This is a genomic window from Bradyrhizobium sp. Bra64 (genome assembly GCF_024519875.1).
In the GTDB taxonomy this organism is placed as follows: Bacteria; Pseudomonadota; Alphaproteobacteria; order Rhizobiales; family Xanthobacteraceae; genus Bradyrhizobium; species Bradyrhizobium japonicum_G.
In genome coordinates, this window is the sequence record NZ_JALJRD010000001.1 from 1 (window position 1) to 115,343 (window position 115,343).

Here is a 115,343-nt window from a genome sequence, read left to right on the forward strand (position 1 = left end):
GACAGCGGGAGGTTTCCGAAAGAGCTCGGCCTGCATGGTTCGAGACGCCCGCTTTGGCGGGCTCCTCACCCTGAGGGTCTGATATCTCACCGCAAAACGCCACCTCATCCTGAGAGCCCGCCGTAGGCGGGCGTCCGCAGGCAAGCTGCCCGCCACGCTTTTCTTCATATGCGATTCCCCTGCCCTTCAGGGGAGGGTGCAGAGTCTCGTCTCGCTGAATTCTACTTCGCCGCTTCCGCGGCCATCACCGGGCGCACCGGATCGCCTTCGCGCAACAGCGCGCCGGCGCGGGCGACGATGACGTCGCCGTCGTTGAGGCCGTCGCGAACCTCGATATTGCCGCCCGACATCAGCCCGACCTCGACCCGCTTGGTCTCGACGCGGTTGCGGCGGATTACCTGCACGACGGTGCCGGCGGAGGAATATTGCACGGCCGTCAGCGGCACGGCGACGTTGCAGCTCTGCCCGCTCTTGATCAGAGCGCGCCCGCTCGCATTCAGCAACAGCCGCTTCTGCGAGGAGATGCCGATATAGACCATGCCTTGCTGGATGTTCGGCTCGACGGTCGGGCCGATGCGGCGCACCTTGCCGTCGATGTCGCCGGCGCCGGCGATGCGCACCGTCGCCGTCTGGTTGATCGCGAGCTTGCGCACGTCGCTGGTCGCGACGAGGGCGACGAGATCGTATTCGCTGCGCGCCACGATCGTGAACAGTGCCTCGCCCTTGGCCGAAGCGAGATTGCCGATCTGCGCGGTCGAGGTCGCGATCACGCCCGCCACGGGTGCGGTGACCTGAAGCGTGCCGCCTTCCGGCAGCGCCAGCCGCGCCAGCACCTGTCCGGCCGTGGTCGTCTCGCCGGCTTCCGCCAGCACCTCCGTCACCTTCAGGCCCGGGCGCTCGGGCCGCACCGAGGTCACCTCGCGCGCGATGGTCGTGCCGGTGGCCTCGACGATGTCGGAGAAGCAGGATTTCGCGACCTTCAGCACCGTGACTGCCGGCCCCTTGGGCGCGTCGTCATCGGCGGCGGCAGCCGGATATTGGCCGAAGACGAGCACTCCGGCGATGGCTGCGGGAAACAGGCTTCTAACAACGGAACGGGGCAAATCGCGCATCGGGAATTCCACGGGAGCTATGCCTCCAATCGATAGCAGATGGCAGCGGCCCGGACTACGGCAGCGTTGTCCCAAAGCGGGATGCCTCGCCGCCGCCGGCTGCCGCGGCAAGTCCTTGATTAGTCGCGCGATCGGAGATCAGGTTCGCTCGCCGCCGGGCAGGGCGTCGTGGTCGCACAGCCTGTGGTTCGAGATGGGATGGAACGGTTCGTCTTCGAGCCGCCGGTCAGCCTCGGCGATCTCCGAGCAGCTTGCCGGTGGCACGGTCGATCAGATGCAGCCGCGTACAGGCCGGGCAGGACACCGAAACGTGCGTGAGATCGGCCGGCTCGTCGCCAAGCCGATGCTGCACGTTCATGCCGGTCTGAGGGCACTTGAAGACAATATGGCGGTCCATCGCCGCCATATGACGACAAGACGGTGACTTTGAAATTACGGATGTTTACTTAGGCCGGCCCGCGATCCCTCACGGCAGGCTCAAGAACTCCACCCAGTTCGGCTTCTTGCCGGTGGCGTAGGATTTCAGCTTGCTGAGCGCGCCGCTGCTTTGGTCGATGGCATAGACCGTCATGCTGTCCGAGAGCTCGCCGACCGCGGCGAGGTAGCGCCCGGTGGGATCGATGTGGAAGCCGCGCGGCTGCTTCTCGGTCGGCACGCTGCCGATCGTGGTCAGCTTGCCGCTGGTTGCATCGACCTTGTAGGCGGCGAGTGTGTTGGTGGTGCGCTCGGAGGCGTAGAGGAAACGGCCGTCCGGGGTGATGTGGATGTCGGCGGCCCAGGGCTTTCCGGTAAATCCTTCGGGCAAGGCGGTGGTGCGCTGGATCTCGTCCCATGCGCCGCCCTTTGCCTCATAGGCGAACGCCGCGACGTCGCCGTTCAGCTCGTGGACGAGATAGATGAACTTGCCGTTGGGGTGGAACACGAAATGCCGCGGCCCCGATTTCTCCGGCACCTTGTGCGCCGGCGGATCGTTCGGCGTGAGCGTGCCGGCCGTGGCATCGAACGCGAAGGCCAGCACCTGGTCGGAGCCGAGATTGGTCGCGAACACGTAGCGATTGTCGGGCGAGGGCAGGAAGGCGTGGGCGTTCAGCCCGGTCGGGATCACCTGCTTCGGCTCGCCCGCGACGCCGCTGGCGAGCAATGGATTGAGCGCGACCTTGTTGCCGCCATAGGACGCGCTGAACAGGAATTTGCCGGTGCGGTCGATGGCGATATTGGCCATGCTGTCGGCGAGCGGGCCGTTGCCGATATGGCTGAGCTGGCCGGTCTTGGGATCGATCGCAAAGCTCACCGCGAGGTACGGCTGCGAGCGGACACCGGCGATCAGCACGCGATGGTCGGGCGTGATCGCGAGCGGCGTCGAGGGGCCGGGCTTTTCGACGCCGGTGAAGGCGGCCGTCTGCACCGGCATCATCTCGCCGTTCTCGGCCATCTTGAACACGCTGATGTCGTTGCTGTCGGCGTTGCCGACATAGGCGAAGGTCTCGGCCATGCCGGCGCGGACTCCAGAAATGAGAGTGAGGAAAGCGAGGGTGGTGGCGATCGCGGCGCGTGGCGCGGCGGATGCGATGCGTCTGGTCGGTCTCGACATGGGGTCCTCCTGAAAGCCGGTGCGGCATTGTTGTTTTGAAGGCGAGGATAGCGGGTGCTGCCTCGCCGCACCAAATTCCAATTGGGATCGATCGATGCCGAAATCGTATCGGTGGGCGGGTTATCGCACCGCTGCTGTGCGGGAGGGCAGATGCGGAACGGACGGGCGGTCGGGCGGCCCGAGCACGGTCCACACGGTGAGCGCGAGCAGCGCGCAGGTCAGGACAGTCCAGGCGACGAGTCGCTTCCGCATCAGCCGAATCCGTCCCTCAAATGGATCCCCCCGGGGGGCGCGGCGTCATCCTGCACTGCAAACCGCGGCGATCCTATGAACTCGTTCACAGGCCAAAACAGCCGGGCGTCCATGCGAACCAATGCCGCGCGAACGCATTGACCCGGCATGCCCCGTGAAAACGATCTGGAAGGTAAGCCCGACATGGGCGGCAAGCATGGCGGTCAGGCCGGCCAGCCCAAGCCGCCGCCGCGCCCGCGCGCGGGTCCGCGTGATGAGGACGTCGTGGCAAAGCGCCACACCGGTCAAACCGATCGCACGCCGCCGCCGACCAACAAAAAATAGCGCCCTCGCCCGCGCCGCGCGCGCATCGGGAACGGCAGGGTCGACTTGCCGTTACCCTGATCCCGCGGGCGAAGGCGATCGAAACGGAGGCTGGCACGTGTTTTGGATTTATTGGGACACCGCCTGGTCGCTCATCATCAGCGGCATCATGTTCGCCACCATCGTCACCCATCCCGACGCCGAGTTCGCCGAGATCCGGGCGGCCAGGCAGGCCAAGTAAGCGCGAAGCAAACGCGCGCCGCCCGGTTCAACGGCGCATCGTTGCATGCTGCGCCGCGCCCCGGGACACGAGGGTTCATATCTCAAATCATGCTGCCGGCCGGGGTCCAGCCGTCTCAGCCGGGCGATAACCGCAAGGTCCGAGGTTTGATCCTGTTTTTCCGAGAGGGCGCGCACTCATGTTTCAACGAGTCCGCGCCCTGCTTGGGCGCTAGCCTGAGAGGCGGTCAGTAGTCCCAGAACACCGGCACCCAGCGGAAGGCATCGCCGTCGGCGGCGACCCGGCCCACCGACGGGAACGGCAGGTGGGTGGCCACCAGCATCTCGCCGCTCTCGGCAAGCTCGCGCAAGAGACGGACACGAACCCGTGCCGCCTGCTCGGGGTCGTGCTCGAAACCATTGTGCCAGTCGGGTTGCTCGAACCCGACGGCAAACACGGCGTCGCCGGCGAATGTCAGCGCGTCACCGCCGGACGCCATGCGAACCACGCTGTGTCCGGGGGTATGGCCGCCAGTGCGACGGGCGATGACGCCAGGCGCAATTTCGTGCTCGTCATCGAACAGCCGCAGCTGACTGCCGTACTCCTTCACGAACCGCTTGGCGGTCGATCGCAGCGCGTCCGGGAATCCTTCCGGCATGGCAGTGCGGGAGAAATCGGGCGCCTCCCAGAACTTGACCTCGGCGGCCGCGACGTGGATCCGCAGGTCCTTGCGCAGCTGTTCCTTCACTCCGTCGACGAGCAGCCCGCCGATGTGGTCCATGTGCAAATGGGTCAGCACCAGATCGGTCACGGACGCAAGATCGATCCCGGCCGCCGCCAGTCGCTTGATCAACTGTCCGGCTCGCGGCAAATGCAGGTTCGGGTCGGAGCCCAGCCCAGCGTCGATGAGGATGGTCTTGCCGCCGCTGCGGACCATGACCGCGTTCAGCGCCCAGTCGAAAGCGTCCTGCGGCAGGAACATGTCGTGCAGCCAGGCCGCGCGGACCGCCGGATCGGCGTTGTGCGCCAGCATCGTAGTCGGGAGCGGCAGCACGCCATCGCTGACCACCAGCACGTCGATCTCGCCGATCCGCAATGCGTAGCGTGACGGCACCAGCTCTTCGGGGCCCGATGAGCGGGGATATGAGGTGTTGTGCAGATTCATGTTCGTCTCCGGTTTCAAGGATAGAGGCTTCCGGCTGGTCCTGGTCGAGCAGGCCGCGCCGCCGGGGAGAGCGCGGCCCTTATTGCTTCGCGCGTCAGAGGCTGGTCACGCGCTCCGGATCGGCCGAGGCGAGGGCGGCGGCGCGCTCGGCCTTCGGCGGGTAGATCCAGACGGTGTTGATCTCCCGCTTGGTCTTCTTGGCGACGTCGCCGACCATCTCGACCGTGCGCTCCCAGCCGCGCGTGAACAGCGCACCGGCCTCGCCGAGGTCGAGGCACGTGACGTAAGCCTTCTGGTGGTAGGGCCTGGTCGGAACGCCGAGCAGCTCGGCAGCGGCGTTGTTGCCGGCAAAGGCGCCCATCCTCGTGGCGTGCTGGCACGACATCAGCGCGTGATTGCCGTCGTCGTCGCACGCGGCACGCGCGGCATCGCCGGTGGCGAAGACGCCGGCGACACCGGGCACGCGCAGATCGCGGTCCACCAGCAGCCGGCCGAAACTATCGCGCTCGGCGGGGATCTGCGCGGTCAGCGGCGCGGCGCGAATACCCGCCGCCCAGATCATTGTTTCGGTTTCGATGTGCTCGCCGTTCGACAGCGTGACGCCGGATTGATCGAGCGAGACGATGCCGGCGCCGAGCCGTGTCTCGACGCCGAGCTTGCGCAGCGCTTCCGCGATGAGAGGGCGGGGGCCTTCGCCCATGTCGGGCGCGATCGCATTGTTGCGCTCGACGATGACGATGCGGAGCCTGGCATCCTTGCCGAAGATTCCGCGCAGCCGCGACGGCATCTCCGTTGCCGCCTCGATGCCGGTGAAGCCGCCGCCGGCGACGACCACCGTATCGCGTCCGTTCGCGGCGGGCCGCGTCGGAAGATTGTGCAGATGCTTGTCGAGCGCAACCGCATCATCGAGCGTATCGACGCTGAAGCCGTGCTCGGCGAGACCCGGGATGTTCGGACGGAACAGCCGGCTGCCGGTGGCCACGACGAGGCGGTCGTAGGACAGGGTCTTTCGCGGGCCGTTCGGAACCGTGATCTGCACCGTTCGAGCCTCGGTGTTGATCGTCTCGGCGCTGCCCTGGATGTAATCGACGTCGATCGCCGTGAGGACATCGAGCAGCGGCGCCGTCAGGGTTTCCGGCTTCGGCTCGTAGAGCCGCGGACGGACCACCAGAAAAGGCTCCGGTGCGACCAGCGCGATCTGGAGATCCTGCGGCGAGGCGCCCTGGATGTCGCGCAGGCGGGCTGCGGAGAGGGCGGCGTACATGCCGGCGAAGCCGGCGCCGATGATGATGATTCGCATCGATTTTCTCCTTGTTTGCTTTTCGAAAGGCCGCGTGCGACCGCGCTACTGCGTTGAGGGCAGCGTCCGACGACGGCATGTGGGTGCGAGGTGGATCGCGCCTCTTAAGGCGCGCTGCAGCGTGCCAGCGGCGAGCCCGGCGGCCGGCCGTAGCCGAAGACGACAGGCTGAGGCTCATTTCGGCCCCAGTCCTGATAGGGAAGGCCGGGATCATTTCGGGTCATGATGGACGGCGGCGGATGTGTCGGGTGCATGGCGTACGCGGGCACTTCAACCTCCTCGCCGGTCGCCGACGTGAAGCGAACGGCCAGCGAGAGTCCGTACAGGGTTGCGGTCGCAAGGCGTCGGTGGCGAGCCGCGATCACCTGTCGGCTGACGAAGTCTTTCCAAATCATCTTGGGTCTCCATCGATTGCTCTGGACATGGTGATGATGTAGCCGACCGGATTTGCCGCTGCGCCAGAGCGATTGCCGCGGTTGCAGCGCGATTGCTGCCAACGCCTGCGCCTGCGCCAGTCGCTCGGGGTCTCGCCGGTCAGCTTCCGGAACGCCGCCGCGAACGCCGTCTGCGAGGAATAGCCGAGCGCGGCCGCGATCGAGGCGACCGTTTCGCGGTCGTCGCGCAGCATGTTCATGGCCATCCCGAGCACGCGCGCCATCTCCGCATCGGCGGTGCGCCGCTCGCATGTCGGGCGGTTGTCGGGCTGCGCGTAAGGCGCAGGCGGCGAGCCCTTGTGCGAGGAATCGCGCATGAGTGAGGTGGTCTCGGTCATGGTGTGGCTCTCCTGATCATCCCGAGGTTTCGATCAGTCGTCCGAATTTGTACGGAACGGCGCTTGTTCTAGGCGCCGCGAACGCCAAGCGTATTTCCTGAATCGGCCATGCCTTGTCCGATCCTGCGCCAAGCCGAGGCGCGCTTGCGCGAACGCACGGCGGGCGGCCGATGCGGGACGGATGCTTTAAGAAAACAGGTGAGGCAGGCTGTCACATGGATGGAGCTTGCCCGATTCCGCGATAGATCCCGCAGATGGACGGTGCGGCGATGGTTGCGCGCCGCTAGGCCGCCGCCGCCTGCGCCGAGAGCAATTGCTTCAGCTTCGCCGCGGGCACGGCCGGGCTGAACAGCCAGCCTTGCATCTGGCTGCATCCGAGCTGGCGCAGCACTTCGCGCTGCGCCTCGGTCTCGACGCCTTCCGCGGTCGTCACCATGTGGCGCGCGGCGGCCATATGCACCACGGCCTGAACGATCGGCGAGGAATCCTCCGACTGGCCGATGTCGCTGATGAAGCTGCGGTCGATCTTGATCTTGTCGAAGGGGAAGCGGTGCAGATAGCTCAGCGACGAATAGCCAGTGCCGAAATCGTCGAGCGCGATGCGCACGCCGAGCTCGCGCAGCTGCTGCAGGACCGTCAGTGCCTCTGCGTCGTCGCGAATGAGGACGGTCTCGGTGATTTCGAGCTCGAGCCGTCCGGGCGCCAGCCCCGACTCCGCGAGCGCGGCGGCGACCTTGAGCGCCAGCGTCCGCGAGCGGAACTGCACGGGCGAGACGTTGACCGCGATGTGGATCTGGCCGGGCCAGCTTGCGGCCTCGAGGCAGGCCTGCTTCAGCACCCATTCGCCGATCTCGCCGATCAGGCCGGTGTCTTCCGCGACGGGAATGAAGTCCGCGGGCGAAACCATGCCGCGTTCGGGATGGCGCCAGCGCAGCAGCGCCTCGCAGCCGTTGACGACATTGGCCGCGAGATCGACCAGCGGCTGGTAGTGCACCTCGAACTCGCCGCGGGCGAGCGCCTGCCGCAGATCGAGCTCGAGCTGCCGGCGCTCCCGCGCCTTGGCGTCGTATTCGGGGGCGAACACGCGGTAGGTGCGGCGTCCCTCGGACTTGGCCGCGTACATCGCAAGATCGGCGCGCTTGAGCAGATCGTCGAGATTGTCGCCGTGTTCGGGCGCGATCGCGATGCCGATGCTGGCATCGGTCGGGATCTCCTGGCCGTTGCAGTTCACCGGCGCCCGCAGCGCCTTCAGGATCTGCTCGGCGAGCGCCGTCAGCTCGTCCTGGTCGCTGGTGCCGGCCTTGACGATGGCGAATTCGTCGCCGCCGAGCCGGGCGACGAGATCGTTGCCGCTGACGCAGGCGCGCAGCCGGTTCGCGACCTGGCGCAGCAGCTCGTCGCCGGCCTCATGGCCGAGCGAATCGTTGACGCCCTTGAACTCGTCGACGTCGATGTAGAGGATCGCGAACGGCTTGCCTTGGGCAAGCTCGGCGATGCGCCGCTCCAGATGGCCGCGCATCAGCACGCGGTTGGGCAGGTCGGTCAGCGCGTCGTAATGCGCCAGGTGAGCGATGCGCTCGTCGGCGCGGAGACGCTCGGTGGCGTCGTCATGGGTCGCCAGCCAGCCGCCGCCCGCGGCGGGCTGGTTCTTGATCTCGATCAGGCGGCCGTCGCCGGTCTCGACGATGGCGCTATGGGTCTGCTCGACACTGTTCAAGATGCCGTCGCAATAGGCGTCGACATCGCCGTCGAAGGACCCGGTGTCGTAGCGGTGCTGGATCACGTCGCGGAAATGGGCGCCGGGCTTCACGACGTCGGCCGACAGTCCGTACATCTCGATGTAGCGGCGGTTGCAGACGATCAGCCGCTCGTCCTGGTCGAACATCAGCAGGCCCTGCGTCATCGTGTTCATCGCGGTGTCGAGCCGCTGCTTCTCCACCGAGAGGCGGTGCGTCACCTGGCGGAAGATCAGGAACAGAGTGAGCACGAGCAGGCCGATCGACAGCACGGCAACGGCGACGAAGAACTTGGTTTGCGTGCGCCAGGTGGCGAGCGTCGCATCGAGCGACTTGGTCGCGACCACGACCAGCGGCTCGCCGGTCAGCATGCGCGAGGCGACGATGCGCTCCTTGCCGTCCACCGGGCTTGCTAGCTGGGTCGTGACGAAGGTGCGCTCGAAGATCGCCATCTGCTCGCGCGTGCCGTTGCGGAAATTCCGGCCGATCATCGTATCGACATGCGGAATGCGCGCGAGCAGCTGGCCGTTCTGGTGGTGCATCGCGATCGAGGATTCCTCGCCGAGCCCGCTCGAGGCGAAGAAGGATTCGAGCTGCTCCGGCGTGATCGCCCGCGAGACCAGCCCGAGAAATTCGCCGTGCGGGCCGGAGACGCGGCGCGCGAACACGATCGCCGGTCCGCTGCCGAACCGGCCGGGCACCACCTCGACCTCTTCCTGCGAAGCCGGATCGTTCTTGAGGCGATTGAAATAGCCGCGGTCGGCGACCGAAATATCGGCGACCGGCCAGCGCCGCGACGAGTTGATCAGCAGGCCCTCGGCATCGAACACATTGGCGCCGGCGACGTCGGACCAGCCGCTGGCTTTCGCGCGCAGCACCTCGTGCATGGCGAGCGTGCCCATCTCGCTGCGGAAGACGTCGGCGGATTCGATGCCATGGCTTTCGAGTTCCGCGATGACGCTCTTCTGCAGCACCGCAAAATCCTCAAACTCACGGTCGAAATGATGGGCGAGCAGGCGGACGGAATTCTCCAGGCTGTCGCGGCCGCTCTCGATCGCATTCTGCCGGAAGCGGTCGACGGTGAGCGCGGTGCCGATGGCCATCGCGACCATCAGCACGAAGCCACCCGCGATCAGCCATGTCAGCGGCGCTCCGCGCCAGCGGCGCAGCAACCCGCGCATGCGCGCGGTCCATCGGATCGATGTGCCCATCCAGCCCTCCCGTGGGATGCAAGATGCGGCAAAACCGACAAGACCTCGTTACCAGCGAGGGTTAGGAAAACATGAATCGGAATGGAATCAGGGGGTTGGTTCCCTCGCAGCGGAACTTGCCGTTGGGCGATGGCTGCCTCACCGGCGGATTTCCCATTTCAACGCGTCCGCATTGGTCTTGGCGAACATCGCCGGCACGTCGAAGGTCCCGGTCTTGAGATCGTAGCGGCATTTCCAGTCGGCCAATCCCTTCACGGCGACGTTCTTCGGATGCTTGTCCATCTCGCCCGACAGCGAGATCACGAGGTAGCGGTTGTTGGGCCAATCGACGCCGAGCCAGCGATAGGCTTCTTCGGTGCCTTTCACCAGATTGGCCGAGATGTGGTAGTCGAGCTTCATCTTCCGGGTGTCGGGCCGGCTATGGAAATAGGCCCAGGCCAGATCGCTGAGCGAGGTCTTCGTCGCGCTGACGAAGGACCCCTTCCCGGCACGGTAGAGATAGAGGTCCTGCTCGCCCGAGCCGGTCTTCTGCATCCGCACCAGCCATTGCGAGTCGCTGGTGAAACGGAAGCCGGCCGGATAGCCCTGCTCCGGCTTCAGCTCGGTCATGTCTTCGCCGTGCCGCGCCCAGACCTGCCATTTGACGTCGAAATCGCCGCCGTCCTTCATGTACTGCTCGAGCCGGGTGGCCTTGTCGGGCGAGGTGAAGGCGAGTTCGGCATCGTCGGTGAGGGCGAATCCCGGCGGCGGGCCGGATGCGGCGAGCGCGGGCGATGCGGCCAGTGTCAGGGCAAGCGCCAGCCATTGTGCGGGGCGGCAAAATGCGTTCACGGGGAAATTCCTCAAGAAAAAAACTGCCGCGACGCGGCCTCGGCCATATGACGCCGGCGGGGTGGCGCCGGTTCATCCCCTGGCGACCCGGCCATCATCCTATCGACCGTCTTGCTGCCGTAGCCAAATCGGCGCAACTTGGTATCTTCCGCTGATTTACATGGTTCTTTCTGATCAAGGTCCGTTTCCGATGGTGACCGCGTCCAAGGCCTTCATTGCATTTTGTCTGCTTGCCGTGGGCGGCGCCGTGCTGGTGATCGGTCCCACCGAGCTGCGCCGTCTGCTGCCGGGCGGGACGAAGACCGGCACCGTCGTCGCCGCCAAGCCGGAGGCCAAAGCCGAACCCAAGGCCGGACTAAAGGCAGAACTCAAGGCCGAACCCAAGGTTGACGCCAAAGTCGAACCCAAGCCGGAACTCAAGCCGGAACAGCCGAAGCTCGCCGCCGCTGCGCCGCCGGCACCCGCCGCGTCGCCGGCGCCGGCCTCCGAGCCGAAGGGCGCGCTGGCCGAGACGCAGAAGCAGGTCACGGCCGCGCTCGCCGATCTTGCACCGGTCAAGCCGCTGCCGGCGGTTGCGGACCCCGGTCCCCGTTTCGACGTCGCGCGCGTCGACGATCACGGCGAGGCGGCGGTGATCGCGGGCCAGGCCGCGCCGGGCGCAAAGGTCGAGCTGCTGCGCGACGGCCAGCCGCTTGATTCCGTGGTCGCCGATGCCTCGGGCCAGTTCGTGATGACGCCGCCGCAGCTTCCTGCCGGTTCCTATGAGCTGACCCTGCGGGCGAAATCGCCTGACGGCACCGTCACGCAATCCGCCCGCAGCATGCCGGTGACCGTTGCCGAAGCCGCGCCGCCGCCCGCGCGCCCCGCACCGGTCGCAAAGCAAGAGTCGAAGCAAGAGGCGAAACATGCCGAGAAGTCCGACGACAAATCCGATGTCGTTGCCTCCTTGCAGTCCACATCGCCGCGCGGTGCCTCGGCAGCGGACAGGCCAGCGGCCCGGCCGAGATTGATGGGCGCATCGAAGCCGAGGGGCGCCTCAGGGGTCATGGCGCGGGCGCCCGCGGCCGCGACGGCGGTTGCATCGGCCTCGCCGGCGGAAATCGTCGGCGGCACGCCGGCGGAAGCGGGTAGCCGGGTGATCTCCCGCGGCGACAGCCTGTGGGCGCTCAGCCGCCTCGCTTACGGCGACGGCGCCCGTTTTGCCGTGATCTACAACGCCAACCGCGACAAGATCCACAACCCCAATCTGATCTATCCCGGCCAGACCTTCGTGCTGCCGCAGAAGGCGGAGTAGTTTCTGCGACGGTTTGACCGTCACTGGCCCGGAACCTTCGGTTCCCCTGTGCGTCATCGTGATGCGCCGTGATGTGCGCTTGGCACCGGAGGAGGGCCAAGGTGGACAGCTCAGGGGTCGACAGGTCTGTGGTCATGTCGAGATCACGCTTCGGGCTTGCGCTGGCAGGCGCAACCCTCGTGCTTCTGGCAGTGCTGTTGCCGACTCGCGCCGAGGCGCAGTTCGGCTTGCGCGGCGGCCCGCTCGGCGTTGCCAGGTTTGCCGTCGGCCACATGATCGGTCTGTCGCGCCTGCGCCATGCCCGCATGGCGGTGCGGGGCGGCCGCTACCGTTCCGCCGCCTTGAGATCACAGAATCCGCGCGGTGCAGAGCGCGGCGAACCGTCCAATCCCTACGTCCTCCGTGCGGCGCTCACGGCGCAGGCTGCGCTGTCGGGCTGGCGCGGCGGCCGCCGTCCGCAGGGCTGGTGGCGGCACCCCGACGGCAGCTATGGCTGGGTCGGCCCGGTGTTCTGGCCGTTCGCCCATGACGACCTCACCACTGCAGTGGTCTTCGGCGATACGACCAGTCTCTCGCTCTACGGCTATGGCGACATCTATGCCGCGATCTTCGCGCCTTATGCGGCGACGGAGCTTGCCGCCTACACCGCGCCGCAAGGAAGGCGCGGACGAAGGGTCCCGACCGTGGACGCCGTCTGCGATGCCAGCGACACCGGCGGCCTTCCGGTCGACCGCATCGCCGCTGCCGTGCAGCCGAATGAATTGCAGCGCGTGGCGCTCGACGAGCTCGCCACCGCGTGGAGTGGAGCTCGTGACACGATCCGTGCGACCTGCCCCACGCAGGTGCCCGCGACGGCCACGGAACGCCTCGGCCTGATGCGCGAGCGCCTCGAGGCGATGATCAAGGCAACGGATGCCGTCGCACCTGCGCTGGCAAAATTCGTCGATCTCCTCGACGACGACCAGAAGACGAGGCTCGATGCGCTGGCCAGGGACCGCCGCGCCGCGCTCGCGTCGATCCAGCAAAAGAATCCCCAGGCGGCATCGGCCTGCCAGGCGGACAGCGATCCCCGCTACGACGAGAAGGTGCAGCGCCAATACGAGCAGCTCGTGCAGCAGCAATGGCCCGCGGCCGACATCGCGTCCACGCTCAAGCTCGACGACATCGCCCGCGCGCGCCTCGACGTGCTGCAGGACACCACGCTGCGCACGATGGAGACCTTGAGCCCCTGTCCATCGAGCGCCGCCGCGACACCGCAGGCCCGCCTCGCCGCGGTGAAGACCCGGCTCGAGACCATGCTGCAGGCGGTGAGCGGTGTCGGCGATGCGCTCGACGATTTCGAAGCGGATTTGAGCGACGAGCAGAAGGCCGGCTTCGAGGCGATCGGGCCGAAGCGCGGGGCGTGATCACCCGCACGCCCAGTCGAACTTCATGTCCCTGAAGTCGAGCTGGGCATTGCCGCCGCCGAAATTGCAGCCGCCGAAATATTCCTCGAACTCGATGTAGAACGGGCTTATCTCCGGCACCGCCTGGCACGGTCGCATGGTGCCGCCGACATGATTGTGGGCGTGGTCCTTGCCCCAATCGTGCAGGCGGAAATTGTCGCGGCCCGGCACGCCGCCGGCATAGTAGTAATAGGACTGATAGCCGGTCGGCGGGTTCCGGCGTGTGTGCTCGTCCTGCGGGCCCTTGCCGGCATTGGGATCGGTGGCGCGCGGGACCAGCGCGATGGCGCGGGTCTCGCCGAGATCGGCGCGCGGCGAAGTGGCGAACATCTTCCTGGCGTAGGGTGCGGCGGCCTCGAAGAAAGCGTTGGCGCCGCCGACATCCAGCCAGCGCGGCCGATCGGCGCTCGCCTGCGCAAGCGGCGCCGGCGGAGCCGCGAATGAGCCGTCATATTCGGCCCTGGTCAGCAGCAGCGCGGCATATTCGTAATCGAGAATGTCGGTCATGCGCGACAGGCGCGGATGCGAGGTGCGCGCCAGCACCGCCTCGCGGATTTCGGGATCGTCGGGCGCGCCGCCGTCATTGTGATCGGGCGCGGTGGCGAAGAACGACACCGCGACGATGTCCTCGCCATGCACGCGATAATCCTCCGGCAGCAGAAGCGTGAAGCCGTGCATCAACGGATAGCCGGTGACGGGATCGAGCGGCCATTGCTCGGATGCAATGCCCGGCGGCAGGCCATAGACCCAGCCCTGGTCGTGCGCGCGATCGGCGGGCCGGTCCAGCATCTGCAAATCATACGCACGCGAAGGCAAGGCAAGCGCCACAGGCCGACTCCCATCCGGATTGTCGCCTCGTAGTTGAGGCGAGGGTTAGTCGCGGGGAGGAGGGAAGTGGTTCGTGGCCGGGGTGGGGGAATGATGCCATCCTGCCGGTGTTTTGCCCGACGTGTCAAACGGCTTCATCGCGCGCGCGTCGTACGCGCAAGTCATTGATCCGGCACGCCCCGGCTACTGTGCATGGGGTTGTTTTCGACATTCTTTGTTTTGGCTACCCCCGCCGGCGCGCCGCCGCGGCATCCACCACGTTCTCCGCGCCGTCGGACCAGGACAAGATCTCCATCGCCAGCACCGGGTGGTTGAAGCCCTTGAGCTGGAGATCGTCGAGGGCGCGGGCTTCGACGAACGGCTCGACGATGCCGTAGACGCGGCGACTGACCACGATCTGGTTGGCCTTGGCCTCGCCGCAGAGGCGGGAGGCGAGGTTGGTGACGCTGCCGATCGCGGCATATTCCAGCCGCTGCTCGAAGCCGACCTGGCCGAGCGTGGCATAGCCGACCGCGATGCCGATGCCGAAGCCGAGGCTGTGCCCGCGGTTGCGCCAGCGCTCGGTCAGCGGGCCGATCGTGTCGCGCATCTCCAGCGCCATCTTCACGGCGCGCCTGGTGTGGTCCTCGAACTGGATCGGCGCGTTGAACAGGATCATCACGCCGTCGCCGGCATATTTGTCGAGCGTGCCCTCGTATTTGAAGATCAGCGTGCCGAGCGCTGCGTGGTATTCGCGCAGCACGTTCATCGCCTCTTCCGGCTCGGTCGCTTCGGTGAACGCGGTGAAGCCGCGCAGATCGCAGAACACCACGGTCACCTCGCGGCGCTGGCTGGTGAGCAGCCCCTCGGGGCTGTCGGACGAGGCGATCAGCTGCGCCACCTGCGGCGCCAGGAACCGCTCGAGCTTGCGGATGCGCTCGATCTCGCCGAGCTGGGTCTTGACGCGCTCCTCCAGCGACTTGTTCCAGTCCTTGAGCTGCTCGGTCTGTTCGCGCAGCTTGTCGGCCTGGGCGCGCACGGTCTCGTGCGCCGCGGCGAGCTCGCGGCCCTTGTGGTCGACCTCGGTGAACAGCCGCGCATTGCGCATCGCCAGCACGGCCTGGTTGGCGAAGGTGCGCATCAGGCCGATGACGCTGCCGGCGAACTCGCCGCGGGCGCGGCGCAGCACCACCAGCGAGCCGAGCGTGCCCTGCTGGTCGACCAGCGGCACCACCAGCACCGAATGGAAGCCGGAATCGATCGCGACGTCGCGCAGCGGCTGCTCGGCCGCATGGTCGAGATCGGCAATCGCGATCGGCTCGCCGCTCCCGGCGGCATCGCTCAGGATGTTCGCACCTTCCTCGATGGTGACATGCGCGCCGTCGGCGGATTTGTCGATGCCGACCGCCTCGACCAGGTTGAAGCGGCGCCCCTCGGCGTCATAGCCGTAGATCAGCACGGCGTCGGCATGGGTGATCTCGATCGCGCGCGCGGCGATGGTCGGCAGCACGGCGTCGAGGTCGAGCGAGGCGGCGACCGCGCGGCCGACCTCTTCCAGCACCTTGAGCTCGTTGATCGACTGCGCGAGGTCGCGGGTACGCTCCTCGACCTTGGTCTCCAGGTTCGAATAGGTCTCCTGGATCTGGCCCGCCATGCGGTTGAACTGGCCGGCGAGGTCTTCCAGCTCGTCGGAGGTGTGCACGTCGATGCGGTGGCTGAAATCACCCTCGCCGAGCTTGTGCGCGCCGTCGCGCAGCGCGGTGATCGGGATGATCATGCGGCGGGCGAGCAGCGTGCCGGCGAGGATCGCGACCATCAGGCCCATGCCGATCAGCAGCGCGATGCGCACCAGCTGGTCGCGGATCGGCATCAGGGCCTGCGTGGTCGGCTGTTCGAACATCACGCTCCAGCCGAGCTTGGGCACGGTGCTCGCGGCACTCATCACCGAATGGCCGTTGAAGTCGGTGCCCGACATGTCGGTCTCGTGGCCAGGCGCGACCGCGGCCGCAACCTGCGGCAGCTTCGACAGGTCCTTGCCGACATCGGGCCCTTTCGAGGACGTCGCCAGCACGCGGCCGCGCGGATCGACGACATAGGCGAAGGCGGCCTTGCCGACCTGGGCGTCGGACAGCAACTCGGAGAGGAAGCTGAGATCGAGCTCGGCGACCGTGACGCCGGCATTGAAGCCGGAATGCGCCACCGAGATCGACATGAACGGCGTCCGGTCCACGAACCAGGCCGGCGCGTAGCTGACGCCCCGGGCGACGGTTTCGGTGAAGCGCATGTCGCGGGAGAGGTCGGCATTGCTGCCGGTCGTGGTCGACTGGCGCGAGACGCGCAGCACCTCGCGTCCGTCGCCGTTGAGCTGGAACAGCTGGTTGACGACCGCGACCTGGTGCAGCAGCTGGGCATAATCGGCGCGGCGCTTCTCGAGCGTGTCCTGGCTCGCCCGCGTCACCCAGCTGATCTGGCGCTCCAGCTCCGAGATCGACTGCTCGATCCGCCGGGCGGCTGCTTGCGCCTTGTCCTCGAGACCGTCGGTCAGCTGTGTCTTGGTGGCGCGGTAGGAGATCCAGGTCTCCATCGCGCCGTTGACGGCGAGCACGAACACGACGAGGCCGACGAGGGAGACGACGTATTTGGCGAACAGGCCCTCGCGCAGAAACCGTGTCTTGTCGTTCGCTCCTGCCATCCCGATCCTCTCGCGCCACCATCGACGCCGGCGCTACGGGCCGCACGGACCCTGCGAGCCTTCTACCACAATCCGGGCCAACGGACTGCTCAAGGGACCGGTGAACCGGCCGCCTTGGTTACCCGCTGTGGGCGCGGCAGGCGGCGGAAGGGTGATCAATTGTCGCAGTCTCATCCTTTTGGAGGAAGCCGTGAGCGGGGAAGCCGATGTAAGGGGAGGACTTGGTTAAGGGCAGGGCTTGGAGTCCGGCGCTTTGGTCCTGCAATCATCGATTAAAGAGCTGCCGCAGCACGTCGTTCATCGGCTGACTGTCCTGCTGTGCAGCCGGCGGGTCCTCCAGGGCGGGGGACGCGGGCGAGGCCTGCGGCGCCGGTGTGGATGGCGCTGCCGGCAGGCTGCGGCTGCGGCTGGCGCCCGTCGCGGTGCCGGTGCCGTTTCCCGCGCCACTGGAAAGCCCCTGCTGAATCAGATTGCCGATCGCCTCGCCCAAGGGGCCGCCGAGCAAATTGTTCTGTCCCGGCTGCTGGGTTTGCGTTTGCGGATTGGCATCGCCGGCCGCGTTGCTGCCGCCGGGCGCGGTGGCGCCGCCCAACCCAAGGTTACCACCAAGATTACCACCGAGGCTGCCCAGGATATTGCCGAGCCCGGCGCCGTCGGGACCGAACAGGCCCTTGCCCATCTCGCGCAGCTTGGCATAGGCAGCATCCGGATTGTCCAGCATGCCGGCCATGTCGGGGAAGATCCGCGGCTGCGACCAGGGGCCCTGGATCATCACGGGAATGCCGAAGCCGACCGGCTCGGACGCGCGGCCCTGACCTTCGGTCGTCATCACCAGCTTCGGCTCGACGCGAAAACCCATCATCTTGGTGTCGAGTGCGATCGTGCCGGCGCCGGTGACGCGGACCAGCGGTCCGATCAGATTGAGATCGGTCGTCACCGCCTGGCCCTTGTCGATACGGAAGGACGCCGACAGCTGCGACAGATCCGTGCTCTGCTCCTGGCTGTTGTTCTGGTTACTGTTCTGATTGGCCTGCCAGCCCGACAGCGTGCCCGATGTCAGCGAGCGGATCATCTGCGCGACGTTGATGCCGCGAATGGCGCCGTCCTGGAAGGTGACGAAGGCGGTGCCCTGCATGTTCGCCATCAGCGCGCGCTGGCTGGTGCCGGCGCTGCGCAGCGCGAGCTTGGCCTGCAGCTTGCCGTCGATCCGGTCGAATTCGGCAAGGCCCTGCAGCAGCGGCAGCGCGCGCACGCCGGTGAGGTCGGAGTGCATGGCAAAGCTCGGCGCGCCGCTGGTCGCGTCCAGGATCACCTCGCCCGAGACCTGGCCGCCATAGGCGCCGAGATTGGCGGTGCCGGCCTTCAGCACGCCGCCGGCGAGCTTTGCATCGAGTGCCAGCGGTGCGAGGCGCGCGTCGCCGATGACGGCTTCGTGCGCGGAAATCCTGATCTGCGCATCGACATAGTTGAGCCCGGAGACGTCGATCGGCGCATCGCTCCAGGGCTGCCCGGACGCGCCTTGCGGCGATTTCGCCAGCGGGATCGCGAGCCGCTGGAAGTCGAGATCGACCTTCACCAGAGGCTTGCTCGCGATGTCGACCGAGGCCCAGCCGTTGAAGGCGCCGTCGCCGAGCGTGCCATTCACGCCGTTGATCATCACGACATCGCCGCTCAGCCGCATCTCGGCATGACCCGCGAGCCGGGATTTCAGCACATCGGGCATATCGATGGCGAAATCCACCGGAATCGTCGGCCGGTCGGCCGGCGGTACCGGCGTGGTCGCCTTGATGTCGAACTTGGTCGGGTGCTCGCCGACCCGCGCGGTGCCGGTGATGTTGATCTTGCGGTCGCGGCCGACGGTCGCGTCGGCATTGATGGCGCTGATGCGGCTCTCGACGCGATCACGCGCGCGCGCGAATGCGACCTCGCCATCGGTGATCGTGATGCGGTCGATGGCGGCGCCGTCCGTATCGAGCGCGAGCGGTTTCGACGCGCCGCCGGCATTCGGCAGGCGCTCACGCAGCAGCGGCTGGTAGAGCACGGGATGGGTGACGACGAGCTCGCTGACCTTCGGACGGCCCGACCATACGCTCGAGAGCGACATGTCGGCCTGCACGCTGTCGATGGTCAGGCGCGTGATACCGCTGCGGTCCTTGGGGTCGGCAAGCGAAAGGTCGTTCAGTGTCACGTTCAGCGTCGGCCACAGGCTGATCCTGGTGGTGCCGTCGATCGACAGGCGATAGCCGGTCGCGCTCTCGACCCGCGAGGCAATCGTCGAGGTCAGGAAACCCGAGGGGATCCCGACCACCAGCAGGAGTGCGATCACGATGATGACGGCGGCCAAAGCCGCGCCGGCGAATTTCACTGCTCTCATGTCGACTTTCCAGCGACGGACGATCGGCGTCGAATCCGGCCTCCCATCCGTCCTTTGCGCCTGAGTTTATCCCCGGACGGGAAGCGGCTCCAAGCGCGTAAAAATAGTCCGGGGGTGCTGCAAAGTTATGTGACTTATGACACACTTCGCCGGCGCGGTTTTACGCGATCCTGATCTTGATGGTTCCAAGCGATTTGCCAGGGAAAACCGGCCAGGGAATCTGGCCAAGGAAATTCACAAGGACATTGAAATGAGCAAGCAGGCCGAATTTGCGGTCATCCTGAAGATGAACGCGATGTTCGCTGATCTCGGCGCAGACGAGCTCCAGCGGTTGTCGAATCTCTGCCACACCCAGCATCTGGGGAACGGCGAGGTGCTGTTCCAGAAGGGCGATGCGGGCGACGCGTTGTTCGGCGTGCGCCGCGGACAGGTCCGCATCGAGACCGGCGCCTCCGACGGCAGCCGGCTGACGCTGAATTTCATGGGGCCGGGCGATCTGTTCGGCGAGGTTGCGGTGCTGGACGGCCAGAGCCGCACGGCGGATGCGACCGCGGGCGAAGCCAGCGAATTGTTCGTGCTGCGGCGCGAAGATTTTCTCGCCTTCCTCGAACGCGAGCCGAAGGTCGCGATCAAGATCATCGCGCTGCTCTGCCAGCGCATCCGCTGGCAGAGCGAGCGCATGGAAGAGTCCATGCTGCAACCGCTGCCGGTGCGACTGGCGCGGCGGCTCTGCGCGCTCGCCGCCGATTTCGGCTCGGAGGTCCACATCTCCCAGGAGCAGCTCGGCGTCTTCGTCGGTGCCGCCCGCGAAAGCGTCAACCGCCAGCTTCAGGCCTGGCGCAAGGAGGCGATTCTGGATCTGCAGCGGGGCCGCATCCTGCTGCGGAACATGACCAAGCTGACGGCGATCGCGCGGAACGAGTAAGGGGCAGCTACGCTGGGTTGCTGCAATCGGGGCGAGGCAGTTCGTCGGAAGAGCCCCCAGCTCGCCACCCAGGCTTTCACCGTCTCGAGCGGCACGGCACGACCGGTACGCCTGAACGTTTCGTAGCGAACACGATCCTCGGCTATGTCGGGCTCGCGGATGGAGGCCGCTGAACTGCCTTGCGTACCTGACGTCGGTGCTACGGCTACTCCGCCGCAGGGTGCACGATGTTCTTCGGCGCTGATGCCGCTTCGGCGGGCGCGGCTTCGTGATGCCCGGCGGTCTCCGCATCCTCGCTGTGCACGACCAGCCGCTTGCCGAAGCGCCAGATCAGGGCGCCGAGATCGTCCATCACCATGAACATCGCGGGCACGAACACCAGCGACAGGATGGTCGAGAAGATCAGGCCGCCGATCACCGCGAGCGCCATTGGCGAGCGGAACTCGCCGCCGGCGCCGACCGCGAGCGCGCTCGGCATCATTCCGGCGGCCATCGCGATCGTGGTCATCACGATCGGGCGGGCCCGCTTCATGCCGGCATCGATCATGGCTTCCTCGCGCGGCTTGCCGGCGTGGATGGATTCGATGGCGAATTCCACCAGCATGATCGCGTTCTTGGTGACGATGCCCATCAGCATCAGGATGCCGATCCACACCGGTGTCGTGAGCTGCTTGCCGGTGACGAGCAGGGCCGCGATCGCGCCGCCGATCGAGAGCGGCAGCGAGAACAGGATGGTGATCGGCTGCAGGAAGGTGCCGAACAGCAGCACCAGCACGGCGTAGACCATCATCAGGCCCGCCGTGATCGCGGTGGCAAAGCCGTCGGACAATTCGTTCAGGCTCTCGGCGTCGCCGGAGGGCGAGACCTTCACGCCCTTCGGCCGGCTCTTCATGACCGGCAGGTCGTAGATCTTCTTGGTGGCGTCGCCGAGTGCTGCGGAACCGACGAGATCGGCCGCGACGGTCGCCTGCCGCTCGCGGTCGTAGCGGTTGATGCTGGTCGGACCCTGGTCGAGCTTGACGTCGGCGATGACCGAGAGCGGCACGCCGCCCTTTTCGCCGTGCTCGCCGAGCGGCACGCGCAACTGTTCAAGCGTCTTCAGATTGCCGCGCGCGGCATCCTCGAGCTGCACGCGGATCGGCACCAGACGGTCGCCGACGTCGAACTTGGCGAGCGCCGGCCCGACGTCGCCGATGGTGGCGACGCGGATGGTCTGCGACAGGCTTTCGGTCGAGACACCGAGGCGTGCGGCAAGATCGGCGCGCGGTTCGACACGCAGCTCGGGTCGCTCCAGCGTGGTTTCCGAGATCACGTTCGAGATGGTCGGAATCCGCTTCATCTGCGTCGCGAGCTCGCTGGCGACGTTGTTGACGATGTTGGCGTCGACCCCGGTCACGACCAGCGAGATGGCGCGCAGGCCGTTCTCGTCGAGGAACCAGAAGCGGATGTCGGGAACGTTCTCCAGCTCCTGGCTGATCGAGAATTCGAGCTCGCGCTGGGTGATGTCGCGGCTGTCCTTGGGCGTGTAGTTGATGATCAAGGCGGCGCGCCGGACTTCCTGGGTCCCCGGTGGGACGCGCCCGCCGTCGACGAAGATGCTCTTGACCTCGGGCCGCTTGCGCAGGCGCGCGACGATGTCCTCGGTGACCTTTTCGGTGTAGGCGAGCTGGGTGCCCGGCGGTAGCTCGAGGGCAAGCAGCGAGCGCGCGCTGTCCTGCGCCGGCAGGAAGCCCTGCGGCAGCAGCGTGATGCTCCAGATCGAGGCGGCGAAGACGCCGAAGCCGACCAGCACCGTGATGAAATAGTGCTTCACCGACCACGCCACGATCCTGTGATAGGACCGCAGCACGCGGCCGGGCGGCGGCTCTTCGTGATTGCCATGTTTGAGGAAGTAGGCGGCGAGCACCGGCGTGACGAAGCGCGCCGCGAGCAGCGAGAAGAACACCTGCACCGAGACGGTGATGCCGAACTGCTTGAAGAACTGTCCGGCGATGCCCGACATGAAGCTCGCAGGCGCGAAGATCGCGATGATCGTCAGCGAGATCGCGATCACGGCAAGGCCGATCTCGTCGGCGGCTTCGAGCGCGGCACGATAGGGCGACTTGCCCATGTTCATGTGCCTGACGATGTTCTCGATCTCGACGATGGCGTCGTCGACGAGGATACCTGTCGACAGCGTGATGGCGAGAAAGCTGACGAGGTTGAGCGAGAAGCCGAGCAGGTCCATCGCCCAGAACGCCGGGAAGATCGACAATGGCAGCGAGATCGCTGCAATGATGGTGGCACGCAGGTCGCGCAGGAACAACAGTACGATGACGACGGCGAGGATAGCGCCTTCGAACAGGGTCGAGATCGCCGCGTGGTAATTGCCGTTGGTATATTCGACCGAGGTATCGATCACCTTCAGGTCGACGTCGGGATAGGCGGCCTTGAGCGCGTCGATGCGCTTCTGCACGGCCTCGGCCACCTTCACGTCGCTCGCGCCTTTGGAACGCTTGATGCCGAGCGCGACGATCGGCTCGCCGTTGAAGCGGGCGAAGGTGCGGCGGTCTGCAATGGTGTCGGTGACGGTGCCGAGGTCGTCGAGCCGGACCTCGCCGCCGCCGAACAGCGGGATCATTGTGCCGGCAAGGTCGCCCAGCGTCTTGGCGCCCGCGAGCGTGCGGATCGCCTGGTCGTTCTTTCCGATCTCGGCGCGCCCGCCGGCGACGTCGACATTGGTGCCGCGCAGGCTCTGGCTGACATTGACGGCGGTCAGCCCCATCGCCTGCAAACGGTCCGGATCGAGCGAGACCAGGATCTCGCGCTCGACACCGCCGATGCGCTCGACCTGGGCGACGCCGCGCACGCCTTGCAGCGCGCGCTTGACCACGTCGTCGACGAAATAGGAGAGCTGCTCCGGCGTCTTGCCGGGCGAGATCGCGGCATAGGTGACGATAGGCAATCCGATGACGTCGACGCGCTGGATCAGCGGCTCGGTGACGTTCTGCGGCAGGTTGGAGCGCACGCGCGTCACCGCGTCCTTGACGTCGTTGAGCGCACGGTCGGTGTTGGTCTCGAGCGCGAACTGGATGGTGGTCACCGACAGGCCGTCGGTGATCTGTGAGGTGATGTGCCTGACGCCCTCGACGCCTGAGACCGCGTCTTCAACCGTCTTGGTGACCTGGGATTCCAGCTCGGCGGGTGCTGCGCCGAACTGCGACACCGCGACCGAGATCACGGGAATGTCGGCCGAGGGCAGCCGCGTCACCGCGAGCTTGGTGAAGGACACCCAGCCGAGGATCAGCAGGATGATCGAGAAAACGACCGACGGCAGCGGATTGCGGATCGACCATGCCGAGATATTGAGAGCCATCAGCGTACCCGCGTGCGATCGAGTTCATCGGCGAACATGGTCTTGATCTGGTCGCCGTCATGCAGCGAAGAGCCCGCGTCGGCCACGACGATTTCGCCGACCTCGAGGCCTTCCAGGATTTCCGTGGCGCTGTCGGAAGACAGTCCGACCCGCACCTTGCGCGTCTCGATAATGTTGCCCTTGACGACCTGCACGGTGAGATGGTCGATCGCGGTCTTGGGAACCGCGACGCCGCAGCTGCGCTTGGCGTCGATCGAGGCGCGGGCGAACACGCCGACTTTCAGCGAGGGATTGTTGGTGACGCTGATGCGGACGCGGCCGAGCTGGGTCGCGCGATCGATTTCGGGCGCGACCAGCCGAACCCTGCCGATCAAATCGGGCGCGTCGTCGCGGCTGATGCGAACGGTCGCGCCTGAGCTCAGCTTGGGCATGTGCACCGCCGGGACCTGCGCGTCCAGCTCGATCTCGTTGTTGACGGCGATGCGGAACATCGGGCCGGCCTGCGGCGAGGCCGGCGCGCCGACGATGGTGCGAACTTCGGTGACGAGGCCCGGCGCGGACGCCTTCAGCGAAACCGGGCCTTGCGGGCCGGGCCGCTGCTGCTGGCCCGGGATCTGGGGCGGCGCGGTCAGGCGCGCCAATTCCTGATTGTCGGTGACAAGGGTGCCCTCGGTGACGAAGAGGTCAGTGACCCTCGATCCCTCCTGGTCGGCGACGACCACGGCCTCACGGCGCGGCACGAAGAAGCCGGTCACCCGGACCAGGTCCGAGAAGCACGCATTGGTCGACTTGGTCACGATGACCTGCGCCTCGCTCGGCGTTTCCTTGGGCTCGGCGCGATGCCGGTGCTCGAACAGGTAATAGCCGACGCCGAGCGCGACGACGAAGACGACCGTTCCGGCCGGCTTTAGATATTCGGAGAGATTCATCGCCGGATCGTCCTGGCCTGGCTCACGGCCATCCGCACGCGGCCCATAGCGAGCGTTTCCGCGAAATGAAGCAGCGTCCCGCAAGGCTGCGGGACGCGCTCCGGGAGCGAGACTTTACACCACATCACGACTTGTCACTTCAAAGGATTACGTCGTGCTCACTTCGATGCGGTGGTCTTGTTTTCCATGTTGACGACCTGCACGCGGCGGTTGACCTCCGCCAACGGCTGGCTCGGGTCCTTCAGCTTGCTCTTGCCGTAGCCGACGGTGACGAGATCGGTCGCGGAGATGCTGTACTTGTCGACGAGGTAGCGCTTGATCGAATCCGCGCGGCGCTCCGACAGGTCCTGATTGTAGCCCTCGCCGCCGGCGGCGTCGGTGTGGCCGGCGACCACGAAGGTCGAACCTTTCAGGTCGGGACTGGTCAGCGCGCGACCGAGCGCCTGTACCGAGGCAAGCGATTTGGCGCTGATATTGGCCGAGTTGTAGTCGAACGTGATTTCCAGATCGATATTCGGCTTGTCCTTGGCCACCGACGCGATTTCCTCGCGCTCGGTCGAGGAGAGCGAGCGCGTCGAGCGGCCGCGCACGGACTGGATCAGCTTGGTCTCAGCCGCATTCGGTGCGGGATCGGCCTGCGGAGCGATCGAGAGGCCGCGGGTCAGCGGCTTTTTCGCCGGCGGCGCCAGCGCGCGGACGATCTCGTCCTCGGTGACGTTCTTGCTGTTGCCGTCGTCGCCCGCGAAGGCGAGCGGGGTCGTCAGCGACAGGGCGGCGCCGATGGTCATGATGGACAGGATCGCGGTAAGTCCCTTGGCAGCCAATCTCATAGCCAGTCCCTCCTGCGCAGCTAGCTGGCGCGGTTCCATAATCTCTGCACTCAGCCCCGAAGGGGCGGCTTGCGGCATCCGTTCGGTTAGTCTTCGCCGGGCCGCCGGGGGTTCGAGGCACACCGGCCTCGATTCAAAGAAATATCAACGCACTCCGTAGCTTGCGAATTCCTGAACAATGTTCGGGTCCATCGCCTTGGCATTGGCGATGTCGAGCGCGCCTTCCTGGGCCGAGCCATTGCGCTGCTTGGCGATCCCGCGTCCGAACAGCGAGGAGGTCAGGCGCGGGTTGATCCTCAGGGCCGCGTCGAAATCGGCGATGGCGTTCTTGACCGCTCCCGATTTCAGATTGACCAGCCCGCGGCTGTCCAGCGCGTCGACGAAGTTCGGCCGCAGCCGCAGGGCCTCGTTGCAATCCTTGAGCGCGCCCTGGAGGTCGCCAATCACGGTGCGGGTCCAGCAGCGGTTGTTCAGAGCCTCGACGTCTTTCGCGTTGATCCGGAGCGTCTCGTCGAAATCCTTGATGGCCAGGTTGTAGGCGCCCTTGCTGGCATAGACCTGGCCGCGCCGGTACAGCGCGTTCACGTCGTCCGGATTGGCGGCGATCTTGGCCGTCAGTCCCTTGATGGTCGGGTCCTCCGCCAGCACGGCCGCGCTCGGCCCGCTATCCATGCTTGGCGCGGGGGTGGTCTCGGCCGGCTTCACCGGCGGTGGCGCCGGCGGCAAGGCTGCCTCGACCTGAGGTTTTGGTGACGGAGCCGGCGCAGGCGCGACCGCCGTGTCGGCCGGCTTCGGTGCCGGAGGCGGTGACGGCGGCGCGGGTGGGGCCGGTGGCGGGTTGTTGGCGACGACGGGCGGCGGCGCGGGAGGCGGGGGTGGCGGCGTCGTTGTCGGACGCGATCCGCCGGCCCCCGGAATGAACGAGAAATCTTCGGCCAGCGACGAGGATATCCACGGCACCTGCTCGCCGCGGGAGGCGCGGGTGACGCCCATCTTGGTGCGGTTCAACGTCTCCTCGGCCATCAGGTCGGGGACGCGGATTTCCTTGAGCAGTTCCTGGACGAACAGGCTGTGCTCGCCGCCGACGTCCGAGACCACCGAGGCCAGCGCCGCCGAATACATCACCAGCGTGCCGTTCGGCGCGATGACGGGCGTGAGGCCGGCCGAGAAGCTGCGGAACCGGCGCTCGAACGGGTTGCGCCTGCTGGCGTCGACCAGCGCGATCTTGACGCCGGCGCCGCGGGTATTGAGCTCTCCGAGCACGGTTTCGAGGCCGACGCCGTCGCGGCGCACGTCGGATTCGGTCCAGATCTGCGCGTCGACCGGCAGCAAATAGCTTTGCCGCGCCGACTGGATGCCGAAGCCGCTGAAGAACACCAGCGCCACCGACCCCGGCTTGATCTTGCTGTAGAGCTTGTCGAAAGCGCGGCGCATGCCGTCGCCGGTCAGGTTCTCGCCGATCTCGACGGAAAAGCCGTCGCGCTTGAGCTCGTCGGCGACGTCGCGCGCATCGTTGAGCGGTTCCTTCAGCGGGGCGTCGGCGTCTGGATATTTGGCGTTGCCGATGACCAGCGCAAAGCGATCACCGGCCGCCCGCGACGGCGCGGTCGGGATGAGCGAGACGAGCAGGGGCAGAAGGAAAAGAAGGCGAATTTTCATAATCAGCGCGGTCCAGCCAAAAAGGCGCCGTTCCAGCTTGCGCCGCGGCGACCTTAACTTACGCAATGTGCATTATCAAACCGGGGAAGGGGGGCGTCAACCGCTTGCAGATTCGGCGTTATCGCGACAATTGACCGCGACAGCCGGGCACGTTGCGAGGGGAATAAACGGGCGGTCACAGTTGGACTCGGTACATTCTGGTTGGTATTGCCGTTGCACGTTAGGGCAGTCATGGCGACAAGAATGTGATTGGTCTCACATTGCGGGCCTGTGCTCTTCGCAATCTCCGGTGTTTGACCTTTGCGACGGACAATGGCTTGGTGCGATTAATCGCGCCTGAAGGTCCACTCAGAAAAAAAGCAAGATCAAAACCATGGGAAACGCCTACGAAATCTACGCATTGCGCTACGCGACGATGTCGCCGCGCACCCCCAGCATGAACTTCCTGGCGCCGGATCCGCATGACAGCGCAGCGCAGGATCTCGACTATTTCGTCTGGCTGATCCGCGGCGGCGGCCGCGATATCCTGGTCGATACCGGCTTCAATGCCGAGGAGGCGAGCGCACGGGCGCGCAAGCTGACGCTCAATCCGGTCGATGCACTGGAGCGCTTTGGTGTGGCGGCGTCAGCCATACGCGACATCATCGTGACACATCTGCATTACGACCACGCCGGCAATCTCGACCGCTTCCCGAGCGCGCGCTTCCATCTTCAGGAGCGCGAGATGGCCTACGCGACGGGGCGCTGCATGTGCAACGGACTGTTGCGACATCCGTTCTCGGTCGAGCACGTCACGCAGATGGTCCGGCATGTCTATGGCGAGCGCGTCAATTTTTATTCCGGCGACGGCGAGGTCGCGCCCGGCGTCACCGTGCACCGCGTCGGCGGTCACTCGGACGGCTTGCAGGTGGTCAAGGTCGAGACGGCGCGCGGGCCGGTGGTGCTGGCCTCTGATGCCGCGCATTACTACGCCAATCTCCAGCGCAGGAGCCCTTTCCCGATCGTCTACAACGTCGGCGACATGGCACAGGGCTGGGAGACGATCGAGCGTCTCGCCGGCCATCCTGACAGGTTCATTCCCGGACACGATCCGATCGTGACGGAGATCTATCCGCGCGCGAGCGACAAGGTCGACGCCTGGGCGCTGCACCTGCCGCCGTCGCGGTCGTTTGCGAAGTGACGGCCTAGCCGTCATTCCGGGGCGCGCGGAGCGCGTACCCGGAATCCAGAAGTTGTCGCTTGAGATTCAGGGTTCGCCGCTGTCGCTGCGTCCCGGAATGACAACGTCGGCTAATACGCCTGCTTGGCGGCGGCCATTTCGCTGGTCTGGATCAGTCGAGGCACGCTTCGATCTCGCCGAGCAGGTCCGAGAGCGCTCTTGCGGCTCAGATCAGCCGGGCCTGATATCCGCGGTGCTCCTGAAAGCAGCGCGCAAACGAGCATCGCCGAGGATCCGAGTCGGGCCAAACCCGGAAGTAACGCATCATTTATTCGATCTGCACGCCGCGACAATCGCGTACAGCAGTTTCGCGACGCTGTACCCAATATCTTCCCGCGTCAAACCCATGCGCAGGATTACCAGTTTACGCGAGGGGATGATCGCGATCACCTGGCGGAGGTGCCCTTGCAACATGAAAGTGTCGGCAGGGAGTCGGAATCCCTGGCCCGGCCCCAACCAAAGCTGTCCGCGACCGTAGACCGGGCCATGTCCCTCGTCGGACGCCGGCACAGGCGAGCGCATGTAATCGACAAAGGCCGGCGGCAAAAGCTGTGCACCGTTCCATTCTCCGTTCAAGCGCAGGAACTCGCCGAAGCGCACCCAATCATGTGCACTGGCGAAGAGAAAGGCTTCGCCAAGGAATGTGCCTGAAGGGTCGGCCTCAAGAACAGCGCTGGTCATGCCCAAAGGCTTGAACAATCGCTCCTGCGGATACGCTCGCGCGTTCGCTCCAACCGCGTTCTGCCAGAGCCGGGCCAACAGGACGGACGAGCCCCCGGAATAGTTGAACTTCGTTCCAGGCGAGGCGGCAAGCGGACGGTCCCTCGCGAAAGCCGCCGCATCATTTGCGAGATTCTCCAACCCGTCAGGGTCGGGAGAATCACCATCTTCACTCCATTGCAATCCGCTTGTCATGGCCATCAAATCGGCCACTGAGATGTCCGCGCGCGCGTCGCCGGCCCACTGCGGAAACAGATTCTTTCGATCGAGCGAAAGCTTTCCGTCCTTGATCGCCATGCCGGCCAAGACGGCGTTCACGGTCTTCGTCATCGACCAGCCCTGCAAGGGCGTCGAAGCGTTGAAGCCTTCGCCGTAGGTTTCACCGATGATGCGCCCGTCCTGGACCACGACAATCGCGCGCATGCCGGGTCCTTGGAGAGCCGGATCGTTCAGCGCCGCCAGCAGACGCTTGTCCTCTGACAATTGCACCCTCTCGCCGGCCGGCCAGAGCGCATCCGACATTGCCGACGGTGAGGGCGGCGCGGCGCGATCGGGGATTTCGCCCTTCGAGACCAGCGTGCAACCGCGTTCCTCCTCATATTGGGCATAGCGTTTGGCGAAGAGGCCGCGAAATGCCACTTCGACACGCTGGTTGGCGTTGTCGATATTGATGTTCAGACGTTTGACGACACGAGGAAGGGCGAACGCCACGTCGGTCATAATCACCGCATCCGCGTCGCGTTTGGCAATGAACACGTTCGAGCAAACCATTTTTGCCGCATAGGCCGTGGCGGACAGCAGCCCATTGGGTGGGATGAAGGTTAGCCAGACGCTGAATACTAAAACGCCGAGAAGCACAATCGCGACAATAAGTTTCAACATTATTAGAACAAGACGCATGCTTCCCGACTCGTCTCAAACAAGCGCTGGCCACACGCATCATGGACGGATTCCACGAAAACTCAACTCAAAGTAGGACTCCTGTCCGACCTTTCGCGATGTCCGAGTTGGGTGAAAAGCGCCGGTTTGAGTCTCAGCCGGCGACTTTCGGTCTTGCCCCTTCTCCGGACACGTTCAGCCTCCGAGGCGGGCGGCTGGCGTGGTGTCAACGAGCGCCGGCTGGATTCCTACAAGCAACTATATCGCGGGGAGATTTTCGAGCCGCTAGCTCCGGCGGAGAGAATATCGCCAAATATCCTCCGTCACCTGCGAGCTTGTAGGTGGCGACCTCGCGATAGCCGACGGCGGTCAATTCACAGCGCAACAGCTCAATTGGCGTGCCATGCTTCGACGTCGGAAGCTCGAGATCGACAATTCCAACCCGCGCACCCTGCTTCAAGGCGGGCGCGAGGTTGTAGAGGAAGGCATAGGGTTGGGCTATCTCGTGATACATATGCACGAGGATTGCGGCATCCAGCGAAGAAGCGGGTAGACGCGGGTCGTGTGGTTCGCCGAGCGCGAATTGCACGTTCGTCAACTTCAGAAGTTCTGTTCGCCTGGCGAGTTCTATGAGGTAATCCCGCGTGACGTCCTGGGCAATGACAGAGCCGGCGGGTCCGACGAGGCGGGAGAGCCTGACCGTGTGGTAGCCACTGCCTGCTCCAATGTCGCCGACTGTCATACCTGGTTTCAGTTCGAGAACACGTGCGATTTGACCGGCCTCATTGAGGGCGTCGCGGCGCTCTTCGGCGGCGCGGCGTGGGCTGACGATCCGTGCAACAGGGCGCTGCGGTGAGGGAAACTCGTTTGTAGCGACTCCGGGGGGAGCCAGATAACCTATGTCAGCCGCATATGCGCGAGTTGCAGCAAACGCCACAAGTAGCGCCGTTGTATAAGCCAGTGTCGTCACGGGCCTGCCTGGCTTTCTCAACCAGTTTAGGCGCAGTCGTCCAGGTCTTGTGAGCTCCAAATGTGAGCCCACCGTCATGGCAACGAGGTTCAAGGTAGCAGGCAACTCCATCCGTGCGCCTCGCGCTCACGCCCGCCAATCGCACCAGAGAGCAAATCCCAACGAGTCAAGCCATTAACATCCGTTGCGGCTCAAAAAGCACTGCCCTGATGAAGTATAAGATCTTTGCTCACCCCCAAAAAGCCGACGTCTGAGCCTTTACGATTACGCGCCCTAATACGCCTGCTTGGCGTCGGCCTCTTCGCTGGTCTGGATCAGATCGAGGCTCTGCTCGATCTTGCCGAGCAGGGCAGAGAGTTGCTTGCGCTCCTGCGCGGAGAGGCACGCGAGGATCTCGTCTTCCCGCCGCAACAATTGCGGAAACAGCTCCTCGTAGAGCACGCGGCCCTTCTTCGTCAGTCGCAGGCGGAATTCGCGGCGGTCGGCTTCGTTCTCGACGCGCTCGATCAGGTCCTCATGCAGCAGCATGGTCACCGCGCGGCTGATGGTGGATTTGTGCGTGCGGGTGCATTGCGCAATGAATTGCGCGCTGCAGGCATCGTTGCGGAAGCCGAGCGTTGCGATCACGCGCCAGGCCGGGATGTCGAGCCCGTGACGCTCCTGATATTCGACCGAAAGCGCGGCACTGACTTCCGCCGCGAGCCGGTTGAGGCGGAACGGCACGAACTTGAACAGGTCGAGCCGGGTTTTGGGCCGCGGTGAAGCCTCTTCGCGGTCCCGCGCCTTCAGCGCGATGTCGCTGGATGTCCTCGCCAAGGAGAGCGCTCCGAATTCCAGTTGACGGCCGGCCGGCTCCGGTCCAAAATAGTTGCACGTGAGACTATCTAGCAGATCAGTCCCCTCCTGACCAGAGCCGAGGTTAGTGTATGGCGCAGGCCAGTACGCAGCAGGTCAAGACCTATCAAGCCAAGACCTTCGAAGCCAAGACCCAGTTCGGCTATCGCCGCAACCCCGATCAGGATCGCTCCGGCCAGAACCCGGCTGAGCATCCGGTGGTGGTCGTCGGTGCGGGCCCGGTCGGGCTGTCGCTGGCGATCGATCTCGCCCAGCGCGGCCAGCGCGTCGTCCTTCTGGACGATGCCGATCGCATCGGCGAAGGCTCGCGTGCGATCTGCTTCTCGAAACGTTCGCTGGAATATTGGGACCGGCTCGGCGTCGGCGACCGCATGGTCGAGAAGGGCGTGGTGTGGAGCGTCGGTCGCATTTTTCATGGCGAGCAGCAGCTCTACCAGTTCAACCTGCTCCCCGAAGACGGTCACAAACGGCCGGCCTTCATCAATCTCCAGCAATATTACGCCGAAGCCTACCTGGTCGACCGCATCGGCGATCTGCCCGATATCAACCTGCGCTGGCGCAACAAGGTGACGGCGCTCGAGCAGCGCAACGATTCTATCGCGCTGACGATCGAAACCCCGGAGGGCGCCTATCGGCTGCAGGCGCAATATGTCGTCGCCTGCGACGGTGCGCGGTCGTCGCTGCGGCAGATGGTCGGCGCCGAGTTCGCCGGGCAGGTGTTCGAGGATCAGTTCCTGATCGCTGACGTCAAGATGACGGCGGAATTTCCGACCGAGCGCTGGTTCTGGTTCGATCCGCCGTTTCATGCGGGACGTTCGGCGCTGCTGCACCGGCAGCCTGACGATGTCTGGCGCATCGATCTCCAGCTCAACCGCTATGCCGATCCCCTCGTCGAGAAGCAGCCGGAGAACGTGCGACCGCGGATCGCGCGCATGCTCGGGCACGACAAGTTCGAGTTCGAGTGGATCTCGCTCTACAAATTCCAGTGCCGGCGGATGGATCGTTTCCTCCATGGCCGCGTGATCTTCGCGGGCGATTCCGCGCATCAGGTCTCGCCGTTCGGTGCGCGCGGCGCCAATTCCGGACTTGAAGACGCGGAAAACCTGTCCTGGAAGCTCGATCGCGTCCTGCGCGGGACCTCGCCCGCGAGCCTGCTCGAGAGCTATCATGTCGAGCGCAGCGCGGCCGCCGACGAAAACATCCGCGAATCGACCCGCTCGACCGATTTCATGGCGCCGAATTCGCATCAGGAAGCGCGGCTGCGCAAGGCGGTGCTGTCGCTTGCCAAGGAAACCGAGTTCGGCAAGCGCATGGTCAATGGCGGCCGGCTGTCGGTGCCTTGCAGCTATTACTCGCCGCTGTCATCGCATGATGCGGATGCGTGGGCCGGTGGACCGCCGCCGGGCTGTTCCATGCTCGATGCGCCCGTTGCGACGCGCGAGAGCGAGCAGGCTTATTTGACGGATGCACTCCGCAAGGGTGGAACGGACTTCACCTTGCTGTCGTTCAGCAACGGCGCGGCCGTCGCTGCGCCCGACGGCGTGAAGGATATCCGCATCGGCGGCACGGGCGGGCTTGCCGATCCCTCGGGCCTACTTGCCAAGCGCTATGACGCCGAGCCCGGTGCTGCCTATCTGCTGCGGCCGGACGGCTACGTCGCGGCGCGCTTCCGCCATCCGACGCGCGAGGCGATCGCGGCAGCGCTGTCGCGGGCCCAAGGCTTCAATTGAAAGGCGTGACTTGAGGATTCGCATGCCGCTTTCAACCAGCTCAAACTTCGCACGGCCCGACGATGCCTTTCGCGCCATCGTCGAGGCGCATCGCGGCCTTACCGACGAGCAGAGCGCCGATTTCGACGCGGCGCTGGTGCTGATCCTCGCCAACCATATCGGCGACATCGACGTGCTGCGGGAGGCAATCCTGCTGGCGAAACGCCGCATGATCGACGGCCAGCAGCAGCAACAGCAACAACAATAACCCCGTGACCTAAGGATGAACTGATGGCGAAGAATTTCGCGTCCACCGGCGATCTCTCCGAGAAGAAGATCACCTTCTCCGAGATCGGAACCGATCTCTACGCCTTCACCGCGGAGGGCGATCCGAATAGCGCGATCATCGTCGGCGACGACGGCTGCCTCGTGTTCGACGCGCAATCGACGCCCGCGATGGCGAGCAAGGTGATCGAGCGCGTCCGCGCCGTTACCGACAAGCCGATCAAATATGTCGTGCTATCGCATTATCACGCCGTGCGCGTGCTCGGCGCCTCCGCCTACAAGGCGCAAGGAATCGTGGCTTCGCAGGAGACCTATCGCCTGATCGAGGAGCGCGGCCAGCAGGATTGGGATTCTGAATACGGCCGCTTCCCGCGCCTGTTCCAGGATGCCTCGAGCATTCCCGGCCTGACCTGGCCGACGCTGACCTTCGAAGGCGAGATGTCGATCTATCTCGGCAAGCGCGAGGTGCGCCTGATGCAGCTTGGCGCCGGTCATACCTCCGGCGACATCGTCGCATGGGTGCCGGATGCGGAAGTGATGTTCTCCGGGGACCTCATCGAATATCACTCGGCCTGCTATTGCGGCGACGCGCATTTGCGCGAATGGCCGCTGACGCTGAACGAGATCCGCAACTTCAATCCAAAGGCGATCGCGCCGGGCCGCGGCGATGCGCTCAAGGGCACAGCCACGGTGCGCGAGGCCATCGCGATGACGCGCGACTTCGTCACCTCGCTCTATGGCGCTGCCGAAATCTCGGTCGCCAAGGGGCGCACGCTGAAGGAATCGATGGCGGCGACGCGCGAAATGATGGATCCGAAGTTTTCGAGCTTTGCCATCTACGAGCACTGCCTGCCGTTCAACGTGTCGCGCGCCTATGACGAGGCCTCGGGGATCGACGACCCCGTGATCTGGACCGACAAGCGCGACCAGGAGATGTGGGCGAACTTGCAAGGAGGAGGATAGTCATGAACATCAATACCTCGCCCGACCAGATCATTCGCAGTTCTGCGCAGGTCACGCCGGGCTACATGTCCGGCTTCGGCAACAGCTTTGAGACGGAAGCTCTGCCGGGCGCGCTGCCGATCGGGCGCAACTCGCCGCAGCGTTGTGCCTACGGGCTCTATGCCGAGCAGCTCTCGGGTTCGCCCTTCACCGCGCCGCGCGGCACCAACGAGCGCTCCTGGCTCTATCGCATCCGCCCCTCGGTGAAGCATTCCGGGCGCTTCGAGAAGGCCGATGCCGGTCTGTGGCGCTCGGCGCCCTGCCACGAGAACGACCTGCCGATCGCGCAATTGCGCTGGGATCCGGCGCCGATCCCGAAGGAGGACATGACCTTCCTCCAGGGCGTGCAGACCATGACGACGGCCGGGGACGTCAACACGCAAGCCGGCATGGCCGCGCATGTCTATCTCATCACCAAGTCGATGGTGGACCAGCATTTCTACAATGCCGACGGCGAGCTGATGTTCGTGCTCCAGCAGGGCAACCTGCGTCTGGTCACCGAGTTCGGCCGCATCGACGCCGAGCCCGGCGAGATCGTGGTGATCCCGCGCGGCGTCAAGTTCCGCGTCGAGATTCCGAACGGGCCGGCGCGCGGCTATCTCTGCGAGAACTATGGCGGCGCCTTGACGCTGCCGGAGCGCGGCCCGATCGGCGCCAACTGTCTCGCCAATGCGCGCGACTTCCTCACCCCCGTGGCGTATTACGAGGACAAGGACACGCCGACCGAGCTCTACGTCAAATGGGGCGGCGCGCTGTTCAAGACGACCTTGCCGCATTCGCCGATCGACGTGGTCGCCTGGCACGGCAATTACGCGCCGTACAAGTATGACCTGCGCACCTTCTCGCCGGTCGGTGCGATCGGCTTCGACCATCCCGATCCCTCGATCTTCACGGTGCTGACCTCGCCGTCGGAGACCGCGGGCACCGCGAACATCGATTTCGTGATCTTCCCGGAGCGCTGGATGGTCGCCGACAACACCTTCCGGCCGCCCTGGTATCACATGAACATCATGAGCGAGTTCATGGGCCTGATCTACGGCGTCTACGACGCCAAGCCGCAGGGCTTCGTTCCCGGCGGCATGAGCCTGCACAATTGCATGCTGCCGCACGGCCCCGACCGCGACGCCTTCGAGCACGCCAGCAACGGCGAACTGAAGCCGGTGAAGCTGACCGGCACCATGGCCTTCATGTTCGAGACCCGCTACCCGCAGCGCGTCACCGCCCATGCCGCTAACGCTGCGACATTGCAGGACGATTACGCGGATTGCTGGAAGGGACTCGAGAAGCGGTTCGATCCGAACCGGCCTTAGCGGTCTTCCCCTCTCCCCTTGTGGGAGAGGGTGGCTCGCCGCGGAGCGGCGAGACGGGTTAGGGGTCTCTGTCCGCGAGTGACCCTAACTCATTTGGACTCGCGGATAGAACCCCTCATCCGGCGCTTAGCGCCACCTTCTCCCACAAGGGGAGAAGGAAGAAAGGACCGGGCCAAAAGTGACGACCCACCCCAACAACCCCAGCCTCCGCTCCTTCGTCGATGTCGATCCGTCCTCCGACTTCCCGATCCAGAACCTGCCCTACGGCGTGTTCTCGACCGCGACCAATCCGACGCCGCGCGTCGGCGTTGCGATCGGCAATTATGTGCTCGATCTCTGGGAGCTCGAGCAGGATTCCCGGCTCGACGTCGGCCCGCTCGGCGTGTTCTCCGGCGCCTCGCTCAATCCGTTCATGGCGCTCGGGCCGAAGGTTTGGGCGAAGACGCGGGCGCGGATCAGCGAGCTCTTGCGCGCGGATCATCCGGAGCTGCGCGACAATGACGAACTGCGCAAGCAAGCCTTGGTGCCGAGGCGCGACGTCAGGCTGCATCTGCCGTTCGCGGTCTCCGGCTACACCGATTTCTATTCCTCCAGGGAGCATGCCACCAATGTTGGCGTGATGTTCCGCGGCAAGGACAATGCGCTGCAGCCGAACTGGCTGCATATGCCGATCGCCTATAACGGCCGCGCCTCGACCGTCGTGGTCTCCGGCACCAAGGTGAAGCGCCCGCGCGGGCAGCTGAAGCCGCCGAACGTCGAGATGCCGAGCTTCGGGCCGTGCAAGCGGCTCGACTTCGAGCTGGAGATGGGCGTGGTGGTCGGCCAGCCATCGCCGATGGGCGGCATGCTCACGGAGAGCCAAGCCGAGGAGATGATCTTCGGCTTCGTGCTGCTCAACGACTGGAGCGCGCGCGATATCCAGCAATGGGAATATGTGCCGCTCGGGCCGTTCCTCGCCAAAGCGTTTGCGACCTCGATCAGCCCGTGGGTGGTGACGCGCGAGGCGCTGGAGCCGTTCCGCCGAAAGGGGCCGGAGCAGGAGCCGGCGCCACTGGATTATCTCAAGCAGGGCAAGCCGCAGAATTACGATGTCGAGCTCGACGTCTCCTTGCGTGCCGTCGGAGCGAATGCGCCGGCCGGCATCAGCCGCACCAATTTCAGGTACATGTATTGGTCCTCGGTGCAGCAGTTGATGCACCACGCCTCCTCTGGCTGCGCCATGAATGTCGGCGATCTCCTCGGCAGCGGCACGATTTCCGGGCCCGAGAAGAACCAGCGCGGCAGCCTCTTGGAGATCAGCTGGAACGGCACCGAGCCGGTCGAGCTGCCCGGCGGCGCCAAGCGCTCGTTCCTGGAAGACGGCGACAGTCTCGTGATGCGCGGCTGGTGCCAGGGCGATGGCTACCGGGTCGGCTTCGGCGAGGTCGAGGGGACGATTTTGGCGGCGGAGTGATTGCTGGGGATGTGACGCGACGTTCTATACACATTCTCCGTCATTGCGAGCGTAGCGAAGCAATCCAGAATCTTCTGCGGAAGCAGTCTGGATTGCTTCGTCGCAAGGGCTCCTCGCAATGACGTTGAGAGGGCTCACCGTCTCTCCGGCGCCACGTCCTTGATCCTCGCGCAGTGCGCGGCCACGTCCTGCGCGCTGTATTTCAGATGCACCCGCTTGTCCGACGGGACGTGCTTGGTCACGCACACGCCCGGCCGCCATTCCTGCGTGGGGCGGATCGGGCGCGGGACGAAGCCGCCGCCGCAGTTCGGACAGACGTTGGAGAGTTTCGTCTCGACGCAGTCTGCACAGAAAGTGCATTCGTAGGAGCAGATCCGCGCGTTCGTTGCGTCCGGCGGCAGGTCGCGGTCGCAATATTCGCAGTTCGGTCGAAGCTGGAGGGCCATGGCTGAATCTCCGCAGATCAGCCCGGATCATCGCAGATCGCATCCAGGGCGCGAAGGGCGTAGTTCCCTCAAATTCAGCCAGCCTTCAATTCCTTCAGCGGCAGCCGCGAGCTTTCCTTCAGCCGGTCAAGCACGATCGAGGAGCGCACATGCGCCACGCTCTGGTGCGGCATCAGCACGTCGTTGACGAGGTTGGAGAGTCCTTTCAGATCGCGCAGCACGGCCTTGAGCACATAATCGGCGTCGCCCGTGAGCGAATAGGCTTCCTGGATCTCGTCGATACGGCCAACCAGTGAGCGGAAGCGCTTGGAATTGTCCGGCGAGTGGGTCGCGAGCCCCACCTGGATGAAGGCGATCACGCCGAAGCCGAGCGCCTCGCTGGAGAGATCGGCGTGGTAGCCCGCGATCACCCTCTCCTCCTCCAGCCGCATCCGCCTGCGCGAGCATTGCGAGGCCGAGAGCCCTGCGAGTTCAGCAAGCTCCTGGTTGGTGAGGCGGCCGTCATCCTGGAGCGCGCTCAGGATCTTGAGGTCGAAGGCATCTACGGAGGTCATGCGTCAAATGTCCAATCTATGCACAAATTGTGCATAAGATAGCGAAATGACGTCCCGTTTGCACGCTCCTTGCGCGCCCAATGAAGGATAGTTCAGGCAGCAAGCAATTGGGAGAGCAGCGAATGGGTCCGTTTCCGCACGATGCACCGCCGGCTACGATCAGTGCCGACAATCCGATGGGCACCGACGGGTTCGAGTTCGTCGAATATGCGCATCCCAATCCGGAAGAGCTGCACGCCTTGTTCAAGCTGATGGGCTATGCGCCCGTCGCGCGCCACAAGACCAAGAAGGTCACGGTCTATCGTCAGGGCGACATCAACTATCTCGTCAACGAGCAGCCCGGCACCCACGGCTGCGACTTCGTCGCCGCGCACGGTCCCTGCGCGCCCTCGATGGCGTTCCGCGTGGTCGATGCGAAGGCCGCTTATGACCGCGCGATTGCGCTCGGCGCCGAGCCTGCCGATGCGACGCCAGCGCAGAAGACGCTCGACGTGCCCGCGATCAAGGGTATCGGCGGCAGCCTGCTCTATTTCGTCGATCGCTACGGCGCCAAGGGTTCGGCCTACGATGCCGAATTCGAATGGTTGGGGGCGCGCGATCCGCGGCCCAATGGCGCCGGCCTGTTCTACCTCGATCATCTCACCCACAACGTCCATCGCGGCCGCATGGATGTCTGGACCGGCTTCTACGAGAAGCTCTTCAACTTCCGCCAGATCCGCTTCTTCGACATCGAGGGTCGCGCGTCGGGCCTGTTCTCGCGGGCGCTGACGAGCCCGGACGGCAAGATCCGGATTCCGATCAACGAGGACGCCGGCGATTCCGGCCAGATCGAGGAATATCTGAATATCTATCGCGGCGAGGGCATCCAGCACATCGCCTGCGGCTGCCGCGACATCTACCGCACCATCGAGGGCCTGCGCGAAGCCGGCCTTCCGTTCATGCCGGCTCCGCCCGAAACCTATTTCGAGCGGATCGACGCGCGGCTGCCCAAGCACGGCGAGGATGTCGCCCGGCTCCAGACCAACGGTATCCTGATCGACGGCGAGGGCGTGGTCGAGGGCGGCCAGACCAAGGTGCTGCTGCAGATATTCTCCGCCAATGCCATCGGCCCGATCTTCTTCGAGTTCATCCAGCGCAAGGGCGACGACGGTTTTGGCGAGGGCAATTTCAAGGCCCTGTTCGAATCCATCGAGGAAGATCAGATCCGGCGCGGGGTGTTGAAGGTGGGGAACGCGGCCTAGACTAGGCTGTTACTTTCAAGCACATTGTCACGTCAAAACAGGCGTCGTCCCGGCCTTCGCCGGGATGACAGCGGAGTTTGACGCTGAGGCGGAGTGCGAAGATTATCGCTTCCAAGCGCTCGTCACCGTACCAATCTCCGCGCCTTCCGGCTCGCGCACCGCCGACGGAGTGCGCGAGAAACGCGGCGCCGGCGCCGGCTGCTTCACGCCGTGACGCTCGACGAAGACGTTGCGGGCGACCATGTGAGGATGCTGCGTGGCTTCCGACATGGTCAGCACCGGCGCGAAGCAGATGTCGGTGCCTTCCATGATCCTGCACCAATCCTCGCGCGTCTTGCTCTTGAACACGGCCTGCAACTTCGCTTTCAGCGCGGGCCACGCCTTGCGGTCCATCTGCGCGTCGAAATCCGCATCCGTCAGACCCGCATGCTCGCGCAGCAGCGCGTAGAATTGCGGCTCGATCGAGCCGATCGAGACGAAATGGCCGCAGGCGCATTCGTAGACGCCGTAGAAATGCGCGCCGCCGTCGAGGAAGTTCTGGTTGCGCCCTTCAGTCCAGCGGCCGATCGTGGTCATGTCGAAGAAGAACGACATCAGCGATGCCGCGCCGTCGCACATCGCGGCATCGACCACCTGGCCCTTGCCTGACTTCTGCGCTTCCAGCAGGGCTGCGAGCACGCCGACGACCAGATAAAGTGCGCCGCCGCCGAAATCGCCGACGAGATTGAGCGGCGGCACCGGCGTTTCCTTCGTGCCGATCGCAGCGAGTGCGCCGGTGATGGAGATGTAGTTGATGTCATGGCCGGCGGCGTTCGCAAGCGGGCCCTCCTGGCCCCAGCCGGTCATGCGGCCGTAAACCAGCTTCGGATTGCGCGCGAGCACCACATCGGGTCCAAGGCCGAGCCGCTCCATCACGCCCGGACGAAAGCCCTCGACCAGTGCATCGGCATTCGCAAGCAGATCGAGCACCTCGGCGATCGCCGCCTTGTCCTTGAGGTCGAGCTCGATCACCTTGCGGCCGCGGCCTGCGACCGACTTCATGCTCTTCTTCGCGCCGACCCGGTCGAGCGTGACGACATCGGCGCCCATATCGGCCAGCATCATGCAGGCGAACGGGCCGGGCCCGATGCCGGCGAATTCGACGATGCGGAAGCCCGACAGCGGGCCCGAGGTGCGAACGGAGGATGTGGGGGCTGATTTGTCGAGCACGTTTTTGTTTCCTCGGGTCCAGGCGGAGTGCCGATGTCCGGCAATCGCGTGGACCATTCCTCTGTGGGCGAGTTAATTGACCGATTAACTTTTCCCGCCTTCACGCCAGCGAGGCAAGCGGTTTTCGTGACGCATCGCCAAAATAAAAGCGGCGCGCACCGAAGTGCGCGCCGCGGAAAATTTGTGTTGAGGCGCTAAAGCGCGATCATGATCGTGCTTTAGCATTTTGTTTGGGCATAACTTTCCGGAAAACCGCTGCACGCTTTTCCGGATCGTGCCTCATCAGCCGGCAGCGGTTACGGCGCGTTGTGCCATCACCTTGATCAGGTTCGCGCGGTACTCCGCCGTACCGTGGATGTCGGCCAGCAGATTGCTTGCTGAAATGCTGACGCTGTCGATCGCGGCCGGCGACCAGTTCGCCTTCAGTGCGGCTTCGATCGCGGGGACCCGCATCACGCCGCTCTGCGAGGCTCCGGTGGCGGCGACCCGAACCTCGCCCGACTTGGTCTGCGCCACGAACACGCCGGTCAGCGCGAAGCGCGAGGCCGGATGCCGCATCTTTTCGTAGCCTGCCTTCGCCGGGACCGGAAACGACACGGCGGTGATGATCTCGCCGTCCTCGAGCGCGGTGGTGAACAGGCCCTGAAAGAAGTTCTCCGCCGCGATCGACCGCTTGTTGGTCTTCACGGTGGCGCCGAGCGCAAGCAGCGCCGCCGGATAATCCGCGGCGGGATCGTTATTGGCGATCGAGCCGCCGATCGTGCCGCGATAGCGCACCGCGGGATCGCCGAGCACGGAGGTGAGATAAGCGATCGCGGGGATCGCCTTCTTCACGTCGGCACTCTGCATGATGTCGAAATAGGTCGTGCCGGCCTTGATGGTCAGCACGTCGCCGGAGAGCTCGACGCCCTGCAGCTCCTTGATCTTGCCGAGGTCGATCAGGTCGGACGGGCTGGCGAGCCGCTGCTTCATCACCGGCAGCAGCGTCTGGCCGCCAGCAAGGAATTTCGCCTCGCTGCTCTTGCCGAACAGGCTGATGGCTTCGTCGACAGTGGAGGCGCGATGATAAATGGTCTGGTACATCTTGGCTCTCCCTCTTAAGCTGCGTGGATCGTGCGCCACACCCTGTCGGGGGTTGCGGGCATTTCCAGATTGTTCTTGCCGATCGCATCCGTGATCGCGTTGATCACGGCCGCAGAGGCGCCGATCGCGCCGGCCTCACCGCAACCCTTGATGCCCAGGGGATTGCCCGGGCACAGCGTCGTGGTGTGGGAGAGGTTGAAAGAGGGCAAATCGTCGGCGCGCGGCATGGCGTAGTCCATGAACGACGCCGTGACCGGCTGGCCGTTGGCATCGTAGATCGCGTGCTCGAGCAGTGCCTGCCCGATGCCCTGGGCAAGGCCGCCATGGACCTGGCCCTCGACGATCATCGGGTTGATCAGCCGGCCGAAATCGTCGGCCGCGACGAAGTTGACGAAGGAGGTCTTGCCGGTGCCGGAATCGACCTCGAGTTCGCAGATGTACGTGCCGGCCGGGAAGGTGAAGTTGGTCGGGTCGTAGAAGGCGCTCTCCTTCAGGCCCGGCTCCATTCCGTCAGGCAGGTTGTGCGCGGTGTAGGCCGCGAGCGCGACCATCGGGAAGGCGATCGCCTTGTCGGTGCCGGCCACCTTGAACTCGCCGTTCTCGATGACGATGTCGCCTTCCGACGCTTCGAGGGCATGCGCTGCGATCTTCTTGGCCTTGGATTCCATCTTCTCCATCGCCTTCAGGATCGCGGTGAGACCGACGGCCGCCGAGCGCGAGCCGTAGGTGCCCATGCCGAACTGCACCTTGTCGGTGTCGCCGTGGACGATCGAAACCTGGCTGATGGGAACCCCCAGGCGCTCCGCGACGAGCTGGCAGAACGTCGTCTCGTGACCCTGGCCGTGGCTATGCGAGCCGGTGAGGATCTCGATCGTGCCGACCGGATTGACGCGCACTTCTGCGGACTCCCACAGGCCGACGCCGGCCCCCAGGCTGCCGACCGCCTTGGACGGCGCGATGCCGCAGGCCTCGATGTAGCAGGACACGCCGATGCCGCGCAGCTTGCCGTCGGCCTTCGCCTTGGCCTTGCGTCCGGCAAAGCCGGCATAGTCGATCGCCTTCATCGCGGCATCGAGCGAGGCATTAAAGTCGCCGGTGTCATAGGCCATGATCACGGGCGTCTGGTGCGGGAACTGGGTGATGAAGTTGGTCCGGCGCAATGCGGCCGGATCGACCTTCAACTGCCGCGCCGCCGTCTCCATCAGCCGTTCGATCAGGTAGCTCGCTTCGGGGCGGCCCGCGCCGCGATAGGCGTCGACCGGCGTGGTGTTGGTATAGACCCCGACCACCTCGGCGTGGATCGCCGGGATGTTGTACTGGCCCGACAGCAGCGTCGCGTAGAGATAGGTCGGCACCGAGGACGAGAACAGCGACATGTAGGCGCCGAAATTGGCGTAGGTCTTCACCTTGAGGCCGGTGATCTTGTTGTTGGCGTCGAACGCCATCTCGGCGTGGGTGACGTGGTCGCGGCCATGCGCGTCGGTGAGGAAGGCCTCGGTGCGGTCGCCGGTCCATTTCACGGGACGGCCGACCTTCTTCGAGGCCCACAGCGCCACCATCTCCTCGGGATAGATGAAGATCTTCGAGCCGAAGCCGCCGCCGACGTCGGGAGCGATCACGCGCAGCTTGTGCTCGGGGGCGATGTTGTAGAACGCCGACAGCACCAGACGGGCGACGTGCGGGTTCTGCGATGTCGTGTAGAGCGTGAAATGCTCTTCCGCCGCGTCGTAATCGGCGATCGCCGCGCGCGGCTCCATCGCGTTCGGCGCGAGCCGGTTGTTGGTGACGTCGAGCTTCACGACATTGGCGGCCTTGGCGAAGGCGGCGTCCGTCGCACTCTCGTCGCCGATCACCCAGTCGTAGACCTGGTTGCCGGGGGCTTCGGGATGCAGCTGCGGTGCGCCGGACTTGATCGCGGCTTGGACGTCGGCGACCGCGGGAAGCTCTTCATAGTTCACGACGACGGCCTCGGCCGCGTCGCGCGCCAGATTCTTGCTCTCGGCGATCACGACCGCGACGGCCTGTCCGACGAAGCGCACCGTCTCCGGCGCCATTGCCGGCCATGCGCCCATCTTCATCGGGCTGCCGTCCTTGGAGGTGATGGCCCAGCCGCAGATGAGGTTGCCGACCTTGTCGTCGACGATCTGCTGTCCCGTGAGCACCGCGACCACGCCCGGCATCTTCAGCGCGGCGGAGGAATCGATCCCCTTCACCTTGGCGTGCGCGTGCGGGCTGCGGATGAAATGGGCATGGGTCATGCCCTGCAATTTGATGTCGTCGACGTAGCGACCCTTGCCGGTAATGAAACGCTTGTCTTCCTTGCGCACGACGCGCGCGCCGATACCTTCAACACCCATGTCTGGTCCTCCCGACCGGAATTGTCTTGACCGCGCTTTCCCTCGAAAGCAGCAGCGGTGGTTCTTATTCGAGGCGGGCCGCTTTACTCGGCCGCCTGCGAGACCTTCATGCGTCCGGCTGCATCCAGCACGGCCTTGACGATGTTGTGGTAACCGGTGCAGCGGCAGATATTGCCTTCGAGCTCGTGGCGCACGGTGGCTTCGTCGAGCTGGCCGCCATGGCGGTGCACGATGTCGATCGCGGACATGATCATGCCCGGCGTGCAATAGCCGCACTGCAGGCCGTGATTGTCGCGGAAGGCGGCCTGCATCGGATGCAGCTCCTCGCCTTTGGCGATGCCTTCGATGGTGGTGATACTGGCGCCGTCGGCCTGGCCTGCCAGCATGGTGCAGGATTTCACCGCCTTGCCGTCCATGTGGACGACGCAGGCGCCGCACTGGCTGGTGTCGCAGCCGACATGGGTTCCGGTGAGATTGAGGTGATCGCGCAGCAGCTGGACCAGCAGCGTGCGGTCCTCGACGTCGACGGTAACGGCCTTGCCGTTCACCGTCAGTTTGACTGTAGACACGTGAATACCTCCCGATCGTTTGTAGTTATTCTAATTAGAGACAGCGCAACGGAACTTTGCAACTGGGATTTTGGTCGCGAGCGTCATGGAAAGGTCATGGCGACCACTGCCAAAGCGTCGTGCTTCGGCAAAACTGTTCCGTGGCGCCGCCAAAGGGTGGCGCGACCTGAGAAGAAATTCGTGTCTTGTCTGCGGCAGCGTTGTCTCGCGCCATCATGCGAGACCATTCGCCCTCGGCGCCAAGCCCGCCGCGTGTCGTTTCTCCCTGAAGAAAGCATTCGTTGTTGGCAGCAATAGGAGCACGGCCCGACGGCTTTGTAATCGCGATCTTCGTAGTAGGGGATCGCCAGGCTAAGTCGTTGATTTCGCTTGTTGAGACGTCTGCGTGCCGGGTGGCCGGCGGCCTTCGGCGCGTCACTCGACGCAGCACTTGGAGGCGCTTCGGCGGTCCACGCTGCGCCTAGTACTTCCTGGCGATTGTCTGTCGCGCTGAACCAACCTAACCGAGTACGCAAACAACGGTGGAGGGTGGAAACGATGCGGATGAACGATAGCCAGCGCATTCCGGCTTCGAAGGCGACGGTATGGGCCGCACTGAATGATCCCGACATTCTCAAGCGCTGCATTCCCGGCTGCCAATCGCTCGAGATGGTTTCTCCGACCGAGATGAGCGCGACCGTCGTGCTGAAGGTCGGTCCGGTCAAGGCAACCTTCAACGGCAAGGTGACATTGACGGATATCGATGCGCCGAGCAGCTATCGCATCATCGGGGAAGGCGCGGGCGGCGTCGCGGGTTTTGCCAAGGGCGCCGCCAAGGTCAGGCTCGAAGAGGAGTCGCCCGATATCACCGTTCTCCACTATGAGACGGAGGCGCAGATCGGCGGAAAGCTCGCGCAACTCGGCTCGCGACTGATCGACTCGACGTCCAGGAAGCTCGCCGCAAGCTTCTTCGAAAATTTTGCCGGTATCGTCGCTCCCTCCGCCTGATTCGACGAGCGGCCCGTCGCGTTATGCTCGACGGAAAAATGGGATTGCGGCGCAACTCCGCCGCGGTTCGATTGCGCGTTTCGAGCCGCGGTCATCCGGCAAGAGGCGAGCGACGACAACGACATGCGCCGGACAATATGGCGATGATTTGCACTACTACCTTCCGCCTATACTAAGCGCGCAAGCGCGATGCTGTAATTTTCCCCGATGGCTCGCAGGCGAACTGCGCATCACAAGCACAAAGCGCATCAGCGCCCAACGTGGCGCAACACAACATCGCGGAGGGAATATGTCCTTAGGCACCAAGGGATTCTTGGCTGGCATTTCGATGATCGCCATGCTGGCGGCCGGCACCATCGGCGTTCGCGCCAACGATTCACTGATCAAGGCACAAGCCGACGCCAATCAATGGGCGGTTGCGGGACACGACTACGCCAACACCCGCTTCAGTTCGCTCAACCAGATCAACACCGAGAACGCCGGCAAGCTGTCGCTCGCCTATTCGTTCTCGCTGGCGTCGCTGCGCTCGAACGAATCCTCGCCGCTCGTCATCGGCAACACGCTCTACGTCTCGACCTCGTGGGGGCCGAAATACGTCTATGCGCTCGATGCCGCGACCGGCGCGCGCAAATGGACGTACGAGCCGGAGATACCGGACGACGTGCTGCAACACGCCTGCTGTGACGTGAACAATCGCGGCGTCTCCTATGCCGACGGCAAGATTTTCGTCGGGCGGCTCGACGGCAAGCTGACGGCGCTCGATGCGGCCACCGGCAAGGCGCTGTGGACGACGAAGGTGGTCGACTACAAGCAGGGCTCGGTCATCACCTCGCCGCCGCTGGTGGTGCGCGATAAGGTCATCACCGGCTTCGGCGGCGGCGAGTACGGCGTGCGCGGCGCGCTGCTGGCCTTCGACATCAACACCGGAAAGCAGCTCTGGGAGACGCACACAGTGCCTGCGCCGGACGAACCCGGCGGCGACACCTGGAAGGGCGATTCCGCCCAGCATGGCGGCGGCGCCGCGTGGCTGGTCGGCTCCTACGACGGCAAGACCGACACGGTCTATTGGGGCACCAGCAATCCCGGCCCGTGGAACACGGCGGTGCGCTCGACCGGCGACGGCAATTTCGGCAAGCTCACCAACCTCTACACGGCCTCGACGCTGGCGCTCGATCCGAACACCGGCAAGATCAAGTGGCATTTCCAGACCACGCCGGCCGATGCCTGGGACTATGACGGCGTCAACGAGGCCATTCTCGCCGATCTCAAGATCGGCGGCAGCACCGTTCCGGCGTTGATGAAGGCGGATCGCAACGGCTTCTTCTTTGTTGCCAACCGCGAGACCGGCAAGGTGCTCTCGGCAGAGAAATACGTCTTCGCCAACTGGGCGGAGAAGTTCGACCTCGCTACCATGCGCGCGGTCGAGGATCCCGACAAGCGTCCGGGGCCAGGCCATCCCGCCAAGGACATCTGTCCCAACCTCATCGGCGGCAAGAACTGGCAGCCGATGTCGTTCAACCCGCAGACCGGCCTCGTCTACATCCCGTCCAACAACGTGTGCATGGACTGGTCGGTCGGCGAAGTCTCCTACAAGCGCGGCGTGTTCTATCTCGGTGCCGAATTCCCGACCAAGGAAGGTCCGGGCGGCTTCCTCGGCGAGCTCGTGGCATGGGATCCCGTAAACCAGAAGAAGGTCTGGTCAATCAAGGAAGACCTGCCGTTCAACGGCGGCACGCTGAGCACCGGCGGAGGCCTCGTCTTTGCGGGCAACATCCGTGGCGACTTCCGCGCCATCGATGCCAAGTCAGGCAAGGTGCTCTGGACCAAGAACCTCGGTTCCGGCATCGGCGCCGGTCCCGTGACCTACATGGTCGATGGCAAGCAATACGTCGCCATCGTTGTCGGCCGGACCGCTGCTCTCCCGGCGTTCCTGGGCGACGTTGGAAAGAAGATGACGGCCGCGGCTCCTGAGGGCGGGTCGCTCTTCGTGTTCTCCGTCCAGTGACCACTCGCGCGCGTATCCTCGGTGACGGGATACGCGCGCGCTCTTTTCGATCTTAATCGACCGGAGATTGAGCATGCGTTCAGACCCATTAGGCATTGGCAGGCGAATTGATCGCCGGCATCGCACGATCCTTGTGTGCGCCGCGATTGCGGCGTCGATCGCAGCGGTGCCAGGCCGCGCAGACCAACCGCAGCCGTTCCGCCTCTGCGCCGACCCGACCAATCTTCCATTTTCCAGCGACAGTCCGTCGCAACCGGGCTTCTATGTCGAGATCGGCCAGGCGCTGGCGCAGGCGCTGGGCCAGCCGATCGCCTATGATTGGTACAAGTCCTATTTCGGCAAGCGCACGGTACGTGTCACGCTGCTCGGCAAGCAGTGTGACGCCATGATCGGCCTGCCGCGCTCCGACGATTTCATGGGGCCGGCGGTGATCTTCTCCAGCGCCATTGCGAAGGAAGGGTATGCCCTGGTCACGGCCAGGGACCGCGCGGTCGGCGGTGTCGAGGATCTCCGCGGCAAACGCGTCGCCGTGCAGTTTGCCAGCACGCCGCAAAATCTCCTGGCGAGCCGTGACGATATCCAGAAGGTCACGGTGCTGTCGCCCGAGGAAGGCATGAAGGCCCTCGATGCGGGCAAGGCCGACGTTGCCTTCATCTGGGGCCCGGTCGCCGGCTGGCTGAACAAGACTGTCTATCAGGACCGATACCGGATCCAGGTCACTGAAGGCGAAGGCCTTTCCTGGGACGCCGCTATCGGCTTCGCCAGGACGTCAAGCGAACTGCGCGACCGCGTCGACGCCGTCCTGCCGCAGCTTGCGCGCGCCATCACCGAGCTCTCGGTCAAGTATGGCCTGCCGGCCGGCCAACCCGTTCACTTCAGCGCGGCGAGGGCTGAGCCGCCGGGTGTCACGACCGGGGCCGCAGCGAGCGTAGCGCAGGTTGCGAATGTGGTGGCGACCGAGACCAAGGGAGACGCCTTGCCTCAAAGCGCCGAGGCGGTCAGCACCGGCAAGGAAATCTTCAACGGCACCTGCGCCCACTGTCATGGTCCCGACGCGATCCAGAGCGAGCGCAAGATCGATTTGCGGCTCCTGCGCCATCGCTATGGCGACGACATGCGCGCGACGTATTTGAAGACCGTGCATGAGGGACGGCCGGCCAAGGGCATGCCGGCCTGGAAAGAGGTCTTCACGGATGAGCAGTTCGAGAGCATTTATTCATTCCTGGCGACCGTTCAGGTCGAGTCGAACGATTGACGAGCTCGACCGTACGGGAGCGGATAGATGTGCTAGCGTCCGTCCCGCGTCGCCTCGGTGCCGGTCAAGATCCTGAGGCGTGCGCCCATTTCGCGCTCAGAGTGGGCGCCGCGCTGGAGTTCCGGGAAGGCGCCATGACCAGCTTCCTGATCATCGACGATCATCCGCTGTTTCGCGAGGCGCTCGGCAATGCCGTTCGTCTGGCGCTTCCCGAGGCGCATATCTTCGAGGCCGTGTCGATCGAGGATGCCCTGCATGTCCTTGCTGGCGAGCAGGGCATCGATCTCGCGCTGCTCGACCTCTCGCTGCCTGATGCGACCGGGTTTTCGGGCTTCCTCCGGCTGCGCGAGACCCATCCGCGACTGCCCGTTGCAATCGTCTCGAGCGAGGAGGACCAACACGTGGTGCGAGAGGCGTTGGCCTTGGGGGCGGCCGGCTATCTTCCCAAGTCGACGTCGAAGCGCGAACTGGCGCAATCGATCGAGGGCGTGCTCAGCGGTTCCGTTTCCGTGCCGAAGGACTTCGTCGCGACGCCCGAGCGCAGCAAGGAAGCGAGCGCCAGGGCGCTGCAGGTCAAGCTTCGCGAACTCACGCCGCAGCAGCTTCGCGTGCTGGATCTGCTTCGCCGCGGCTATCCGAACCGGCAGATCGCCCATGAGCTCCAACTCGCCGAATCGACCGTGAAGGCACATATCACCGAGATCCTGCGCAAGCTTGGTCTCTTCAGCCGCAATAAGGCGGTTATCGAGATCGGCAAGCTCGAATTGCCTGATCCGAAGAGCAGGCTCAATGCGCGGGCCGATCGCGGCAGGCCGCAATGAAATCCGGTCCGGTCCGGCCCGAAAATGCGTTATGTTTGGCGACTGAACGTGACAACGGCTCGAACGCGATGCGATTTCTGATCGTTGAAGACCATCCGCTGTTTCGCGAGGCGCTGGAGAGCGCACTGCAAATGGCGACGCCCGGGGCGGAGATCCTGCAAGCCACCTCGATCGACGGTGCACTTGACCTGTTGTCGTCGACTGAAAGCGTCGATCTCATTCTGCTTGACCTCTCGATGCCGGGGACGACCGGTCTGTCGGGCATCATCCGGATCCGCAAGGCCTTCCCGCGGATTCCGGTCATCATCGTGTCGGGGTACAAGGATACGCAAATCATCGGCAACGCCCTGTCGCTCGGTGTTTCCGGCTACATCCTCAAGTCCGCATCCAAGCAGGAGCTTGCGCAATCGATCGGCGAGGTGTTGCGCGGCGCGGTCTGTGTTCCGGCGGCCTATCGCACGCAGACGCGTCCGCTACGGTCTACCAGCTCGACCCGTGACCTGCTGAAACGATTGCACGATCTCACGCCGCAGCAATTACGGGTCCTCGAGATGCTCAAGCGTGGCTTGCAGAACAAGCAGATCGCGTATGAGCTGAACATCTCCGAGACCACGGTCAAGGTTCATGTCTCCGAGATCCTGCGCAAATTGAACGTGCTCAGCCGAACCAAGGCGATCGTCGAGATGTCGAGGATCGATTTTACGTCGCTGATAAGCCCCGGCGCCGAAGCCAGGCACGCGCGCGCGAAGCCGGATTCCAAGGGCTGAACGGCCGGATCAGGTCAGCAGGAACGACAGCAGCGCGCGCATCTCGGCTGGCTTGACCGGCTTCTTCAAGACTTCGAGCCCGCAAAGGCTCGCCTCCTTGGCCGCTTTCTCGGAATAGTCGGCCGTGATGATCATCGCGGGCACGTCCAGCTTGAGCTGCCGACGAATATTTTCCACGACCGACAGCCCGCTCTCGCCATGATCGAGATGGAGATCCGCGATGATCGTGTCGGGCGCGCCGCCGAGCTCGCTCAGACGCTGCACGGCCTCTGCGCCGGAGCGCGTTGTCGCGACGTCGCAACCCCATCCTTCCAGCAGCGCTGCCATGGCCGCCGAGCCCGACGCATCGTTCTCGATCAGCAAGATCTTTGCCCCTCCCATCCCGCCGTACTGGAGATCCGCCGGCCTGACCTCGCGCGCGTCGTCACTGACGTCGGCGCGATCCGCCTGCTCCAGCTCCAGGACGAATGTCGATCCGTGTCCGATCTGCGACGAGAGTCGTACGTCGTGGCCGAGCACCGTGGCGAAGCGACGAACGATTGACAGGCCGAGCCCGAAGCCGGCCTGGTCGATGGCATTGGCCTCGCCGCGCTGGAACTCGCGGAAGATCGCTTCCTGTTGCGCATGGGCAATGCCAGGCCCGGAGTCGGTCACCTGTATGCAGACGCGACCGCCCCGCCGCCGGCATCCCATGATGACACCGCCGGTGCGCGTATAACGGATGGCGTTTGCCAGCAGGTTTTGCAGGATTCGCCTCAGCATCATTGCGTCGGACGATACTGCAAGCAAGGAAGGACGAATGCGCAGTGAGAGACCTTGCCGCGAGGCGATCGGCTCGAATTCGTTGCGCAGCTGCGTGAACAGCGGCGCGACGGCGATTGGCCGCACGTCGGGCTTCAGCGCGCCGGCATCGAGCTTCGCGATTTCAAGGAGCGAGCGCAACAGGTCTTCCAGCGTCATCAGCGAGCGGTCGACCTGGTCGACGAGCAGGGCGCCATCCTGCGACTCCATCATTTCGGCAAGCGCCGACAGCGTCAGCCGCGCTGCGTTCAGGGGCTGGAGCAGGTCGTGCGTCACCGAGATCAGAACCGACGATTTCAGCGAACTGGCGGCCTCGGCCTGTTGCTTGGCGCGGTAGAGCCCTTCATTGGCCCGTTCGACGGAGTGCAGCGCATCCCGCAATTGCTGGGTACGGTCGCGCACCTGGTGGTCGAGCGCGATCGCGGTCTCGAACAGCGAGAAGGCGTTGAGCTGCTGATCCATCGAGCGCTCAACGCGGGACATCAACGCGGCGTTGATCTTCTTCAGCTTCGCGGCCTCTCGCCGCAGCTGCTCGACCGTTTCCGGATCCTGCCAGACCTCGGTCACGTCCGCCGCCTGCCGATGGCGACGCCGGTGAAGGTCTGGTTCACGTGCATCGAGCCGAACTGTTCGCCGTAGGTGTGAAAACCGATGACGCGATTGTCCCGATAGAGCTCCGACATGTCGCGGGCGAGTTGATGCTGCTCTGCGTCGAGCCTGCGCAGCAGGCATTCGAACCCAATATAGAGAGAGACATCGCCGATCTGATCGCGGGTTTCCGCAAAGAGGTCGCGGGTCGCCCCGACCAGGCTCCGCGAGGTCGCGGCCGTCAAGACCATGCCTTCGTCGATCGCGCAGAAGAAATGCAGGGAGCCGTCGGGCTCGACGCGCTGGATCGACCGTGCGTAATAGGAGCCGCCGACGCGGACCAGCACCGGATGGGACGCGAAGGAGAACGGGTCGAGCTTGGCATCCATGATGCCGACCATGCGCGAATATTCCTCGGCCGCCGGCTCCGCGTTCAACTCCCTGACCGTACGATTTTCGACGTCGGCTTCTGTCACCACCATCTTCTGCGATCGCGGCTCGAAGTTGTCGCACTTGAAGACGCGGAACGGCAGCGTGGTGTTGAGAAGGATCAGGAGGGCGGCATTGGTGTGGGCCTTGCCGTCGAAGAACACCCAGGTCTTCTCGAAGCGCATTCCGTCGCCTGCCGACCCTCCGACGATCGGAATGTCGTCCAGCGAGGCATAGATGGCGGACATGACGGCTTCTTCCCGGCGGCAAAGGCCGTCGATCAGCACCAGCCCGAAGGAGCTGCCGCCATCGACCTCCGACGAGATACGCAATTCCTGCCGCAGCTCTGCGCCGGCCCTGCGGCCGTCCTCGACGCGGAAATTCTGAAGATTGAGAATCGGCCGGGCCGCCGCGCTGAAATCCTCGCGGCTGAAGGCGAGGGCCACGACGCTGTTCTCATCCCAACCGTCGGGCGCAAGCTCGCCCGCCGTGGTGCAGCCGCAGATCAGGATCTCTGCAAAATGTGCGGTGATCTCGGCGATGAAGTGGTGGGGGTCGTAATGCGGGGATAGGAAGACCAGGATGAGCGCGGTGTCGTCGGACGGAATCTGGCCCGCGAGCTCGGCCACCGCCTGTTCCACGGTCGACGCCTTCGACTTCGCAACGGCAACGCCGGAGGAATTGCCAAACCGAAAATCGGTTTGTCCCACTCGGTAGCTCCCTCTCTGGATAGGCTTGGTCTGGCGCCAAGTATCGGAAGAGTAGGGCCTTTCCAGCGCGGCCGCAACACATGCCGGGCCGGGCTGCGGCGAGCTGCAGGGCGCGGCGGCGATCCCGGCCAACCCCGTGATTGCGGGCCTGACGAATTTACCGCCCTTTATCCATTGTGCCCTAGTTTTGCGCATGCGGGTCTGGGGGCGGGGCGCCTCCGGAACGCGGCTGAATATAAATGGGGGTGGGAATGTCCGGGCGTACCGCGTCGCCGTCGAAGCGAACAATATTTCCGACCCTCAGGTTCCGCGCCAAGATCATCCTCGGCTTTGCTGCGGTGCTGGTGATCTCCGCCGGCAGCATGGCCTTCTCTTATTTCGGCTTCGAGCGGGTCTCGTTCGGGGTCGGGTCCTACCGCAGCAGCGTTACCGAGGCCGATCTCGCCCGCAACATCGACCGTGAGCTGCTCGCCTACCGCTCGGCCGTGAAGTATTTCGTCGTCACCGGCAAGGAGGACGACGCCAAGGCGGCGCTGGACGCCGAGACCGGCCTGAGGAACGCCATCGACAAGGCGGTCAAGAGCGCCAAGAAGCCGGCGCGGCAGGAGAGCCTGGGCAAGCTCGCCAAGGAGTTCTCCAACTTCTCGGCGACTTTCGCAAAAGTCCTCCAGGCCAAGCGTGACAGCGCGCTGCTGGTGCAGAACCAGCTCATGCGCAACGCCAACCTGCTGAAGTACAAGCTCGACGACATCGGCAACAACGCCTCCGATTCCGAGGCGCAGGCGATCGAGTTCGGCACCAAGCAGGTCAATGCCCAATTCCAGACTGCGACCGCGGCCGCGACCAATTTCGTGCTGACGTCCGACCAGGCGATTGCGACCAGCGCGCTGGCGCGGCTGAAATTCGTCGAGAACTCCCTCGGCGCGGTCTATTCCATGGACGACAAGATCGTCGCCGGCCTGAAGGACGCCAAGGACCTCTTGGGAGCCTATCGCGAATCGCTGGAGAAGCTGATCGCCAACGCCAAGTTGGTCGACGAACTCGTCACCGAAATGAGCGGCTCGGCCGGCGCGATCCTGCAGGGCGCCACCGCCATGAAGGCGGACCTCGTCGCCGAGCAGCAGCGGCTGGATACCGAATCGGAATCCACCATCGGGAAGACCGAGCAACTGGTGCTGATGCTGGCCATCGGCGGCACGCTGCTCGGCGCGGTCCTCGCTTTCCTGCTCGGCACCGGCATCTCGCGTCCGATGATCGCGATGTGCAAGGCGATGCGCGAGCTTGCGTCGGGTAATTTCGACGTCGTGCTGCCGGGTCTCGGCCGCAAGGACGAGATCGGCGAGATGGCCGGCGCGGTCGAGGAGTTCAAGCTGCAAGCCGTGGCCAAGGCCGAACGCGACGCCGCCGTCAACGAGGCCCAGAACAAGGAAGCGAGCGCTGCCCGCCGTTCCGAGCTGATCCGCTTCGCCGACGATTTCGAGAGCGCGGTCGGCGCCATCGTCTCCAACGTCTCGGCGTCCGCCGTGCAGCTGGAATCGGCGGCCTCCACGCTGACCCGCACCGCCGAGACCACGCAAAGCCTGTCGAGCCAGGTCGCCGGGGTCTCCGAGCAGGCCTCCAGCAACATGCAATCGGTCGCGACCGCGACGGAAGAGCTTTCGGCCTCCGTCGAGGAGATCGGCCGCCAGGTCCGCGATTCCAGCCGTATCGCAGAGGCTGCGGTGGTGCAGGCCAAGGAGACCGATAGTCGTATCGGCAAGCTCTCGCATGCGGCCCAGCAGATCGGCGAAGTCGTCAAGCTGATCACCGCGATTGCCGAGCAGACCAATCTTCTGGCGCTCAACGCGACCATCGAGGCCGCACGCGCCGGAGACGCCGGTCGTGGCTTCGCAGTTGTCGCCAGCGAAGTGAAGTCGCTGGCGAGCCAGACGGCAAAGGCGACCGACGAAATCTCCTCGCACATCGCCGGCATGCAAGGCGCAACCGCCGAATCGGTCGCCGCGATCAAGGAGATCGGCGCGACCATCGGGCAGATCTCGTCGATCTCGACGTCCATCGCCAGCGCGGTGGAAGAGCAAGGCGCAGCGACGCAGGAAATCGCCCGCAGCGTCCAGACCGTCGCGCAGGGCACCCAGACCGCCGCCACCGATATCAGCGAGGTCAATCGCGGTGCGGCCGAGACCGGCTCGGCCTCGGAAGAAGTACTGAACTCGGCCAAGACGCTGTCGTCCGAAAGCACCCGCCTGCGCGCCGAACTCGATCGCTTCATGGGCAATATCAGGGCGGCGTAAGGGCTCCGCCGCGCGTTAGGATTCGATGTTGTCCCGGCGAAGACCGGGTCGACGGAAAAATCCGCGTCGCCTAACCGCCGGTTGCGGCGCCGCAAATTTACCGCGGCTTATCCTTTGCACCGTAACGTGGCGAAGAGTCGGGAAGCGGGCTGCTTCCGGGCTGCGCCTGGTTTTCCGCGAATGGAATGGGGTGGGGGAATGCCCGTCAAGTCGAAGCCGAACACATCGAAGCTGCTCACCTTGCGTTTTCGTGCAAAAATCATCCTCGGCTTCGTGGCGGTGCTGGCCATCCTCGCCGTCAGCATGGCTTTCGCCTATTTCGGCTTCGAGCGGATTCAGGCCGCCGTGACCTCCTACCGCTCCAGCGTCGCCGAAGCGGACCTTGCGCGGACGGTCGATCGCGAGCTGATCGCTTACCAGGGGCTGGCGCGGGCCTACACGCTGACCGGTGCGGCGGACGATGAGACCGCGGCCAGGGGAGCCGAAGAGAATCTGAGGGCTGCGATCGTCAAGTCGGCGGCGGCCACCACGGGCGCCGCGCGCCGTGAGCAGGTCGGCAAGCTCGAGGCCGACTTCAAGAGCTTTACCAAGGTGTTCGGCGAAATCATCACGCTGACGCGCGATAACAGCAAGATCGCGGCTGATGAGCTCAACAGCGTCGGCAACAAGATCCGTTTCAAGTTCGACGATCTCGCCGATACCGCCGCACTGGCAGGGCTTGGATCCGTCCAAACCACGGCCAAGGACATCACATCGCAATACCTGGCGGTCTCCACATCGGTCAGCGCCTTCGTTGCCAAGCCGGAGCCGAAGACCGCCGACGGCGTGATCGCCCGCATCAAGTTCCTGGAGACCCTGCTGGTCTCGATCTATGCGAACGACCAGAAGATCACCGATCGCGTCACCGAAATCGGCAATCTGCTCAAGCAGTACCGCACCTCCTTTTCAAAGCTGACGGAGAACGTGAAGGTCATCGTCAAGCTGAACGGCGAGATGACCAAGACGGCCGCGTCCATTCTCAAGCTCTCGGGTGAACTGCGGTCGGAGCTCACGGCGGATCAGCAGCGCATCGAAGTCAGCGCCAATGCAACCATCGGCGAGACCGAGCGGCTGATGCTGATGATGGCACTGGGCGGCCTTGCCATCGGCGCCGTGCTGGCTCTGATGCTGGGCAACGGCATCTCGCGTCCGATGATCGCGATGTGCAAGGCGATGCGCGAGCTTGCGTCGGGCAATTTCGACGTCGTGCTGCCGGGCCTGGGGCGCAAGGACGAGATCGGCGAGATGGCCGGCGCAGTCGAGGAGTTCAAGGTGCAGGCCGTGGCCAAGGCGGAGCGCGACGCCGCCGCGAGCGAAGCCCAGAACAGGGAGCAGGCCGCAAGCCGCCGTTCCGAGCTGATCCGCTTTGCCGACGATTTCGAGAGCGCGGTCGGCGCCATCGTCTCCAACGTCTCGGCCTCAGCCGTGCAGCTCGAATCGGCGGCCTCGACGCTGACCCGCACCGCGGAGACCACGCAGAGCCTGTCGAGCCAGGTCGCCGGCGTCTCCGAGCAGGCCTCCAGCAACATGCAGTCGGTCGCGACCGCGACGGAAGAGCTCTCGGCCTCTGTCGAGGAGATCGGTCGCCAGGTCCGCGATTCCAGCCGCATCGCGGAAGCTGCCGTGGTGCAGGCCAAGGAGACCGATGGTCGCATCGGCAAGCTCTCGCATGCGGCCCAGCAGATCGGCGAAGTCGTCAAGCTCATCACGGCGATCGCAGAGCAGACCAATCTTCTCGCGCTCAATGCGACGATTGAGGCGGCGCGTGCGGGTGAGGCCGGCCGCGGCTTTGCCGTTGTCGCCAGCGAAGTGAAGTCGCTGGCGAGCCAGACTGCGAAGGCCACCGACGAAATCTCCTCTCACATCACCGGCATGCAAGGCGCAACTGCCGAATCGGTTGCGGCGATCAAGGAGATCGGCGCGACCATCGGCCAGATCTCGTCGATCTCGACATCGATTGCGAGCGCGGTCGAGCAGCAGGGCGCAGCGACGCAGGAAATCGCGCGCAGCGTCCAGACTGTCGCGCAGGGCACCCAGACCGCCGCCACCGACATCGGCCAGGTCAACCGCGGCGCGGCCGAGACCGGCTCGGCCTCGGAAGAAGTACTGAACTCGGCCAAGACGCTGTCGTCCGAAAGCACCCGCCTGCGCGCCGAGCTCGACCGGTTCATGGGAAATATCCGGGCGGCGTAACGCGCGCTCTCTCCAATGTCGTCCTGGATCAGCGCTCCGCTTGTCCAGGATGATTCGGGGCTCACTCCTTCCCGAACGCCCGCTCAGCTCCACCTTCGCGCGCTCCAGCCGCGTGCGTTGCGTCTTCGGCAGCGTCTTGCCGGCGCGATTGATGTAGAAGGTCAGCATCGACAGCGCCGAGCGGTAGGCGCCGGTCCTGCGGCGCGCGCTGTGCTCGGCCGAGCGCATCAGTGAGGCCGCGATCCTCTTCGCGCTGGTCAGCTCGAACACGCCTTGCTTGAGGTCGAGGGCGTCGCTCTCCTTCGTCACGCGCTGCGACCAGCGCTTTGGCGTGGCGTGTTTGCTGCTCTTGCGCGCGACGCTGTGCCTTGTACTGGTCTTCCTGCGCGCGCTCCTGCGTGCTGCCGGTTTGCGGGAATGTGTCGTCTTTCTGACGTGAGCCATGCGTCAATTCCTTGTGGCTCCACCGGAAACGAGCCGTGCCAACGGCCGTTCCCATGGGAACCTGCCCTCGCCGCAGACGTTGTCGCAGGTGGCAGGCGGAATGCCGCACCCCCAGGATCGGATCGCCCCGTCCACGTCGTGTGAACCGGGGCCGCGTCCATTGGTCAGATGCAACAACGCGATGGAATTGCAGCGAAGTCCAGCGCCGAACTATGGACCTGTGGTCTCCACGGCGGCCGCGGCCGATCGCGTCATTGAGACCAGCATCCCCGCACGGCTCGATGCGCTGCCCTGGAGCGGCTTCCACACCCGCGTCGTGCTCGCGCTCGGCATCACCTGGATCTTGGACGGCCTCGAGGTGACGCTGGCCGGCGCGCTCTCCGGCGCGCTGAAGCAGAGCCCCTCGCTGCATTTCTCCAATCTCGATCTCGGAATTGCCAATTCGGCCTATCTCGCCGGGGCGGTGATCGGCGCGCTCGGCTTCGGCTGGCTCACCGATCGCATCGGCCGCAAGAAGCTGTTCTTCATCACGCTCGCGCTCTATCTCTCGGCAACGGCGGCGACCGCTCTGTCATGGGATGTCGCAAGCTACGCGCTGTTTCGCTTCCTCACCGGCGCCGGCATCGGCGGCGAATATACCGCGATCAATTCGACCATCCAGGAACTGGTGCCGGCGCGCTATCGCGGCTGGACTGATCTCGTCATCAACGGCAGTTTCTGGATCGGCGCGGCAATGGGTGCGGTGGCGGCCATCGTTCTGCTAGATCCTGCCGTGATCGACCCCGATTTCGGCTGGCGCCTCGCTTATCTCATCGGCGCAGCCATCGGGCTCGTCGTGCTGCTGATGCGCATGTGGATTCCGGAAAGTCCGCGCTGGCTGATGATCCACGGCCGTCCCGACCAGGCCCACGCCATCGTCGGCGAGATCGAGCGCTCGGTGATCGGACACGATCAGGACACGAGCGACGGGCGTTTCCCCAGGATGCGGCTGAGGATGCGCGATCACACGCCGATCCGCGAGGTCGTGCACACGCTGTTCTCGGTCTATCGCCAGCGCGCGATGGTCGGCCTGGTGCTGATGATCGCGCAGGCCTTCTTCTACAACGCCATCTTCTTCACCTTCGCGCTGGTGCTGACCGACTTCTACGGTATCCGCGCCGATCACGTCGGCTGGTATCTGCTGCCTTTCGCCGCCGGCAATTTCCTTGGCCCGCTGCTGCTCGGCCGTCTGTTCGATACGCTCGGCCGCCGTGCCATGATCATGTTCACCTACGGCGCGTCGGGCCTGCTGCTGGCGCTGTCGGGCTATCTGTTCTCGATCGGCGTCTTGAGTGCGCAGGGGCAGACCATCGCATGGATGGTGATCTTCTTCTTTGCCTCGCCCGCCGCGAGCGCCGCCTATCTCACCGTCAGCGAGACCTTTCCTTTGGAAGTCCGCGCGCTGGCGATCGCGGTGTTCTACGCGGTCGGTACCGGCATCGGCGGCGTCATCGGGCCGGCGCTGTTCGGCGCGCTGATCGACACCGGCTCCCGGACCAGCGTGTTCGCCGGCTATCTGCTGGGGGCGGCACTGATGGTCGCGGCTGCAATCGTGGCGTGGCGCTATGCCGTCTCTGCGGAGCGCAAATCGCTGGAAGAAATCGCGCGGCCGCTGGCGTCAATGGAGTAGACTATGAAATCGGAACTGGCTGAATTGGATCAAAAGCGCGCCATGGTCGACGATGAAGCGCCCGATGCGGTGCCGGTGCCTCACGCACTCGTGCCGCATCTCGATGAGACAGCGATCCTGCTCGACATCGACGGCACGCTGCTCGACCTGATGCCGACGCCGCGTGAGGTGTGGGTGCCGCCGGGCCTGTCGGAAACGCTCAAGCGACTGACGGAGCGCACCTCAGGTGCGCTGGCGATGGTCAGCGGCCGCTCGCTCAACGACATCGATTTGATCTTCGCGCCGGATGTCTTCCGCGCGGTCGCCGGCCACGGCGCGGAGATGCGCCTGTCGGGGGGCAACGAGGCCGACGACGTGCACGCGCCGCCGATGGACAAGGAATTGAAGCGACGGCTGGCCGCGGTCGCAAAACTCAGCCCCGGCATTCTTCTCGAGGACAAGGGCTATTCGCTGGCGCTGCATTATCGCCTCGCGCCGCACGCGGAGAAGGCGATCTACGAAGCCGTCTCGCTGATCCGCGCCGACCTGCCCAATGCGCCGATCGAGGTACTGCCCGGCAAGTTCGTTTGCGAGATCAAGCATTCCGGTTTCACCAAGGCGACCGGCGTGCGTGAATTGATGAAGCACGAACCTTTCAAGGGACGTCGTCCGATTTTCATCGGTGACGACGTCACCGACGAGACCGTGTTTGCGATCATGCCCGACATGAACGGGCTCGCCTTCTCGGTCGGCCGCCGCGCTATGGGTGTCAACGGGCACTTCGACGCGCCGAACGATGTGCGCGCGTTCCTCGCGCGGCTGCTCGACGACTCAAGGTTGGAATAAGGCACCGACATCCCGGAGCCACATTATCGCTCGCGCAGTTCCCTTGCGCGCGCAATTCACGTTGCGCACCAAAGCCTCGGAAGACGACTTTGTTCAGTGAAATCCCCGGGTTCCGTCGAGGTAAACCGGTTCCAACGCGCGTGCCCGATTTTGGTTTCATTCCGAAGAAATGATGACAGGAACCATATTGATGAACGGCAGTTAAATGGGGTGGAATGAACAGGAGGGGACGACCTGTGAACTTAGTCGTCGTTTCAAATCGAGTTGCGCGCGGGAAGCCAAACGAGCCCATGACGGGCGGTCTCGCTGCGGCCTTGTTGCCGGTGGTGGAACATTCGGGTGCGATCTGGGTGGGTTCGTCCGGCCGCGTGCGCGACGGCCATCAGAAGGAACCATTCGCCGAGATCGAATCGCTGGGTTCGGGCGCGATCGCGACGCTGGATCTGCCGGCGGCGCATTACGGCGGTTATTACGAAGGCTTTGCCAATTCGGCGCTGTGGCCGGCGCTGCATTCGCGCAGCGACCTGATCCACGTCTCTCGCGACGACTATGTCAGTTATCGCGAGGTCAACGCCTTCATGGCGCGCGCCTTGATGCGATTCCGAAAAGCACAAACCGCGTTCTGGGTGCAGGACTATCATTTCCTCGCGCTCGGTGCGGAGCTGCGCGATCTCGGCGTCGACGATCCTATCGGCTTCTTTCTGCACACGCCGTGGCCGGTCGCCGCGGTGATGCAGGGCGTGCCCAACCATCGCGAGTTGATCACGGCGATGCTGGCCTATGATCTGCTTGGCTTCCAGACCAATGAGGATTGCGAGAATTTCCTCGGCTATGTCGGCAGCGAGCTCGGCCTCGCCATCGAGGATGGGGTCGTCAGCTCGCAGCATGGCCGCACGCGCTGCGAAGTGTTCCCGATCGGCATCGATGCGGAGAAGTTCGCCGCATACGCCGCGAAATCGGTTTCGCATCCCGACGTTTCGCGGCTGCGCCGCAGCCTCAACGGCGAGCGGCTTGCCATCGGTGTCGACCGGCTCGACTATTCCAAGGGCCTCGTCAATCGCATCAGCGCGTTCGACCGGCTCTGGACCGAGCAGCCGCAATTCTTGCGCAGCATCTCGCTGCTCCAGATCGCCAACCCCTCCCGCGGTGCGATCGAGGCCTATGGCAATCTCCAGAACGAGGTCGCGCGCCTCGTCACCGACGTCAACGGCCGCCATGGCGAGGTGGACTGGACGCCGATCCGTTATTTGAACAAGGGCTTCAGCCAGGCCGTGCTCGCCGGCCTTTACCGCACCGCGCAGATCGGTGTGGTGACGCCGCTCCATGACGGCATGAATCTCGTCGCCAAGGAATACGTTGCAGCTCAGAATCCGACCGATCCCGGCGTGCTGGTACTGTCGAAATTCGCCGGCGCAGCGAATGAGCTCGACACGGCACTGCTGGTCAATCCGCACGACATCGACGGCATGGCCCGCGCAATCGCCGTCGCAGCCGCAATGCCGCTGACCGAGCGCAAGATGCGCTGGGAAGCGATGATGAAGAAGCTGCGCGGCCACACCATCCAGCAATGGTCCGCCGATTTCGTCGCCGAGCTGGAGAAGTGCCGGACGGAAAAGGCGGCGGTGGCACCGCTCGCCGCCCAGCCGCCGCAAGCGCTGCGCTGGCTCAAGTCGGCGATCTCCGGCGTGCGGTTGATATAGGTCTTCTCCCTCGCCCCGTTCTTACGGGGAGAGGTGAAGGATGAGCGCGCCTCAATAGCAATACGACACCCCCTCCAGAATCGCGCACTGCCGCTTGTTCGGTGCGTTGGGATCGTCCAGCGGCACCACGCCCTTGCCCTGGCCGACGAACACGCCGGGCCCGACATGCACCGAGCTCTTGTTGCCGATGATCACGCTCTGGTGCGGCGTCGCGCTCGAACGCGTGCCGTCCGGCCAGAGGATGGCATCGCCTGAAAGCACCCCGCGCCGCCCGTCGTCGCAGCTGACGTCGAACCCTTGCCGGGTGCAGACCTGCCCGGCGGCCGGCACCGCGAAGGCTGTGGCAAGGGCCGAAATCAGGCTCAGCGCGGCGATGGTCTGGCGGAAGGTCATCGTGTCCCCGGTCGTGTTTGGAATCCTCAAGTGAATCGTCGCGCCAAACCTGCCGCCGGTTCAGTCTGCCGGCGGTTCCAGGCGCCAAGGTGACGCCCGATATTGCTTATAAAATACAACATCTTACGGAAAAATTGCCCGATTCCCCCGCGATCCCTTGCAAAATCGTCGGCGCCCCTTCAAGAGAGTGCGCTCCGGAGAGATGGCCGAGTGGCTTAAGGCGCACGCTTGGAAAGCGTGTGTGCGGGAAACCGTACCGTGGGTTCGAATCCCACTCTCTCCGCCATCAGCCTTGCCCCAACACCCTCCACCTCCCGTCCCCCGCGCGCTTCAGAACGGGATCGCTCACCCGCACATGCTCGGCCAGAAAATCGATGAACGCGCGCACGCGTGCCGGGAGCGGTGCGCTATGGCCGACATAGACGGCGTGGATGTCTTCGCGGTCGCCGGGGTTGTAGCCTTGCAACACCGGCACGAGGCGGCCGGCTTCGATGTCGGGGCCGATGTGGAAGAGGGCGAGGCGGGCGAGGCCGACGCCGCCGAGGGTGAGGCGGCGGGCGGCTTCGCCGTCGCTGGCGCGCGCGGCCGGCGGCGGCACGGCTTCTTCGGAATGGTCGCCGCGCTTGAATGGCCAGCCGCGGATCGAGCGCGGAAAGGTCCAGCCGATGCCGCGATGGTCGGCGAGATCCGCCGGCATCTTTGGTGTGCCGAAGCGTGCCAGATAATTCGGGGCGCCGACCACGACCATGCGGCTGGTGCCGAGCTTTCGCGCGACGAGGCGTGAGGCGCGCAAGGGTCCGACGCGAATCGCGACGTCGGCGCGCTCCTGCATCAGGTCGATCAGCGTATCGGTCAGAACGAGGTCGAGCGTGACGTCGGGATGCTGTTCGAGGAAGCGCGGGATTAGCGGCATCACATGCAGCATGCCGAAGGGAATGTTGCTGTTGACGGTGAGCCGGCCGCGCGGCGTGGCGCCGGATGCCGCCTCGCGCTCGGCTTCCTCCATCTCGGCGAGGATGCGTACGGCGCGCTGGTAGAAAGCCTGGCCCTCTTCCGTCAGCGTGAGCTTGCGCGTGGTGCGGTTGATCAGCCGGGAGCCGAGCCGCGCCTCCAGCCGCGAGATCAGCTTGCTCACGCCCGACGGTGTCAGGCGCAGTTTTCGCGCCGCCTGGGTGAACCCCCCGAGATCGACGACGCGGACGAAGACCTCCATCTCGGCGGAGCGGTTGGTATCGAAACGGGCCATGTTGAATTCACGTCACAAATGATTGGATTATGGGCATTCTAATGATTTTGAGTCGGCGCGGCTATCTGCGTGGTTATTCCCTCGCATTGGAGCCACGCATGCCTCCCGCCGTCCTCGCCCTCACCGCCGGTGCCTTCGGCATCGGCACCACCGAATTCATCATCATGGGCCTGTTGCTCCAGGTCGCCGCCGACATGCATGTTTCGGTGCCGGTCGCGGGCCTGCTCATTTCCGGCTATGCGCTCGGCGTGTTCGTCGGCGCGCCGGTGCTGACGCTGGCGACGCGGCGGATGCCGCGGAAAACCGTGTTGCTCGGGCTGATGGCGATTTTTACGCTCGGCAATGCCGCCTGCGCGCTCGCACCGAACTATGAACTGCTGATGGCGGCGCGGGTGCTGACCTCGCTTGCCCATGGCACCTACTTCGGCGTCGGCTCGGTGGTGGCGACCAGCCTCGTCGCCGAGGACAAGCGGGCTTCGGCGATATCGACCATGTTCATCGGCCTGACGGTCGCAACGCTCCTGGGCGTCCCCTTCGGGGCCTGGTTCGGCCTGATGCTCGGCTGGCGCGCGGCGTTCTGGGCAGTGACGGTCATCGGCATGATTGCATTCGCGGTGGTCGCGGCGCTCGTGCCGGGTGATGTCGGCAATGGCGACAAGCCGATCTCGCTTGCCGAGGAAGTCGCGGTGCTCGGCCGTCCGCAGGTGCTGCTCGGGCTTGCCATGACCGTGTTCGGCTTTGCAGGCCTGTTCGTCGTCTTCACCTATATCCAGCCGATCCTGACGCGCTTTACCGGCTTTTCGGAAGCCGCGGTCTCGCCGATCCTGCTTGTGTTCGGCGTCGGGCTCGCGATCGGCAATGTCGCGGGCGGCAAATTCGCCGATCGCGGTCTTGCACGCGCCCTGATCGGCACGCTCGCGGCGCTCGCCATCGTGCTGCTTGGCCTCGCCGCCGTGTTGTCGGTCAAGATCGCCGCCATCGCTCTGATCCTGCTGCTCGGCATCGCGTCCTTTGCGACGGTCGCGCCGCTTCAGCTTCGCGTGCTGGAGGCGGCCGGCGCCAGCGGTCGCACGCTCGCCTCCAGCCTCAACATCGCAGCGTTCAATCTCGGCAACGCGCTCGGTGCCTGGGCCGGAGGAGTGGCCATCGATCGCGGGCTCGGCCTCTCCGCGCTGCCTCTGGTCGCAGCCGGCATCACGGCGATCGGCCTTCTGCTCGCGCTGTGGAGCCTCCAGCTCGACCGCAGGCACCCCGTCGTTGCGGCGTGTCCGGCGGAATAGGGGCGATGACGATCGGCGATCGCGGCCTAGTAGAACGCTGCGATTGCCTCGGCGATTCCCTGCGGCAAATTTGGCTCGCTCCTGAGCGTGTCGAGGAAGACGGCATCGCCTGATACCGTGAGGCCGTCCAGCTTGATCGGATGCAGCGGCTCGGCTGCTGCTGCCACCGCATGCAAATCGGGACCGGTCCGGATGCCGTTATATGCGAGCCGCGGGCGCAATTGAACGTTGTTGCCGAACTGCTCGTCCAGCGCGAGGCGCCACCCGGCCCGCGACACCCTCCCGTCGGCGATCGCCGCCGCCATGGCAACGCTGCGCGGCTGCAATGTGCCGAGACCGCCGAGCGCCGCGCGCAACCGGCTCGTCGCCTCCGCCAGCGTGACCCTTTCGATTCCCGGGTCCTGGTCGGGCGAGGTGAAGTCGATCAACCGGGCGCTGCTGCCGATCTTGAGCGCCTCGCCGCTTCCGCCCGCCAGCTGCATGGCCTTTTTCGTCCCAAAGCGCGGTCGTCCGCCGATCGTGACCACGACGATATCCTGCTCGCGCGATTTGATCAGATGATCGTAGGGATCGCCGGTGACGCCCTTCACGACCAGGAGGTCGGCGAACTTGCCCGTGGCGATCGTCCCTAACTTCGCATCCCACTTCAGGATCGTCGCCGGGTTGCGCGTCGCCATCGAGACGATGTCGTAGTCGCTGAAGCCGAGACCGAAATGCGCGGACACGACTTTCGCCGCTTTCAGCTCGCCCAGCAGGTTCTTGCTGCCGGATGGTGACCAGTCCGAGCCCAGCGCGATCGTCAGGCCGGCCGCGCGGGCGGCGGCGACGTCGGTCGTTTTCCCATAGAGCAGCAGATTGCTCAGAGGCGACCAGACGACCTTGGCGTGGTTTTCGGCCATCGTTCCGAAGTCGGTCGCATCGAGGGCCGTGCAATGAATGCCGGCCAGCGACGGCTCGATCGCCCAATCTCCCGCAGCATTGCGCAACGCGAGGAAATGGTTATGCGCCTTGGCATCGATGCCTTCGCTGAGATGGAGCAGGAAGCACGCCGACGATTTCAGCTCGTTGTCGAACTTCAGCCAATCCTCCGCATCGATGTCGGGGATCTTCGAGTGCGCTCGCGGAAGATCGGGAGGGCTGCCGATCTCGGCGGCGCGCAGTGCGCCCTTGTAGTATTTGTGGATCGTGCCGCTCCAGTTCGACAGCGTGATCCCCTGGCTCGTCGTCGTTCCCGCGACCAGGCATTTGGCTTCGACATAGCGCACCAGCGCCGGCAGCAGGGAGCCATCGTCGGCGAGGGCAATCGCGCTCATTGGGCCGGTCACCGACGTCTTGTACGATTTGGCGTTCTGCCATTGGTCGCGATTGCCGAAGAGCTGCGGCACGCGCCAGAGCGGCAGGATGTTGTAGCTCAAATGATTATGCAGCTCGATCAGGCCGGGATAGATGGTGCCGCCGGTCGCGACGGGATCGACGGCCTCGAAGCCTGCGGGAGCCGGCTGGCCCTTGGGCACGATCGCGGCGATCCGATTGTCCTCGATGAAGATCGTGCCGCTCTTGATGACGTCGCCCTCGGTGGCCATCGTCACGATCCGCCCGGTCAGCGCCCGTCGTATCGGGCTTGCGGCCGGGCTCATGGGATCACTCCGTCAGGAATGGTCATCGTGATCGTACGCCGCTTGGCTGCCGCATCCGCGCCCTGGCGCACGGCCCATGGCGTATCTCCGCGCATCCAGGCCGGCAGTCCCGCGGGAAGATCCTTTGCGATGATGTCGAACAGCTCGGTCGGCTTGAAGGCGTCGCCATAGGGCACGAGCGTCGTCGCCACGTCGGGATGCTTGACCTGCGGCGCAAGAGCTGCGAGCGCGGCATTCCACTTGGTCAGCATGATCTTGGTGTTTGCAGCCCGCGTCGCATTATCGTGCGCGGAGCTTTCCGGCCACGTCGGGTGGGTGATGTGCTGATACGCAAGGGTCTTGTAGGCCGCGCCATCGGCAGTCTTGAGCCAGGCCTTCCAGGCCTCGTCGGCGAGGCCCCCGAGGGAGACGACGGCCTCGATGTTGCCCGGCCCGAGCACGGCCTTGAACCATTTGTTGCGATACGCGACGATGCCGGGCTCGTTCTTGTGCTTTGAACCGCCGCTCTGTCCGTAGACGCTGTACAGGAAGGTATTCACCATCACGTAGCTCTGCGTGATGCCGAGTTTCGCCAGGAAACCCTGTGTCCGCCGGCCCGCGGTGCCGACCAGAATTCTGCGCACGACCGTCTCGTGCTGGGCGGGATCCTGACCGACGACGAGGACGCGCGCCGTTCCGTCGAGACGGCCGCGGTGAAAGATCGGCCCCCATTCGATCCGGAAGTCGTGTGGATCGTAGGTCTCGGCGCCGGGATAGTCGGCACACAGATCGCGAAATGGTTGCTGGCCGTAGCCGCTGTCGAAATCCACGAGCATGGCAAATGCTCCAGTCTGTGGCTGTCAAAATAGCTGCGTCAAAAACGGATCGTTTGGCGGCAATCTTAGCGGTAGTTTATTGCGTTGTTCAACCACTATATGGGTCAAGCGAGAAGTCCCAAAGGTTCATGCGCACCTCTGGCTTCGCCTTCGGCCGCGACAACGCGTCGCGACGGCGCGCCATGCAGAAACGCACCTGTACACGGTCGCGTGACCTCCATAAATTCCGCCGCGCAATTCCAGGAGATGCGGCGTGGCGAAGAAGACGGCTACCAAGAAGAACGCTTCGAAGAAGGCAGCAAGGACCTCCAGCAAGACCAGCGCCGTTCGCAAGAGCGTAGCTGCGAAGGCTGCAGCGAAGACGGTCAAGAAGGCCGCTCCGCGCAAATCGTCCGCACCGCGCCGCCCCAGGGGCCCGGCCTGGCAATGGTCGGCGGTCGAGACCGCAGCCGCAATCCGCTCCGGTGCCATCTCCGCGGTCGAGACCGTGGAGGCGCATCTCGAACGGATGCGCGCAATCAATCCGAGGCTGAACGCCGTCGTCGTCGATCTCTCGGAGGAGGCGCTGGCTGCGGCGCATGCGGCCGACAAGCGGCGTGCCAAAGGTGGCGAACTCGGCCTTCTGCACGGCGTGCCAATCACCATCAAGGAGAACGTCGACTACGAGGGGCGGCCTAATTTCAACGGCGTTCCCGCCAACAAGGATTATATCGCGCCGTCGGATTCGCCCGTCGTCCGCAACCTGAAGAAGGCCGGTGCGATCGTCATCGGCCTCACCAACACGCCGGAATTCTCCTTCCGCGGCTTTACCGACAATCCCCTGCACGGGCTGACGCTCAATCCCTGGGATCCGAACATCACCTGCGGCGGCTCCTCTGGCGGAGCGGGTTCGGCAGTCGCCGCCGGCATCGGCACCATCGCCCACGGCAACGACATCGGCGGCTCGCTGCGCTGGCCGGCGCATTGCAACGGGGTTGCCACCATCAAGCCGACGCAGGGCCGCATCCCCGCCTTCAACGGAAGCGCTACGGCCGAGCGGCCGATGCTCGCGCACCTGATGTCGGCGCAGGGCCCGCTCGCCCGCCACGTCGCCGACGTCCGTCTCGCGCTGGAGGCAATGAGCCAGCGCGATCCGCGCGATCCCTGGTGGGTGCCGGCGCCGCTGGCCGGGCCGAAGCCGAAGGGGCCGATCAAGGTCGCGCTGGCCAGGATCCCCGAGGATATGGACGTGGATCCTTCAGTACGCGCGGCGCTGCGCCAGGCCGCCGATCACCTCGAGCGCTCCGGCTATCGCGTGACCGAGGTCGATGTGCCCGACATCAACGGCGTCTGGCAGACCTGGTGCGACATCATCACCAACGAGACGGTGGTGATGCAGGAAGCCGGCATGCTGAAAGTCACCTCGGAAGACTTCCACAAGGCGTGGAATGGCATGAAGACCAAGGCCAATGTGCTCGATCTCAAGGCCTGGATGCATGCGACCGCCGCGCGCAACGGCCACATCCGCGCCTGGCAATTGTTTTTCGAGGAATATCCGGTGGTGCTGGCGCCGACCACGGTGCAGCCGACGCCGGGGCCGCGCGACGACACCGTCAGCGCGGAACGCGTCAAGGAGATCTTCTGGGGCGAGATCCGCTTCATCTCCGCGATTAATGTGCTGGGCCTGCCCGGCGCGGTGGTGCCGGTGACCCTGCATGACGGCAAGCCGATCGGCGTGCAGCTCATCGCCGGGCGCTATCGCGAGGACCTCGCGCTAGATGCGGCGGCCGCGATCGAGAAGCGCGCCGGCGTGCTCGCCCATCGACTGTGGGAGATGATGGAGTAGGCGACGCTCTCCCTCTCCCCTTGTTGCGGGAGAAGGAGAGCGTGGCGCGCCGCGCCGGACAAGAGGCACCACGGCGCATCAATTCATTAATCCAGTTTGATTCGAATTTTAGCCAATTCATCAACAACCGTTAGGGTTACTTCCTCGATCTCTAGACGAATTATTGTCCGCTTTACCAGCCGCCTCTAACAGAGGGACGGCGGACAACGCACATGCCTCGTACAGGCCAATAAGTGCGGCCCGCTCCACGCGGAGGTGGCACGATGCGCAACGAGACGATCGCTATTCACGCCGGCTACGAGCCCGAAGCCACCACGCACGCGGTTGCCGTGCCGATCTACCAGACCGCGGCCTATGCCTTCGACAGCGCCGATCATGGCGCGGCGCTCTTCAATCTCGAGGCCGAAGGCTATCGTTACAGCCGTATCGCCAATCCGACCAGCGCGGTGCTGGAGAAACGCGTCGCCCAGCTCGAAGGCGGCGTCGGCGCGCTTGCGGTTGCGACCGGACAGGCGGCGCTGCACTTTGCCTTCGTCAACGTCGCCGACCACGGCGGCAACATCGTTTCGGTTCCGCAGCTCTACGGCACCACGCACACGCTGCTCTCGCACATCCTGCCGCGCCAGGGCATCACTGGCCGCTTCGCCGAGAGCGACAAGCCTGAAGCAATCGAAAAGCTGATCGATGAGAACACCCGCGCCGTGTTTGCCGAGACCATCGGCAATCCCGCCGGCAATGTCTGCGACATCGAGGCGCTGGCGGAAATCGCGCATAAGCATGGCGTGCCGCTGATCGTCGACAATACGGTTGCGACCCCGATCCTGCTCAAGCCGTTCGACTACGGTGCCGACATCGCCGTGCACTCGCTGACCAAGTTCCTCGGCGGCCACGGCACCACGCTGGGCGGCGCCATCGTCGATTCCGGCAACTTCCCCTGGGCCAAGCACGCCGATCGCTTCCCGGGCTACAACAAGCCGGACGCCTCCTATCACGGCCTCGTCTATGCCGAGCGCTTCGGCAAGACGGCCTATATCGAGCGCGCGCGCAGCATCTATCAGCGCACCATGGGTTCGGTACTGTCGCCCTTCAACGCCTTCCTGCTGCTCCAGGGCATCGAGACCGTGGCGCTGCGGATGGAGCGCCACTGCGAGAACGCCCGCAAGGTCGCAGAATTCCTGTGCAAGGATCCGCGCGTCGCCTGGGTCAATTACACCGGATTCCCGGACAGCCCATACTATCCGCTGGTCCAGAAATATCTCGACGGCAACGCCTCCTCGCTGTTCACCTTCGGCATCAAGGGCGGCATGGAAGCCGGCAAGACCTTCTACGATGCGCTGAAGCTGATCACGCGCCTCGTCAATATCGGCGACGCCAAGTCGCTGGCCTGCCATCCAGCCTCGACCACGCACCGGCAGATGTCGGCCGAGCAGCAGCGCGCCGCCGGCGTGCTGCCCGAGACGATCCGCCTGTCGATCGGCATCGAGCATTCCCTGGACATCATCGGAGACATCGACCAGGCGCTGGAGAAGGCCTGTCCGTCGGCGCGCCTCCAGGCCGCGGAGTAGGCGGCGGTACCGATGACGATCTTGATCGACAGGGATCAAGGCATATCGAGCCCGGCACTGGTGCCGGGCGAGGGTGATCTGGCGCGCGAGCATCGCGGCGCCGAACTCACCATCGGATTGATCAACAACATGCCGGATGCGGCGCTGAAGGCGACCGAGCGGCAGTTCATGAAGCTGCTGCAGGCCGCGGCAGGCCCGCGGCGCATCCGCTTCCACTGCTTCTCGCTTCCTTCCGTGAAGCGTTCGCCGGAAGCGAAGTGGCATGTCGAGAGTGAATATTCTGAGCTCGCTGAACTCCGGCAACACAATTTCGACGGGCTGATCGTGACCGGTGCCGAGCCGGTTGCACCCGAACTCGACCAGGAACCGTACTGGCGAGATCTCACCGAGCTGATCGACTGGGCCAAGGTCAACACGCGCTCGACGATCTGGTCGTGCCTTGCCGCGCATGCGGCGGTGCTGCACCTCGACCGGATCGAACGGCGGCGGCTGCCGGCCAAATGTCACGGCATTTTCGACTGCGAGACCGTCACCGGCGATGCGCTGATGCGGGCAGCGCCTGCGCCGCTCAAGGTCTCGCATTCGCGTCTCAACGAGATTGCGGAAAGCGACCTCGCGCAGGCCGGCTACCAGGTGCTGACGCGTTCGGCGAAGGCCGGCGTCGATATCTTCGTCCGGCAATATGCCAGCCGTTTCGTATTCTTCCAGGGCCACCCGGAATATGATGCACTGTCGCTCCAGCGCGAATATCTGCGCGACATCGGCCGCTATCTTGCGCGCGAGCGTGAAAATTACCCGCATTTGCCCGTGAGCTATTTTGACGCAGCGACGGAGGAGAAGCTTGCCCGCTTCGAGAAACAGGCAAGGCACCAGCGCCACCCGGCGCTCAGCAACGAACTGCTTGCGCTGAATTTGCGTACGGATATTGCCGCGGGCAGCGCTGCTGCGGCACTATTTCGCAACTGGCTGCAATATCTCGGTACCGAAGCCGACGCCTCGGTGCTGGCGCGTTAACCGAAGGGCGTTGGTCCCTCGTTAGGATTACCCAAGCGTTAGGCTTGCCTCAACCAGCGCGCGAATGTTTCAGTAGAGCAATAGGGAATCACGGGAAACGCAGTCGTGTGGTCGGCACTCCAGGGACGCGTGAGCAATCGGCTGGCCCGGCATTTCCGCGCCGCGCCGCACCGGCTGCCCGCGCATGCGCCGATGGTGAGCTTCACCTTCGACGATGCTCCCGATAGCGCCGCAGGCGAGGGCGCCGAGCTTCTGGAGCGGCATGGCGGCCGCGGCACCTTCTATCTCGCCGGCAGCCTGATCGACCGGCCGTCGGACCACTGGCACGGCCTGTCGAACGACGCCATCGTGCGGCTTCACCGTGCCGGGCACGAGATCGCCTGCCACACCTTCTCGCACCAGAGCGCGATCAATCTCGACGAGGCCGCCATGGCCCGCGAGATCGAGCGGAACCGCAGCCATTTTCGCGGCATCGATTCCTCGATCGTGCTGGAAAATTTCGCCTATCCCTATGGGATCGCCTCGGTCTGGCGCAAGCCGCAGCTCGCCAGGACCTTCCGTTCGGCGCGCGGCATCCTTCCCGGCGTCAATCGCGACGTCATCGATCTCCAGTTCCTGCGCGCCTCGCCCCTGGTCAATTACGAGATCGATGCGGCAGGCGTCGATGGCTATTTCGACGAGGCGGTCGCGAGTGGTGGCTGGCTGATCTTCTACAGCCATGACGTCGTCGATGCGCCGAGCCCCTATGGCTGCACGCCGCACCTGATGCGCCACGCGCTAGAGGCCGCCGGGAAGCGCAACATGCCGATCGTGACGGTCGCGGAAGCGCTGCGAAGGATCGGGGCGTAGCGCTTTCTCATGCGCGCATATGCCTCTTGTCCCTCCCGGCAAGTGGGAGAGGGACAAGTTAGGCTTGCCACGCGGACGCCGCCATGCGACTGGCCTTGTGACGAATCTCACGGCTTTGCCCCGACACACGCATGTCCTCTCCCTCCACCGCTCCGCTGCCTGCGCCGGCCAACGGCCGCGATGCGCTGTCGGTGCTGCATTCGGTGTTCGGCCTGCCGGGGTTCCGCGGCGAGCAGGGCGAGATCATCCGGCACGTCACGGAGGGCGGCAATTGCCTGGTGCTGATGCCGACCGGCGGCGGCAAGTCGCTGTGCTATCAATTGCCGGCGCTGCTGCGTGAAGGCTGCGGCATCGTGGTGTCGCCCCTGATTGCGCTGATGCGCGATCAGGTCGCCGGCCTGCTCGAAGCCGGGGTCAATGCCGCCGCGCTGAACTCCTCGCTGACCCCGCAGGAAGCGTCCGACATCGAGCGGCGCCTGATCGCGGGCGATCTCGACCTGCTCTATGTCGCGCCGGAACGCCTGGTGACGCCACGCTGCCTGGCGCTGCTGGCGCAGGCGAAGGTGGCGCTGTTCGCGATCGACGAAGCGCACTGCGTCTCGCAATGGGGCCACGACTTCCGCCCGGAATATGTCGGCCTCTCCATCATCGCCGAACGTTTTCCAAATGTGCCGCGCATCGCGCTGACCGCGACCGCCGACGAGTTGACGCGCAAGGAAATCGTCGAACGGCTTCGGCTTGCGGACAGTCCGCAATTCGTCTCCAGCTTCGACCGGCCCAACATCCGCTACGAGATCGTCGACAAGCGCAATGCGGTGTCGCAACTGAAGGAGTTCATTCGGGAGCGGCACGCGGGCGATGCCGGGGTGGTCTACTGCCTGTCGCGCAATCGCGTCGAGGAAGTGGCCGCCGCGCTCGCCGATGCCGGCATTGCCGCGCTGCCCTACCACGCCGGCCTGGACAGCAGCGTACGCTCGCGCAACCAGGACCGCTTCCTCAACGAGGACGGCATCGTCATCGTGGCGACCATCGCGTTCGGCATGGGCATCGACAAGCCCGACGTCCGCTTCGTCGCCCATCTCGATCTGCCCAAGAGCATCGAGGCCTATTACCAGGAGACGGGGCGCGCCGGTCGCGACGGCAAGCCGTCGGCGGCCTGGATGGCCTATGGCCTTTCCGACATCGTGCAGCAGCGCCGCATGATCGACGAGTCGAGCGGCTCCGACGAATTCAAACGGGTGTCGATCGGCAAGCTCGATGCGCTCGTTGGTCTTGCCGAAACGCCGCACTGCCGGCGCCGGCGGCTGCTCGCCTATTTCGGCGAGATCGCGATGGGCGAGGCGTGCGGCAATTGCGACAACTGCCTGACGCCGCCGAAGATGCGCGACGGCAAGGTGCTGGCGCAGAAGCTGCTGTCCTGCGTCTATCGTACCGGCCAGCGTTTCGGCGCGATGCACCTGATCGACGTGCTGATCGGACGCCTCACCGAGAAGGTGACGCAGTTCGGCCACGACAAACTGTCGGTGTTCGGCATCGGGCGCGAGCTCAACGAGAAACAGTGGCGCACCGTGCTGCGGCAGCTGGTGGCGATGGGCCATTTGCAGAGCGACAGCGAAGCTTTTGGCGCGCTGAAGCTGACGGAGTCCTCGCGCGGCGTGCTGCGCGGCGAGACCGAAGTGCAGCTGCGCGAGGACGCCCCGGCCACCCGCACCCGCGGCAGCCGTGCAAAATCCCGCCGCGGCGATCTCGCGCCGGCGGCCAGCACGCCGCAAGGCGACGTCGATCCCGAATTGCGCGCGCGGTTGCGATCCTGGCGCGCGGATATCGCGAGGGAGCGCGGCGTGCCGGCCTATGTCGTGCTGCACGACGCCACCATCGACGGCATCGTCCGGGCCTGGCCGACCACGCTCGACGAATTGCGCAACGTGCCCGGCATCGGCGACAAGAAGCTCGAACATTACGGAGACGAGCTGCTGCAGATCGTGCGGACGCGGTAGGGGCCCCGCCAATAGCTCTGCTGTCATCCCGGACAAGCGCAGCGCAGATCCGGGTTCCATACTGCGTGATCTATCGATTGGGATCGGTAGGAGTACGGAACTGCAAGTCTTCGCCAAACGCCTTCCTGGGGCAATGGTCCCGGGTCAGTGCTAATTAAACGCTTGCCCGGGACAACAGGGGAGAGGAGGCGAGAGCTAGGCAACCTCACCCGTTCCGGAATGCATAACCGTAGCCGTTCAGCGCCGGCGCGCCGCCGAGATGGGCGTAGAGGATCTTTGCGCCCTTCTCGAAATAGCCCTTCTGCGTCAGGTCGATCAGGCCCTGCATCGACTTGCCCTCGTAGACGGGATCGGTGATCATGGCTTCGAGACGCGCGGTGAGGCGGATCGCTTCCTTGGTCTCCTCCGACGGCACGCCATAGGCGGGATAGGCGTAGTCCTCGATCAGCACGACGTCGTCTGCGACGATGTCGCTGCCGAGCTCGACAAGTTTTGCCGTGTTCTGCGCGATCGAAAGCACCTGCGCCTTGGTCTGCGCAGGGGTGAAGGAGGCGTCGATCCCGATCACCTTTCGCGCGCGGCCGTCCGCGGCGAAGCCCACCAGCATGCCGGCATGGGTGGAGCCGGTGACGGTGCAGACCACGATGTAGTCGAACTTGAAGCCGAGCTCGGCCTCCTGCTTGCGCACCTCCTCGGCGAAGCCGACATAGCCGAGCCCGCCAAACTTGTGCACCGAGGCTCCGGCGGGAATCGCGTAGGGCTTGCCGCCCGCCGCCTTCACTTCCTCGATCGCGTCCTCCCAGCTCTTGCGGATGCCGATGTCGAAGCCGTCGTCGACCAGACGTACGTCGGCACCCATGATGCGCGAGAGCATGATGTTGCCGACGCGGTCATAGACGGCGTCCTCGTGCGGCACCCAGGCTTCCTGCACCAGGCGGCACTTCATGCCGATCTTGGCGGCGACCGCCGCGATCATGCGGGTGTGGTTCGACTGCACCCCGCCGATCGACACCAGCGTGTCGGCGTTCGATGCGATCGCATCGGGAATGATGTATTCGAGCTTGCGCAGCTTGTTGCCGCCATAGGCGAGGCCGGAATTGCAATCCTCGCGCTTGGCATAGACCTCGACCTGGCCGCCGAGATGCTTCGACAGCCGTTCCAGCTTCTCGATGGGCGTCGGGCCGAAGGTCAGCGGATAGCGCGCGAATTTTTCCAGCATGGTCAGGTCATCCCGATTGGCGTTGAGCTGGCCGCAGCGACTAGCATGGTCGGCGAGAAATGTGCTCTCGAATGCTGCACTCATATTGCATGTGATCTTGCGAATATTGCCTGTTGAGATAGTGTTTCTTTCGTAAATCAATCTAATAGCGGAAGTATCTTCCATGTCGTCACGGCTGGATCGCGTCGACCTCAAGATATTGAGATTGCTGCAGAATAACGGTCGCCTCAGCAACGCGGAACTGGCGGGGACCGTCGCCATCAGCCCCGCCACCTGCCATCGCCGCACCCAGCGCCTGTTCGAGGACGGGTTCATCGCCGCGGTCCGCGCCATGGTCGCCCCGAAGAAGGTGGCCAAGGGCACGCTGGTGATGGTCGGCGTCGTGCTCGATCGCTCCACCCCGGAGAGCTTTGCCATCTTCGAGCAGGCGATCGCAAAACTGAAATTCGTGCTCGACTGCCACCTCGTCGCCGGCGACTTCGACTATTTCCTCAAGATCCGCGTCGGCGACATGGAGGACTTCAACCGCATCCACGGCGAGCAGCTCATCGCGCTACCCGGTGTGCGCCAGACCCGCACCTTCTTCGTGATGAAGGAGGTCGTCGACAACGCGCCGCTGGAGTTTTGAGGGGCAGCTATTGATGCGCGATCGGCGTCATGAGAGATTCAGCCGATGCAGACTTTTCCCTTCCGCCATCTCAATCCGGACGGGCCGGCCTATCGGCGCGGCTGGGTCGATGAAGCCGTCGCCGCGATCGAGGCCGACCAGTGCCGCACGGCTGACACGCATCTGATCCGGCTGATCGTGCCGGCGCTATCAGGCATCGACATCTATCTGAAGGACGAGTCCACGCATCCGACCGGCAGCCTGAAGCACCGGCTGGCGCGCTCGCTGTTCCTCTACGCACTCTGCAACGGCCATATCCGCCAGGGCACGCCCGTCGTCGAGGCCTCGTCGGGCTCGACCGCGGTGTCGGAAGCCTATTTCGCGCAGATGATCGGCGTGCCCTTCTACGCGGTGATGCCGCGCACGACCTCGGCGGAGAAGATCGCCGCGATCGAGCATTTTGGCGGCAACTGCCATCTGATCGATGATGGCCGCGCGCTCTATGCGGAGGCTACCGCGCTCGCCACCCGGTTGAACGGCCACTACATGGACCAGTTCACCTTCGCCGAGCGCGCCACCGACTGGCGCGGCAACAACAACATCGCCGAGTCCATCTTCACGCAATTGACGGGCGAGCCGCGGCCGATCCCGGACTGGATCGTCATGGGCGCCGGCACCGGCGGTACGTCAGCCACCATCGGACGGTATTTGCGCTATCGCCAGTATCCGACGCGGCTGTGCGTTGCCGATGTCGAGCATTCCGCCTTCTTCGACTGCTTCCGCTTGCAGGATCGCTCCCATGTCTGCGAGCGTCCCTCGCTGATCGAAGGCGTCGGTCGCCCGCGCTGCGAGCCGTCGTTCGTTCCGGGCGTGGTCGATCGCATGATGAAGATTCCGGATGCAGCGACGATCGCAGCGATGAACGTGCTGTCGCGCCGCCTGAGGCGGACGGTCGGCGGATCCACCGGCACCAATTTCCTGGCGCTGTGCCGGCTCGCATCGGAGATGCGAAAAGCGAACGTCACGGGATCGCTGGTAACGCTGATCTGCGATTCCGGCGAACGTTACCGGCAGACCTACTACGAGCCCACCTGGCTGAAAGCGCGGGGGCTCGACCCTGCGCCGTTCGAGGCGGCCTTGTCCTCGTTCCTCGCGACGGGAGAGCCGCTGACGCTTGCCGTCGATGACGTCGCCAATCCACAGAGCGTGGAAAATTCCGAGGCATAGGGCATACCGTCGCGTAACGTCTCCCTGCCCTTTGCAAAATTGCACGGTCGTCACGGCAACTTCACTTGCCTTGCGCGCGCACGCGGGTGAGCTTTCCACCTTCTCAACGAGGAGATCCTGCCGTGCGCCTTCCCATACTCGATCCGAAAGAGCTGACCGACGAGCAGAAGCCGCTCTATGACGACATGCGAGCCGGCATTACGGACCACTTCAAGGGCTTCATAAATATGCGCGACGACGGCGCGCTGCTCGGGCCCTGGAATCCCTGGATTCGCGAGCCGCGTTTCGGCAAGCCGGTGTGGGAGCTGGTCAAGGCGATCGCGTCGAACCCGTTGCTGCCGGCGCCGGTGCGCGAGGTTGCGATTCTCGTCACCGGCTCGCATTTCCGCTCCGGCTACGAGCTCTATGCGCATGTGCTGGTGGCCGAGCAGCGTGGCCTGTCGGACGAGAAGCTCGCGACCATCGTCGCCGGGCAGCGGCCGGTGGATCTCACCAGGCAGGAGGCCGTCGCTTACGACGTGGCATCGGCATTGGTCAGCGGCGGCGTGCTGCCGGAACTGACCTGGCGCGCTGCAGTGAAGGAGTTCGGCGAGCACGGCGCGGCCGAATTGTCCTATCTCGTCGGCGTCTATTGCATGGTCTCGGTCACGCTCAACACCTTCGACGTGCCGGTGCCGGAATAGATCCTCGGTGCGATCACTCCGCCGCCTTGTTCACGGGCGGCGAGGGCGACCAGGCGATGCAGCGGTTGCGGCCTTCGGCCTTGGCCTGATACAGCGCGTGATCGGCCGCGCTCATCAAGGCGTCGATGCCGGACATGCTGACGCTTGCTTCCGCAATGCCGATGCTCACGGTGACGCCGAACTGAACCTGATGGGCAGGGATGTGCGAGCTCATCACGCGCTTGCGGATGCGCTCGGCCACCGTCCTGGCACGCGACAGGCTGGTCTCGGGCAGCAGAATCGCAAACTCCTCGCCCCCGAGGCGACCGACGATGTCCGACTTGCGCTTGCCATCGAGGCATGCGGCCGCCACCGTCCTGATCGCGGCGTCGCCGACCGCGTGGCCGTAGCGGTCGTTGACCGATTTGAAATGATCGATGTCGAGCATCAGGACGGAAACTGCGCGGTAATAGCGCTGGAACCGGCTCCATTCTGCATCGAGAGAGTCGAGGAAGTGACGGCGGTTGTAGAGGCCGGTGAGCGGATCGGTGGTGGCGAGCGTCTCCAGCATCGCGGCCTTTTGCGTCAGATCGGTGATGTCGACATAGGTCAGCATGCGACCGCCATTCGACATCGTGGTGCAGTGGGCCCTGATGCGCCGCCCATCCGGGGTCTGAAGATCGCGCACATGGTCGCCGGCCTTGACCTCTGCGACGCGTTTGACGGGAAACTTCGTCATTTCGGTCGCCGGAAGTCCCGGCGCGCTCGCACGCTGCGCCCGGCTCACCAGCGATGCATAGGTCGGGTGGCCGGCCGCCTCCTGCTCACTCACCTCCCAGAACCGCCGCATGCGCCGGTTCATGAAGCTGGCATTGAGATCGCGGTCGAGCAACAGCACGCCGTCTTCGACGTTCTCGAGCGCGTCGCGCAGCAATTTCAGCTCGTCGGAATAGCGTACGATGTCGGTGACGGGCGTATAGGTCAGCATCCGGCCGCCGTCGGGCAGCGGCGTGCATTGCATCCGAACGACGTCGCCGCCGGTGCGGCGCAGATCGCGCGGAGACGCGTCGCCCGCCTGTATCTGACGGACCCGCTCGGCGACATAGGCCTCAAGCTCGGCCGGCGGAACCTCGTAGGCGAGCGTATCGCGGCCGTGGTGCATCAAGGTCACGAAAGACGGATTGCTGTTGGCGACTTCGTCCGGCAACAGCCACATCCGCCGGAATGCGCGGTTGATCAACTGCGCGCGGAGATTGGCATCCAGCAGCACGATGCCGAGCGGGACGAAATCGAGTGCCGCGCGAAGCGCGAGCATCTGTCCGCGCATCAGCGAGTCGGCCGGCCGCCCCTGCTCGTCCCCGGGCTTTGGTTCGACATGATCTTCCGCCCCGAGCGCAACCCCGACCTGACGGTCCGACCGCCAGAGCACACGGCAGGCGAGGATCTCCTGGCTTGCGAGCCGAAGCTGGAACCGTTCGGGCACGCCGAGGCTGCTCTGCATCTCCAGCGTTGCGCCATCCTCGGACATCCGGCGCACGACGCAATCGATGGTCGATTGACCGAAGTTGAAGATGATCTTGCCGGCGAGAAACGTTCGTTCCGATATCAAGCGGTGCATTCACAACCTCCCAGGCGAAGCCGGACCAGTCTGCCGCAAGCTTATTTGCCGAGAGGTAAGGTGGTGGGCGATCGTGCGGGAGGGCTAACAATTGGTTCACGCAGCAGGCGTCGTGGCAGGGCGGCGACGAACACGAAAAGCCCTTCGTTCTCAACGATGAGCGGTAGCAGCCGTTGCGCCGATATTCGTGAAAATGCGGCAGCCCCGCTTCACCGAAAATCCACCACGATCGCGGTCAGTTGCGCACCGCGTAGAGCGGCGTGCGCAGCGTCACCTGGTAGGACGGCTTTGGCATCCAGGCGATCTGCGCGGTGATGCCGAACAGGCGGTTGTCATTGTCGTCCATGCGGTCGAGGTCGAGCCGCAGGATCGGCTGGGTGAAGGGCTCCGCCAGGCTGCGGCCCCCGAGCTGTGCGCCGCCGAATGACTGCACGCCGAGCCGGCCCGTGAATTTCCAGTTGCTCGGCCATTGATAATAGCCGCCGGCATAGAGGATCGTATTCGGCCGGATGCTGGCGATCTGGCTGGCGACGTTCGTGGTGGTGTATTGTACGCCGGCGAGCCAGCCCCGCGTCTCGTCCACGTCCAGCGCGTAATCGAACTCCAGGATGTTGTTGAACGAGTTCGTCATGCCCTGCTCGTTCGGCACCGACTGCGTCAGGGTGGATTGCAGCGTGATCGTCGGGATCGTGCCGCCGTTCTGCTGATAGAGGTCGGCCTGCACGCCGATGTTCCAGCTCGTGACGTCGAACGCCGACCAGCCGCCGCCGATGTCCGTCGTCGAGCCCGAGACGCCGCCATAGAGCGAGACGCGGTCGTTGACGTCGACGGTCAGGGGCAGGTCGACGGCGATCGATTTCGCGGCCGGCAGACCATTCGGCAAGCTCGCGCCCCGGCGTGACGCCAGCGCTTCGAACGCAGCCGACAATGACGTGCTGCCGAAGCCGAGCCCGAGCGTGCCAGCAGGAATCGTCGCATAGATCGTTCGCAGATCGAGATAGATGTTTGGAACGGACGGTTTTGCCGGAGCGTCGTCGTCGGAGGCGAAGGCGGCGCTGGCAAAAATCGTCAGACAAGGCAGCCCCAGCGCGACAGCGCGCAAAGCCAGGCTATGCAATTGGCTGTGCTGGGCCACGGAGCAATCCGATTGATGGCGGAACCGTCGCTAGATGGAACCTGATCGCTGGTGAGGTCAAGCGCTATCCGCAGGCGATGGACGGCACGGATGTGCACGGTTACCCTGTGGTGATCGCACTGACACACTCGCCGGCCAGAGTGCACGCTGGACAATGGAAGGACAACAGCCATGAACACGTCGCGCCGCATCCTGCTCACTGGCCTGGCTGGGCTCGCTGTTGCTCCGACCGCTGTGGCCGCCGCTGTTCCGTCGCCCGCGCCTGACGACGTGACGGTGGCCGAAGAGCGCTTCGCGCGCGTGATTGCCGTCGCGCATGCGCCCGATGTCACGTGTGCGCGGCAAGCTGAACGCTACGCGGATGCGCACTGGCCGGACTATGTCGTGGCAGCCAGGGCCGTGCTCGATGCGCGCGTGTGATCTGCGCTATTACTCCCCCACCGCCCGCCGCACCTGCTCACCGATCTGCGACAGCACGAGCTGCGCCTGCGGCAGGATGGCGCCCATCGCGTGGAAATTGTGAACCATGCCGTCGTGGCAGACATGCTCGACGGCGACGCCCGCGGCGAGCAGCTTGCGTGCATAGGCGTTGCCCTCGTCGCGCATCGGGTCGAATTCGGCGGTGTGGATGATGGCCGTCGGCAGACCTGCAAGCCGCGTTGCGCGAAGCGGTGAAACGCGCGGATTGGCGGTGTCGATGTCGCCGGCCAGATAGTCGGCGAGATCGGCCTCGATCGTGATGCGGTCGATCAGATGGCCTTCGGCGAATTCTTCGCGCGAGGGTGATGTCTCCTCGAAATCCAGCACCGGGCAAATCAGGCATTGCGCGACGATGGAAAGACCGGCGCTCTGCGCCGCCTCCTGGCACACGATCGCAGCGAGCGTTGCACCGGCGGAATCGCCGCCGAGCACCAGACGTTCGGCGTCGATGCCGAGCGACGAGGCCTCGCGCGCCACCCATTCGGTGGCGGCGACGGCATCGTCCACGGCGGCGGGGAATTTGTGCTCGGGCGCGAGCCGGTAATCGACCGAGACGAGGCGGCAGCCGGTCGCATGCGCCAGCGCCGCCGCGATCCGATCATGCGTGGCAATGCTGCCGGCAACGAGGCCGCCGCCATGGAAGAATACGAAGCCGGGCACGCGCGCACCGGCGCTTGCAGGCGCATAGAGGCGGTAGGACAGTTCGCCGCCTGGACCGGGAAGGAGGCCATCGGACCTCACCACATCCGGGGCATCGGCGCGCGCGAACTGCATCAGCTTTGCCAGTGACTGGCGCCGTGCCTCCACGCTCGGCCGGCTCCGCGCCTGCGGCGCGGCCGCGGCCATCATGGTCAACAAGCGCTTTGCGAGCGGATCGAGCGGCATGTTCCTTCTCCCCTTGTGGAAGAGGGTAACTCACCATCTTTCCGCAGGGAATCATTTAGAATTTACGACCAATGTGTTGCTATATTACGGCACCACGCCAAGGGGAGGCCGGTCATGGCCGAGATCAAAAAGCCCATCGAATATTCGCCGAGCTGGACCTTCTTCGAGGGCAAATGGCATGACGGCAACGTGCCGATCATGGGCCCGCGCACGCATGCGGCCTGGCTCGGTTCGGTCGTGTTCGACGGCGCCCGCGCGTTCGAGGGCGTGGCGCCCGATCTCGACCGTCACCTCGCCCGCGCCAATCAGTCTGCGATCAATTTTGGTTTGAAGCCGGTGGTCGACACCGGCACCTGGCTGGCACTGGCAAACGAAGGAATCGCGCGCTTCGCGGCCAATGCCGAACTTTACGTCCGTCCGATGTACTGGGCGCAGAACGGCTCGGGCGGCGGCGTGCTGTTCGACGCCGAGACCACCAATTGGTGCCTGTGCACCTACGAGGCACCGATGCCGAAGCCCGTCGGCAACGCCATCACGCTGTCGCCGTTCCGAAGGCCCACGGCCGAATGCGCCCCGGTCGATGCCAAGGCCGCCTGTCTCTATCCGAACAATTCGCGCGCGCTGGCCGAAGCCGCCTCGCGCGGCTTCCAGAACGCGCTGATGCTCGACATGCTCGGCAATGTCGCGGAGTTCGGCAATTCCAACGTGTTCATGGCCAAGGACGGCGTGGTCTACACGCCGGTCCCGAACGGCACCTTCCTGAACGGCATCACACGCCAGCGTGTCATCAGTCTGCTTCGCGGCGACGGAATTACCGTCGTCGAGAAGACCCTGCGCTATGCGGATTTCCTTGCCGCCGACGAGATCTTCTCGTCCGGCAATTTCGCCAAGGTCGCGCCGGTGATTCGCATCGACGATCGTGAGCTGAAGCCAGGCCCGTTCTACACCAAGGCGCGAAAACTCTATTGGGACTTTGCGCATGCGGTGAAGCTGGCGGCGTAGCCAGAGCCCTCTCCGTCCTTCGACGCGCGCTTATGCGCGCCGTCGCGTAAACCGGCTGAACTGAAACGCCTGCGTCGATTGCCACGGTGTGTGGTGAATCTCGCTCCGCACCTCCACCAGCTCGAAATCCCGCCCGAGCTCGGCTGAGAGGCTTGCGCTGTCGTGGCGCTGCACCGGCAAGCCGCTGCATTTCTCCGGACCGTCGAGTGCGAACGTGGCGATGATGACGTGTCCGCCCGGTGCGATCGCCGACCGCAGGCGTTCGACATAAGCCGCCCTGTCGCGCGGATCCGTCAGGAAGTGAAACGCGGCGCGATCGTGCCAGACGTCGTAGGTCTTCGTCGGTCGCCATGCCGTGGCGTCGGCAACGATCCAGTCGACCGTTGAGGCGGCCTGGCCGATTCGCGTCTTCGCTTTCTGGAGCGCGTTGGCGGAGAGGTCCAGTACCGCGAGAGTGCGGTATCCGTCCTGCAGGAGCGCGTCCACGAGCCGCGACGCGCCGCCGCCGATGTCGATGATGACGGCGTCATGGTCCGGATTGGCCGCGCGTATCATCTCGAGCGAAATCGCCGGGCTGTCCTGAAACCAGCTGACCTCGGCTTCACCCTTGGTGGCGTAGACGGTGTCCCAGTGCGTGGTGCGGTCAGACATGGGGGCTCCGGCCATGGCCGGGACGGCGGCGCATAAATGAGGACGCCACGATCAATCGGTCGTTTGCGCACCCGCTGCATGCGGGCGCGCCGGTGCGAACGAAAGACCTACTCGTCCTTTTTCGACATGCGCTCGAGGCGTTCCTGCATGTCCTTCATCTGCTGGCGCAAGTCGTCGATGTTGGTGTCCTTGGCCGGCTCCGCGCTCGCATCGGATTCGGGCTCGGTGGTGGTCGCCGCCGGGCGGCCTGCCGTGGGGACAAACGGCTTGAACATCGAGAAGGTCTGCTGGAACAGCTCCATGTTGCGGCGGACCTGTTCTTCCAGCGGCGCAAACGGGGTTCCGGAGAGTGAGTTGGCGATCTGCTTGCGGAACTTTTCCTGCTCCTGGGTCAGCGACGCGATTGCCTGCTCCAGATATTTCGGCACCACCATCTGCATGCTGTCGCCGTAGAAGCGGATCAGCTGGCGCAGGAACGTGGTCGGGAGCAGGTTCTGCCCGGCCTTGTTTTCCTGCTCGAAGATGATCTGGGCGAGCACGGAGCGGGTGATGTCGTCGCCGGTCTTGGCGTCGTAGACGAGGAAATCTTCGCCGTCCTTGACCATGGCGGCGAGGTCTTCCAGCGTCACATAGGTGCTCGTTCCGGTGTTATAGAGCCGTCGGTTCGCGTATTTCTTGATGGTGGTGGGTTGGTCTGATTTCGCCATGGGCTCTCACTTGCAACGCGGAGAACGGGAACCCGGCGGGCTATGCCGCAGGGCGGGAAGAGTACGCAACGCAACAAAATAAGCATTTTCAAAGGGGTCACGCTACCGTTTTGTGCGCCACGGTTAATTGCGGAGCAAAATCTTGCTTGCGAAAGCGCCAAGAACGCTATTTTGAATGCGCTGCGGCATCAATTCGGTCACCAGCCGATTGACATGCCTCAACGACGTTAACAGGATGCCGTTCGAGACTGGCGAGCCTTTTCCCAGCCCCGTCTGCCCCCATTCAACCCCAGGAGATGCCCATGTCAGACGATGTCGTCATCGTCAGCGCCGCCCGCACCCCGGTCGGAAGCTTCAACGGAGCGTTCGCGACCCTTCCCGCCCATGACCTCGGCGCCATCGCCATCAAGGCCGCGCTGGAGCGTGGTGGCATCGAGCCTGGCCGGGTCTCCGAAGTCATCATGGGCCAGATCCTGACCGCTGCCCAAGGCCAGAACCCGGCCCGCCAGGCCTCGATCGCCGCCGGCATTCCGGTGGAGAGCCCTGCCTGGGGCGTGAACCAGCTTTGCGGCTCGGGCCTGCGCACCGTCGCGCTCGGCTATCAGGCGCTGCTCAACGGAGATTCCGAGATCGTCGTCGCCGGCGGCCAGGAATCCATGAGCATGGCTCCGCACGCCCAGTACCTGCGCGGCGGCGTCAAGATGGGCCCGGTCGAGTTCATCGACACCATGATCAAGGACGGCCTGTGGGATGCCTTCAACGGATACCATATGGGCAACACCGCCGAGAACGTCGCGCGCCAGTGGCAGATCACCCGCGCCCAGCAGGACGAGTTCGCGGTCGCCTCGCAGCAGAAGGCCGAAGCTGCGCAGAAGGCCGGCAAGTTCAACGACGAGATCGTCCCCGTCACCATCAAGGGCCGCAAGGGCGATGTCGTCGTCAGCGCCGACGAATATCCGCGCCACGGCGCCACGTTAGATGCGATGGCGAAGCTCCGTCCCGCTTTCGAGAAGGAAGGCACGGTCACCGCGGGCTCTGCTTCCGGCATCAATGACGGCGCTGCCGCCGTGGTGCTGATGACCGCAAAGCAGGCTGCCAAGGAAGGCAAGAAGCCGCTCGCGCGCATCGTGTCGTGGGCTCAGGCCGGCGTCGATCCGAAGATCATGGGCTCCGGCCCGATCCCGGCCTCGCGCGCCGCGCTGAAGAAGGCCGGCTGGAATGTCGGTGACCTCGACCTGATCGAGGCCAACGAAGCCTTCGCGGCGCAGGCCTGCGCCGTCAACAAGGACCTCGGCTGGGATACCTCCAAGGTCAACGTCAATGGCGGCGCGATCGCGATCGGCCATCCGGTCGGCGCCTCCGGCGCGCGTGTGCTGGTGACGCTGCTGCACGAGATGCAGAAGCGCGATTCGAAGAAGGGCCTCGCCACGCTGTGCATCGGCGGCGGCATGGGTATCGCAATGTGTCTGGCACGCGACTGAGAGAGCTGACGCGTAATCTGCGCGTGCGCTGCACACATGGTGAGTGCATTGCACGCGATTAAAAAGGCGGCGGTTGCAAATCAAATATTCTTCGCAACCGTGCACGCCTCGACTAAAGAGAAACGCCCGGCTCAACGCCGGGCGTTTTGTTCTTGATGTCCGTCAAACGTCCCGCATAATCCGCATCTAAAAACGATCACTCAGAAACGTCCGAAGAGTCCAAGGGAAGGAATACGACATGGCACGTGTTGCATTGGTCACGGGTGGTACGCGGGGCATCGGAGCGGCGATCAGCAAGGCGCTGAAGGCGGCGGGATACAAGGTTGCGGCGAGCTACGCCGGCAACGATGCGGCGGCGGAGAAGTTCAAGGCCGAGACCGGCATTGCCGTCTACAAATGGGACGTCAGCAGTTTCGACGCCTGCGCCGAGGGCGTGAAGAAGGTCGAGGCCGAGGTCGGCCCGATCGACGTGCTCGTCAACAATGCCGGCATCACCCGCGACACCGCTTTCCACAAGATGACGCTCGAGCAGTGGAACGCGGTCATCAATACCAATCTCGGTTCGCTGTTCAACATGACGCGCCCGGTGATCGAAGGCATGCGTGCCCGCAAATTCGGCCGGATCATCTCTATCTCGTCGATCAACGGCCAGAAGGGACAGTTCGGCCAGGTCAACTATTCGGCGGCGAAGGCCGGTGACATCGGCTTCACCAAGGCGCTCGCACTCGAGAACGCCAAGGGCGGCATCACCGTCAATGCGATCTGCCCCGGCTACATCAACACCGAAATGGTGCAGGCAGTGCCCAAGGACGTCCTGGAAAAGAACGTGATCCCGCAGATCCCGGTCAACCGGCTCGGCGAACCGGAAGAGATCGCGCGCGCGGTCGTGTTCCTGGCCGCCGACGAGGCCGGCTTCATCACCGGCTCGACGCTGACCATCAATGGCGGCCAATATCAGGCCTGAAGTGGCGCCAGTTCTCTTGGCTCAAATCCTTTGAGCCAAATGCCTGTAGCTTCGGGCGCGACAAGGCGATAGTGAAGACGAAAATGCCCGGCCTCGTGCCGGGCATAAACGTCCTCAGAGCCTTTTGATTGATGACTCCCCGCACCGCGACGCTGATCGGATTGACCGCGATCCTGATGTGGTCGCTGCTGTCAGTGATGACGGTGGCGACCGGAAAGATCCCGGCGTTCCAGCTCGCCGCGATGACGTTCGCGATCGGCGGACTCGTCGGCCTCCTCACCTGGATCGGTCGCGGCGATGCGGCCAAGAGCCTGGTTCAGCCGCTGGTCGTGTGGATTGTCGGCGTCGGCGGCCTGTTCGGCTATCACGCGCTCTATTTCCTGGCGCTGCGCTTTGCGCCGCCGGCCGAAGCCGGCCTTTTGAATTACATGTGGCCGCTGCTGATCGTGCTGTTCTCGTCGTTCCTGCCGGGCGAGCGGCTTGCCATACATCACATCATCGGCGCGGTGCTCGGTCTCGTCGGCACCGTGCTGCTGTTCGCCGGAAGCACCTCCGGCTTCGCGCCGGGCCAGATGCCGGGACTGATTGCCGCGTTCGTCGCGGCGTTCGTCTGGGCGGCCTATTCTGTGCTGTCGCGCCGGCTCAAGGCGGTGCCGACGGATGCGGTCGCGGGATTCTGCCTTGCCACGGCCGCGCTGGCCGCGCTGATGCATGCCGCACTGGAAACCACCGTGTGGCCGGAGACCACGCTGCAATGGCTTTCCGTCATCGCGCTCGGCATCGGCCCTGTCGGTGCGGCATTCTACGCCTGGGACATCGGCATGAAGCGCGGTGACATCCGCGTGCTCGGCGCAGCCTCCTACGCGACGCCGCTGCTCTCAACCGGCTTCCTCATCGCTGCCGGTTTCGCGAAAGCCAGCGCCAACATCGCCATTGCCGCGGTCCTGATCGCCGGCGGCGGCCTGATCGCGGCGAAGGACATGGTGCTGCGGAAGCGGTAACTGTCATGCCGGGTTCGCGCTCCGCGCGGGCCGGAACGACAATTCGGTTTAAGGCTCCCAGCCCTTCGGCGCGAGTTCGAATTTCGCGAACTCGAACGCCGGCGCCACGGTGCAGCCGACCAGCGTCCATTCCCCGGTGGTCTCCGCCATCTGCCAGGCATTCGCCGGCACGATTCCCTGCGGCCGCTCGCCGTTCACGAGGTCGGTGCCGAGCCTCACCTCGTGCTGCGAGCAGCCCTCATGGGCGATGCGCAGCGTCAGCGGGCTGCCGGCGTAATAGTGCCAGATCTCGACCGCATCGATGCGATGCCACTGCGAACGTTCGTCGCGCGCAAGCAGGAAGTAAATGAGGGTCGAGCGCGACCGGCCATTGGCGTCCGCGGCCTGGTCGCGAAACGTCTCGCGGTAATGCCCGCCTTCGGGATGCGGGCGGAGTTCGAGGCGCGCGATGATCTCGGCTGCGGTCGGCATCGATCCCCGTCAGGATTTGTTTTTGCGCTCGCGCAGCTCGCCGAACACCGCGGCGGCATCCGCACCCTTCATGTGCAGCCTGGCTGCGACCGAGGGTTCGTCAGCACGCAGGAACACGTTTGCTCGCTTCTCGTCACCAAGCAGTGAGGGAATGGTCGGCCTGTTCTCGGCCCGCAGCTTCGCCACCTCCGCCGCGCGCGCCTGGAGCGCCGCATTGTCGGGGTCGACGGTGAGCGCGAATTTGACGTTGGACGCCGTGTATTCATGGCCGCAATAGAGCTTGAAGTCGTCGGGCAGGGCACGCAGCTTCAAAAGCGAATCCCACATCATCGGATAGGTGCCCTCAAACACGCGGCCGCAGCCGATCGAGAACAGCGTGTCGGCGGCGAACACCGTCTTCTCGGTGTCGAACACGTAGGAGATGTGGTCGAGCGTGTGGCCCGGCGTCTCCAGGACGCGCCCCAGCAGGCTGCCGACCTTGACGATTTCGGCATTGGCGACGCGCAGGTCGACGTCTGCGATCTTCGTCGTCTTGTCGTGCGGCGCGACGACGCGGCAATTGTATTTCTGCTTGAGTTCGGCGACGCCGCCGACATGATCGCCATGATGATGGGTGATCAGGATGTCGGTGAGTTGCCAGCCCTCGCGCTCCAGCGCCTTCAGGATGGGACCGGCCTCCGGAGCGTCGATCGACGCCGTCGCCTTGGTTTCCACATCGTGGATCAGATAACCGAAATTGTCGTTTAAACAGTTGAAAGTACGAATTTCGGCGGCCATGTCATCTCCATCGGGCTCAGCCCCGCCAGACAAATATGGCCTTAACGTTGCGCAGGCAATGCAATATTCCGCGCGCGGGAGCTGCCTCGTGCATGTTACATTGCCGTCATGACCATTGATGTCGTCGACCTCCGCGAATTCTACTCCCGCCGCCTCGGGATCGTGGCGCGGCAAATGATCAATCGCGGCATCAGGGAACGCTGGCCGCGTGCCGGGGGCCAGCGCGTGCTCGGCATCGGCTATCCCACGCCCTATCTCGGCCTGTTCCGCGAAGATGCCGAGCGCTGCATCGCCTTCATGCCCTCGGCGCAGGGGGTCTTGAAATGGCCGACGGGACGGCCGGCGCTGGCCTCGCTGGTGGATGAGTTCTCGCTGCCGCTCCCTGACGCTGCGGTGGATCGCATTCTTCTGATTCACGCGCTGGAAATGTCGGACGATCCAGCCGCGCTGCTGCGCGAGGTGTGGCGCGTGCTGTCGCCATCCGGCCGCGTGATCGCGGTCATCCCGAACCGGCGCGGGGTGTGGACCCGCACCGACAGCACGCCGTTCGGTCACGGCCGCCCCTATTCGCGCTCGCAGATCACCGACCTTTTGCGCCAGACCTGGTTCACCCCGACCGCCTGGGGCGAGGCGCTTTTCATGCCGCCTTATGCCGGCGGCTGGGTGCTGAGATCCGCGCAGATGTGGGAGCGCGCCGGTGCGGCGCTGTCGCTGCCCTTCGCCGGCGTGCACATCGTCGAGGCCACCAAGCAGGTCTACCGCGCCATCCCCGCCAAGCGCGAGCGGGCGCGGTTGATTCCCTCGCTGGCCAAGCCGGTGCTGGTGCCGTCCTCGACGACGGCGACGCGCGGCTGAAAACAAATCGTCCCGGCGAGGCCGGGACGATTCAGTTCAGGATATCTGGTTCAGTCTGGCGACGGCGTTGCAGCCTACTCGCCGGCCACTTCGTCGCTCGATGCGGCCGGAGCAGCTTCGCGCTCGGGGCGCGGGCCATGCGGCCGGCGGCGCCGCCGCGGAAAGCGTTCACCGGCACCACCGCCTTCGAAGGCGCCCGGGACATTCGCGCCACCATTCACTTGCGGCTGCGGGCCGGTGATGAAGGAGGGCAGACGGTCGACGCTGCCGGCGTCGGCAACGACGGGCTGCGGCTGGTTCAGCGGGAGCGGCTGAGGCTGGGGCTGGTATTGCGGCTGCGGACGGTGCTCACGTTCACGGTGCTCGCGCGGCTGCTGGTTCTCGCGCTGATAGGGCTGGTTTTCGCGCGGCTGATGGTCACGCTGGTGATGATCGCGCTGGCCGTCGCGGTCGCGCATGAAGGGCTGCTGCGGCGGCGGCGGCTGCGGGACGAAACCCGGCTCCTGGCCGAAATTCGAGAAATTCTCGCCGTCGTCCTCGCCGTCGTCGCCGCTGTTGTTGCTGATCGGCTCGTCGCCGCGCGGCTGCTGGTTCTGGCGGAACTGTTCCTGGGCCGTCGCGATCAGGCGGAAATAATGCTCGGCGTGCTGGTAGTAATTCTCGGCCGCAACGGGATCGCCTGACGAGCGCGCGTCGCGCGCGAGCTGCAGATATTTTTCAGCAATATGCGAAGCCGTGCCGCGGATCTTGATGTCGGGTCCGTTGGACTCGTAGACCCGGGTCATCGGGTTCTGGCCGCGTCGGTTGTTATTATTATTGTTGTTATTGTTGTTGTTGCGGTTGCGCATCCGCTGCTTGTTCTGACCGTTTCTCATGTCCTGCCTTTAATTCCAGCCCTAAAGGTTGCACGCATTACTGATTGCTAGGAGTGACCCGATGACAGCGGTTCACACCGCTTGCGCGCACCGCGCGCGAGCGCGGAATTGATCCCTGCCGATGTTCGTCGACCGTCGCGTTCAACAAAGACGCGTTCCCCACCCGCCAGCATTGATCGCCAGCGAACCCATTCATTTCGCCTGCCGAAACAAGCCCAGCTGTGTTGCGTAAGTCTTCAAGCGCAATATCAGGCTTTCGTTCACTTTGCGGTCGGAGAGCAGCGCAGCTCCAATGGCCATCGCGCTTCACAGGACCTGCGGCTTGGAACCTTTAAATCAGTAAAGCTCTCGCCCGAGAGCCCGGCTTTCGTCCGTAGATCTACGGGGCCGGCACCGATGTGTTGATCGGAACGTAGTCGTTCCCAAGGGATATTCCAAGAGGTTTTTTGCAGTCCAATCCGGCTTTTATGGGGGCATTTTTCGGGCCGAAACCGCCCGCAGGATACCCGCCAGATCGGCCCTGGGCGGCCTGTCCACAACCAACGCGGCAGCCGTCATCAAGGTTTCAATATTCCGGGCCTGGCCCTGCCCGGCCTCGACGATCAGCGCTCCGCCGGGGGCCAGTCGTTCGCTCGCCTGAGGGATCAGGGCGCGATAAGCGTCATAGCCGTCATTGCCGCCGTCGAGTGCCAGATGTGGATCGTGCTCGCGCACCTCGACGCTCAGTTTCGGAATCTCGGCCGAGGGAATATAGGGCGGGTTCGAGACGATGAGGTCGAACGGGCCGCGGAGCGCCGCTGCGTAGGAGCAGGCGACGAAGCCGGCGCGGCCGGCGAGGCCCAGAGCAGCGGCATTGCTCCTCGCGGTGTCGAGGGCGTTCGGGCTGAGATCGGTGCCGACACCGAAGGCATCGGGAATTTCGTGCAGCAGCGCGAGCAGAATGGCGCCCGACCCGGTGCCGACATCCGCGATTCGCGGCGGATGAGATATTTGCCGCTCGCCAAACAGCTCGAGCGCGCGCTCGACCACGGTTTCGGTATCGGGACGCGGCACCAGCGTTGCTTCCGACAGACGAAACGGCAGGCCCCAGAATTCGGCTGTGCCGAGAATGCGCGCCACCGGCTCGCCCGCGATCCGGCGCTCGGCATGCTGCGCGAGCCGCGCCGCCTCGGCTTCGCCGAGGGGGCGGGCGCCCTGCGCGATCAGACCGGTCAGATCGAGGCCGAGCGCCGCACCTAGCAGGATGCGGGCGTCGAGCTCGACGTCGTCGAGCTGTGCCGATCGCAGTTTTGCCGCCAGCGCGCGCCGCGCGCTCTCGATCGATAGTCCGGTGAAGGGATTGCTCACGTGCCCGTCATGCCGCCACGCCTTGGGCAGCGAGCTGCGCCGCCTGGTGCTCGGTGGTCAGCGCGTCGACCAATTCGCCGAGCGCTTCGCCGGCGATCACCTGCGGCAGCTTGTAGAGCGTCAGATTGATGCGGTGATCGGTGACGCGCCCTTGCGGGAAATTGTAGGTGCGGATGCGCTCGCTGCGGTCGCCGGAGCCGACCTTCTCCTTGCGCTCGGCGGAGCGTGCGGCGTCAAGGCGTTGTTGCTCCGCGTCGTAGATGCGCGAGCGCAGGATGTTCATGGCGGAAGCGCGGTTCTTGTGCTGCGAGCGGCTGTCCTGCATCATCACCACGATGCCGGTCGGAATGTGGGTGATGCGGATCGCCGATTCCGTCTTGTTGACGTGCTGGCCGCCGGCGCCCTGCGCGCGCATGGTCTCGATCCGCAGATCGTCATTCTTGATGTCGACGTCGACGTCCTCGACCTCCGGCAGCACGGCGACGGTGGCGGCGGACGTATGGATGCGGCCCTGCGTCTCGGTGTCGGGCACGCGCTGCACGCGGTGCACGCCGGATTCGAACTTCAGCTTGGAGAACGCGCCGCGGCCCTGTACCTCCGCGATGATCTCCTTGTAGCCGCCGACGGTGCCTTCGCTCGCCGAGATCACCTCGACCTTCCAGCCCTGCAAGCTGGCGAAGCGCTCATACATCCGGAACAGGTCGCCGGCGAACAGCGAGGCTTCGTCGCCGCCGGTGCCGGCGCGGATTTCCAGCACCACGTTGCGGTCGTCCATGGCGTCCTTGGGCAGCAGCGCGACGCGGATCTCCTGGACCAGCGCTTCGATCTTCGGATTGAGCTCGTCGCGCTCGGCCTCCGCCATGCTCCGCATCTCGGCATCGGTCGCGGGATCGGCGATCAGCGCCTCGGTGTCGGCAAGCTCCTTGACGGCGGAGCGATAGGCTTTGACCGCTTCGATCAGCGGCGTGATCTCGGCGAGCTCGCGCGTGATCTGCACATAGCGCTCGGAGGCGAGCTGGCCAAGCGATTCGGCCTCGAGCGAGGCGTGATGCGCGAGCAGAATGTCCAGTTTGGCTTCGGGAAGTGACGACATCGGTTCGGTCTCAAAATGCGGAAAAGGGCGAGGCGGCGGGAAGCGGCGGCAGGCCCGCTACAACGCCAGGCCTTCGGCCTCGGCAAATTCCGTCAGCTTCTGCCGGATCGAGACGCTCCCGGCGGGTGCGTCCAGCAAGGGGCCGAGCATCGCTTCGGCCTTCTTCGCGTCGAGGTCGATCACCATCGCCTTGACCGGACCAAGTGCGGTCGCCGAAAGCGACAGCGAGCGGTAGCCCATCGCGATCAGCGCCAGCGCGCCGATCGGCTTCGACGCCATCTCGCCGCACAGCGACAGCGATTTCTTCGCGGCCTGCGACTTGCGCGCGATGTCGCGAAGCGCGCGCAAAATCGGCGCCGACATCGTGTCGAAGCGCTCGGAGACTTTCGCGTTGCCGCGGTCGACCGCGAACAGGAACTGGAACAGATCGTTGGAGCCGACCGAGATGAAGTCGACCTTCTTCAGGAGCTCGTCGAGCTGATAGAGCAGGGCGGGCACTTCGACCATGGTGCCGATGTCGATCCGCTCCGGCAGCGTGTGGCCGTGCTGGCGCAGATAGGTGAGCTCGCGTTCGACCAGCGCCTTCGCCGAATCGAATTCGGCGACCTCCGAGATCATCGGGAACATGATGCGCAGCGCGCGGCCGCCGCCGGCGCGCAGCAGCGCGCGGATCTGGCCGCGGAGCAGGCCGGGACGGTCGAGCCCGAGCCGGATCGCGCGCCATCCGAGCGCGGGGTTTTCCTCGATCACCGCTTCCATATAGGGCAGCGCCTTGTCGCCGCCGATGTCGAGGGTGCGGAAGGTGACGGGCTTGGCGCCGGCGGCATCCAGTACGGTACGATAGAGCGCGAGCTGGTCGCTGGTGCGCGGCAGGCTCTGGCCGACCATGAATTGCAGCTCGGTGCGAAACAGGCCGATGCCGGCGCTGCCGGTATCCTCGATGTGCGGCAGGTCGATCGCAAGACCCGCGTTGATCATCAGCTCGACCTTCTGGCCGTCCCTGGTGACGCAGGGCAGGTCGCGCAGCGCCAGATACTGCGCCTGGCGGCGGGCGCGGAAGCGCACGCGCTCGGCGAAGGCGGCCTCGACCTCCTGTGACGGCCGGACATAGATCGAGCCGGAGGTGCCGTCGACGATGATGGCGTCGCCGGGATCGGCGATGCCGGGCGCGTTCGGGACTTCGCCGACCGCGGGGATGCCGAGCGCGCGCGCCACGATCGAGACGTGGGAGTTGGCGGTGCCTTCCTCCAGCACGATGCCGCGCAGGCGCTTGCGGTCGTAATCGAGCAGCGCCGCCGGGCCCATCGCGCGCGCGATGACGATGGCATTGTCGGGCAATTGTTCACGTGAAGGCGCGTGATCCTGGCCGACCAGCTGCCGCATCAGGCGGTAGCCGAGATCCTCCAGATCATGCAGCCGGTCGCGCAGATAGGGATCGGTCGAGCGCAGCATGCGTGCGCGGGTGTCGGACTGCACGCGCTCGACGGCGGCTTCCGCCGTGAGGCCGGTGGCGACCGCCTCGTGCAGCTTGTGCGACCAGCCCTGGTCGTTGGCGAACATGCGGTAGGCTTCCAGCACCTCGCGGTGCTCGCCGCCCTCGGCGACGTCGCCGCGCTCCAGCATGCGGTCGAGATCGGCGCGCAGCTTGGCGAGCGCGGTGTCGAGCCGCTTGATCTCCTTCGGCAGGTCCTCGGCGATGTAGTCCTTGATGACGACGCGCGGCTCGTGCAGCACGACATGGCCGAGCGCGATGCCTTCCGACAGGATGGCACCGACCTTCTGCGCTGAATGGCGCGCGGCCGGCTCCTGGCCCGGCTGGGCCAGCGCGGACAGTTCGCCGGAGGCGATCAGCTCCGCCAGCACCATCGCGGTGGTCTGCAGCGCCTCGAGCTCCTCCTCGACATAGTTGCGCTTGGCGCGGTTCTGCACCACCAGCACGCCGAGCGTGTTGCCGGCGCGCAGGACCGGCACGCCGAGGAAGGAGTGGTAGATTTCTTCGCCGGTCTCGGGGCGGAACGAGAAGGCCGGATGGCTCTGCGCGTCGCTCAGATTGAGCGGCGTCGCCTCGCTCGCGACGAGGCCGACCAGCCCCTCATGGGCGGTCAGCACGGTATGGTGCACCGCCTCGCGGTTGAGGCCTTCGGTGGCGTAGAGCTCGAGCGTGTTGTCGATGCGCAGCACATAGACCGAGCAGACCTCGGCCACCATGTTGGCGGCGATCAGCACCACGATCTTGTCCAGCCGCTCCTGGGCCGAGACCTGCTCCGCCATGGTTTCGCGGAGCCGTCTCAACAAGACGCGGGGACCTCCCGACGCGCTCCGCATGAACCGTCAATCTCCTCCGTCTGCCGGGACCGAAAGGGCCACGGCGGCTCGCCCAGAAATCCAGAAAAACAACAAATATGCTCGTCCGGCGCCGGCCCCCGGCGGTTGCCTGAGCCGAATCAGCACCGCCTGAACTGGGGCACAGTTTCCGGCAGCCCACCCTGTTCGCCGTATAGCGAATTGGGGCTTGTTTTGCCAAGCAAAACGCCTGCCAAACGCGAAAGTGTGGACACCTTCGCGTTTGCTGCGACCGCTAAGAGAAAATTCGTCTAAACCTGATCGAGACCGTAGAGCGTGTGCAGGGTGCGCACCGCAAGCTCGGTATAGGCGGTGTCGATCAATACCGAGAACTTGATCTCGGAGGTTGTGATGGCCCGGATGTTGATATTCCGCCCCGCGAGGGCCGAGAACGCCTGGGCGGCGACGCCGGCATGGCTGCGCATGCCGCTGCCGATCACCGAGATTTTCGCGACATCGGTGGCGGTGTCGAGCCGCGCATAGCCGATCGTGCCCTTGGCGGCGGTAATCGTGTCCTTGGCGCGGGTGTAGTCGGCGGCCGGCACCGTGAAGGTGAGGTCGGTGGTCTTGCCGTCCTCGGAGACGTTCTGCACGATCATGTCGACGTTGATGTTGGCGTCGGCCAGCGGGCCGAAGATCGAGGCCGCAACGCCGGGCTTGTCCTCGATCTGGCGCACCGAGATCTGGGCCTCGTCCTTCGAAAACGCGATACCGGTGACGACGTGGCTTTCCATGATCTCCTCCTCGCTGCAGATCAGCGTGCCGGGCGGCTGGTTGGCATGCGGGTCGATATCCTCGGGCTTGTCGAAGCTCGAGCGGACGAAGATCGGCATGTTGTGGACCATGCCGAGTTCCACCGAGCGGACCTGGAGCACCTTTGCGCCCTGGGAGGCCAGTTCCAGCATGTCTTCGAACGCGATCTTGTCGAGCCTCTTGGCCTTCGGCACGATTCGCGGGTCGGTGGTGTAGACACCATCGACGTCGGTGTAGATATCGCAGCGGTCCGCCTTGACGGCGGCGGCGATCGCCACGGCCGAGGTATCGGAGCCGCCGCGGCCGAGCGTGGTGATGCGATTGGTCTCCGGGTTGATGCCCTGGAAGCCGGCGATAACAGCGACCTCTTTCCGCTCCTGGAAGCGCTTGATGATCTCGCTGCCGTCGATGTCCTCGATCCGGGCCGAGGCATGGGCGTCGCTGGTCTTGATCGGGATCTGCCAGCCCTGCCAGGAACGGGCCTGGATGCCCATGCCCTGAAGCACGATGGCGAGCAGTCCCGAAGTGACCTGTTCGCCCGAGGCGACCACGGCGTCATATTCGCGCGCGTCGTGCATCGGCGAGGCCTCGGTGCACCAGGCCACCAGCTCGTTGGTCTTGCCGGACATCGCGGAGACGACCACAGCCACTTCATGGCCGGCGTCGACCTCACGCTTCACATGGCGTGCGACGTTGCGGATACGGTCGATATTGGCGACGGACGTGCCGCCGAATTTCATCACGAGGCGGCTCATGACGACGCGTGCATTCCCTCTTAAGGATCAGTATGGTGACCCACGTGGTCCCGCGGATTCCGAACGCGCGTATACAGAGCGTCGGGGCCGGGGGCAAGCAGGTTCCTGCTGGGGCAGGGTGCGGGGGTAGTGGGTTAACCGAGATCATGGCGCGTTATATCGACGAGATCCTGCAGCCCGGCGAGAAGGTGCTGTATTCGACCAATGCGCACTGGATCTTCTATTTTCCGGCGATCCTGGCCTGGATCGTGGCCCTCGTCCTGTTCGTCTTGTCCCGGCAAACCGCCGTCGAGGGGCTGGTCCTGCTCTGTCTCGTCGGCTCCGGCCTGGTCGCCCTGGCGGCGCTGTACTGGACCGTGAAGGGCTGGTTCCATCGCTTCACCACCGAGACCGACGTCACCAATCTCAGGGTTGTGCACAAGACCGGATTCATCAAGCGCCGCACCTTCGAGATGGCGCTGGACAAGGTCGAGAGCGTCGACGTCAATCAGACCATTCTTGGACGAATTCTCAACTACGGCGACGTGACCATCAACGGCGTTGGCGAAGGTCGCGAGACCATCTCGACCATCGCCTCACCCCTCGCCTTCCGTAGTTCGATCACCACGCGGTAGGACCGCGCCCAGCGATGAGCATGCAGCAAGATACTTCCGCAACCACCGCCTCCCAGCCGGGCTCGACCGTCGACGCCGCCGAGATCGCGAAATTCTCGAAGCTCTCGGCCGAATGGTGGAATCCCAACGGCAAGATGGCGCCGCTGCACCGGATCAACCCGCTGCGGCTCGGCTACATCCGCGACGCCGCCTGCCGCAAGTTCGAGCGCAATGTGCGCAGCCTCAATTGCCTTGGCGGTCTGCGGGTGCTCGACATCGGCTGCGGCGCCGGCCTGCTGTGCGAGCCGCTGTCGCGCCTCGGGGCGCAGGTCATCGGCGTCGATCCCTCAGTGAGCAACATCGCCGCGGCGAAGCTGCATGCCGACAAGGGCCATCTTGCGATCGACTACCGCTGCACCACGGTGGAGGAGATCGACCCGCGCGAGCGCTTCGACATCGTGCTGGCGATGGAGGTGGTCGAGCACGTCGTCGACGTCGGCGTCTTCCTGAAGCGCTGCGCCGCGATGCTGAAGCCGAACGGCCTCATGGTGGTCTCGACGCTGAACCGGAACTGGAAGAGCTTTGCGCTCGCCATCGTCGGCGCCGAATATGTCCTGCGCTGGTTGCCGCGCGGCACCCACGAGTGGAACAAGTTCGTCACGCCGGACGAGCTGACGAAATATCTCCTCGACAACCGCCTCGTCATCACCGAGCAGACCGGCGTCGTCTACAGCCCCTTCGCCGACAAATGGACGCTCTCGTCAGATATGGACGTGAACTACATGGTCGTGGCGGAACGGATGGTGTGAGGGGCGGGTGTGGGTGAGGTGAGAGCTGCTCCTCCACAGACGCTGTCGTCCCTGCGAGCGCATGGACTTCGCCGGGACGACAGCCTGCGTGTTGCGAGAGCATCGCTCCCATGACGCCCGTGTGGTTGACCGCGTAGACGGTAGCTTGCAGGTTAGCTGTGCCTTTCCCGCATTAGCAGCCTCCAGCCCCACCCATGCTCACTGTCGCCAACCTCTGGATTCCCTTCACAATCGTCGCCGCGCTAGGTCAGGTCGCGCGCAATGCGATGCAGCGGTCGCTGACGAAGCCGCTGGGGACCTGGGGCGCGACCAATATCCGCTTCCTGTTCGGCTTCCCGTTCTCGCTGCTGTTTCTGGCTGCGGTGTTGGTGGCGACCGGCGATCATCTCAACGCGCCGCCGACGGTGTTCTGGCCGTGGCTCCTGCTCGGCGCACTCAGCCAGATCGTCGCCACCGGCCTGATGCTGCTCGCGATGAACGATCGTTCCTTCGTGGTGACGACAGCCTATTTGAAGACCGAGGCGATCCAGACCGCGATCTTCGGCTTCGTCTTCCTCGGTGATCATCTCACCTGGCTGAAGGTGCTCGCGATCGTGATCGCGACCATCGGCGTCGTCATCACGGCGCTGCGGCCCGGCGGCGAGAAGAGCTTTGCCGAGCTGAAGCCGACCATCACCGGCCTCGTCGCGGCTGCAGCCTTCGCGCTTTCTGCGGTCGGTTTTCGCGGCGCCATCATCAATGTGCCTGATGTCTCGTTCGTGACGGCGGCATCGTTCACGCTGGTGCTCGGCCTGTTCGTACAGACGCTGATCCTGACGATCTATCTGCTCTGGCGCGCACCAAAGGTGCTTCAGTCGATTTTGGGATTGTGGAAGCCGTCGCTGCTGGCCGGCTTCATGGGCGCCTTCGCCTCGCAGTTCTGGTTCCTGGCGTTCGCGCTGACGGCCGCCGCCAACGTCCGCACGCTCGCTCTGATCGAGGTGCTGTTCGCGCAGGCGGTGGCTTATTATTCGTTCAAGCAGCCGATCGCGCCGCGCGAAATCATCGGCATTGCGCTGATTGTCATCGGCGTGGCGGTGTTGGTGGGAGTCTGACGCACCTCGCGCGTCAGTTCCGGTCTTCCGGCAGCGTCGGGAGCGGCGAGACCTCGATGCCTTCGTCGATCAGCGACTTGGCCTCATCCGGCGAGGCCTCGCCATAGATCGGGCGGTGCTCCTTGTCGCCGTAATGCATCGCGCGGGCTTCGTTGGCGAAGCGCTCGCCGACATTGTCGGCGTTTTTCACGATGTGATCGCGCAGCTCTTTCAGCTTGGCGCGCAGCTCGCGCTCCTGCGCCATCATCAGCGAGGTCGGTCCGGATGGCGCAGCCTCGGGCGCCGCGGTCGTGGTGGCGAGCTCGGGCGGCGGCGTTGCGGGTCCGCGCCCCTTCTTGCCGACGATGCGCGGGGCCATGATCGCCTTGTCGACCTTGGCCGAACCGCAGATCGGGCAGGTCACCAGCTTGCGCTTCACCTGCGAATCATAGGCCGACGAACTCTGGAACCAGCTCTCGAAGTCGTGGTTGCGGTCGCAGTGAAGCGCGTAGCGGATCATGCCGATCCCCGCACGAGGTGCAGATGGTCCGGTCCGGCCTTGGGATCGGCCACGCCGAAGCGGCGGCCGTGCTGGAGCGAGGGGATGGCGCGGCGCGCGGTCTCGACCTTGGCCGGATCGATTCTGGCCATGATGATGCCGGGCTCGACATCGCCCTCCGCGAGGATCTCGCCCCAGGGATCAATGATCAGCGAATGGCCGTAGGTCTCACGCTTGTTCTCGTGGGTGCCTGCCTGCGCCGCAGCGAACACGAAGCAGCCGGTCTCGATGGCGCGGGCGCGCAGCAGGATGTGCCAATGCGCTTCGCCGGTCTTGCGGGTGAAGGCCGAGGGCACGGTGATGAAGGACGCGCCGCTTTCGGCCAGCGCGCGGTAGAGCGCGGGGAAGCGCACATCGTAGCAGATCGTCAGCCCGACCCGGCCCCAGGGCAAGTCGGAGATCACGGCCGTCTCGCCCGGCTGGTAATTGGCGGATTCGCGATAGCTCTCGCCGTCCGGCAGCTCGATGTCGAACATGTGGATCTTGTCGTAGCTCGCGAGCACATTGCCCTCGGGTCCGATCAGGAAGGAGCGGTTCACCGCCTTCTCTTCCGAGAAGCGCAGCGCCAGCGAGCCGACATGGATGTGGATCTTCAGCTCGGCCGCGAGCGCGCGATAGGCCTCGAGCGACTTGTCGTCCTCTTCGCTCTGGAGGTGCTCGAACAACGCCTTGCGGTTCAGCTGCATCATGTTGCTGACTTCGGGCGTCTGCACGTAGTCGGCGCCGTTGGCCGCAGCCTGCCGGATCAGCCGGGTAGCCTGCGCGAGGCTCGGCTCCGGCATCAGGCCGGTGCGCATCTGCACCATCGCGGCGGTGAAGGTCCTGTTGTCGCTCATGACTCCGCCTTGACGTTTTCGAGCATGCCGTCGAGCTTGCCCTCGCGGTCGAGTGCATAGAGCTCGTCGCAGCCGCCAACATGGGTTCCGCCGATCCAGATCTGCGGGAAGGTCGCCCCGTCGCCGGCGCGATCGTACATCTGCTGGCGCCAGTCCGGGTTCTTGGCGACATCGAATTCCGTGAAGGTCGCCTTCTTGCGGGTCAGCAGTGACCGGGCGGCGGAACAATAGCCGCAGCCCGGCCTGGTGTAGATCTCGACAGCAGCGGTCATGTCGCCTGGCGCTCTCATGTCATGAAATTCATTGAATTATATGGGACTTCACCTGACCTCCACAACCCGGGCAAAGACCAGCACGTCCACCTGGGCCGCTCTGGCGCGCAGCAAGGCACGGGCGCAGGCGTCCAGCGTCGCCCCTGACGTCAGGACGTCGTCGATCAGGATGATGCGGCGGCCCTGTACCTCAGCCTGACGGTCGGGGGATACCTGGAATGCTCCCTGCACATTTGTGGCGCGCTGGGCCCGCGACAGGCCGATTTGCTGCTCGGTGGCGCGCACCCGGCGCAGCACCTCACCCCGCAACCTCACTCCGCTCTGCCGTTCGATGATTCGCGCCAGCGCGCCGGACTGGTTGTAGCGGCGCCGCCAGGCCCGCCGCCAATGCAGGGGAACCGGCACCAGCATGTCGGCCCCGGCGAGCAGCTCGCCGCCCGCGCGCGCCATCCAGCGGCCCATCGCGGGCGCCAGATCGGTGCGGTCCTGGTATTTGAGCGCATGCACCAATGTGCGGGCGACATCGTCATAGCGCACCGCGGCGCGGGCTCGCTGGTAAGCGGGCGGGCTCGCGATCGCCTCCATCGACAGCATGTCGGGGCCGGGGTCATAAACGAAAGGGATGCCAAGCCGCGGGCAATAGGGCCGCTCGATGAACGACAGTTTTGCCCAGCAGGCCGCGCACACGCCCTCGCCATCGACCGGCTCGCGGCAGGATACGCACAGGGTCGGTAGCGCAATGTCGAGCGTCAGCCGCGGAAGATGCGCAAGCGCGTTACGGCAGGCACCGAGCGCGCCGCGCAGATGGCTCGAGATGGAGCGTGATGCCCCGGCGTCCATCGGACTACGGCTCTTTCGGGAGCACGGGTCGGAAGAACGATCGCTCATAACGGTGGAAGCAGTGCGTTTCCCTTGCAAAGGCGATCGCCTTCTGGACGTCCGGGTCTTCGGCGCTGTCTTTCCGATATTGCTCGTAGGCCGCAAAGCTCGGGAAGCTGAACATCGCCAGCGCGACGTCGCTCGCCCCCTCCGACGGCAGGAAGTACCCGTGGTGGACGCCGCCGAATCTTGGCAGCAGTTCCAGCCACATCCTGCCGTAAGCCTCGAATTCGGCGAGCTTGTCCGGAGGGACCTCGTATCGCAGGTAACAGGTGATCATCGTCTGATGCTCCGTCGCGCCGCGAAGTTGGCGCACATTGTTAGCCTGGAACGCGAGGCGGCGGTGTCGGCTCTCCGTGAGGGGAGGCTAGCGCCACACGCAGTGGATTGCCAGAACCGTCGTGATCGGCGTAACCATCGGCATGGCTCAGAATGCGCAAACCCCGCCCGCCTTGTTCGATCGCGCTTTGCTGCACGCGCGGCAACAGCGTGCGCAGGCACAGGGGGCTGTGAGCTTCCTGCTAGATCGGGCGACCGAAGACATGTCCGACCGGCTGGCCGCGGTGATGCGGGAGTTTGGCGCGGCGGCTGATCTCTGGACGCCCGGCGAAGGGCTGGCGGCCTTGCGCGCGCAGTTGCCGTCGCTCCAGCGGATTGCGCTTGGTGAAGCGGTCGAAGAAAAATTGCCTTTCGCAGCCGAAAGCATCGACCTCCTCGTCTCGGCGCTGGCGCTGCAATTCGTCAATGACCTGCCGGGTGTGCTCGCGCAAATCCGCCGCGCGCTGAAGCCGGATGGGTTGCTGCTAGCGGCGATGATCGGCGGCGACAGCCTGACCGAGCTGCGTCAGGCCTTTGCCGCGGCGGAAGCCGAACGTGAGGGCGGTGTGTCGCCGCGCGTGGCACCCTTCGCCGATCTGCGCGACATCGGCGCGCTGTTGCAGCGGGCGGGCTTCGCGCTGCCGGTTACCGACGTCGATCGCGTCGTGGTGCGCTATGGCAACGCATTCGGGCTGATGCAGGACCTCCGCCGCATGGGAGCCACCAATGTGCTGATCGAGCGGCGCCGCACACCGAGCCGGCGCGCGACGCTGCTGCGGATGGCCGAAATCTATGCCGAACGGTTCGCCGACCCGGATGGCCGCATCCGCGCGACGTTCGACATCATCTGGCTCTCCGGCTGGGCCCCCCACGCGAGCCAGCAGCAGCCGCTGAAGCCGGGATCGGCCAAAGCGAGCCTGGCGGAGGCGGTGAAGAAGGCGGGAGAGACGTAGCTCCTCATGGTGAGGAGGCGCGTCAGCGCCGTCGCGAACCATTGAGGCCCGGCTCTCACCCGGGGCCATCCTTCGAGACGCCGCTTCGCGGCTCCTCAGGATGAGGTCTGAACTCACATCAGCAAATCAATCAGATGCGGAATCAGCGGAATGTCCGCCGGCGGCATCGGATAGTCGCGCAGCTTGTTGGCACGGACCCAGGCGAGGGTCTGGCCTTCGCGCGGTTCTACCTGTCCTTCCCAGCGCCGGCAGATGTAGAGCGGCATCAGGAGATGGAAGCTCTCGTAGGCGTAGCTGGCAAAGGTCAGCGGGGCCAGGCACGGCTCGGCGACGGTGATACCAAGCTCCTCGTGCAGCTCGCGGATCAGGCTCTGCTCCGGCCGCTCGCCGGGCTCGAGTTTGCCGCCGGGGAATTCCCAGAGGCCGGCCAACGTCTTGCCCGGCGGGCGCTGCGCGATCAGGACGCGCTTGTCGGCGTCGACCAGCGCGCAGGCCACCACCAATGTCAGTTTGAGATCGGCCATCGGCGTCCGCTTACGACCTGTAATCCCCGTTGATCGCGACATACTCCTTGGTGAGGTCGCAGGTCAGCACGCGGTCGCGGCCCTTGCCGAGGCCGAGCGAGACCTTGATCGCGATCTCCGGCGCCTTCATCGCTTCCGACACCTGCGCCTCGTCGTAGTCGGGATCGCGCGCGCCGCTCTTGGCGACGCGGATGCCGTTGAAGGAGATCGAGAGCTTGTCGCGGTCGGCCGGCTCGCCGGCCTTGCCGACCGCCATTACGACGCGGCCCCAATTGGCGTCCTCGCCGGCGATCGCGGTCTTGACCAGCGGCGAGTTGGCGATCGACATCGCGATCTTGCGCGCCGAGGCCTTGGTCTTGGCGCCCTCGACGGTGATCTCGACCAGCTTGCGCGCCCCTTCGCCGTCGCGGGCGACCTGCTCGGAGAGATTGGCGAGCACCTGGTTGAAGGCTTTGACGAAGGCTTTCAGGCGCGGATCGCTGGCGCGGCTGATCTTCGGCGCGCCGTGTTCTGCAGCAGCGCCGGTGGCGAAGGCCAGCAGCGTGTCCGAGGTCGAGGTGTCGCCGTCGATCGTCACCGCGTTGAACGTGTCCTCGACGCCGCTCTTGAGCAAAGCCTGTAGCGCGGCGGGCGCGATCGGCGCGTCGGTGAAGATGAAGGACAGCATCGTCGCCATGTCGGGGGCGATCATGCCGGCGCCCTTGGCCATGCCGTTGATGGTGACCCTGGCCTTGCCGAGCTTCACGGTCGCTGTCGCGACCTTCGGGAAGGTGTCGGTGGTCATGATCGCCTTGGCAGCAGCGAGATAATCGCCGGCCTCGGCAGTCTCGGCGAGGCGGCCGAGCACGCCGTCGAACTTGGTTGCGTCCAGCGGCTCGCCGATCACGCCGGTCGAGGCGAGAAAGATCTCGCTTTCGCTGCAACCGACGGCCTTGGCTGCGATCTTCGCTGTCAGTGCGGTGGAGCTGCGGCCGGTCTTGCCGGTGAAGGCATTGGCGTTGCCCGAATTGACGACGAGGGCGCGCGCCTTGCCGCCCTTCAGCTTGGCGCGGCACCATTCCACCGGGGCGGAGGGGCATTTCGACTTGGTGAAGACGCCGGCGACCGCGGTGCCCTTGTCCATCACCGCCAGCAGCACGTCGGTGCGGCTCTTGTAGCGGATGCCGGCCTCGGCCGTCGCGAGACGGACGCCCGCGATCACGGGCATGTCGGGAACGTTTTTCGGGGCGAGGGGGGAGACGGAGGAGGACATCGCGGGGCGCCTTGGTGAGGTCTGGATATGCAGATGGCCGGGACATCCAGTGCGAAGACGTGCTTCGCACTTTCTGCCCGGCCATTGCGACGTTAGATACTATTGGCGTCCGTGAAGTGACAGCGAATTCTTACTTCTTCGCCGGCGGCGCCATCTTGCTGTCGGACGGCTTCGCATCGGAAGGCTTCGCATCGGAAGGCTTGGCATCGGAAGGCTTGGCATCGGAAGGCTTGGCATCGGAAGGCTTGGCCGCGTCGGCCGGCTTGGCGTCCTTGGACGCGTCGGCCTGGTCCATGCGCTCGACCTTGGCTTCCGCGCGCAGCTTGGCGACGTAATCGGCCTGGGCCTTGCGGGTCACGTACTGCTCGATCTGGGCCTTGACCTGCTCGAAGTCCGGCGCCTTGCGGTTGCGCTTTTCCTCGACCTTGATGACGTGCCAGCCGAACTGCGACTTCACGGGGTCGGAGATCTTGCCCGGCTCAAGCGCGAAGGCGACGGCGGAGAATTCCGGCACCATCTGCTCCTTGGTGAAGAAGCCGAGGTCGCCGCCGTCGGCCGAGCCCGGATCCTTGGACTTCTTCTTGGCGAGTTCGGCGAAATCAGCGCCCTTGTCGAGCTCGGCCTTCACCGCCTTGGCCTCGTCCTCGGTCTCGACCAGGATGTGGCGGGCGCGCACTTCCTGCTCGCCGGTGATCTGCTTGGAGGCCTCCTCATAGACCTTCTTCATGGCGTCGGGGGTGGTGGCGGCCTTGCCTTCGCCCGCGAGCAGGCTGTCCATCAGGAGGCGGTTGCGGGCGAACGCCAGGCGCTTCTTGAACTCCTCGCCGGCGGCGATCTTCTTGTCCTCGGCCGCCTTGCCGACGATCTTCATGTCGATCAGGAAGGACAGGACGTTCTCGTCCTTGGTCGCCGGGTCCATCTGGGCGAGGCTCGGTCCGAGTTCCTCCTCGGCCATGGCGACGTCGCTCTTCTTGATTTCAGCGCCATTGACCTTCGCCAGCACCGGATCGTCGGCAGCCCGGCCGGGACCCGCGATCAGCGCCAGCGCAAGGCAGCCCACGAGGGCGGTGGCGAGGCCGAAGCGCAGGCCGGTTTTGGTTACCGGGAACGAGGTGGTCATGGAAAATCCTTTTGTTGAAGCAGGGGGCTGCTCGAGCGGGGCGGACACTCGCCCAATTCAGGGGGGCTTGGCAACGCGAAAAGTCTGTCAAAATGATGATTTGGCCGCAATGCGCCCGCCGTTGACAAGGCCCTGACCGGGCCATATCTCTGCCCGGTCGCGACCATGGCGATGGCGTTTATTTTGCTGCGTTTTTGGCCGTTGAACCCAGACTTGCCCAATTCCCACCCATATGGCGGATGACCTCCCGCAGTCCGGGCTCTGGCGCCAGCAGGCGTCACGGTGAGTTGATAGGCAGGCGGGTGACAACCTCTTGGCTGCAACGCGGTTGAATCGCGAACACAGGAACAAGGCATGATCGGCGCGCTCGCCCGCAAGTTTTTCGGCTCCGCCAACGACCGGCGGGTGAAGGGATACCAATCCCGCGTCAACGCGATCAACGCGCTGGAGCCGGAGGTCTCGAAACTCTCCGACGAGGCGCTCAAGGCCCGCACCGCCGAGTTCAAGCAGCAACTCGCCGAGGGCAAGACGCTCGACGACCTCCTGGTCCCCGCTTTCGCCACGGTGCGCGAGGCGGCCAAGCGCACGCTCGGCCAGCGCCATTTCGACGTCCAGCTGATCGGCGGCATCGTGCTGCACGAGGGCGACATCGCCGAGATGAAGACCGGCGAAGGCAAGACGCTGGTCGCAACGCTCGCGGTCTACCTCAACGCGCTCGCCGGCAAGGGCGTCCACGTCGTCACCGTCAACGACTACCTCGCCCGCCGCGACTCCGGCTGGATGGGCCAGATCTACGGCTTCCTCGGCATGACCACCGGCGTGATCGTGCACGGTCTCGACGATGCCGAGCGCAAGATGGCCTATGCCTGCGACATCACCTACGGCACCAACAACGAATACGGCTTCGACTATCTGCGCGACAACATGAAGTACCGGCTCGAGGACATGGTCCAGCGGCCGCACTTCTACGCCATCGTCGACGAGGTCGACTCCATCCTGATCGACGAAGCGCGCACGCCGCTGATCATCTCCGGCCCGCTCGACGATCGCTCCGACTTCTACAACACCATCGACTCGTTCCTGCCGAGGCTCGACAAGACCGACTACGAGGTCGACGAGAAGCAGCGCACGGTGACGCTCACCGAAGCCGGCATGGAGAAGATCGAGGGGCTGCTGCGCGACGCCGGCCAGCTCAAGGGCGAGTCGCTCTACGACGTCGAGAACGTCTCCGTCGTGCACCACATCAACCAGGCCCTGCGCGCCCACACGCTGTTCACGCGCGACAAGGATTACATCGTCCGCGACGACGAGGTCGTGATCATCGACGAGTTCACCGGCCGCATGATGGCCGGCCGGCGCTATTCCGAAGGCCTGCACCAGGCGCTGGAAGCCAAGGAGCACGTCCAGGTCCAGCCGGAAAACCAGACGCTGGCCTCGATCACCTTCCAGAACTATTTCCGGATGTACGAAAAGCTCGCCGGCATGACCGGCACTGCGCTGACGGAAGCCGACGAACTGTTCGACATCTACAAGCTCGAGGTCGTGGAAATCCCGACCAATCTGGCGGTCGCCCGTCTGGACGAGGATGACGAGGTCTATCGCACCCAGAACGAGAAATACGCCGCGATCCTGGCCGAGATCGAGCGCGCCAATTCGCGATTGCAGCCGGTGCTGGTCGGCACCGCCTCGATCGAGAAGTCGGAAGTGATCGCCGAATATCTCAAGAAGCACGGCTACCGGCAGATCGATTTCGGCAACGAGAATTCGATGCAGAAGCTGTACGCCGCGGCGCGCGCCAACAAGCCGGCGAAGCTGTTCGCGGTCCTGAACGCGCGCTTCCACGAGCAGGAAGCCTACATCGTCGCCGAAGCCGGCGTCCCCGGCGCGATCACGATCGCGACCAACATGGCCGGCCGCGGCACCGACATCAAGCTCGGCGGCTCGCTCGAGATGCGGATCCAGCAGGAGACCGCAGGGATCGAGGACGAGGCCGAGAAGGCCAAGAAGATCGAGCAGATCAAGGCCGACATCGAGCATTTCCGCGATATCGTGCTGAAGGCGGAAGAGACCGTCGAGATCGAACCGGCGAAGGGCAGCAAGCCCGCCAAGACCGTGAAGAAGCCCGGCGGCCTCTACATCATCGGCTCCGAGCGTCACGAATCCCGCCGCATCGACAACCAGCTCCGCGGCCGTTCCGGCCGTCAGGGCGACCCCGGCCGCTCGAAGTTCTTCCTGTCGCTGGAAGACGATCTGATGCGCATCTTCGGCTCGGATCGCCTCGACAGCATGCTGCAGCGTCTCGGCCTGCAGGAGGGCGAGGCCATCATCCATCCCTGGATCAACAAGGCGCTGGAGAAGGCGCAGCAGAAGGTCGAGGCCCGCAACTTCGACATCCGCAAGAACCTGCTCAAGTTCGACAACGTCCAGAACGACCAGCGCAAGGTGATTTTCGACCAGCGCGTCGATCTGATGAAGGACGACAGCGTCGCCGAGACCGTCACCGACATGCGCCATGCCTTCATCGACGACCTCGTCGCCAAGCACGTGCCCGAGCATGCCTATGCCGAGCAGTGGGATGTTGCCGGCCTGAAGGAAGAGCTGAAGCGAGTGCTCGATCTCGACCTGCCGGTCGACGACTGGGCCAAGGAAGAGGGCATCGCCGACGAGGAGCTGCTCACGCGCATCGAGACCCGCGCCGACGAGCATATGGCGGCCAAGGTCGGGCAATGGGGTCCCGACGTGATGCGTTACGTCGAGAAGACCATCCTGCTCCAGACGCTCGACCATCTCTGGCGCGAGCATCTGATCATGCTCGACCATCTGCGCCAGGTCATCGGCCTGCGCGGCTACGGTCAGCGCGATCCGCTGCAGGAGTACAAGACCGAGGCCTTCAATCTCTTCCAGGAGATGAGCGCTCATTTGCGCGAGGCCGTCACCGCGCAGCTGATGCGGGTCGAGATTGTCCCGCCGGAGCAGGAAGCCCCGGTGCTGCCGCCGATGGAAGCGCACAAGTTCGACCCCAACACGGGCGAGGACGAAATGGCGCTCGCCAGCGTCACGCTCGGAGCGCAGGCCACGGACGCCGCGCTGCGCGATCCAAAGAACCCGGCATCCTGGGGCAAGATCGGCCGCAACGAGGACTGCCCCTGCGGCTCAGGCAAGAAGTACAAGCACTGCCACGGGCGGTATGCCTAGCGACCAGGTGTGAGGCGCGACGTCGGCGCCTCACTCTCTACCGTCGTGCTGCGAACAATCGCAACGACCAATCTTTGAAACAACCACGTCCTGTGGTTATGGCTCCCGGATCTGCGCTCCGCTTGTCCGGGACGAGGCGTTGATAGAGCCCGCCAAGCCCACTCAATTCGAGCTGTCGATCAGGCTCTCCAGCAACCGCTTCAATTCGCTCGTCGACTTGTCACCGTAGCTTTCGAGGATGTGCTCCTCCTGATCCGCCGCGAGCGAGTTGAGCTTCTTGCTCAGCACCTTGCCGCGGTCGGAGATGAACATCAGCACCTTGCGGCGGTCGTTGGGGTCCTGCACGCGATAGACCAGCGTGTCGGAGACCATGCGGTCGATCATCTTGGTCAGCGTCGGATGGTTGAGCAGCACGGCGTCCGCGAGCTCGCCCATCGAGTGGCCATCGCCGTCCGACAGCACCTTGAGGATGCGCCATTGCTCGACGGGAACGCCTTCCTTGCTCAGGCGCAGTTCCAGCTGCCGGTTGATTTCCCGGTTGGCCTGCGCGAGCAGATAAGCGAGGTGTTCGGTGATAGGTGAGTTCTGCGGTTTGGCCACGGCTGAGACTTCGTATCGGTGCAAATGAGCGAATGTCTTGCAACTAATGCTGCATCTATATGCACTTCAATCCTTGAACATTCAATATTTTCCAATAGGATCGTTGCCTAACAAAAGGGCGGATGCCGCGACCGCCTGCTGAATGTGCTTTCAAGTCTGGTGCCAGACAGGAGTTGGCGTGCGCGCGACGGTAAACTTCCCGGCTCACGGCGGCCCGGCGTTGCCGCCGTCCATGCTGTTCAGGAATCTGTCGCCCGTCGCGACCGACTTCGACCTGTCTCCGATCGACGCGCATTTCATGAAGCGCCGCGGCGCGCGCAACAAGCTCCGCATCGGCAATTTCCTCACCTTCACCGGCTCGCCCGGGATCTGGGGCCCGACCTCGACCAACAGCGCGATGCTGGCGGTCGCCGAGATCAACAAGCGCGGCGGCATTCTGGGGCGAGAGCTGGAACTGTCGATCTACGATTCCGGCGGCCCGATCGACGAGGTGGTGCGGCGCGCCGAGCAGGCGATCGCCTTCGACGAGGTCGACCTCATCATGGGCTCTCATATCAGCGCGGTCCGTGTCGCCTTGCGCAAGGTCACCGGCAGCCGCATCCCCTACATCTACACGCCGGTCTATGAGGGCGGCGAGCGCACGCCGGGCGTGATGGCGATCGGCGAGACGCCGCGCTGGCAGAGCCGGCCGTCGATTCACTGGCTCGCGGACGTCAAGAAGGCGGCGCGCTGGTATCTGATCGGCAGCGATTACGTCTGGCCCTGGCAGTCTCATCGCGCGGTGAAGCGCTACATCAAGGAGGCCGGCGGCCTGGTCGTCGGCGAGGAGTTCGTCCCAGTCGGCGAAGACAACCACGAGCCGCATCTGGCGCGCATCCGCGCCGCCAAGCCGGACGTGGTGCTGATCTCGCTGATCGGCACCGACAGCATCACCTTCAACCGCGCTTTTGCGGAGGCGGGACTGGCCACTTCGACGCTGCGGCTTGCGGGCGCGATGGACGAGACCGTGCTTCTCGGCATCGGCGCCGACAACACCGAGAATTTGTTCTGCGCCTCCGGCTATTTCAACTGCATGGCTTCGCGGGCCAATGACGAGTTCCTCAGCGGCTACCAAGCGATGTTCGGCCCGCACGCCCCGCCGGTCGGCTCGGTCGGCCAGTCGAACTACGAGGGGCTGCGGTTCCTGGAGTCTGTGGCCAACCGTGCCGGCTCGTTGGCCTTTCGCCCGCTGCTGAGGGCGGCGCGCAACACCGTCTATTCGGCGGGCCGCGGTCCCGTCACCATCCGCGATGGCCGCGCCGAGATGCCGATGTACCTCGCCGAGGCGGACGGTCTCGACTTCAAGCTGATCGGGACCATCTGAACGCCAGTTGTCCCTCCGGACGGCAGATCCTCGAAATAATACTTGAAAAGGAAAATATTTCCGTCTGTAATATCGACGTGAAGCCGACTGGTTCGCGCCCCGCAGGCGCGTTCAAGAGGCTCCAACGCCAGGGATCAAGAAACTCCAGGAGAGCGCCGTGACAGTTGCCCTTCCCACGCCTGCCCAATTGCGCAGCGTCGCCGAGCAGTGCGGCCTCGCGCTGACCGACGAAGACGTCGCCTCGTTCCGCGGCCTGATGCAGGGCTCGATCGAGGCCTACAATCTGGTCGGCGCCATGCCGGACGAAGTTCCGGAGGTCAAATACCCGCGCACGCCGGGCTATCGGCCCTCGCCGGAGGAGAACCCGCGCAACGCCTGGTACCGCAAGTCGACCGTGAAGGGCGCCGCCAGCGGCAAGCTCAAGGGCAAGACCGTCGCGCTCAAGGACAACATCATGCTCGCCGGCGTTCCCATGATGAACGGCTCGGCGACGCTGGAAGGCTACATCCCCGATTTCGACGCCACCATCGTCACCCGCATGCTCGATGCCGGCGCCGAGATCGCCGGAAAGGTGCATTGCGAATCCTTCTGCATGTCCGGCGGCAGCCACACCGGCGCGGTCGGGGCGGTGCATAACCCTCACAAGATGGGCTATTCGGCCGGCGGCTCGTCCTCGGGCTCTGGCGTCGTCGTCGCGCTCGGGGAGGTCGACATGGCGATCGGCGGCGACCAGGGCGGCTCGATCCGCATGCCGTCCTCGTTCTGCGGCACCTACGGCATGAAGCCGACCTGGGGCCTCGTGCCCTACACCGGCATCATGCCGATCGAGATTTTCGTCGACCACACCGGCCCGATGACGGCAACCGTTGCCGACAACGCGCTGCTGCTGGAGGTGCTGGCCGGCGACGACGGCTATGATCCCCGCATCAAGGCGCCGAAGGTCGAGGAGTACACCAAGGCGCTCGGCCAGGGCGTCAAGGGCATGAAGATCGGCATTTTGAAAGAAGGCTTTGAGCAGCCGACCGCGGAAGCCGCCGTCAACGAAAGCGTTCGCGAGGCCGCCAAGCGCTTCAAGGACCTGGGTGCGACGGTCGAGACCGTCTCGATCCCGATGCATCTCCTCGGTCCCGCGATCTGGACCCCGATCGGCACCGAAGGCATGACCCAGACCATGATGTATGGCGACGGCTATGGCCTGAGCCGCTCCGATCTCTACTCCACCTCGCTGATGGATTTTCATCGCGGCTGGCGCCGGCAGGCGGATTCGCTATCCGAGACCACAAAACTGTTCCTGCTGCTCGGCACCTACATCAACAACAATTTCGGCCCGCGCTACTACGGCAAGGCGCTCAACATCTCGCGCCGCCTGACCGCGGCCTACGACAAGGCCTTCAAGGACTACGACCTGCTGCTGCTGCCGACGACGCCGATGAAGGCGACCAAGCTGCCGGAGCCGACCGCCAGCCGCGAGGACTATGTCGCCCGCGCACTGGAGATGATCGCCAACACCGCCCCGTTCGACATCACCCATCATCCCGCGATGTCGTTGCCCTGCGGCATGGTGGACGGCCTGCCCGTCGGCCTGATGCTGGTCGGCCGCATGTTCGAGGAATCCACCATCTATCGCGCCGCGCATGCGTTCGAGCAGATCGGCGACTGGAAAAAGATGTGAGCGCGGCATCGATGCAGGCGGACGGGGCAGCAAGGTATGGCTAACGCGTTCGTCGCGGCGTTCGAGATCCTGAGCTTCGGCGCGATCATCGTCCTGATCGTGCTGGGGCTCGGGATCATTGCCAGCATGATGGGCATCTTCAACTTCGCGCAAGGCGAGTTCGTCCTGCTCGGGGCCTACATCACCTATCTCGCCTACGCCAAGGGCCTGCCGATCTGGGCCGGCATGGTCGCGGCGCCGTTCGTGGTCGGCGCGCTCGGCTTCGTGCTGGAGGCGCTCATCATCCGGCGATTCTACGCCGCGCCGATCGTGGCCATGCTCGGCACCTATGCGCTCGGCCTGATCATCCGCGAATCCGTGCGCGGCCTGATCGGCGGCTTCTATCTCACCGTGCCCGAGCCGATCGGCGGCTCGATCGACATCGGCGCCATGCACATCTCGGCCTGGCGCTTCACCATCATCGTCATCACGCTGCTTGTGATGGCCGGTTGCTATCTCCTGCTGTCGCGCACCAACTTTGGCCTGCGCATGCGCGCCACGCTCGAAAATCCGTCGCTGGCGCGGGCCTCGGGCATTTCCACGCCCCTGATGTACGGCGCCACCTTCGCATTCGGCTCCGCGCTCGCCGGCCTTGCCGGCGCGCTGATCGTGCCGGTGTTCAGCCTCTATGCCGATCTCGGCCTGCGCTTCCTGATCCAGGGTTTCGTCGCAGTGATGGTCGGCGGCGTCGGCTCCTTCATCGGGCCGGTCGCAGGCGCCGGCGTTATCGGCACGCTCAGCGCCGCGCTGCCGTGGGTAATGGCACCCGTCGTCGCCGATGTCCTCGTCTTCGTGCTCGCCATCGTCTTCATCAAATTCCGCCCGCAGGGCCTCATCGCTGGAAAAGGGGTTTAGTCACATGTTCGATCGTACGCAGCTTTCACGCCGCCGCTTTCTTTCTAATTTCGCTTTTGCATCCGGCGCGGTCGCGACCGGCGTCGGCAGCTGGGTGATCCCGGCGCCCTGGGCCAATGCGGCTGAAGCCCCGATCAAGGTCGGCATCGCCACCGACCTCACCGGTCCAATCGCCTACGCCGGCAATGCCGACGCCAACGTCGCGAAGATGGTGATCAAGGAGATCAACGCCGCCGGCGGCATGCTCGGCCGCCCGCTCGAGCTCTATATCGAGGACACCGCCTCGAACGAATCCGTCGCCGTCGGCAACGTGCGAAAGCTGATCCAGCGCGACAAGGTCGACATGGTGCTGGGCGGCATCACCTCGTCGATGCGCAACGCCATCAAGGACCCGATCGTGGCGCGCGGCAAGACGCTCTACATCTATCCGCAACTCTACGAGGGCAAGGAGTGCACGCCCTATCTGTTCTGCACCGGTCCGACGCCGGCGCAGCAATGCGACGAATTCATCCCGTGGCTGATCAAGAACGGCGGCAAGAAGTTCGCGCTGCCGAGCGCCAATTACGTCTGGCCGCACACGCTCAACGTCTACGCCCGCAAGGTGATCGAGGCGAACGGCGGCGAAGTCGTGTTCGAGGAATACTACCCGCTCGACCAGGTCGACTTCTCCTCCACCGTCAACCGCATCATCTCCAACAAGGTCGACGTCGTCTT

At 64.8% G+C, this 115,343-nt stretch carries 99 protein-coding genes, 2 tRNA genes and 2 pseudogenes (1 of these 103 running past the window's edge); 48 read left to right on the plus strand and 55 right to left on the minus strand.

Features of this window, described 5'->3' with window-relative positions:
- Nucleotides 1-221 precede the first annotated feature (221 nt).
- The 4 genes from NR187_RS00005 to NR187_RS00020 form a co-directional block, all read right to left on the minus strand.
- Complete coding sequence (locus NR187_RS00005) at nt 222-1,112, minus strand: efflux RND transporter periplasmic adaptor subunit (protein ID WP_211387207.1); 891 nt, start codon at nt 1,110-1,112, stop codon at nt 222-224.
- Nucleotides 1,113-1,338: 226 nt separating this feature from the next.
- Complete coding sequence (locus tag NR187_RS00010) at nt 1,339-1,470, minus strand: hypothetical protein (protein WP_256806220.1); 132 nt, start codon at nt 1,468-1,470, stop codon at nt 1,339-1,341.
- Nucleotides 1,471-1,578: 108 nt separating this feature from the next.
- Nucleotides 1,579-2,703, minus strand: a complete 1,125-nt coding sequence (locus NR187_RS00015) for a beta-propeller fold lactonase family protein (protein WP_211387208.1) — start codon at nt 2,701-2,703, stop codon at nt 1,579-1,581.
- 120 nt (nt 2,704-2,823) lie between these two features.
- Entirely contained in the window at nt 2,824-2,955 is a 132-nt protein-coding gene (locus tag NR187_RS00020) for a hypothetical protein (RefSeq protein ID WP_256805408.1), read from the minus strand.
- Between the two features lie 147 nt (nt 2,956-3,102).
- Here NR187_RS00020 and NR187_RS00025 point away from each other — a divergent pair, with 147 nt between their 5' ends.
- Together NR187_RS00025 and NR187_RS00030 are read left to right on the plus strand one after the other, a co-directional pair.
- The gene (locus tag NR187_RS00025; protein WP_211387248.1) at nt 3,103-3,279 is read left to right on the plus strand and encodes a hypothetical protein; all 177 of its coding nucleotides are present in this window, start codon (nt 3,103-3,105) and stop codon (nt 3,277-3,279) included.
- 97 nt (nt 3,280-3,376) lie between these two features.
- Nucleotides 3,377-3,499, plus strand: coding sequence for a hypothetical protein (locus NR187_RS00030; RefSeq protein ID WP_256805409.1), 123 nt, complete (start codon nt 3,377-3,379; stop codon nt 3,497-3,499).
- Between the two features lie 226 nt (nt 3,500-3,725).
- Here the strand turns inward: NR187_RS00030 and NR187_RS00035 are convergent, their stop codons facing one another.
- The 6 genes and pseudogenes from NR187_RS00035 to NR187_RS00060 all read right to left on the minus strand — a co-directional run bounded on the left by NR187_RS00035 (nt 3,726) and on the right by NR187_RS00060 (nt 10,493).
- Entirely contained in the window at nt 3,726-4,643 is a 918-nt protein-coding gene (locus NR187_RS00035) for an MBL fold metallo-hydrolase (RefSeq protein WP_211387209.1), read from the minus strand.
- Between the two features lie 94 nt (nt 4,644-4,737).
- Nucleotides 4,738-5,943 (minus strand): NAD(P)/FAD-dependent oxidoreductase, encoded by a 1,206-nt coding sequence (locus tag NR187_RS00040; protein WP_211387210.1) that lies wholly within the window; start codon nt 5,941-5,943, stop codon nt 4,738-4,740.
- 104 nt (nt 5,944-6,047) lie between these two features.
- Nucleotides 6,048-6,338, minus strand: coding sequence for a hypothetical protein (locus NR187_RS00045; RefSeq protein ID WP_256805410.1), 291 nt, complete (start codon nt 6,336-6,338; stop codon nt 6,048-6,050).
- 107 nt (nt 6,339-6,445) lie between these two features.
- Nucleotides 6,446-6,589 (minus strand): annotated as a pseudogene (locus tag NR187_RS00050) (helix-turn-helix domain-containing protein); the annotation flags it as partial.
- A gap of 409 nt (nt 6,590-6,998) precedes the next feature.
- On the minus strand, nt 6,999-9,662 hold the full coding sequence (locus NR187_RS00055; protein ID WP_256805411.1) for an EAL domain-containing protein: 2,664 nt from the start codon (nt 9,660-9,662) through the stop codon (nt 6,999-7,001).
- A gap of 138 nt (nt 9,663-9,800) precedes the next feature.
- Nucleotides 9,801-10,493: a hypothetical protein gene (locus NR187_RS00060; RefSeq protein ID WP_256805412.1), complete on the minus strand. Its 693-nt coding sequence runs from the start codon at nt 10,491-10,493 to the stop codon at nt 9,801-9,803.
- Between the two features lie 190 nt (nt 10,494-10,683).
- Between NR187_RS00060 and NR187_RS00065 the strand changes: the two genes are divergently transcribed.
- Both NR187_RS00065 and NR187_RS00070 read left to right on the plus strand, forming a co-directional pair.
- Entirely contained in the window at nt 10,684-11,787 is a 1,104-nt protein-coding gene (locus tag NR187_RS00065) for a LysM peptidoglycan-binding domain-containing protein (RefSeq protein ID WP_256806184.1), read from the plus strand.
- Between the two features lie 134 nt (nt 11,788-11,921).
- Complete coding sequence (locus NR187_RS00070) at nt 11,922-13,193, plus strand: Spy/CpxP family protein refolding chaperone (RefSeq protein ID WP_256805413.1); 1,272 nt, start codon at nt 11,922-11,924, stop codon at nt 13,191-13,193.
- Here the strand turns inward: NR187_RS00070 and NR187_RS00075 are convergent, their stop codons facing one another.
- The 3 genes from NR187_RS00075 to NR187_RS00085 form a co-directional block, all read right to left on the minus strand.
- Nucleotides 13,194-14,021, minus strand: a complete 828-nt coding sequence (locus NR187_RS00075) for a hypothetical protein (RefSeq protein WP_256805414.1) — start codon at nt 14,019-14,021, stop codon at nt 13,194-13,196.
- A gap of 262 nt (nt 14,022-14,283) precedes the next feature.
- Nucleotides 14,284-16,731 (minus strand): adenylate/guanylate cyclase domain-containing protein, encoded by a 2,448-nt coding sequence (locus NR187_RS00080; RefSeq protein ID WP_211387216.1) that lies wholly within the window; start codon nt 16,729-16,731, stop codon nt 14,284-14,286.
- A 265-nt stretch (nt 16,732-16,996) separates the two neighbouring features.
- The gene (locus NR187_RS00085) at nt 16,997-19,105 is read right to left on the minus strand and encodes an AsmA family protein (RefSeq protein WP_256805415.1); all 2,109 of its coding nucleotides are present in this window, start codon (nt 19,103-19,105) and stop codon (nt 16,997-16,999) included.
- A gap of 250 nt (nt 19,106-19,355) precedes the next feature.
- Between NR187_RS00085 and NR187_RS00090 the strand changes: the two genes are divergently transcribed.
- Nucleotides 19,356-20,030, plus strand: a complete 675-nt coding sequence (locus tag NR187_RS00090; RefSeq protein ID WP_211387218.1) for a Crp/Fnr family transcriptional regulator — start codon at nt 19,356-19,358, stop codon at nt 20,028-20,030.
- Nucleotides 20,031-20,235: 205 nt separating this feature from the next.
- Here the strand turns inward: NR187_RS00090 and NR187_RS00095 are convergent, their stop codons facing one another.
- The 4 genes from NR187_RS00095 to NR187_RS00110 form a co-directional block, all read right to left on the minus strand.
- Complete coding sequence (locus tag NR187_RS00095; protein WP_211387219.1) at nt 20,236-23,385, minus strand: efflux RND transporter permease subunit; 3,150 nt, start codon at nt 23,383-23,385, stop codon at nt 20,236-20,238.
- Nucleotides 23,385-24,314: an efflux RND transporter periplasmic adaptor subunit gene (locus NR187_RS00100; protein ID WP_211387220.1), complete on the minus strand. Its 930-nt coding sequence runs from the start codon at nt 24,312-24,314 to the stop codon at nt 23,385-23,387. The genes NR187_RS00095 and NR187_RS00100 overlap by 1 nt, the downstream gene beginning before the upstream one ends.
- Before the next feature lie 158 nt (nt 24,315-24,472).
- Nucleotides 24,473-25,144, minus strand: a complete 672-nt coding sequence (locus NR187_RS00105; RefSeq protein WP_211387221.1) for an OmpA family protein — start codon at nt 25,142-25,144, stop codon at nt 24,473-24,475.
- 144 nt (nt 25,145-25,288) lie between these two features.
- Entirely contained in the window at nt 25,289-26,803 is a 1,515-nt protein-coding gene (locus tag NR187_RS00110; protein ID WP_211387222.1) for a caspase family protein, read from the minus strand.
- Between the two features lie 373 nt (nt 26,804-27,176).
- Here NR187_RS00110 and NR187_RS00115 point away from each other — a divergent pair, with 373 nt between their 5' ends.
- Nucleotides 27,177-27,983, plus strand: coding sequence for an N-acyl homoserine lactonase family protein (locus tag NR187_RS00115; protein ID WP_256805416.1), 807 nt, complete (start codon nt 27,177-27,179; stop codon nt 27,981-27,983).
- A gap of 303 nt (nt 27,984-28,286) precedes the next feature.
- On the opposite strand, the gene NR187_RS00120 is transcribed toward NR187_RS00115, so the two are convergent.
- The 3 genes from NR187_RS00120 to NR187_RS00130 form a co-directional block, all read right to left on the minus strand.
- Nucleotides 28,287-29,642 carry a serine hydrolase gene (locus NR187_RS00120; RefSeq protein ID WP_256805417.1) on the minus strand — a complete coding sequence of 452 codons (1,356 nt, stop codon included), beginning with the start codon at nt 29,640-29,642 and terminating at the stop codon, nt 28,287-28,289.
- A 205-nt stretch (nt 29,643-29,847) separates the two neighbouring features.
- A complete protein-coding gene (locus NR187_RS00125; protein ID WP_372702960.1) occupies nt 29,848-30,591 on the minus strand; it encodes a class I SAM-dependent methyltransferase in 744 nt (247 codons plus the stop codon).
- Between the two features lie 273 nt (nt 30,592-30,864).
- On the minus strand, nt 30,865-31,407 hold the full coding sequence (locus tag NR187_RS00130) for a MarR family winged helix-turn-helix transcriptional regulator (protein WP_256805419.1): 543 nt from the start codon (nt 31,405-31,407) through the stop codon (nt 30,865-30,867).
- A gap of 110 nt (nt 31,408-31,517) precedes the next feature.
- On the opposite strand from NR187_RS00130, the gene NR187_RS00135 reads away from it, so the two are divergent.
- The 5 genes from NR187_RS00135 (at nt 31,518) to fahA (ending at nt 37,205) form a co-directional block, all read left to right on the plus strand.
- Nucleotides 31,518-33,176 carry an FAD-dependent oxidoreductase gene (locus NR187_RS00135; protein ID WP_256805420.1) on the plus strand — a complete coding sequence of 553 codons (1,659 nt, stop codon included), beginning with the start codon at nt 31,518-31,520 and terminating at the stop codon, nt 33,174-33,176.
- A 22-nt stretch (nt 33,177-33,198) separates the two neighbouring features.
- A complete protein-coding gene (locus tag NR187_RS00140) occupies nt 33,199-33,423 on the plus strand; it encodes a DUF2783 domain-containing protein (protein ID WP_211387228.1) in 225 nt (74 codons plus the stop codon).
- Nucleotides 33,424-33,446: 23 nt separating this feature from the next.
- Nucleotides 33,447-34,403, plus strand: coding sequence for an MBL fold metallo-hydrolase (locus NR187_RS00145; protein ID WP_256805421.1), 957 nt, complete (start codon nt 33,447-33,449; stop codon nt 34,401-34,403).
- A gap of 2 nt (nt 34,404-34,405) precedes the next feature.
- Entirely contained in the window at nt 34,406-35,752 is a 1,347-nt protein-coding gene (gene hmgA, locus NR187_RS00150) for a homogentisate 1,2-dioxygenase (protein ID WP_256805422.1), read from the plus strand.
- A 178-nt stretch (nt 35,753-35,930) separates the two neighbouring features.
- Nucleotides 35,931-37,205, plus strand: a complete 1,275-nt coding sequence (fahA, locus tag NR187_RS00155; RefSeq protein WP_256805423.1) for a fumarylacetoacetase — start codon at nt 35,931-35,933, stop codon at nt 37,203-37,205.
- Nucleotides 37,206-37,339: 134 nt separating this feature from the next.
- On the opposite strand, the gene NR187_RS00160 is transcribed toward fahA, so the two are convergent.
- Together NR187_RS00160 and NR187_RS00165 are read right to left on the minus strand one after the other, a co-directional pair.
- On the minus strand, nt 37,340-37,651 hold the full coding sequence (locus tag NR187_RS00160; protein ID WP_211387232.1) for a DUF1272 domain-containing protein: 312 nt from the start codon (nt 37,649-37,651) through the stop codon (nt 37,340-37,342).
- Between the two features lie 74 nt (nt 37,652-37,725).
- Nucleotides 37,726-38,205 (minus strand): Lrp/AsnC family transcriptional regulator, encoded by a 480-nt coding sequence (locus NR187_RS00165; RefSeq protein WP_256805424.1) that lies wholly within the window; start codon nt 38,203-38,205, stop codon nt 37,726-37,728.
- 122 nt (nt 38,206-38,327) lie between these two features.
- On the opposite strand from NR187_RS00165, the gene hppD reads away from it, so the two are divergent.
- Nucleotides 38,328-39,446, plus strand: a complete 1,119-nt coding sequence (gene hppD, locus NR187_RS00170) for a 4-hydroxyphenylpyruvate dioxygenase (protein WP_256805425.1) — start codon at nt 38,328-38,330, stop codon at nt 39,444-39,446.
- Nucleotides 39,447-39,548: 102 nt separating this feature from the next.
- Here the strand turns inward: hppD and NR187_RS00175 are convergent, their stop codons facing one another.
- From NR187_RS00175 to NR187_RS00190, 4 genes are all read right to left on the minus strand, one after another.
- Nucleotides 39,549-40,655 (minus strand): CaiB/BaiF CoA-transferase family protein, encoded by a 1,107-nt coding sequence (locus tag NR187_RS00175; RefSeq protein WP_256805426.1) that lies wholly within the window; start codon nt 40,653-40,655, stop codon nt 39,549-39,551.
- A 282-nt stretch (nt 40,656-40,937) separates the two neighbouring features.
- Entirely contained in the window at nt 40,938-41,738 is an 801-nt protein-coding gene (locus NR187_RS00180; RefSeq protein ID WP_211387236.1) for a xanthine dehydrogenase family protein subunit M, read from the minus strand.
- A 14-nt stretch (nt 41,739-41,752) separates the two neighbouring features.
- Entirely contained in the window at nt 41,753-44,095 is a 2,343-nt protein-coding gene (locus NR187_RS00185) for a xanthine dehydrogenase family protein molybdopterin-binding subunit (protein ID WP_256805427.1), read from the minus strand.
- Nucleotides 44,096-44,178: 83 nt separating this feature from the next.
- A complete protein-coding gene (locus NR187_RS00190; protein ID WP_211387238.1) occupies nt 44,179-44,664 on the minus strand; it encodes a (2Fe-2S)-binding protein in 486 nt (161 codons plus the stop codon).
- Nucleotides 44,665-45,201: 537 nt separating this feature from the next.
- Here NR187_RS00190 and NR187_RS00195 point away from each other — a divergent pair.
- From NR187_RS00195 to NR187_RS00215, 5 genes are all read left to right on the plus strand, one after another.
- Nucleotides 45,202-45,651, plus strand: a complete 450-nt coding sequence (locus tag NR187_RS00195; protein ID WP_256805428.1) for a carbon monoxide dehydrogenase subunit G — start codon at nt 45,202-45,204, stop codon at nt 45,649-45,651.
- A gap of 289 nt (nt 45,652-45,940) precedes the next feature.
- Nucleotides 45,941-47,656, plus strand: a complete 1,716-nt coding sequence (locus NR187_RS00200) for a PQQ-dependent methanol/ethanol family dehydrogenase (protein WP_211387240.1) — start codon at nt 45,941-45,943, stop codon at nt 47,654-47,656.
- Between the two features lie 73 nt (nt 47,657-47,729).
- Complete coding sequence (locus tag NR187_RS00205; RefSeq protein ID WP_211387241.1) at nt 47,730-48,911, plus strand: c-type cytochrome; 1,182 nt, start codon at nt 47,730-47,732, stop codon at nt 48,909-48,911.
- Nucleotides 48,912-49,045: 134 nt separating this feature from the next.
- Nucleotides 49,046-49,732, plus strand: a complete 687-nt coding sequence (locus NR187_RS00210; RefSeq protein ID WP_211387242.1) for a response regulator transcription factor — start codon at nt 49,046-49,048, stop codon at nt 49,730-49,732.
- A 68-nt stretch (nt 49,733-49,800) separates the two neighbouring features.
- A complete protein-coding gene (locus NR187_RS00215) occupies nt 49,801-50,499 on the plus strand; it encodes a response regulator transcription factor (protein ID WP_256805430.1) in 699 nt (232 codons plus the stop codon).
- Nucleotides 50,500-50,508: 9 nt separating this feature from the next.
- Here the strand turns inward: NR187_RS00215 and NR187_RS00220 are convergent, their stop codons facing one another.
- Nucleotides 50,509-51,867: a hybrid sensor histidine kinase/response regulator gene (locus NR187_RS00220; protein ID WP_211387244.1), complete on the minus strand. Its 1,359-nt coding sequence runs from the start codon at nt 51,865-51,867 to the stop codon at nt 50,509-50,511.
- Nucleotides 51,864-53,027, minus strand: coding sequence for an FIST N-terminal domain-containing protein (locus NR187_RS00225; protein WP_211387245.1), 1,164 nt, complete (start codon nt 53,025-53,027; stop codon nt 51,864-51,866). Before NR187_RS00225 ends, NR187_RS00220 begins: the two co-directional genes overlap by 4 nt.
- Nucleotides 53,028-53,278: 251 nt before the next feature.
- Between NR187_RS00225 and NR187_RS00230 the strand changes: the two genes are divergently transcribed.
- On the plus strand, nt 53,279-55,318 hold the full coding sequence (locus NR187_RS00230; protein ID WP_256805431.1) for a methyl-accepting chemotaxis protein: 2,040 nt from the start codon (nt 53,279-53,281) through the stop codon (nt 55,316-55,318).
- Nucleotides 55,319-55,516: 198 nt separating this feature from the next.
- The gene (locus tag NR187_RS00235; protein ID WP_256805432.1) at nt 55,517-57,550 is read left to right on the plus strand and encodes a methyl-accepting chemotaxis protein; all 2,034 of its coding nucleotides are present in this window, start codon (nt 55,517-55,519) and stop codon (nt 57,548-57,550) included.
- 66 nt (nt 57,551-57,616) lie between these two features.
- Here the strand turns inward: NR187_RS00235 and NR187_RS00240 are convergent.
- A pseudogene (locus NR187_RS00240) lies at nt 57,617-57,994 on the minus strand (DUF3175 domain-containing protein); the annotation flags it as partial.
- Nucleotides 57,995-58,175: 181 nt separating this feature from the next.
- Between NR187_RS00240 and NR187_RS00245 the strand changes: the two are divergent.
- The 3 genes from NR187_RS00245 (at nt 58,176) to NR187_RS00255 (ending at nt 62,188) form a co-directional block, all read left to right on the plus strand.
- A complete protein-coding gene (locus NR187_RS00245; protein ID WP_211386088.1) occupies nt 58,176-59,663 on the plus strand; it encodes an MFS transporter in 1,488 nt (495 codons plus the stop codon).
- Between the two features lie 3 nt (nt 59,664-59,666).
- Nucleotides 59,667-60,488: a trehalose-phosphatase gene (gene otsB / locus NR187_RS00250; RefSeq protein ID WP_211386089.1), complete on the plus strand. Its 822-nt coding sequence runs from the start codon at nt 59,667-59,669 to the stop codon at nt 60,486-60,488.
- A gap of 236 nt (nt 60,489-60,724) precedes the next feature.
- Nucleotides 60,725-62,188, plus strand: a complete 1,464-nt coding sequence (locus tag NR187_RS00255; RefSeq protein WP_256805433.1) for a trehalose-6-phosphate synthase — start codon at nt 60,725-60,727, stop codon at nt 62,186-62,188.
- Between the two features lie 51 nt (nt 62,189-62,239).
- Here the strand turns inward: NR187_RS00255 and NR187_RS00260 are convergent, their stop codons facing one another.
- Complete coding sequence (locus NR187_RS00260; RefSeq protein ID WP_211386090.1) at nt 62,240-62,581, minus strand: hypothetical protein; 342 nt, start codon at nt 62,579-62,581, stop codon at nt 62,240-62,242.
- 196 nt (nt 62,582-62,777) lie between these two features.
- On the opposite strand from NR187_RS00260, the gene NR187_RS00265 reads away from it, so the two are divergent.
- Nucleotides 62,778-62,867, plus strand: a tRNA-Ser gene (locus tag NR187_RS00265).
- Here the strand turns inward: NR187_RS00265 and NR187_RS00270 are convergent.
- Complete coding sequence (locus tag NR187_RS00270; protein WP_211386091.1) at nt 62,868-63,827, minus strand: LysR family transcriptional regulator; 960 nt, start codon at nt 63,825-63,827, stop codon at nt 62,868-62,870. It abuts the tRNA gene before it with no gap.
- A gap of 98 nt (nt 63,828-63,925) precedes the next feature.
- Between NR187_RS00270 and NR187_RS00275 the strand changes: the two genes are divergently transcribed.
- Entirely contained in the window at nt 63,926-65,107 is a 1,182-nt protein-coding gene (locus NR187_RS00275; protein WP_211386092.1) for an MFS transporter, read from the plus strand.
- Nucleotides 65,108-65,133: 26 nt separating this feature from the next.
- On the opposite strand, the gene NR187_RS00280 is transcribed toward NR187_RS00275, so the two are convergent.
- The gene (locus tag NR187_RS00280) at nt 65,134-66,744 is read right to left on the minus strand and encodes an amidohydrolase family protein (protein WP_256805434.1); all 1,611 of its coding nucleotides are present in this window, start codon (nt 66,742-66,744) and stop codon (nt 65,134-65,136) included.
- Nucleotides 66,741-67,559 carry a uracil-DNA glycosylase gene (locus tag NR187_RS00285; protein ID WP_256805435.1) on the minus strand — a complete coding sequence of 273 codons (819 nt, stop codon included), beginning with the start codon at nt 67,557-67,559 and terminating at the stop codon, nt 66,741-66,743. The genes NR187_RS00280 and NR187_RS00285 overlap by 4 nt, the downstream gene beginning before the upstream one ends.
- A 253-nt stretch (nt 67,560-67,812) precedes the next feature.
- On the opposite strand from NR187_RS00285, the gene NR187_RS00290 reads away from it, so the two are divergent.
- The 5 genes from NR187_RS00290 (at nt 67,813) to recQ (ending at nt 74,809) form a co-directional block, all read left to right on the plus strand.
- Complete coding sequence (locus NR187_RS00290; RefSeq protein ID WP_256805436.1) at nt 67,813-69,384, plus strand: amidase family protein; 1,572 nt, start codon at nt 67,813-67,815, stop codon at nt 69,382-69,384.
- 263 nt (nt 69,385-69,647) lie between these two features.
- The gene (locus tag NR187_RS00295) at nt 69,648-70,949 is read left to right on the plus strand and encodes an O-acetylhomoserine aminocarboxypropyltransferase/cysteine synthase family protein (RefSeq protein WP_256805437.1); all 1,302 of its coding nucleotides are present in this window, start codon (nt 69,648-69,650) and stop codon (nt 70,947-70,949) included.
- Between the two features lie 12 nt (nt 70,950-70,961).
- Entirely contained in the window at nt 70,962-71,963 is a 1,002-nt protein-coding gene (locus NR187_RS00300) for a homoserine O-succinyltransferase (protein ID WP_256805438.1), read from the plus strand.
- 105 nt (nt 71,964-72,068) lie between these two features.
- Nucleotides 72,069-72,812, plus strand: coding sequence for a polysaccharide deacetylase family protein (locus NR187_RS00305; protein WP_211386098.1), 744 nt, complete (start codon nt 72,069-72,071; stop codon nt 72,810-72,812).
- 131 nt (nt 72,813-72,943) lie between these two features.
- Nucleotides 72,944-74,809, plus strand: a complete 1,866-nt coding sequence (gene recQ, locus NR187_RS00310) for a DNA helicase RecQ (protein WP_211386099.1) — start codon at nt 72,944-72,946, stop codon at nt 74,807-74,809.
- A gap of 205 nt (nt 74,810-75,014) precedes the next feature.
- On the opposite strand, the gene NR187_RS00315 is transcribed toward recQ, so the two are convergent.
- The gene (locus tag NR187_RS00315) at nt 75,015-76,028 is read right to left on the minus strand and encodes a 1-aminocyclopropane-1-carboxylate deaminase (RefSeq protein WP_256806186.1); all 1,014 of its coding nucleotides are present in this window, start codon (nt 76,026-76,028) and stop codon (nt 75,015-75,017) included.
- 163 nt (nt 76,029-76,191) lie between these two features.
- Here NR187_RS00315 and NR187_RS00320 point away from each other — a divergent pair, with 163 nt between their 5' ends.
- From NR187_RS00320 to NR187_RS00335, 4 genes are all read left to right on the plus strand, one after another.
- The gene (locus tag NR187_RS00320; protein ID WP_211386100.1) at nt 76,192-76,656 is read left to right on the plus strand and encodes an Lrp/AsnC family transcriptional regulator; all 465 of its coding nucleotides are present in this window, start codon (nt 76,192-76,194) and stop codon (nt 76,654-76,656) included.
- Nucleotides 76,657-76,701: 45 nt separating this feature from the next.
- On the plus strand, nt 76,702-77,862 hold the full coding sequence (locus NR187_RS00325; RefSeq protein WP_211386101.1) for a PLP-dependent cysteine synthase family protein: 1,161 nt from the start codon (nt 76,702-76,704) through the stop codon (nt 77,860-77,862).
- A gap of 292 nt (nt 77,863-78,154) precedes the next feature.
- A tRNA-Ser gene (locus tag NR187_RS00330) sits at nt 78,155-78,240 on the plus strand.
- A complete protein-coding gene (locus NR187_RS00335) occupies nt 78,210-78,545 on the plus strand; it encodes a carboxymuconolactone decarboxylase family protein (protein ID WP_211386102.1) in 336 nt (111 codons plus the stop codon). Before NR187_RS00330 ends, NR187_RS00335 begins: the two co-directional genes overlap by 31 nt.
- Nucleotides 78,546-78,558: 13 nt before the next feature.
- Here NR187_RS00335 and NR187_RS00340 read toward each other — a convergent pair whose 3' ends face one another.
- Both NR187_RS00340 and NR187_RS00345 read right to left on the minus strand, forming a co-directional pair.
- Nucleotides 78,559-80,142 (minus strand): diguanylate cyclase, encoded by a 1,584-nt coding sequence (locus NR187_RS00340; protein WP_211386103.1) that lies wholly within the window; start codon nt 80,140-80,142, stop codon nt 78,559-78,561.
- A gap of 235 nt (nt 80,143-80,377) precedes the next feature.
- Nucleotides 80,378-81,244 (minus strand): hypothetical protein, encoded by an 867-nt coding sequence (locus NR187_RS00345; protein ID WP_211386292.1) that lies wholly within the window; start codon nt 81,242-81,244, stop codon nt 80,378-80,380.
- A 204-nt stretch (nt 81,245-81,448) separates the two neighbouring features.
- Here NR187_RS00345 and NR187_RS00350 point away from each other — a divergent pair, with 204 nt between their 5' ends.
- Nucleotides 81,449-81,697 (plus strand): hypothetical protein, encoded by a 249-nt coding sequence (locus NR187_RS00350; protein ID WP_211386104.1) that lies wholly within the window; start codon nt 81,449-81,451, stop codon nt 81,695-81,697.
- A gap of 9 nt (nt 81,698-81,706) precedes the next feature.
- Here NR187_RS00350 and NR187_RS00355 read toward each other — a convergent pair whose 3' ends face one another.
- A complete protein-coding gene (locus NR187_RS00355) occupies nt 81,707-82,642 on the minus strand; it encodes an alpha/beta hydrolase (protein WP_256805444.1) in 936 nt (311 codons plus the stop codon).
- Between the two features lie 114 nt (nt 82,643-82,756).
- Between NR187_RS00355 and NR187_RS00360 the strand changes: the two genes are divergently transcribed.
- Nucleotides 82,757-83,644: a branched-chain amino acid aminotransferase gene (locus tag NR187_RS00360; protein WP_256805446.1), complete on the plus strand. Its 888-nt coding sequence runs from the start codon at nt 82,757-82,759 to the stop codon at nt 83,642-83,644.
- Nucleotides 83,645-83,674: 30 nt separating this feature from the next.
- Here the strand turns inward: NR187_RS00360 and NR187_RS00365 are convergent, their stop codons facing one another.
- Together NR187_RS00365 and phaR are read right to left on the minus strand one after the other, a co-directional pair.
- Nucleotides 83,675-84,295 (minus strand): trans-aconitate 2-methyltransferase, encoded by a 621-nt coding sequence (locus tag NR187_RS00365; RefSeq protein ID WP_256805448.1) that lies wholly within the window; start codon nt 84,293-84,295, stop codon nt 83,675-83,677.
- Between the two features lie 107 nt (nt 84,296-84,402).
- Nucleotides 84,403-85,002 (minus strand): polyhydroxyalkanoate synthesis repressor PhaR, encoded by a 600-nt coding sequence (phaR, locus tag NR187_RS00370; RefSeq protein ID WP_211386108.1) that lies wholly within the window; start codon nt 85,000-85,002, stop codon nt 84,403-84,405.
- A 302-nt stretch (nt 85,003-85,304) separates the two neighbouring features.
- Here phaR and NR187_RS00375 point away from each other — a divergent pair, with 302 nt between their 5' ends.
- The 3 genes from NR187_RS00375 (at nt 85,305) to NR187_RS00385 (ending at nt 88,448) form a co-directional block, all read left to right on the plus strand.
- Nucleotides 85,305-86,483: an acetyl-CoA C-acetyltransferase gene (locus tag NR187_RS00375; protein ID WP_211386109.1), complete on the plus strand. Its 1,179-nt coding sequence runs from the start codon at nt 85,305-85,307 to the stop codon at nt 86,481-86,483.
- Between the two features lie 238 nt (nt 86,484-86,721).
- Nucleotides 86,722-87,447: an acetoacetyl-CoA reductase gene (gene phbB / locus NR187_RS00380; protein WP_027515120.1), complete on the plus strand. Its 726-nt coding sequence runs from the start codon at nt 86,722-86,724 to the stop codon at nt 87,445-87,447.
- Nucleotides 87,448-87,578: 131 nt separating this feature from the next.
- Nucleotides 87,579-88,448 carry a DMT family transporter gene (locus NR187_RS00385; protein ID WP_256805452.1) on the plus strand — a complete coding sequence of 290 codons (870 nt, stop codon included), beginning with the start codon at nt 87,579-87,581 and terminating at the stop codon, nt 88,446-88,448.
- Between the two features lie 48 nt (nt 88,449-88,496).
- Here NR187_RS00385 and NR187_RS00390 read toward each other — a convergent pair whose 3' ends face one another.
- Together NR187_RS00390 and gloB are read right to left on the minus strand one after the other, a co-directional pair.
- Nucleotides 88,497-88,919, minus strand: a complete 423-nt coding sequence (locus NR187_RS00390) for a cupin domain-containing protein (RefSeq protein WP_256805453.1) — start codon at nt 88,917-88,919, stop codon at nt 88,497-88,499.
- Nucleotides 88,920-88,928: 9 nt separating this feature from the next.
- Nucleotides 88,929-89,696, minus strand: coding sequence for a hydroxyacylglutathione hydrolase (gene gloB / locus NR187_RS00395; RefSeq protein ID WP_256805456.1), 768 nt, complete (start codon nt 89,694-89,696; stop codon nt 88,929-88,931).
- Between the two features lie 108 nt (nt 89,697-89,804).
- Between gloB and NR187_RS00400 the strand changes: the two genes are divergently transcribed.
- Nucleotides 89,805-90,551 carry a methyltransferase domain-containing protein gene (locus NR187_RS00400; RefSeq protein ID WP_211386113.1) on the plus strand — a complete coding sequence of 249 codons (747 nt, stop codon included), beginning with the start codon at nt 89,805-89,807 and terminating at the stop codon, nt 90,549-90,551.
- Between the two features lie 74 nt (nt 90,552-90,625).
- On the opposite strand, the gene NR187_RS00405 is transcribed toward NR187_RS00400, so the two are convergent.
- From NR187_RS00405 to NR187_RS00425, 5 genes are all read right to left on the minus strand, one after another.
- On the minus strand, nt 90,626-91,426 hold the full coding sequence (locus NR187_RS00405; protein WP_211386114.1) for a DUF4167 domain-containing protein: 801 nt from the start codon (nt 91,424-91,426) through the stop codon (nt 90,626-90,628).
- A gap of 465 nt (nt 91,427-91,891) precedes the next feature.
- The gene (prmC, locus tag NR187_RS00410) at nt 91,892-92,773 is read right to left on the minus strand and encodes a peptide chain release factor N(5)-glutamine methyltransferase (protein WP_256805457.1); all 882 of its coding nucleotides are present in this window, start codon (nt 92,771-92,773) and stop codon (nt 91,892-91,894) included.
- Between the two features lie 7 nt (nt 92,774-92,780).
- Nucleotides 92,781-93,866, minus strand: coding sequence for a peptide chain release factor 1 (gene prfA / locus NR187_RS00415; RefSeq protein ID WP_256805458.1), 1,086 nt, complete (start codon nt 93,864-93,866; stop codon nt 92,781-92,783).
- A 57-nt stretch (nt 93,867-93,923) separates the two neighbouring features.
- Nucleotides 93,924-96,191 (minus strand): phosphoenolpyruvate--protein phosphotransferase, encoded by a 2,268-nt coding sequence (gene ptsP / locus NR187_RS00420; protein ID WP_211386117.1) that lies wholly within the window; start codon nt 96,189-96,191, stop codon nt 93,924-93,926.
- Nucleotides 96,192-96,460: 269 nt separating this feature from the next.
- A complete protein-coding gene (locus tag NR187_RS00425; RefSeq protein WP_211386118.1) occupies nt 96,461-97,717 on the minus strand; it encodes an aspartate kinase in 1,257 nt (418 codons plus the stop codon).
- A 146-nt stretch (nt 97,718-97,863) separates the two neighbouring features.
- On the opposite strand from NR187_RS00425, the gene NR187_RS00430 reads away from it, so the two are divergent.
- From NR187_RS00430 to NR187_RS00440, 3 genes are all read left to right on the plus strand, one after another.
- Nucleotides 97,864-98,331, plus strand: coding sequence for a PH domain-containing protein (locus NR187_RS00430; RefSeq protein WP_256805459.1), 468 nt, complete (start codon nt 97,864-97,866; stop codon nt 98,329-98,331).
- Between the two features lie 14 nt (nt 98,332-98,345).
- Nucleotides 98,346-99,119, plus strand: a complete 774-nt coding sequence (ubiG, locus tag NR187_RS00435; RefSeq protein ID WP_211386120.1) for a bifunctional 2-polyprenyl-6-hydroxyphenol methylase/3-demethylubiquinol 3-O-methyltransferase UbiG — start codon at nt 98,346-98,348, stop codon at nt 99,117-99,119.
- 194 nt (nt 99,120-99,313) lie between these two features.
- Nucleotides 99,314-100,213 carry an EamA family transporter gene (locus NR187_RS00440; RefSeq protein ID WP_211386121.1) on the plus strand — a complete coding sequence of 300 codons (900 nt, stop codon included), beginning with the start codon at nt 99,314-99,316 and terminating at the stop codon, nt 100,211-100,213.
- A 13-nt stretch (nt 100,214-100,226) separates the two neighbouring features.
- On the opposite strand, the gene NR187_RS00445 is transcribed toward NR187_RS00440, so the two are convergent.
- Genes NR187_RS00445 through NR187_RS00465 form a run of 5 tightly spaced genes read right to left on the minus strand, consistent with a single transcriptional unit; the run spans nt 100,227 to nt 103,018 of the window.
- Nucleotides 100,227-100,712, minus strand: coding sequence for a DUF1178 family protein (locus NR187_RS00445; RefSeq protein WP_211386122.1), 486 nt, complete (start codon nt 100,710-100,712; stop codon nt 100,227-100,229).
- Nucleotides 100,709-101,587 (minus strand): carbon-nitrogen hydrolase family protein, encoded by an 879-nt coding sequence (locus tag NR187_RS00450; protein WP_211386123.1) that lies wholly within the window; start codon nt 101,585-101,587, stop codon nt 100,709-100,711. Before NR187_RS00450 ends, NR187_RS00445 begins: the two co-directional genes overlap by 4 nt.
- On the minus strand, nt 101,584-101,859 hold the full coding sequence (gene grxC / locus NR187_RS00455; protein WP_211386124.1) for a glutaredoxin 3: 276 nt from the start codon (nt 101,857-101,859) through the stop codon (nt 101,584-101,586). The genes NR187_RS00450 and grxC overlap by 4 nt, the downstream gene beginning before the upstream one ends.
- A 48-nt stretch (nt 101,860-101,907) precedes the next feature.
- On the minus strand, nt 101,908-102,699 hold the full coding sequence (locus NR187_RS00460) for a ComF family protein (RefSeq protein ID WP_256805460.1): 792 nt from the start codon (nt 102,697-102,699) through the stop codon (nt 101,908-101,910).
- Nucleotides 102,700-102,703: 4 nt separating this feature from the next.
- Nucleotides 102,704-103,018 (minus strand): NIPSNAP family protein, encoded by a 315-nt coding sequence (locus NR187_RS00465; RefSeq protein WP_256805461.1) that lies wholly within the window; start codon nt 103,016-103,018, stop codon nt 102,704-102,706.
- Between the two features lie 142 nt (nt 103,019-103,160).
- On the opposite strand from NR187_RS00465, the gene NR187_RS00470 reads away from it, so the two are divergent.
- Nucleotides 103,161-104,009, plus strand: coding sequence for a methyltransferase domain-containing protein (locus tag NR187_RS00470; RefSeq protein ID WP_256806187.1), 849 nt, complete (start codon nt 103,161-103,163; stop codon nt 104,007-104,009).
- A gap of 113 nt (nt 104,010-104,122) precedes the next feature.
- Here NR187_RS00470 and NR187_RS00475 read toward each other — a convergent pair whose 3' ends face one another.
- From NR187_RS00475 to NR187_RS00485, 3 genes are all read right to left on the minus strand, one after another.
- Complete coding sequence (locus NR187_RS00475; protein WP_211386126.1) at nt 104,123-104,533, minus strand: (deoxy)nucleoside triphosphate pyrophosphohydrolase; 411 nt, start codon at nt 104,531-104,533, stop codon at nt 104,123-104,125.
- Between the two features lie 10 nt (nt 104,534-104,543).
- Entirely contained in the window at nt 104,544-105,785 is a 1,242-nt protein-coding gene (gene argJ, locus NR187_RS00480; protein WP_256805462.1) for a bifunctional glutamate N-acetyltransferase/amino-acid acetyltransferase ArgJ, read from the minus strand.
- Between the two features lie 130 nt (nt 105,786-105,915).
- Nucleotides 105,916-106,905, minus strand: coding sequence for a peptidylprolyl isomerase (locus tag NR187_RS00485; RefSeq protein ID WP_256805463.1), 990 nt, complete (start codon nt 106,903-106,905; stop codon nt 105,916-105,918).
- 354 nt (nt 106,906-107,259) lie between these two features.
- Here NR187_RS00485 and secA point away from each other — a divergent pair, with 354 nt between their 5' ends.
- Nucleotides 107,260-110,100 (plus strand): preprotein translocase subunit SecA, encoded by a 2,841-nt coding sequence (secA, locus tag NR187_RS00490; RefSeq protein ID WP_211386129.1) that lies wholly within the window; start codon nt 107,260-107,262, stop codon nt 110,098-110,100.
- A gap of 162 nt (nt 110,101-110,262) precedes the next feature.
- On the opposite strand, the gene NR187_RS00495 is transcribed toward secA, so the two are convergent.
- Nucleotides 110,263-110,700 (minus strand): MarR family winged helix-turn-helix transcriptional regulator, encoded by a 438-nt coding sequence (locus tag NR187_RS00495; RefSeq protein ID WP_211386130.1) that lies wholly within the window; start codon nt 110,698-110,700, stop codon nt 110,263-110,265.
- Between the two features lie 178 nt (nt 110,701-110,878).
- On the opposite strand from NR187_RS00495, the gene NR187_RS00500 reads away from it, so the two are divergent.
- From NR187_RS00500 to NR187_RS00515, 4 genes are all read left to right on the plus strand, one after another.
- The gene (locus tag NR187_RS00500) at nt 110,879-112,063 is read left to right on the plus strand and encodes a substrate-binding domain-containing protein (RefSeq protein ID WP_211386131.1); all 1,185 of its coding nucleotides are present in this window, start codon (nt 110,879-110,881) and stop codon (nt 112,061-112,063) included.
- A gap of 157 nt (nt 112,064-112,220) precedes the next feature.
- Nucleotides 112,221-113,735: an amidase gene (locus NR187_RS00505; RefSeq protein WP_256805464.1), complete on the plus strand. Its 1,515-nt coding sequence runs from the start codon at nt 112,221-112,223 to the stop codon at nt 113,733-113,735.
- 36 nt (nt 113,736-113,771) lie between these two features.
- Nucleotides 113,772-114,629, plus strand: coding sequence for a branched-chain amino acid ABC transporter permease (locus NR187_RS00510; RefSeq protein WP_028141883.1), 858 nt, complete (start codon nt 113,772-113,774; stop codon nt 114,627-114,629).
- Between the two features lie 4 nt (nt 114,630-114,633).
- Nucleotides 114,634-115,343: the 5' portion of a substrate-binding protein gene (locus tag NR187_RS00515; protein WP_211386133.1), read on the plus strand. 508 nt of this gene lie beyond the right edge of the window; only the first 710 of its 1,218 coding nucleotides appear in the window; its start codon is at nt 114,634-114,636; its stop codon lies beyond the right edge, outside the window.

Bases quoted from the DNA above. Each gene is read 5' to 3' on its own strand.
- NR187_RS00005 (WP_211387207.1), bottom strand. From the start codon at position 1,112: ATGCGCGATTTGCCCCGTTCCGTTGTTAGAAGCCTGTTTCCCGCAGCC.
- NR187_RS00010 (WP_256806220.1), bottom strand. From the start codon at position 1,470: ATGAACGTGCAGCATCGGCTTGGCGACGAGCCGGCCGATCTCACGCAC.
- NR187_RS00015 (WP_211387208.1), bottom strand. From the start codon at position 2,703: ATGTCGAGACCGACCAGACGCATCGCATCCGCCGCGCCACGCGCCGCG.
- NR187_RS00020 (WP_256805408.1), bottom strand. From the start codon at position 2,955: ATGCGGAAGCGACTCGTCGCCTGGACTGTCCTGACCTGCGCGCTGCTC.
- NR187_RS00025 (WP_211387248.1), top strand. From the start codon at position 3,103: ATGCCCCGTGAAAACGATCTGGAAGGTAAGCCCGACATGGGCGGCAAG.
- NR187_RS00035 (WP_211387209.1), bottom strand. From the start codon at position 4,643: ATGAATCTGCACAACACCTCATATCCCCGCTCATCGGGCCCCGAAGAG.
- NR187_RS00040 (WP_211387210.1), bottom strand. From the start codon at position 5,943: ATGCGAATCATCATCATCGGCGCCGGCTTCGCCGGCATGTACGCCGCC.
- NR187_RS00045 (WP_256805410.1), bottom strand. From the start codon at position 6,338: ATGATTTGGAAAGACTTCGTCAGCCGACAGGTGATCGCGGCTCGCCAC.
- NR187_RS00055 (WP_256805411.1), bottom strand. From the start codon at position 9,662: ATGGGCACATCGATCCGATGGACCGCGCGCATGCGCGGGTTGCTGCGC.
- NR187_RS00065 (WP_256806184.1), top strand. From the start codon at position 10,684: ATGGTGACCGCGTCCAAGGCCTTCATTGCATTTTGTCTGCTTGCCGTG.
- NR187_RS00070 (WP_256805413.1), top strand. From the start codon at position 11,922: ATGTCGAGATCACGCTTCGGGCTTGCGCTGGCAGGCGCAACCCTCGTG.
- NR187_RS00075 (WP_256805414.1), bottom strand. From the start codon at position 14,021: ATGCTGGACCGGCCCGCCGATCGCGCGCACGACCAGGGCTGGGTCTAT.
- NR187_RS00080 (WP_211387216.1), bottom strand. From the start codon at position 16,731: ATGGCAGGAGCGAACGACAAGACACGGTTTCTGCGCGAGGGCCTGTTC.
- NR187_RS00085 (WP_256805415.1), bottom strand. From the start codon at position 19,105: ATGAGAGCAGTGAAATTCGCCGGCGCGGCTTTGGCCGCCGTCATCATC.
- NR187_RS00090 (WP_211387218.1), top strand. From the start codon at position 19,356: ATGAGCAAGCAGGCCGAATTTGCGGTCATCCTGAAGATGAACGCGATG.
- NR187_RS00095 (WP_211387219.1), bottom strand. From the start codon at position 23,385: ATGGCTCTCAATATCTCGGCATGGTCGATCCGCAATCCGCTGCCGTCG.
- NR187_RS00100 (WP_211387220.1), bottom strand. From the start codon at position 24,314: ATGAATCTCTCCGAATATCTAAAGCCGGCCGGAACGGTCGTCTTCGTC.
- NR187_RS00105 (WP_211387221.1), bottom strand. From the start codon at position 25,144: ATGAGATTGGCTGCCAAGGGACTTACCGCGATCCTGTCCATCATGACC.
- NR187_RS00110 (WP_211387222.1), bottom strand. From the start codon at position 26,803: ATGAAAATTCGCCTTCTTTTCCTTCTGCCCCTGCTCGTCTCGCTCATC.
- NR187_RS00115 (WP_256805416.1), top strand. From the start codon at position 27,177: ATGGGAAACGCCTACGAAATCTACGCATTGCGCTACGCGACGATGTCG.
- NR187_RS00120 (WP_256805417.1), bottom strand. From the start codon at position 29,642: ATGCGTCTTGTTCTAATAATGTTGAAACTTATTGTCGCGATTGTGCTT.
- NR187_RS00135 (WP_256805420.1), top strand. From the start codon at position 31,518: ATGGCGCAGGCCAGTACGCAGCAGGTCAAGACCTATCAAGCCAAGACC.
- NR187_RS00140 (WP_211387228.1), top strand. From the start codon at position 33,199: ATGCCGCTTTCAACCAGCTCAAACTTCGCACGGCCCGACGATGCCTTT.
- NR187_RS00145 (WP_256805421.1), top strand. From the start codon at position 33,447: ATGGCGAAGAATTTCGCGTCCACCGGCGATCTCTCCGAGAAGAAGATC.
- hmgA (WP_256805422.1), top strand. From the start codon at position 34,406: ATGAACATCAATACCTCGCCCGACCAGATCATTCGCAGTTCTGCGCAG.
- NR187_RS00160 (WP_211387232.1), bottom strand. From the start codon at position 37,651: ATGGCCCTCCAGCTTCGACCGAACTGCGAATATTGCGACCGCGACCTG.
- NR187_RS00165 (WP_256805424.1), bottom strand. From the start codon at position 38,205: ATGACCTCCGTAGATGCCTTCGACCTCAAGATCCTGAGCGCGCTCCAG.
- hppD (WP_256805425.1), top strand. From the start codon at position 38,328: ATGGGTCCGTTTCCGCACGATGCACCGCCGGCTACGATCAGTGCCGAC.
- NR187_RS00180 (WP_211387236.1), bottom strand. From the start codon at position 41,738: ATGTACCAGACCATTTATCATCGCGCCTCCACTGTCGACGAAGCCATC.
- NR187_RS00185 (WP_256805427.1), bottom strand. From the start codon at position 44,095: ATGGGTGTTGAAGGTATCGGCGCGCGCGTCGTGCGCAAGGAAGACAAG.
- NR187_RS00195 (WP_256805428.1), top strand. From the start codon at position 45,202: ATGCGGATGAACGATAGCCAGCGCATTCCGGCTTCGAAGGCGACGGTA.
- NR187_RS00200 (WP_211387240.1), top strand. From the start codon at position 45,941: ATGTCCTTAGGCACCAAGGGATTCTTGGCTGGCATTTCGATGATCGCC.
- NR187_RS00205 (WP_211387241.1), top strand. From the start codon at position 47,730: ATGCGTTCAGACCCATTAGGCATTGGCAGGCGAATTGATCGCCGGCAT.
- NR187_RS00210 (WP_211387242.1), top strand. From the start codon at position 49,046: ATGACCAGCTTCCTGATCATCGACGATCATCCGCTGTTTCGCGAGGCG.
- NR187_RS00215 (WP_256805430.1), top strand. From the start codon at position 49,801: ATGCGATTTCTGATCGTTGAAGACCATCCGCTGTTTCGCGAGGCGCTG.
- NR187_RS00230 (WP_256805431.1), top strand. From the start codon at position 53,279: ATGTCCGGGCGTACCGCGTCGCCGTCGAAGCGAACAATATTTCCGACC.
- NR187_RS00235 (WP_256805432.1), top strand. From the start codon at position 55,517: ATGCCCGTCAAGTCGAAGCCGAACACATCGAAGCTGCTCACCTTGCGT.
- NR187_RS00245 (WP_211386088.1), top strand. From the start codon at position 58,176: ATGGAATTGCAGCGAAGTCCAGCGCCGAACTATGGACCTGTGGTCTCC.
- otsB (WP_211386089.1), top strand. From the start codon at position 59,667: ATGAAATCGGAACTGGCTGAATTGGATCAAAAGCGCGCCATGGTCGAC.
- NR187_RS00260 (WP_211386090.1), bottom strand. From the start codon at position 62,581: ATGACCTTCCGCCAGACCATCGCCGCGCTGAGCCTGATTTCGGCCCTT.
- NR187_RS00270 (WP_211386091.1), bottom strand. From the start codon at position 63,827: ATGGCCCGTTTCGATACCAACCGCTCCGCCGAGATGGAGGTCTTCGTC.
- NR187_RS00275 (WP_211386092.1), top strand. From the start codon at position 63,926: ATGCCTCCCGCCGTCCTCGCCCTCACCGCCGGTGCCTTCGGCATCGGC.
- NR187_RS00280 (WP_256805434.1), bottom strand. From the start codon at position 66,744: ATGAGCCCGGCCGCAAGCCCGATACGACGGGCGCTGACCGGGCGGATC.
- NR187_RS00285 (WP_256805435.1), bottom strand. From the start codon at position 67,559: ATGCTCGTGGATTTCGACAGCGGCTACGGCCAGCAACCATTTCGCGAT.
- NR187_RS00295 (WP_256805437.1), top strand. From the start codon at position 69,648: ATGCGCAACGAGACGATCGCTATTCACGCCGGCTACGAGCCCGAAGCC.
- NR187_RS00300 (WP_256805438.1), top strand. From the start codon at position 70,962: ATGACGATCTTGATCGACAGGGATCAAGGCATATCGAGCCCGGCACTG.
- recQ (WP_211386099.1), top strand. From the start codon at position 72,944: ATGTCCTCTCCCTCCACCGCTCCGCTGCCTGCGCCGGCCAACGGCCGC.
- NR187_RS00315 (WP_256806186.1), bottom strand. From the start codon at position 76,028: ATGCTGGAAAAATTCGCGCGCTATCCGCTGACCTTCGGCCCGACGCCC.
- NR187_RS00320 (WP_211386100.1), top strand. From the start codon at position 76,192: ATGTCGTCACGGCTGGATCGCGTCGACCTCAAGATATTGAGATTGCTG.
- NR187_RS00325 (WP_211386101.1), top strand. From the start codon at position 76,702: ATGCAGACTTTTCCCTTCCGCCATCTCAATCCGGACGGGCCGGCCTAT.
- NR187_RS00340 (WP_211386103.1), bottom strand. From the start codon at position 80,142: ATGCACCGCTTGATATCGGAACGAACGTTTCTCGCCGGCAAGATCATC.
- NR187_RS00350 (WP_211386104.1), top strand. From the start codon at position 81,449: ATGAACACGTCGCGCCGCATCCTGCTCACTGGCCTGGCTGGGCTCGCT.
- NR187_RS00355 (WP_256805444.1), bottom strand. From the start codon at position 82,642: ATGCCGCTCGATCCGCTCGCAAAGCGCTTGTTGACCATGATGGCCGCG.
- NR187_RS00360 (WP_256805446.1), top strand. From the start codon at position 82,757: ATGGCCGAGATCAAAAAGCCCATCGAATATTCGCCGAGCTGGACCTTC.
- NR187_RS00365 (WP_256805448.1), bottom strand. From the start codon at position 84,295: ATGTCTGACCGCACCACGCACTGGGACACCGTCTACGCCACCAAGGGT.
- phaR (WP_211386108.1), bottom strand. From the start codon at position 85,002: ATGGCGAAATCAGACCAACCCACCACCATCAAGAAATACGCGAACCGA.
- NR187_RS00375 (WP_211386109.1), top strand. From the start codon at position 85,305: ATGTCAGACGATGTCGTCATCGTCAGCGCCGCCCGCACCCCGGTCGGA.
- phbB (WP_027515120.1), top strand. From the start codon at position 86,722: ATGGCACGTGTTGCATTGGTCACGGGTGGTACGCGGGGCATCGGAGCG.
- NR187_RS00385 (WP_256805452.1), top strand. From the start codon at position 87,579: ATGACTCCCCGCACCGCGACGCTGATCGGATTGACCGCGATCCTGATG.
- NR187_RS00390 (WP_256805453.1), bottom strand. From the start codon at position 88,919: ATGCCGACCGCAGCCGAGATCATCGCGCGCCTCGAACTCCGCCCGCAT.
- gloB (WP_256805456.1), bottom strand. From the start codon at position 89,696: ATGGCCGCCGAAATTCGTACTTTCAACTGTTTAAACGACAATTTCGGT.
- NR187_RS00400 (WP_211386113.1), top strand. From the start codon at position 89,805: ATGACCATTGATGTCGTCGACCTCCGCGAATTCTACTCCCGCCGCCTC.
- NR187_RS00405 (WP_211386114.1), bottom strand. From the start codon at position 91,426: ATGAGAAACGGTCAGAACAAGCAGCGGATGCGCAACCGCAACAACAAC.
- prfA (WP_256805458.1), bottom strand. From the start codon at position 93,866: ATGTCGTCACTTCCCGAAGCCAAACTGGACATTCTGCTCGCGCATCAC.
- ptsP (WP_211386117.1), bottom strand. From the start codon at position 96,191: ATGCGGAGCGCGTCGGGAGGTCCCCGCGTCTTGTTGAGACGGCTCCGC.
- NR187_RS00425 (WP_211386118.1), bottom strand. From the start codon at position 97,717: ATGAGCCGCCTCGTGATGAAATTCGGCGGCACGTCCGTCGCCAATATC.
- NR187_RS00430 (WP_256805459.1), top strand. From the start codon at position 97,864: ATGGCGCGTTATATCGACGAGATCCTGCAGCCCGGCGAGAAGGTGCTG.
- ubiG (WP_211386120.1), top strand. From the start codon at position 98,346: ATGAGCATGCAGCAAGATACTTCCGCAACCACCGCCTCCCAGCCGGGC.
- NR187_RS00440 (WP_211386121.1), top strand. From the start codon at position 99,314: ATGCTCACTGTCGCCAACCTCTGGATTCCCTTCACAATCGTCGCCGCG.
- NR187_RS00445 (WP_211386122.1), bottom strand. From the start codon at position 100,712: ATGATCCGCTACGCGCTTCACTGCGACCGCAACCACGACTTCGAGAGC.
- NR187_RS00450 (WP_211386123.1), bottom strand. From the start codon at position 101,587: ATGAGCGACAACAGGACCTTCACCGCCGCGATGGTGCAGATGCGCACC.
- grxC (WP_211386124.1), bottom strand. From the start codon at position 101,859: ATGACCGCTGCTGTCGAGATCTACACCAGGCCGGGCTGCGGCTATTGT.
- NR187_RS00460 (WP_256805460.1), bottom strand. From the start codon at position 102,699: ATGGACGCCGGGGCATCACGCTCCATCTCGAGCCATCTGCGCGGCGCG.
- NR187_RS00465 (WP_256805461.1), bottom strand. From the start codon at position 103,018: ATGATCACCTGTTACCTGCGATACGAGGTCCCTCCGGACAAGCTCGCC.
- NR187_RS00470 (WP_256806187.1), top strand. From the start codon at position 103,161: ATGGCTCAGAATGCGCAAACCCCGCCCGCCTTGTTCGATCGCGCTTTG.
- NR187_RS00475 (WP_211386126.1), bottom strand. From the start codon at position 104,533: ATGGCCGATCTCAAACTGACATTGGTGGTGGCCTGCGCGCTGGTCGAC.
- argJ (WP_256805462.1), bottom strand. From the start codon at position 105,785: ATGTCCTCCTCCGTCTCCCCCCTCGCCCCGAAAAACGTTCCCGACATG.
- NR187_RS00485 (WP_256805463.1), bottom strand. From the start codon at position 106,905: ATGACCACCTCGTTCCCGGTAACCAAAACCGGCCTGCGCTTCGGCCTC.
- secA (WP_211386129.1), top strand. From the start codon at position 107,260: ATGATCGGCGCGCTCGCCCGCAAGTTTTTCGGCTCCGCCAACGACCGG.
- NR187_RS00510 (WP_028141883.1), top strand. From the start codon at position 113,772: ATGGCTAACGCGTTCGTCGCGGCGTTCGAGATCCTGAGCTTCGGCGCG.